This window comes from Nocardia africana NBRC 100379 (assembly GCF_001612635.1).
Classification (GTDB): domain Bacteria; phylum Actinomycetota; class Actinomycetes; order Mycobacteriales; family Mycobacteriaceae; genus Nocardia; species Nocardia africana.
The window spans coordinates 56,211-171,553 of record NZ_BDAV01000012.1 but is presented as its reverse complement, the minus strand read 5'-3'; the positions used below and the strand labels follow the sequence as shown (position 1 = coordinate 171,553).

The window sequence follows — 115,343 nt, the reverse complement described above, 5'->3', positions numbered from 1 at the left end:
GCGATCGCGGGCGCGGTGGCGGAATCGGCGCCCCGCTCGCTGGTCATGCTGAGGAACGAGGAACCGCAGGTCAGGCGCGTTTCCGCCCGTCGACGCTGATCGCGCGCTGCGCGACCCAGATCTGCACCGCGAGCGCGATCAGCCACAGCGACATGGATCCGACCTGGATGCGCTGGGCGATGCCCAGTGCGTAATTGCCCGGCAGATTGTCGGCGATCAGCATCCAGGCGGTAGCGGTCGAGCCGATGATGAGGATCCACAATCCGGAATGCCGCAGAATCGGCCAGCGGCGATAGCGGAAGGCGGCGACGCTGAACGCGATCATCGCCACGAATATCGACGTGACCGCGAGCGTGCTGGTCAGCGCGTGAATCTGGTGCAATTGCGGGAACATGCCGCTGTCCGACGGCGGGCACGGCGCCGAGCAGGTGTGCAGCGGCCATTGCGCGTCGGCGATCGTGGACGCGCCGAAACAGCCCAGCGCCACCCAGCCGACGGTCGACAAACGCCGCCGCGAGAAGACGAACATCGCCGTGACCGCGGAAATCAGGGTGAGCGAACCGGCGATGGTGTCGCCCAGATCGAACACCCAGCGATAGGGCCGGCCCTCGGCGTCCAATTCGCTGAGGAAAGACCTGATCGGGTTCAGATGGAGCGGCAGGACGAATTCCATGATCCACGACGAATAGCAGACCCCCGCGACGGCGATCGCGACCGCGATCAGTGAGCGGACGAGGCGGAATCGCACGCGCACGGGCGCGTGGTCTCGCTCCAGTACGGCGACCGCACCGGATTCGTCCGCCGCACGATCGTGCGGCTCGCTCGGCGTCATTGCCCTCGTTTCACGTCATCGCCCACGCTCGGAATCTGCCGTATTTCCGCTGCAATGTCGGCTGCACTTCCATCATGGTCTATCGATCCGACAAAGCCGACTGCACCCGATCGGCGGCGGCCACCGAATCCTCGTGTTCCCAGACCCGCACCACCAGCCAGCCCGCGGCGGTCAGTCGCGCATCGGTATCGCGGTCGCGGGCCACGTTGCCGGCCAACTTCTCCGCCCACCACTGGGCATTGTTCTTCGGATAGGTCGCGTGTTCGGGGCAGCAATGCCAGAAACACCCGTCGACGTACACCGCCACCTTGCGGCGCGGGAACACCAGGTCGGCGCGGCGGCGCAAACCCGGAAGCGGAGCGCGGTCCACGAAATAGCGCAGACCCCGCCGATGCAGTTCGGTGCGCAGCGCGGTCTCCGGGGCGGTACCCGCCCGGCGCTGCCGGGCCATCCGGGCACTGGTCGCCGCGTCGGTGACGGGACGGCCGGAACTCATGCACAACCCTTACAGCGTCCACCGGCGGGCCGGTGTTCCCGGGGCCCGATTCGGTGACCGATTCGACACCTCACACCGCCGCCGGGACGTACGGGACACCCGCACCCTGCCGCGGCAGGCCTCCCATGCGGATCAGGTGGTTCTCCACATCGGCGATGAAGCCGGGCGGGAAGCGCAGCGTGCCGCGGGCGGCGCGGCGCAGGAAACCGGCGGTCGCGCGAGCCGACAACAGGCGGGCGTCGTCGAGGAACCAGCGCAGATCCTCGTACGGCTCGTGCACCGGCCACGTCGACACCGGGACGCGATAGGCCGTACCGGCATGTCCCCAGGCCGCCGTCGGCCAGCGATGCGCGGTCAGCGGCGCGTACTCCGCGGCCACGCCGTCGGAGGGGGCGGCCAGTCGGGATCCGATCCACGACGCCATCCGCACACTCACCGCATTGCCGACCAGCTTCCACCGATGTCCGGGACGGACCCCCGCGGCGGAGAGTGCGGGCGCGGTCCAATCGTGGGAAAACCCTTGCAGCCGTTCGGCGTCGGTGATTCCCGGGGTCACGATCTCGCCGGCCGGCAGCCGGACCGCGGGCGGGCTGGCGATACCGAGCCCGGACCCGCCCTTCAACGTCGGCACCGCATTCACCGCCCAGCCCAGTCCGCGCACGCCCTCGGTCCAGTAGAAGCCGCACGGATCCACATCCGGATCGCCGATCGTGCGCGGCCCCGCATCGGTGCCGAACAGCACCGGCCGCGGATCCTCCGACCGTGACGCCAGCATCAGCACCCGCTGCCGCCGCTGTGGCAGCCCGAACGCGCGCGCGTCGACCACCCGGTAGGCCCAGGTGTAGCCCAGCTCCTCCAAGGCGGCCGTGATGTGCCGCATCGCCTGTCCGCGCCCCAGCTGCAACATGAACGGGACGTTCTCGATCAGCAGCCAGCGCGGACCACGTTTCCGCCGCACCAGCCGGAACACCTCGTCGACCAGACCCGAGCGCTCGCCGGTGATCCCCGCCGTCCGTCCCGCCTGCGACAGGTCCTGACAGGGAAATCCGGCGGCCACCAATTCGGTTCCGGCCGGCAGTCCGCGCAGGCGGGTGACATCGGCGTGGATCTCGACATCGGGGAAGCGAGCGGACAGGACGGCACGTGCGCCCGGGTCGATTTCGCAGAGCAACTCGGTATGCCAACCGTGGGCGCTCAGCCCGAGTTCCAAACCCCCGATCCCGGCGAACAACCCGACCATGCTGAATTTTTGGCCTACGCTCCGCTTCGGCGGGTTCTCGGCCCCTGTGGCCTCGATTTTTCCCTCCTCCGCTCAGTCGCTGCGCTCCCTCGCTCCGTCAGTCCAAAATCGAGGCGGGCCGAGAACACTGGCGTGCACCGCTCGAGAATCTATAACGAGCCTCTGGCGAGCCATGTGGGGGCACACCGAAAATCGGTTGGCGGACGGGGGCGGCGCTGGCAATCTGGAAGGTCGTACGCGCGCTCGGTCGGGGGCCGGGGCGGTGCGGTGATGATCGATTCGGCGAAAGACGACCTGGCGAAGGGGGATTGTTGTGTCCGTCGCTACGACGGAGACCGTGTCCGATTCGGAGGACGACAGAACCGGAACGGTCGACGAAAACTCCACCACCCGAGTGACGGGCGCCGGTTCGCTGCGGCGGCTGTGGCCGGAGATCCGGCCCTACCGGGCGGCGCTGTTCGGCAGCGCCGTGCTGTCGGGGCTCACCATGCTGTGCGATATCGCGTTGCCGTTCGTCACCGCGCGGATCGTCGACGGGCCGGTCGCGCAGCGGGATTTCGGCGGCATCTGGGTGCCGATCGGCTTCGTGGTGGTGCTGGCGGTGCTCAGCACCGTCGCCTCGTGGTGGCGGCGGTGGATCATCGCGGCGCCCGCGAGCCGGCTCGAGGTGTCGTTGCGCGGCAAGCTCTTCCAGCGATTGCAGGTGCTGTCGGTCGGCGTGCACGACGGGATGGAGTCGGGGCAGCTCACCTCGCGGGCGATCACCGACATGTCCACCCTGCGGCGCTTCTTCGCCTTCGTCGCGCCGTCGCTGCTGTCGCTGAGCGCGACGCTCGGCGTGGGTGTGGCGCTGCTGTTCGTGTTGAGCTGGCAGATCGGGTTGATCGAACTGCTCATCGCGGTCCCGCTGGTGCTGCTCGCGCTGCGATTCGAACAGGGTTACGGCCGCGCCTCCCGGAGCGCGCAGGACCAGTCCGGACATCTCGCCACCACGGTCGAGGAGTCCGCGCAGGGCATTCGCGTGCTGAAGGCGTTCGGTCGCGGCCCGTGGTTCGGCCGCCGGTTCCGCGCCGAGGCGCGCGAACTGCAGACCCTCGAGCTGGCCAAGGTGCGGTTGGCGGCGCGGTTGTGGACCGCGCTGAACACGTTGTCCGCGTTGGGTATCGCGGCCGCGCTCGCCATCGGCGGATATCTGCTCACCGAACAGGCGATGACGGTAGGCGCCCTGGTGGCCGGAATCACGCTGACCACCTACCTGCAGTGGCCGATCATGGGCTTCGGCTTCCTGCTGGCCGAGATGAACCACGCCCGCACCGCGGCGCAACGGTTCTGGGAGGTGATCGACACCCCCGTCGAGATCACCGATCCGGAACATCCGGTAAGCGTGCCGCAGCCGCTGCGTGGTGAAGTGCGGTTCGAGCGGGTGCGTTTCCGCTTCCCGGACTCCGAACGCGATCTGCTGCACGATATTTCGCTGCGCGTACGGCCCGGGGAGACCGTCGCGGTGGTCGGCGCCACCGGCAGCGGTAAGTCGGCGCTGCTGGGCCTGGTACCGCGACTGTTCGACGTCGCGGCGGGCGCGGTGACGATCGACGGGATCGACGTGCGTTCCATGCGACTGTCGGATCTGCGCTCGCAGGTCTCGGTGGCCTTCGAGGATCCGGTGCTGTTCTCGGCCAGCGTGCGCGAGAACATCACCCTGGGCTACCCCGACGCCGGCGAGGACCAGATACGCGCCGCGCTGGAGGTGGCCTGTGCCGCGCAGTTCGTCGACGAGCTGCCGTGGGGTCTGCGCACCCGGATCGGGGAACAGGGCCTGAGCCTTTCCGGCGGGCAGCGGCAGCGGCTGGCGCTGGCGCGAGCCGTGCTGGACCGGCAGAAACACTCCGGCGGCCACGTCGTGGTCCTCGACGACCCGCTCTCCGCGCTGGACGTGAGCACCGAGGAACAGGTCCAGGTGCGGCTGCGGGAGGCGCTGGCCGGTGCCACCGTGCTGCTGGTGGCCCACCGCCCGTCGACCGCGGCCTGGGCGGACCGGGTCGCCGTGCTCGACGGGGGCCGCATCATCGCCGACGGACCTCACGAACGACTACTCGAAACCTGTTCGCGCTACCGGGAATTGATGGGAGGTGATCTCGATGCCGGAGAACCCGAGCGAGGACGCAGCTTCGCGCACGAACACTGACCGGGCGGGCACGAACACCGGCCGCCCGGAAGCCGCGGCCCACGACGAGGCCACGGGGGCCCTGCGCGTCGACGCCGATTCCGCCGACGCCGATTCAGCTGCCGGCGCCGATTCCGAGGCCGACTGGCGGGGCGTGGCCGCCGAGGAGGGGGAGCAGACCGATGCGGTCAACCTCGCCCTGGCGGCACGGTCGCGCCGCCTGCTGTGGTCGCTGATCCGCCCCTACCGCAGGTGGGCCGCCGCAGCGCTGGTGTTGATCGTGATCGACAACGCCGCTCTGGTGGCGACGCCGCTGTTCGTCGCCCACGGGGTCGACACCGGTGTGGGCCGCGCGCTCGACGGCGACTGGTTACCGCTGACGCTGGCCGTGGGTGGCATCCTCGCCTGCACCGCGCTCGGGGGCGTGACGACCTTCCTCTTCCTGCGCATCTCCGGCAGGTTGAGCCAGCAGGTGCTGTTCGATCTGCGGTTGCGGGTCTTCACGCACGTGCAGCGGCTCTCGATCGATTTCCACGAGAACTACACCTCCGGCAAGATCGTCGCGCGGCTCACCAGTGATCTGGAATCGCTCGAGGATCTGCTCGAGCGCGCGCTCAACGACGCCCTGAGCGCCGTGCTGTCGGTGGTGACGATCGCGGGAATCCTGCTGTGGCTGGATATTCCGCTCGCCGCGGTGGTGCTGCTCGGTTTCGTTCCGCTGGTGTTCGTGACCCGCTGGGCGCAGCGGCGCCAGCGCGCCGGCTACCGCCGCACCCGCGGCGCGATCGCGAAGGTGGTCGTGCACTTCGTCGAGACCATGGGCGGAATCCGTGCGGTACAGGCCTTTCGGCGTGAGGAGCGCAACGAGGCCATCCTGGTCGATTCCGATGCCGAGTACCGCGCGGCCAATATCAGTGCGCTGCACGGGATGGCGGCCTACATCGGCCTGGTTCGGTTGATCAGCAATGTGACGAATGTCGTCATCCTGGTCGTCGGTGCGTGGCGAGTCATCCACGGCCACACCGAAATCGGTGTGCTCGCGGCATTCCTGCTGTACCTGAGGCAGTTCTACGGCCCCTTGGACGAACTGGCCCAGGTGTTCAACTCCTATCAGTCCGCGGCCGCCGCGCTGGAGCGGATATCGGGCGTGCTGGAGGAGCGGCCGAGCGTGGCCGAACCCGATGCCCCCCATCCGCTCGATCGTGCGCGAGGTGAACTGCGCCTGAGCGATGTCGAATTCGGCTACCCGAGCCGGGACGACGTATCCGGCACCGAGAATCGGCCGGTGCGGTCGGTGCTGCCCCGTTTCTCGCTCACCGTCGCGGCCGGGCAGGTCGTCGCGCTGGTCGGTGCCACCGGCGCCGGAAAGTCGACCCTGGCCAAGCTGATCGCGCGGTTCTACGACCCCACGTCGGGCACGGTGTCGCTGGACGGCATCGATCTGCGCACGATCGCCGACGCGGATCTGCGCCGTGCGGTCGCGATGGTGACGCAGGAGTCGTACCTGTTCTCCGGTTCGGTCGCCGACAACATCCGGCTCGGCAGGCCCGAGGCCACCGATGCCGAGGTGTTCGCGGCGGCCCGCGCGGTCGGGCTGTACGACTTCGTGATGTCGCTGCCGGACGGATTCGACACCGATGTGCGCAAGCGCGGCGGGCGATTGTCGGCCGGTCAGCGCCAGCTCGTCGCCTTCGCTCGCGTCTTCCTGGCCGATCCCGCGGTGATCGTGCTGGACGAGGCCACCTCGAGCCTGGACATTCCGGGCGAGCGGCAGGTACAGCGCGCCCTCGAGACCGTGCTGCGGGGGCGCACCGCGGTGATCATCGCGCATCGCCTGTCGACCGTCGCGATAGCCGACCGGGTGCTGGTGATGGATTCCGGCCGCATCGTCGAGGACGGGACGCCCGCGGATCTGATCGCATCGACCGGACGCTTCGCGGCTCTGCACACCGCCTGGCGCGAATCACTGGTGTAGCGCAGGTGAACAACTCGCGCGCCGCGACCACACCGCACGCCCGGTTGTCACCTACGGTAGAGGGGTGAGTAAGCCAGCCCAGGGCAATTCCGAGACCGCCCAGGCGAGCGTGGCCGCGGCGCCCCGCTGGCCGGCGGTGCTCACCTGGCGCGCGCACGACGGGTCCCGGATGGAATCGGTTCGCGTGGTCCTCACGGGTAACCGGATCCGCGCGTCCGGGCGCATCATCGCCGGCGGCTGCGGCGAACATCCCGCGTTCAGCGCGTCCTACGACCTCGTCACCGACGAAGTGGGACGCACCAAGCGGCTGTCGCTGCGCAGCACGGTCGCCTCGGGCGAACGTCATGCCTCGATCGCCCGGGACGAGGAGAACTACTGGCTCGTCGATGCCGGCGGCACCCACGTGCGGTCCATGTTCGGCGGCGCGCTGGACGTGGACGTGGTGCTGAGCCCGTTCTTCAACACCCTGCCGATCCGCCGCTTCGGGCTGGCGCACGCCACCGAGGACGTGCAGGTTCCGGTGGTCTACGTGCGGGTTCCGGATCTGCTCGTGCAGGAGGCGATTCTCACCTACAGCAGCGGCGCCGACGGGATCCATGTGCTCTCGCCGGTGTCGAGTGCGACCGTCACCGTCGACGACGACGGATTCGTCCTCGACTATCCGGGCCTGGCCGAGCGGGTCTGACGCCGTGCGTTCGGCCCGGATCGCTCAGTCCAGCGAGCGGATCACCCCGCCCTGCCGTCCCGCGTCGCGCAGCCGTTCCAGCCAATCCTGATCGCCCGGGCGGATATCGGTGATGTCCCAGCGGCGCAGGGTGTCGTAGCGATCGCGTTCGCTGTAGCCCGCGTCGATCAGTTCGCCGAGGGTGCCCTCGTCACGCAGGCTGTCGCGCGCGGCCTCGAGCAGGCGCAGCGCGTCGTCGATCGCCTCGGTCAGTGCGGCCGCGTTCGGTTCGCAGATCGCGCGCACCAGATCGGGTGCGGTCGCCGCGACCCGGGTACCGTCGCGGAACGATCCGGCGGCCAGGCCCAGTGCCAGATCGCCACCCGCGGCGCCCGCCACCGCCAGCGCCTCGGCCAGCACGTGCGGCAGATGGGAGATGCGCGCCACCGCACGGTCGTGTTCGTCCGCCAGGACCGGCACCACGATCGCACCGCAGTCCAGCGCCAGCCGCGCGACCCGGTTCCACGGCTCGGCGCGAGTGCCCGGATCCACGCCGACCGCCCAGGCCGCGTCGCGGAACAGGTCGGGAGACGATGCGGCCCAGCCGGATTCGGCGGTCCCCGCCATCGGATGCCCGCCGACGTAGTGCGCGCCCAGTTCCTGCCGGTGCACTTCGACGCGCACCGGTTCCTTCACGCTCACCACATCGGTCAGCGGACAGTCGGGCGCGAACGTCTTCACATCCGCGAGAACGGTATCGATGGCCGGCATCGGTACCGCCAGCACGATCAGCGCGTCGTCGGCGGCGGCCCGGGACAGCACCGCCGCGATATCGGATTCGACGTCGAATCCGTCGGCCCGGGCGGCCTGCGCACCCGGGGCCGACCGGTTGTACCCCCAGGCCCGGTAGCCGGCCGCGGTCGCCGCCCGCAGCAGCGAACCACCGATCAAACCCGTACCCAGCACGCACACCGAGGAATTCCGATCGCCCGTCATCGGATCAGATTCGCATACGACTTCAACATTTCCGCCGAAGCCGACTACCGTTGCGGCCATGGCACAGCGCTCGAGCACGAACAGGGCCGCGTCGGACGATTACGACGATGTGGAAGGGTTCGCCGTGGCGGTCGTCCGCGAAGACAGCACGTGGCGCTGCAGCCCGCTCAGTGCCGCGGCACTGTCCAGTCTGTCCGCGGCCGAGGACGAACTGCGCGCCCTGCGCAGCACCGGTGCGGTATTCGGACTGCTGGACGTCGACGACGAATTCTTCATCGTCCTGCGTCCGGGGCCGACCGGTAGCCGGTTACTGATCTCCGACGCCACCGCCGCGATCGATTACGACATCGCCGTCGAGGTGCTCGACGCGCTGAATGTCGAAGTCCCCGATATCGATCCGGACGAACTGGACGAGATCGACCCGTGGGAAGAAGGCGATCTGGGCGTGCTGGCGGACCTCGGCCTGCCCGAGCCGGTGCTCAGCGTCATCCTCGCCGAGACCGATCTCTATCCGGACGAGCAGCTGGGCATGGTCGCGCAGCGGCTGGGCTTCGCCGACGAGTTCTCCGCGGTCCTGGACAAGCTGCACCGTTGAGCCCGGCGTCACCGCGCTCGGACGAGGACCTCGTCCGGGCCGCCCTCGCCGCCGCGGCGCGGACCGACCCGCGCGACGTCCCGGTCGGTGCGGTGGTCTTCGGCCCCGACGGCCGCGAGCTGGCCCGGGCGGGCAACGCCCGCGAGGCGCTCGGTGACCCGACCGCGCACGCCGAGATCCTGGCGCTGCGCCGCGCCGCACAGGTGTACGGCGACGGCTGGCGACTCGAGGGCGCGACCCTGGCCGTGACATTGGAACCGTGCACGATGTGTGCCGGAGCTCTGGTGCTGGCGCGGGTCCGGCGCCTGGTCTTCGGCGCCTGGGAGCCCAAGACCGGCGCGGTCGGCTCGCTCTGGGACGTGGTGCGCGACCGCCGCCTCAACCATCGCCCCGAAGTGCGAGGCGGCGTGCTCGAGGCCGAATGTGCGGCCGTGCTGGACGCCTTCTTCCGTACTCAGCGGCCCTGACCACCCGATTTCGGTTTCCCTCCGCCCGTCCGGTAAAGTCACCTGCGGTGGCGTGTCCGAGCGGCCTAAGGAGCACGCCTCGAAAGCGTGTGTGGGGTAACCCCCCACCGAGGGTTCAAATCCCTCCGCCACCGCCATAGCCCCCGCCCGGATGTCCGGGTGGGGGCTTTTTCGTCCGCGCGTGTCGCTACCCGCCCGAACCGGTGCGCACCTTCGGGGCGTCCGGATCGTGGCGGACGGCCTTGAAATAGCTGATTCGAGTCGGCTCGGTCCGCAGCACCGTGGTGTCGGTACCGCCGATGGAATCGGGCCGCTCGATCACCAGCGGCGGGCATGCCACACCCTCGACCCGCAGGCTTTGGTGCGCTCGGACGACCATATTGAACGGGGTCTCGGTCTCCGCGGTCCCGCCGACGACCCGGCAGTGCTGCCACGCCTCGATCAGGTAGGTCTCGTCCGTGTCGTTGGTGCAGGTCGTCTCCGTGCACGAGACCCCCGCGGGAAACGGCTGAGCGGATGCCGCGGGAGCGATGGCGGCGACCGCGGCGCACAAGGCGCCCGAAACGATGCCGGCGGCCAGAATCCGTGTCTTCAAGTTTCCGGTTCCTTTCGACCTCCACGCGGCGATCGCGGTCGAGGTCCAGACTCGTAGCGAGGACGACGACGAAGCCGTCGTCATCCCAATTGTCCGGTAATGCGGCGGAATCGGGCGCGCCGATTTACCGCCACTGGTAAGCCGCGTGCGGTAACCGGCGGTGTGGACGGGCGCCTCTGCTGTTTGCCTGAATGTCGCTGCGTAAGCGAGTTTTCGTGGGGGCGATCGAGGTCGGCCCGGGCCGCGAGCCGACTCCGGCGGGTATGTCCTTGTGGAAGTGAACGATTCGCATCGTCTGCCCGGCGATTGCCCGTGTCGGGGACTGTGAAAAATCCTAGCGTCGTGTCCTGCCGGCGTGTTCTACTGCACATTACCGACTGGTAAGAAGCGCGGCGGTCTGGGGTAATCTAGCGTCCAGTTGCTTGCCGGACGTCCCGCCGACGCTGTCGGGCTGTGCGCAGATCATGTGAGGGACAACAGCTTTGAACAAACCGGAGAGTCCGGTCGTGCGGACCGCGACGCACGACGACATCACCGGAATGGTGCGGGTGCTGGCCGCGGCCTTCGCCCACGACGATCCGATCGAGGAATACGTCTTTCCGGACGAAGCCGTCCGGCACCGTCGGGCGCCGCGGATGTTGCGGACGATGATCACGCATCGCTTTCTGCCGGCCGGCGGCGCCGAGGTCGCGGAGCTGGACGGCCGCATCGTCGGCGCCCTGCTCTGGTACCCCGCCGGTTATCGGCCGGGTGGGCTGCGCGAATTCCTCGCGGGCCCGCTGTTTCTCGCGGGAATGGGCACCGCCGTGGGACGGGGAACCGAGGTCGATCGCACCATGGATCGGGCCGCCCCGGCCGAACCCCATCTGTTCCACGTCTACCTCGGCACCGATCCGGCACTGCAGCGCAGCGGCGTCGGCCGGGCGCTGTACGCATCGTTCACCGACAAGGCCGACCGGCAGGGCGTACTCCTGTGCGGAATCTGCAAGGACGAGAACGTCGGGTACTACGAGGCCCTGGGTAACGAACGCACCGGCTCCGTCCGGCTGGGCCGGACCGGCCCGGAAATGAACATCATGATCCGCCGACCGCGCCCGCTCTGATCAGCGGGAATTGCCGAGTCGGCCGAGGAGTCGCTGTGTCTGACATTGCCATCGTCGGAATCGGATGCCGGTACGCCGGCGGTATCGATTCGCCGGAGTCCTTCTGGGACTTCGTGATCAACAAACGGGACGGGGTCACCGAGATCCCGGCCGACCGCTGGGATTGGCGGCGCTACTACGACGCCGACCGCCGCACCCCCGGCCGCATGTACACCAAGCGCGCCGCCTTCATGACCGGCGATCCGTGGGAGTTCGATCCCGACTTCTTCGGCATCTCCCCACGTGAGGCCGCCGCCATGGACCCGCAGCAGCGACTCGTCCTGGAAGTGGTGTGGGAGGCGCTCGACGACGCGGGTGTCGCGGGTCGCAGCGCCGGCTCGGGGCTCGGCGTCTACATCGGCGCCTTCACCCTCGATCAGCTGGCGGTGTCGGTCGGTGGACCGGCGCTGCCGCATGTCGACATGCATACAGCCGCCGGCGCGTCGTACACGATGCTCTCGAACCGGATCGCCTACGCGCTCAACCTCACCGGTCCGGCGGTCACCGTCGACACCGCCTGTTCCTCGTCGCTGGTCGCGCTGCATCTGGCCTGCCAGGCCATCGAGAGTGGAGACTGCGAATACGCCCTCGCCGGCGGTGTGACCGTGATGGCCCAGCCGGAGCCGTTCGTCTCCATGTGCAAGGGCGGATTTCTCGCCGCCGACGGCCGCAGCAAACCGTTCGACGCCGCCGCCGACGGTTACGGCCGCGGCGAGGGCGCCGGCATCGTGGTGCTGAAGAAGCTCGCCGATGCCGAACGCGACGGTGACCGCATCTACGCGGTGGTCAAGGCCACCGGATCGAATCAGGACGGCCGCACCACGGCCATCACCGTCCCGAACGCGGATTCTCAGGAAGCGCTGGCCAAGACCGTGATCGAGCGCTCCGGAATCCCCGCGCACGAGGTCACCTACGTGGAGGCGCACGGCACCGGAACACCGGTGGGCGACCCGTTGGAACTGCGAGCGATCGGCCGGGCCTACGGCGCCGCCACCGGACGGCCCGGCCCGGTCGGTGTCGGCTCGGTGAAGGCGACGCTGGGGCACACCGAGGCGGCGTCGGGCATCGCGAGCGTCATCAAATCGGCGCTGGCCATCACGCACCGCACCATCGCGCCGCAGGGCTGGCTGGATACGCCGAATCCCGATATCCCGTTCGAGGAACTGGGAATTCGCCTGCAGACCGAGGCCGAGCCGGTCGGCCCCGAGGTCGAGCGCATGACGGTGGCCGTCAACGGTTTCGGCTACGGCGGCACCAACGCGCACGCTATTCTGCAGGAGTATCGGAGCGGTGCCGAAATCGACCGAGAGCCAGTGCATTTCGGCGTCCTGCCGCTGTCCGCGCGGAACGAGACCGCGGTTCGGCAACTGGCTCGTGGCGTCGCCGAACTGATCGCCGAGGGCGCCGACCCCGGACGGCTGGCCGAAGCCGCGTGGCGGCGGCGCCACCATCACAACCATCGGGCCGCGATCACCTTCGGCGACGACACCGAACTGGTCCGCGGCCTGGTGGATCTGGCGAGCGGTGAGGGCCGGATCGGTCGCACCGTCGCCAAGCGCACCGCCGAGCCGGTGTACGTCTTCACCGGTATGGGGCCGCAGTGGTGGGGCATGGCACGCGAACTACTCACCGCCGCAGGGCCGTTCGCCGACGAGGCGCGCCGCATCGACGCCGTGTTCACCGAGATCGCCGGCTGGTCCGTCGTCGAGGAGTTGCTGCGGCCGGAGGAAGAGTCTCGGGTCACCTCCACCGCCATCGCGCAACCGGCGAACTTCCTGGTCCAGGTCGCGCTGTACGCGGCGTTGCGCGAGTACGGAATCGAGCCCGCGGTCGTCGTCGGCCACAGCGTCGGCGAGGTGTCGGCCGCCTACGTGACCGGAATGCTGTCGCTCCACGACGCGCTGCTGGTCAGCTATCACCGCGCCCGGTTGCAGGCCACGACGGCCGGAACGGGTGGCATGCTGGCGATCGGGTTGCCGGCCGAGGCGGCTCGCGAGGTCATCGCCGCCGACAGTTCGGTCGATATCGCGGCGATCAACTCGCCCTCGGCCGTCACGCTGGCCGGTGCGGTCGACCGCCTCGACGAGATCGCCGAAAAGCTTACCGCCGACGGTATTTTCGCGCGCCGGCTGCAGGTCGAGGTGCCGTATCACAGTCATCTGATGGATCCGATCCTGGATGAACTGCGCGCGGTGCTGGCCGGGCTGACCGTCGCCGAACCGCGTATGCCGCTGTACTCCACGGTCACCGGCGAACAGGTCACCGCGGCCGACTGGAATGCCGACTACTGGTGTGCCAACGTGCGGCAGCCGGTGCGGTTCGCCGATGCGATCACCGCACTGGTCCGCGCCGGCAACCGGGTGTTCGTCGAGGTCGGACCGCATCCGGTGCTCGGCGCCAATATTCGCGAAATCCTCATCGGCGCGGGCGAAACCGGGACGACGGTGGCCACCCTGCATCGCAAACAGCAGGACGCCGACAGCCTGCGCCAGACCCTGTCCGGTCTGTACGCGGCCGGAGTACTCGACATCGACGCGCTGTTCGCGGGCGTGCCGGACCCGACGCCGCATATCGATCTGCCACGCTATCCGTGGCAGCGCACCCGGCTGCGCAACGAACTGCCCGAATTCCGGCTGCTGCGGCACGGCACACCCGGCGCGCATCCGATGCTCGGTGATCAGGATCCCGACGATGCCAACGCCTGGCGGGTGGAACTGTCGCTCGCCGCGCTGCCCTGGCTGGCCGATCACGTCGTGGGCGGCACCCGGATCCTGCCGGGCGCGGGATATCTGGATGCCGCCCTGAGTGCCGCCGCCGTGCGCACCGAATCGGATCAGGTCGCCGTGGAAGGGGTGCGGTTCGTCGCGCCCCTGGTCGTCGAGGAGGGTGAGGCGCCGATCGTCGAACTCCACGTGGAGGATTCGACCGGGCGCTTCACCATCCGCGCCCGGGGCGCGGCCGGAACCATCTGGACCGTGCACGCGATGGGCCGCCTGGTCGAAGGCAGCTATGCGCCGATCACCGCGGATGTGCCCGATGTCGAGCAGATGCTCGCGGTCCAGCCCGCCGATTTCTACGCCGGATTGGCCGCGCGCGGACTGGAATACGGGCCGGCCTTCCAGCGCGCCACCTCGATCCGCATCTCGCCGGACACCGTGGTCGCCCAACTCGACGGCACCATCGGCCAGGGCGAGAGGTATCTCGCTCATCCCGCGATCGTCGATGCGGCGCTGCAGAGTGTGGCCGCCCTGCTCGCCGGACGCGGTGGCGCCCAGGAGGGCGCGATGGTGCCGGTCGGCGTGCGCAGTGTGCGCCGCCTCGCGCCCCTGCCGGCCGAGGTCACCGCCGTGGCCCGGTTCACCGAGGGCGACCGGCCGCTGGCCGATATCGATCTGCTCGACGCCGAGCACTCCGTCGTGATGCAGATCAGGGGAATGGAATTCGGTTCCCTGACTCCGGGCCGCGGCCCGCTGCAGCGCATGACCGACATGTTCTACGAGGAACGGTGGGAGCTGCGCGATCCGGTCGATACGACCGCACTCCCCGGCAACGATGGCCTGTACACCCTGGTCCTCGGCTACGGCGAGAACATCGACTCGCGGCTCGAGCGGGTGCGCGACGCCGTGGCGGGCGGCGCCGGCTCGGCCGTCCTGCGCCTCGATCCCAGCGACGCCGAGCTGGAACCCGCACTGGCACAACGACTTCGCGACATCTTCGGCACCGAGGGCGTGCAACGGCTGCACGTGTGCGTGGTTCCCGGGCACTCGCCCGACGGTGACGTGGCGGCGCTGTGGACGCTGCGCCGGATCGCGGTGACGCTGGACGGGTACCTCGAGGAGCGGGTCACCGAGCACGAGATCGAAATTCCGCTGACCGGCGACGGATCGATCTACGCGACCGTGGTCAGCGCCCACGCGTACGCCCACCCCGCGGATGTGACGGCACCGGATCCCAGCCAGGCGGCCATCGCCGGCGCTCGTCGCGTATTGCTCAACGAACAGTCCCGGCTGCGGTGGCGACTGGTGGATGTCGATGCCGACACGACGGTCGCGGACCTGTCCGCCGAACTCGCGATCCCCGGCGGCTTCCAGTACGACCTGGTCGACGAGGCCGTCCTGCGCAACGGCCTGCGCTGGACCACGGTCGTGACCCGAACGCTGCAAGAGCGGCTCGACGCCCTCGACACCGCCGAACCGCTCACCGATCCGGAGGCGAATTTCGAACTGGAACTGCCCCGTTCGCGCACCTTCGCGCGGCTGGGCTGGCGGCGCTGTAATCGGCGCGAACCCGGCCCGGGTGAGGTCGAGGTGCGGATGCGGGCGGTGGGCCTCAACTTCAAGGACGCGCTGAAGGTGATCGGCGTCCTCGGCGAACGCGAACTGTCGGAGACCTTCTTCGGCCTGGTGCCGGGCATGGAAGGCGGCGGCGAGGTGGTCCGGGTCGGCCCCGGCGTGACCGACTACGCGGTCGGCGACGCGGTGAGCCTGACCTCCAAGGGCATGGTCGCGCGCTATCACACCACCTCGACCGATTCGCTCACCCACGTCCACCCGGACACCGATGCCGGCCGGTGCAGCAGCGTCACGGCGTTCACCACCGCCGAATACTCGTTGCTCGAACTGGCGCGGATCCGGGCCGGTGAGACCGTGCTGGTGCACGGTGCGGCGGGCGGCGTCGGCAGCGCGGCGGTGCAGATCGCGAAATTGCACGGCGCCACCGTGATCGGCACGGCGAGCAGTGAAGAGCGACGTGCCTACGTCCTGGCCGAGGGCGCCGATCACGCGGTCGGCTCGCGGTCGCTCAACTTCGTCGACGAGGTGCTGGCCCTCACCGGCGGACGCGGTGTGGACGTGATCATCAGCTCGGCGCCCGGTGAGATCCTGCGCCAGAACTTCGCGGTGATCGCCGAATTCGGCCGCATCGTGGAGATCGGCAAGGCCGACATCTACACCGGCGGCATGCTGGATCTGTCGGCGTTCGACAAGAACGTCTCCTACTTCTCCTTCGATCTGGACCGGATGCTGCGACTGCGGCATACCGAGGTGATGGAGCTGGGCCGCAAGGTCAACGCCAGCTTCGACAACGGCACCTACCGGCCGCTGCCGTTCCAGAAGTACGGCACGGCGGAGGTGGCCCAGGCCTTCGAGGAGGTGGCCCGCTCGACCCGCATCGGCCGGGTCGCGCTGGACCTGACCGAAGAACAGCCGCTGGTCCGCCCGCAGCTACCGGACATCGAGATCGACCCGGCGGCGCAATACCTGATCACCGGTGGTTTCGGTGCCTTCGGCCTGGCCACCGGACGGTGGCTGGTGGGCCACGGCGCCCGCCGGTTGACGCTGCTCGGTCGCGGCGGCGCCACCACCGAGGCCGCCGTCGCGCAGCTCGCGGCCTGGGAGGCTCAGGGCATCGAGGTCACCGTCGAGCGGGTCGACATCACCGATGCCGATGCCGTCGCGGCGGTCGTCGCTCGCGCCCACCGGCCGGAGCATCCGCTGCGCGGGGTGTTCCACACCGCGGGCGCCATCGACGACAAGCGCATCACCGTCATGGATGCCGAGAGTCTGGCCAAGGTGTTCCGCGCGAAGGCCGACGGTGCGCGCGCACTCGTCGCCGGCATCCGGGCGGCCGGGGCGCGGCTGGATCAGTTCGCGCTGTGGTCATCCGGCAGTGCGATGTTCGGCGGTGTCGGCCAATACGCTTATACCGCAGCCAATATCGCGCTCCAGGCCATCGGGGATACGGTGGTCCGCGCGGGCGGTAAGGCGCTGGTCGTCGGCTGGGGTCATATGTCCGGCGGCGGGATGGCCGACGACGAACACATCGCGCGGTATCTGCGCAACACCGGCTTCGATTCGATCACCATGGACGAGGGGACCGAATATCTGGAGCAGGCGCTGCGATTGGGTGTCACCCAGGTCTCGATCATTCCGGTCGACTGGGCCAAGGTGAACGCCACCGCGCCGTTCTTCGCCCAGACCGGACGTACCAAGGAACTGATCGCCGCTGCGGCGCAGGACGATTCGGCCGCGGCGCGGCTGCGCGTCCAGCTCGCCGAACTCGACGAGGGTAAGCGCAACGAGGTGGTCGCCTTCATGCTGGCCGAGCAATTGGCACAGGTCATGGGCGTCTCGGCGGACTCGATCGACCTGACGGTCCCGGTGCCCGAACTCGGATTGGACTCGCTGATGGCGGTGGAATTCGGTGCGCTGGTGACCAAATCGCTGGGCGTGGAACTGATGTCGATGAAGATGGGCCGCTCGTTCAGCCTCGAACAAGCGGGTGCGCGGGTGGCCGAGGCGATCGTGCAGGGGGCGACGGGATGAGAAGGCCGCAGCCGCCTGCTGCGCCGGAAAAGGATGCGGGATGAGTGAATCGGCGCGGGATCTGGCGCGGAAGTTGTTGTCCGGCACGGCGTCCGGCGGGACCGGTACGCCGGCGCCCGTAGCCGCCGCCGCGACGTCCGGTGGCTCGCGCGGTACGTTCGCGGCCGGCAACGGCAAACCCGCCCGCCCGCGCCGGGGCCCCGGACGCCAATTCGCCGACCACCCCGAGGTCGCGGCGATGGTGCAGAAGCGGGCGGCGATCGCGGCGGTGCACGAGCACAGCGGCACGCCGAATCCGATGTTCCTCGTGCGGGAGAGCCCGAACGACACCGTGATCCGGTGGCAGGGCCGGGATCTGGTGAATTTCAGCGCCTACAACTATCTCGGCCTGGGCAATCATCCGAAGGTGGTGCAGGCCGCCAAGGACGCGCTGGACACCTACGGCGCCTCCGCATCGGCCAGCCGCATCGTCGCCGGGGAGATCCCGATCTACGCCGAACTCGAACAGCGCCTGGCCGCGATGTACGACGTCGGCGACGCGATGGTCACGACCAGCGGTTATCTCACCAATGCCGGGGTGATCGGCTTCCTGCTGGGCGCCGATGACGTCGCGATCTGCGATTCGCTCATTCACGGCAGCGTGATCTCCGGCGTGCAGTGGTCGGGAGCGCGGCGGCTCAACTTCCGCCACAACGATCCGGAGTCGCTGCGTTCGGTGTTGCGTATGTCGCGCGGGAACTTCGATCGGGCGCTGGTCGTGGTCGAAGGCCATTACAGCATGGACGGCACCGTCGGCCGGGTGAGCGAATTGGCCGCCATCGCACGGGAATTCGACTGCGCCGTGATGGTCGACGAGGCGCATTCCCTCGGTGTTTTCGGGGAGCGTGGCCACGGCATCCGCGAGCATTACGGGATGCCCGGAGACGCGGTCGACATCTGGATGGGCACCCTGTCGAAGGCGTTGGGCAGCTGCGGCGGTTTCATCGCCGCCGACGCGGATCTGATCGCCGCGATGAAGGCCGCCGCTCCCGGTGTGGCCATGCTGACCGGCGGGCCCGCACCCTCGACCATCGGCGCCGCGCTGGCCGCACTCGACGTCCTGGAGGCGGAACCGCAGCGACTGCGCCGGCTGTGGGCCAACGCCGAGCACTTCCGCACCCTGCTCGGGGAGCGCGGCATCGATCTCGGCATCTCCGAAGGCACCCCGATCTGCCCGGTCATCGTCCCCGGCGAACTGCGCGCCGGCTACGTCGCCACCACACTGCTGCAGAACGGCGTCTACGCGGGCGCGATCTCCTCTCCGGCGGTCCCGGCAGGTCAGGAACGCCTGCGCTTCTTCCTGACCTCCGAACACGAACCCGCCCAGCTGGAGGCCGCCGCCGACCTGCTGCGGGAGGCCGTCACCGGCGCCGCGCAACTGCCCGACCTGAGCGTGACCGGCTGAAAACGGCGCCGGCGTACCGGTCCGCGGCGGACCGGTACGTTGGTGCTCGTGGAACTACGAATCTTCACCGAGCCCCAGCAAGGGGCTACCTACGACGATCTGCTCCGGGTTGCGAAGGTGACCGAGGAGGCGGGGTTCGACGCATTCTTCCGGTCGGATCACTATCTGAAGATGGGCGGGGTCTCCGGCCTGCCGGGCCCCACCGACGCGTGGATCACGCTGGCCGGGCTCGCGCGCGAGACCTCCCGGATCCGGCTGGGCACACTGGTCACCGCCGCGACGTTCCGGCATCCGTCGGTGCTGGCGATCTCGGTCGCCCAGGTCGATCAGATGTCCGGCGGCCGGGTCGAGCTCGGCCTCGGCTCGGGGTGGTTCGCCGACGAACATCGCGCCTACGGCATCGACCTGCCGGAGCTCGGCGAGCGCTTCGACCGCTACGCCGAGCAACTGGCCGTCATCACCGGCCTGTGGGAGACCCCCGTGGGGGAGACCTTCGATTTCACGGGCAAACACTATGTGCTGCAAGGCAGTCCGGCCCTGCCCAAGCCGGTGCAGCAGCCCGGCCCGCCGGTGATCATCGGCGGGGCGGGCAAGAAGCGCACACCGGCCCTGGCCGCACGGTACGCCCACGAGTTCAATCTGCCGTTCACGGATGCGGAAACGGCTGCGGCGCAATTCGATCGGGTCGACGCGGCGGCCCGCGACATCGGCCGCGACCCGGGTGAGATCGTCCGCTCGGCCGCCCAGGTGCTGTGCGTGGGCCGCGACGAGGCCGAGATCGCCCGCCGCGCCGAGGCGATCGGCCGCGAGGTGGACGAACTGCGCACCAACGGCCTGGCCGGCACCCCGGCGGAGGTGGTCGACAAGATCGGCCGTTACCGCGAGACCACCGGCATCACCCGGCTGTACCTCCAGGTCCTGGACCTGTCCGACCTCGACCACCTGGAATTGGTCGCCGGCGAGGTCGCCGCCCAGCTGGGCTGAGCGACCCGGTACGAGGTGGCAGTGCCGGCTCAGCCGACCTTCACCGGCTGAGCCACCCCGGAATCCACCACGCCGCCCTGCCCATCAGCACCAGCAGCGGCGAGCGCGAAACCCATCGACTCGGCCGTCGCATCCGATTCCAGCAGGAACGAACCGAAGACCGAGATCGTGAAACTCGGTACCGACATGAACGACGTGCCGAGGAAGATCACCGAGGTCGCCGATCCGAGTCCGACGATCGCGGTGATGATCGGCACGAAGGCGGCCACGATCGCGCCGAAGGCCACCACCATCACCACCATCACCACCAGTGCCACGGCCATGCCGATTGCTGTCTCGTTGCTGCAAGATCAAGATCTTCGCGGTCCGGGATCTGCCGGACCGGATACGGCACGGGCCCCCATCCGAAGTTCGGATGGGGGCCCGTGCCGTGGTTCGCGGATCAGCCGACCGGGATCGGCTCCTTCTCCACCGCGGTGTCGCGGTCCCGCTGCTGCAGCTCGCGCAGTTTGGTGCCCTCGACGTCGATATCGGGCAGGATCCGATCCAGCCACTTCGGCATCCACCAGGCCCACTTGCCCAGCAGCACCAGCAGCGACGGGATCAGCACCATCCGCACCAGGAAGGCGTCGAACAGCACGCCCGCCGCCAGGGCGAAGCCCATGGACTTCGCGGTCACGTCGGGCTCCATCATGAATCCGCCGAAGACGGAGATCATGATGACGGCCGCGGAGGTGACCACGCGGGCGCCGTGGTGGTAACCGGACACCATCGCGTCCTTCGGGGACTTGCCGTGCACGTATTCCTCGCGCATCCGGGTCACCAGGAACACCTGGTAGTCCATCGCGAGGCCGAATACCAAGCCGATCAACATGATCGGCAGGAAGCTCACGATCGGATGCTGGTCGCCGATCAGGCCGAGCTTGTCCTGCTGGAAGATCAGCACGGTGGCGCCGAAGGTGGCCGCCATCGACAACAGGAAGCCGAGCGCGGCGGTCAGCGGCACCAACACCGAACGGAACACGAGCACCAGCAGGATGAACGCCGCGATCGCCACGATCGTCATATACGGCACGATCTTGCCGAGCAGGGCGTTGGACACGTCGGCGTAGATCGCGGTCGAGCCGGTGATGCCGTACTCCATACCGTATTTCGCCTGCAGGTCCGACTCCGCGTCCCGGGCGTGTTTCACCAGGTCCTGGGTCTCGGAGTTGTTCGGGCCGTGATCGGGCACCGCGGTCAGCTGGGCACCGGTGCTGTTCACATAGTCCGCGGTCTTGTCCGCGGTGAGCTTGTTCGTCGACGGCATGGTCACGAAGTCCATGCCCGGGTAGGCGGCCAGTTTGTCGTGCAGAGCCATGACGGCTTCCTGACGCTGCTCCGGCCGCACCTTGGTCAGATCCGCGACGACCAGCAGGGTGCCATTGCTGCCCTCGCCGAAACCTTCGGTGCGCAGGTCGTAGGCCTTGCGAACCGTGGTGGTCTTGGGCTGGCTGTCCTCACCGGGCAGTCCGAGGCTCAAATTCACCGCGGGTGCGGCGAGCAGGCCGAGCACGATCACGCTGGCGCCGAGAGTTACCCACGGCGCCTTGGCGATCAGCCGCGCGAAACGCTTGCCGTTGGTGACGACGTTGTCGTCCTCGGTGTCGGCGCGGGCCACCAGCGGCAGTTTCGGTTTGAACAGGAAGCGGCCGAAGGCTCCCATCATCGCGGGCAACAGGGTCAGCGCGACCAGGATCGCGAACAGCGCGGCCAGGGCGCCACCCAGACCCATCCAGGTCAGGAAGCTGACGCCGACGATGCTCAGCCCGCACAGCGCGATGATCACCGTCATACCGGCGAACACGACCGCCGAGCCGGCGGTGCCGATGGCGACACCCGCGGCCTCCTCCGGCGAATCCTGCACGGCCAGTTCGTGTTTGTAGCGCGAGACGATGAACAGCGCGTAGTCGATCGAGAGCGCGATACCGATCATCGCCGCCAGCACGGTGGTGAAGTTCGGGATGTTCGCGATCGAGGTGCCGGCCATGATCAGCGAGGACGCCATGCCGACGCCCACGATGCCGGTCAGAATCGGCACGAACGCCGCGATCAGCGCGCCGAAGGCGATCATCATCACGATGAAGGCCACGGCGTAGCCGATCATTTCCGACTGTCCGCCCGGCGGCGCCTGCTCGGTGGCGATGGTGCCGCTGATCTCGACGTCGAGTCCGGCCGCGCGCGCCTCGTCGGCGACGTGGTAGGCCTGGTCCCGATCGGCCTTGGTGATGTCGGAGAACGACTTGATCTGGAACGGCACGCTGAAGTAGGCGACGGTGTCGGCGTTGTTGTTCTTGCCGAGCACGTTCAGCGGCGCCAGACCGCATTTCGCGACGAAGTTCGGGTCGTTGCGATCACCGGAGGTGCAGCCGATCGCCGCCGTCGCGCTGACCGGATCGACGAGCACGCCGGGATGCTGCGGGTCCTGCTTGATCTTGGACTTGTCGACGATGCCGAGGTCGTTGATCTTCTGGACCAGCGCGGTCAGCGCCTGGTGGTTCTCCGGATCGGTGAGTTTGCCGTGTGTGGCTGCCACCACGTAGGTGCCGGTCACCGCATCGAATTTGAAGGCGGCCGATTGACCCGGGAATTCCCGGTCCAGGATGTCGGTGGCCTTCTGCGAGGGCAGATTGGGCATGTTGAAGTCGTCCTGGCTCTGCTTCTTCAGCCCGACGCCGACGGCGCCCACGATGACGAAGATCAGCAACCAGACCGGTAGCACGATCCATTTTCGGCGGAAGGCGAACTTCCCCCACCGATAGAGGTACACGGACACGCGGTATCTCCTAGCGATAGCTGATTTGCGGTGCTGAGTTCAGGCCCCGTAGACAGCACTACTGCGGACGCCGCACTGCGATCCGCCTCCATCGACGCTTTCTGCCTACCGTGCGGTAGGTAGACTACCCAATCGCTAAGCGGAGGAACAACCTCTATTTTCGGGGCGCGCCCTCCGCTTCGATAGGTTGATGAGAGGATCATCGCATGGGCGCCCGAACTACCTCAGGATCCGTTGTCGCAGGTCAGAGCACCAAGGACGCGATTCGTGAGGCGGCGATCCGGCTTTTTTCGAACAAGGGATTCGAGCAGACGAGCCTGCGCGAGGTCGCGGATGCGGTGGGAATCACAAAGGCGTCGCTCTACTATCACTACGCGTCGAAGCTCGATCTGCTGATCGCGATCATCGAACCGATCTTCGACGACATGAAGCGGGTGGTCGACGAACTCGACGGTGTGCCGCACAGTCCGGAGGGTGCCCGCGAGGTGCTGAACCGCCAGCTCCGGACCCTGTTACGGCACCGGACCGCGGGCGCGATGTGTGTGCGCGACACCGTGGCCATCCTCAACGCGATCGGAGATCGGCAACCCGACATGTTCGATATGCACCGGCGTCTGTGCGTCTGGCTGGCCGGGCCCGACTCCTCGCACGAGGCGCAATTGCGCGCCAGTGCCGCCCTGGAGGTGCTGGGCACGGCGCTGTGGTCGAAAGAACTCGTCCCCGACGCCGGCGACGAGGTGATCGAGCGGGTCCTGATCGAGGCCGCCCTCGGTGTGCTGAACGGGCCGGGTGGGCAGCGCTAGTGCACATCTCGGCAAGGATCGACTACGCGGTCCGCATTCTCTTGGAAATCGCTCGCGCACAACCGAATTCGGTGAAGGCGGAGACGATCGCCACGGCGCAGGACATTTCGCCGAAAATCCTGGAATCCATTGCGGCGCAACTGCGCCGGGCCGACCTGCTGATCAGCCGGCGTGGCCCCGACGGCGGATACCGGCTGGCCCGTGCGGCCGGTGAGATCAGCATCGCCGACGTGATCCGCGCCGTCGAGGGGCCGCTCGCCTCGGTGCGCGGCCGGCGCCCCGAGGACGTGGCGTATTCGGGGGTGGCCGAACCGCTGCAGCGGGTGTGGATCGCGCTGCGGGTCAATATCCGCGCGGTGCTGGAACAGGTCTCGATCGCGGATATCGCCACCGACGAGCTGCCGGATTTCGTCGCGGATCTGGTGTCCGATCCCGGGGCCTGGACGCGGCGGCCCGCGCCCGTCCCGCCCGGCGTCGACGCCTAGGCCGGGAGGTGGTGACTGTGCCGGTCGAGCCGGTTTCGCCGGTGCGGGGGCCGGCTTTCGCCGAGCGAAAAATCTTGCCGACACCGCTCCGGAATGACGGTAGCCTGCACCCATCATGTTGATCAGGTTGCTGCGCGCCTTTCTCGCCCCCTACCGCACCCAGTTGGTGGGGGTTGTTGTGTTGCAGCTCATCTCCGTCATCGCGATGCTCTACCTGCCCAGCCTGAACGCCGACATCATCGACAACGGCGTCACCAAGGGCGATATCGGCTATATCTGGACCACCGGTCTGTGGATGCTGCTGGTGTCGGGCGTGCAGATCGTCGCGTCGGCGAGTTCGGTCTATCTGGGCGCACAGGCCGCGATGGGTGCGGGGCGGGAAATGCGCGCGGCGCTGCTGCACCGGGTGGGCACCTTCTCCGCCCGTGAGGTCGGCATCTTCGGTGCGCCGTCACTGATCACCCGCAACACCAACGATGTACAGCAGGTGCAGCTGCTGGTCGTGATGAGCGTGACCATCCTGGTGATGGCGCCGATCATGTGCATCGGCGGCATCGTGATGGCGCTGCGCCAGGACCTCGGACTCTCGTGGATCCTGCTGGTCGCGGTGCCGGTGCTCGGCCTGACCATGGCATTGATCATCTCCCGGATGGTGCCCGGCTTCCGGCGCGTGCAGGAGCGCATCGACGCGGTGAACCGAGTGCTGCGCGAGCAGATCACCGGTATCCGCGTGGTGCGGGCCTTCGTGCGCGAACGCCACGAAACGCAGCGCTTCGGCGTGGCCAACGACGAGCTGACCTCGGCCTCGCTGTTCGTCGGCCGGTTGGCCGCGCTGATGTTCCCGGCCGTGATGCTGATCAGCAACGTGACCACGGTCGCGGTGATCTGGTTCGGCGGGCATGCCATCGACTCCGGCAGTATGCAGATCGGTTCGCTGACCGCGCTGCTGTCCTACATCATGCAGATCCTGATGGCGGTCATGATGGCCTCCTTCCTGGCGATGATCGCCCCGCGCGCGGCGGTCTCGGCCGAACGCATCGCCGAGGTCCTGGAAACCGACTCCTCGGTGCTGCCGCCGGCGCAGCCGCAGACCTTCGTCGCCGATCCGGGAACGGTCGAACTGGCCGGTGCCGAATTCGCGTTTCCGGGCGCCGCGGAACCGGTGCTGCGCGATATCAGCTTCCGGGTCTCGCCCGGGCAGACGACCGCGATCGTGGGGTCCACGGGGTCCGGTAAGACCACGCTGGTCAATCTGATTCCCCGGCTGATCGACGTCACCTCCGGCGTGGTGCGCGTCGGCGGCACCGATGTGCGGCAGGTGGATATGGATCTGCTGCGCTCGCAGATCGGGCTGGTGCCGCAGAAGGCCTACCTGTTCTCCGGGACCATCGCGGAGAATCTGCGCTACGGCGACCCCGAGGCCACCGACGAACAGCTGTGGCACGCACTGGAAATCGCGCAGGCCGCCGATTTCGTGCGGGCCATGCCCGAAGGATTGCAGACCCCGGTCGCCCAGGGCGGCACCACCGTCTCGGGCGGCCAGCGGCAGCGGCTCGCCATCGCGCGCGCCCTGGTGAAGAAGCCCAAGATCTATCTGTTCGACGACTGCTTCTCCGCCCTCGACGTCGCCACCGACGCCCGGGTGCGCGACGCGCTCCGGCCGGAGACGCGCGAATCCGCGGTGATCACGGTGGCCCAGCGCGTGTCGACGATCCGCGACGCCGACCAGATCGTCGTCCTCGAGGACGGTGCCATGGTCGGCCTCGGCACCCACGAACAGCTGTTGCGCGAATGCGAGGAGTACCGGGAGATCGTGGAATCGCAGTTCAGTCCGGAAGAGGCGGCACGATGAGCTACCCTGGCGCAGCCGCTGATCGGGCCGTCCGGGTGCGGGTGTCCCGCAGAACACAGGAGGCGGCACGATGAGCTACCCTGGCGCAGCCGCTGATCGGGCCGTCCGGGTGCGGGTGTCCCGCAGAACACAGGAGGCGGCACGATGAGGCCCGGCGGGCCGATTCCGGGTGCGCCCGGGCAGAAGGCGAAATCGTTCGGGCCGACGCTGAAGCGGTTGTTGCGCCGGCTGGCTCCGGACCGGACGGCAGTCGTCGCGATCCTGGTGCTGGCCGTCGCCTCGGTCGTCATGAACACCCTGGGGCCGCAGATCCTCGGTAAGGCGACCAACCTCATCTTCGACGGCGTCGTCAGCAAGCAGTTGCCGGCGGGGCTGACCAAGGATCAGGCGGTGGCGTCCCTGCGTGCGCAGGGGCAAGACCGGCTCGCGGACATGATGTCCTCGATGAACATCAACCCCGGTCACGGCGTCGACTTCGGCGCGGTGGGCCGGGTGCTGACGCTGGTTCTGGTGCTCTACGTGCTGGCCGCGCTGTTCAACTGGCTGCAGGCGTATCTGCTCGCCACGGTGATCAACCGCGCGGTGCAGCGGCTGCGCAGCGAGGTGGAGGACAAGATCCACCGCCTGCCGCTGAGCTATTTCGACACCAACGCCCGCGGTGATGTGCTCTCCCGCGTGACCAACGATGTCGACAATGTGGCGCAGAGCCTGCAGCAGACCATGAGCCAGCTGGTCATGTCGGTGCTGTCGGTGATCGGCATTCTGATCATGATGTTCTGGATCTCGCCGCTGCTGGCGGTGATCGCGCTGCTCACCGTCCCGGCCGCGGTGATCGTCACGGCGCAGATCGCGAAGCGGTCCAAACCGCATTTCATCGATCAGTGGAAGTACACCGGCCTGGTCAACGCGCAGGTCGAGGAGGCCTTCACCGGCCACGAGGTGGTCACGGCTTTCGGCCGCATCCGTGAGGTCGGCGAGGAATTCGACAAGCGCAACGACAAGCTCTACGAGGCCAGCTTCAAGGCGCAGTTCATCTCCGGGCTGATCATGCCGGTGATGATGTTCATCGGAAACCTGAACTATGTGCTGATCGCCGTGGTCGGTGGTCTGCGCGTGGCCTCGGGCAGCCTGTCGCTGGGTGAGGTGCAGGCCTTCATCCAGTACTCGCGTCAGTTCAGCCAGCCGCTCACGCAGATCGGTTCGATGGTCAACCTGCTGCAGTCGGGCGTCGCCTCGGCCGAGCGGATCTTCGAGATCCTCGATGCCGACGAGCAGGTTCCGGATCCGCGCGAGGAGGATCCGCGTCCGATCGATCGCGGACGGGTCGAATTCGACGCGGTGTCGTTCCGCTACGAGCCCGACAAGCCGGTGATCGACGATCTCTCCCTGGTCGCCGAGCCGGGCCATGTGGTCGCCATCGTGGGCCCGACGGGTGCCGGTAAGACGACGCTGGTCAATCTGCTCGAGCGCTTCTACGAACTGGATTCCGGCGCGATCACCATCGACGGGGTCGATATCACGGGCATCGGCCGCGACCGGCTGCGCTCACGGATCGGCATGGTGCTGCAGGACACCTGGTTGTTCGGCGGCACCATCCGGGAGAACATCGCCTACGGCAATCCGGAGGCGAGCGACGAGGAGATCCTCGCGGCCGCGCGCGCCGCCTATGTGGACCGCTTCGTCCATTCGCTGCCGCTGGGCTACGACACGGTGATCGACGAGGAGGGCTCCGGAGTCAGCGCCGGTGAGAAGCAGTTGATCACCATCGCCCGCGCCTTCCTCGCCAAGCCGACCATCCTGATTCTCGACGAGGCCACCAGTTCGGTCGACACCCGCACCGAACTGCTGGTGCAGCAGGCGATGGCCGCGCTGCGCCGCGACCGCACCAGTTTCGTTATCGCGCATCGTCTTTCGACGATCCGCGATGCCGATCTGATCGTGGTGATGGAGGGCGGCCACATCGTCGAGCAGGGCACCCACGAGCGGCTGCTGGCCGCCCGCGGCGCCTACTTCAAGCTCTACAACGCGCAGTTCACCGGTGCGGCGGTCGATCAGGATCTCGTCGACGAGGAGACGCTGGACGTGGTGTAGGGGCCGTGGTCAGCGGCCTGGCAGGATAGCGGCGTGTCCGATCCCGCCCAGTTCTCCTTCACCGTCGGTACGTCGCTCCCGGGGGCACACGGCGGCGGGCCGCCTGTCAGGCACGGCCGCACGGGGGTGATCAGCACACCGCACGGGCAGATCGCCACTCCGGCGTTCATCCCGGTCGGCACCAAGGCCACGGTCAAGGCGGTCCTGCCGGAGGCGATGGCCGAGATCGGCGCCCAAGCCCTGCTCGCCAACGCCTACCACCTGTATCTGCAGCCGGGATCCGACATCGTGGACGAGGCGGGCGGTCTGAGCCGGTTCATGAACTGGCCGGGCCCCACCTTCACCGACAGCGGCGGATTCCAGGTGATGTCGCTCGGTGTCGGCTTCAAGAAGGTGCTGGCCATGGAGGCCGTCGGCGTGCAGAGCGACGAGGTGATCGCGAAGGGTAAGGAGCGGCTGGCCGTGGTCGACGACGACGGCGTCACCTTCCGGTCCCACCTGGACGGATCGAGTCATCGGTTCACTCCCGAGGTGTCGATGGGTATCCAGCACCGCCTCGGCGCCGACATCATGTTCGCCTTCGACGAACTGACCACGCTGTTCAATACCCGTGGTTATCAGGAGAAGTCGCTGCGGCGCACGCACGAGTGGGCGCAGCGCTGCATCGACGAACACGAGCGGCTCACCGCCGAACGCGCGCACCGGCCGTATCAGGCGCTGTTCGCGGTGATTCAGGGCGCACAGTACGAAGATCTGCGCCGCAAGGCCTGTCGCGATCTGGACGCGATGCGGGGAAGTGGCGGAACGGGTTTCGACGGTTACGGCATCGGCGGGGCGTTGGAGAAGGCCAATCTGGGCACCATCGTGGGCTGGTGCTGCGACGAACTGCCGCCGGAGAAACCGCGGCATCTGCTGGGCATCAGCGAACCCGAGGACTTCTTCGTCGCGATCGAGAACGGTGCCGACACCTTCGACTGCGTCAATCCGTCGCGCGTCGCGCGCAACGCCGCGATCTATGTGGCCGCCGGCCGTTTCAACATCAACACCAGCCGGTTCCGGCGCGATTTCACCCGGATCGATGACACCTGCGACTGCTACACCTGCGCCCACTACACCCGGGCCTATATCCATCACCTGTTCAAGGCGAAGGAGATGCTCGCCGCCACGCTGTGCACGATTCACAACGAGCGCTTCACGATTCGGCTCGTGGACGATATCCGCGCGAGCATCGAGGGCGGTTACTACGACGACTTCAAGGCGGAGTTCCTGGGGCGGTGGCAGGGCCGGATCCGCTTCGACTGAGCGGAACGGCCCTGCCCCCGGCCCGCGTCAGCTGTAGAGCGCGGGCTTGTCCAGCGGTGCGTAGCTGGGTTCGTGCTTCTTCAGGTAGGCGATGCAGCGATAGCTGATCGGCATGATCAGCACCTCGCACAGCGTCTTCCACACGAAGCCGACGATCACGTAGTTGATGAACGCGCCCCAGGTGTTGATCCCGATGGCGGTCGCCGCGATCGAGCAGAACACCAGCGTGTCACCGAATTCGCCGGCGACGGTCGAGCCCAGCAGCCGCGCCCACAGATGTTTTTCCTTGGTGCGCTCCTTGATCAGCACCAGCGTCATCGAGTTCAGGAACTGGCCCACGACATAACCGGCGAGCCCCGCGGCGACGAGTTGCGGCGTGGTCCCGGCGACGGTGCGGAAGGCGTCCTGATTGTCGTAGAACTCGGCCGCCGGCAGGCCGATCGCGATCCAGAAGCAGACCACCATCAGAATCAGCATGCCGAAGCCGTAGTAGATGGTGCGGCGGGCGGCCTTGAAGCCGTATACCTCGCTGAGCACATCGCCGATCACATAGGCGAGCGGAAACAGGAAGAACGCTCCGTCGGTGGTGATCGGCAGGATTTCGATGGGTCCGAGGGACACCTGGTGGCCGGTGAAGAACTGCACGCCCTTGGTCGCGCAGATGTTGGAAATCATCAGCGTCGCCGTGAACAAGGTCACGATCAACGTGAAGGGACCCCCCGCGGCCTGCGCGAATGCTGCGTGTTCGACCGCGGGGCGTCCAGACTCCCCGGTCGGTGTCGTTTCTTGTGTCTCACTCACGACCTGTGCACGATACCGGCAACCGGGTCCGGTGGAATAGGCTGGACCGATGACGAATCCCGGCGATTCCGACGAATGGTGGAAACAGTACGGCGGCGAAGGTGTCTCGTCCGATTCGGGCGGCCATCAGTCGGTTCCGCCGACCCCGCCGCAGCAGCCCACCCCGCCGCCCAATCCGCAGGCGGGATACTCCTCGGCCCCGCATCAGCAGTCGTCTCCCTACCAGCAGCCCACCCCGCCGCCGCAACAGCAGCAGTCCTACCCGAGCTATCCGCAGCAGCAGCCCTACGGCCAGCCCGGCTACGGCTATCCGGCCGCGACGCCGTATCAGCCCTACGGCTACGCGGCGCCGCAGCAGGGCACCAACGGCCTGGCGATCGGTTCGCTGATCGCGTCGATCCTGGGGCTGTGCACCTGTATCGGATCGATCGTCGGGATCATCCTGGGTGTGATCGCGCTGAACCAGATCAAGGAGCGCGGCGGTCAGGGCCGCGGTATGGCGCTCGGCGGAATCTGGGTCGGTGCCGTCGGCATCGTGCTCACCATCGTGTGGGTGATCGTCAACATCGCGGCGGCGAACTGGTAGAAGCGACTGTGCGTCCGGACCGCCGGGCGCACAGTCACCGGATCAGCTGTGGCGCAGCGGATCCGGATGTTCGGGATCCAGAATCCACGGTTCGTGCGGCACCGTCGCCGGGGTGAACTGATCGAGTAGTGCTCGCGGTGTCTCTCCCCGCAGGCCGAGCGAGGCCGCGAGCATGGCGAATACCTGACGCGGCGTCTCACCGAGAGCGGTTCTGTCGCGCAGGGTTACGGCCCCGTCGCGCTTGGCCAGTCGCGCACCGTCGGTGTTGAGCACCAGCGGGACGTGCGCGTACGCGGGGACGGCGAGTCCGAGGACGGTGGCCAGATAGGCCTGCCGCGGTGTCGAGGGCAGCAGATCGTCCCCGCGAACGACCTGGTCGAAGCCTTGGGCCGCATCGTCCACCACGACCGCGAGGTTGTAGGCCGCCGTCCCGTCGCCGCGCCGCAGCACGAAATCGTCGACCAGCCCTCGATACCTGCCGTGGATCTCGTCGGTGATCTCGAATTCCGTTGTCTGCGCACGCAAACGCAGGGCGGCCGGGCGTCCCTCGGTGCGCTTGGCCGCCCGCTGCGCCTCGGTCAGGTCGCGGCAGGTTCCCGGATAGGCGCCCATCGGGCCGTGCGGCGCCGAGACGGCCTTCTGGATCTCTCTTCGCGTGCAATAGCACTCGTAGGTCATTCCGGCCGCGCCGAGCTGCTCGATCGCCGCCGCGTAGCGCGAGGTCCGATCCGATTGCCGGACCACCTCGCCGTCCCAATCCAGTCCGATCGCGGCCAGATCCTCGAGCTGGCGCTGCTCCGCGCCCGGCCGCACCCGGTCCAGATCCTCGATCCGCAGCCGGAAATTGCGGGCGGTGCTGCGGGCGAACAACCACGCCAGCAGGGCGGTGCGGAGATTGCCCAGATGCAGATCCCCGGAGGGGCTGGGGGCGAAGCGGCCGGCCCCGGCGGTGTGCGGGATCATCCGCGCAGCCGGGGGCACAGCTCGTCCTCCGGAATATCGCGGCCGGCCGCCAGAGCCGCCAGCAGACCCTCGGCATGGGCGACGAGCCCGGCCGCATCGATGCCGTACGGCGGCGCCGGCGTGGCCGACAACCGGCCGATCGCCCGCTCGAGCAGGGTGCGAGCACCCTTCGGATTACCGCGCTGGATGTGGGTGATGCCGACCGCGTACTGCGCCAGACCCTGCCACAGCATCCTTTCCGCGAACGGTCCGTTCTTCCATGCGGCCTCCAGCACCTCGTGTGCGTTGAAGGCCAGTCCCTCGTTCAGGAGGCGCTGGGCATAGTCCAGCGTTTCGTCCGGTGGGAGGTCGAGATCATCCGGAATGCGGGCGACGCCGACGCTACCCGGCGGTAGTGGTCGCCCGAACCGGTCTCGAGGACGGGCATTTCGGGCGTGTCCGGCATCATCGCGATCTCGTTCCACCACTCCTCCATGATCCATACCGAGCAACCGCACGGTTTATCCGGGGCGCAGCGCGGCCACGAAGGAGCGAAATGCGGGCGCCAGTTTTGTTTAGCGGATCATTCTCCTGTCATTTGGCAATTCCTCCGCTATTAGTGAACGGGAATTCTTGAAAGAATTTCGAGTGATTGAAAGTGAAAAGACGTGGGACATCGTTTGTTGGTGCTGCTAGGGTGCTCTCCCGGGGTCGACACGAGGGCGCACCACGGCGGTGCGGACCTGGTGCACGAGTCCGTTCATTGAGCAGTTCGTGCGCTATGACCAGGCGCATTGTGGAGCCGTCGAGTCTCGAGAACTCCGGGGCAGGCGACGAGGGAAGCACGATTGTCGCGTTATCTACGGTGGTAAAGGAGAGGTTGAGGTGAAGGTTGATTCGACCGGTGCGGTGTGGCGCAAGAGTAAATACAGCGGTCCCGACGGAAACTGTGTCGAGGTCGCATTTCTGCGCGACGGCAATGTCGGGGTTCGCGATACCAAAGACCGCGGACGCGGGCCGATTCTGGCTTTCACACCCGGGGAGTGGGATGCGTTCGTATCGGGTGTGACCGACGGGAAGTTAGGTTCCGCCTGACCGCGGGCGACCGGGTGATGGGCCCCGAGTCGAGCGACTCGGGGCCTTGTTGTGGATATCGTCGGCGGGTGGATCTACTGACCCCGCAGGACGCCACCAGGTTCTGGCTGTCGCGCCGAGCCTGCAACGACCTCTTCCTGCTCTACTGCTTCGACGACACCGGATGGTCCGCCGAGGCGCTGCGGGCGGCGGTGATCGCGCGCAGCGCCGAAATCCCGGAGTTGTGTGTCCGCATCAGGGAGCACCGTTTCGCCTATCCGGCGTGGGAGCCTGCGGCTTTCGACGAGGCGCAGGTCGTCGTCCACACGTCCGGGGAGCCGCTGTGGACGACTGTGGAAGCCTCGCTGGGAGAGATTCTGGCGGAATCGGTACCGGCACAGCGATACACCTGGCGCGTTCATCTGTATCGCGGGATCCGAGGCGCGCCGGGCGGATCGGGACCGGCACTCGTTGTGGTGCTGCAACTTTCGCATGCGCTGGCGGACGGGCGGCGGGCCGCGCAGATCGCGCGCGAGTTGTTGCGGGGCCTGGATGCGGCAACTCGCGGGGACGGTGATTCCAGTGGTGGTTCGGGTGACGCGGGATCCCCCGTCGGCCCGGCGGTGATTCGGCACCACGGCAGGCGGATCCGCCCCGGCCTCGGGCGAGGCGCGGAAGCCCTCGCTGCCGAAGCGATAGCACTTCTGTCGTTCCTGCCCGGCATGGCACGCACGGTCCGGCGGGGTCTTCTCGCGGCCCGCGCCGACTCGGAATTGAACAGCCTCGCCGAGGCAGGTGAGATCCCCTCCGCCGCACCGGATTTCGCACCGACCGGGCTGAACCACCCGCCGGCGCCCACGCGTCGGGCCGTCCGTGTGATCGCGGGGGAGAGCCTGCACATCCCCGGCTTCACGGTCACGGTGGTCGCGCTGACGGCCATCTCCGTCGCGATGAGTCGATATCTCGCCGCCTGCGGCGAATCCGCCGACCCGCTGGGTGCGCAGGTCTCGATGGCTTCGCCCGTGACGACCGATCGAAAAGCGGCCCCGCACAACAACTATCGCGACGTCGGTGTCGATCTGTGCGTCGCGGAACCCGACCTGCGTCTACGGGCGCGCCGCATCGCCGCGGCGCTGGCCGAACGGCGAATCCGCGCCACCCATCCGCTGCAGTCCGCGCGCGACCGCGTCACCGACGCGATCCCGGCACCGGTGCTCCGTCGCGATATCGCCGGCTATCCCTTGGATCTGGTTCCCGACCGGATATCGGGCCACACCGTGCTGTCCAGCGTCCACCGCGGCGAGGCCGACCTGTCGATCGCCGGCGGCCAGGTCCGCTTCACCGCCGGCTTCCCCGCCCTCGGTGCGGTGATGCACCTGACCCACGGCCTGCACGGCCTCGGAACGACGGTCACCCTGTCCGTTCACGCCGATCCGCAGGTCGTGGAGGTGGACGATTACGCGCGCCTACTGCGTGGCGCGGTGCGTGAGGTGGGTGCGCGGCTGACCGCCGACTGATCGTGAAAGAGGCTGCGCACCTCTTTCCATATTCAATATATAGCGGAGCGGGGGGCTTGCGGCAAGGCCCCGGTCGTGCCGCACAATGGCCCGCCGAGGCCGTGTACCTGCGAAAACGGAAGGAGAACCCGCAGCGGCCGCGACGGACACAGGTGTCCACATGAACCATGTCGAGCCAGGGAAATGAGGGACACATGTCGGCGCCGGGGTATCAGGACGAGTTGCGGGCCGAACAGGACTATGTGTCCGCGCTCTACGCGCGACTCGACGGCGAGCGCGCCGAGGCCGGGCGCCGCTACCGCGCGGCATTGCGCGGCGACGGCGGTGCGCTGGTGGACCGCGACGTGGAGGTGCGCACGCTGGCGCGCGAGGTGAAGCGCTTGGACGTGGCCGACAACGGGCTGTGCTTCGGCCGATTGGACAGCGACTCCGGCGAGCGCTCCTATATCGGCCGGATCGGGCTGTTCGACCGGAGCGACGACTTCGAGCCGTTGCTGCTGGACTGGCGGGCTCCGGCGGCACGGGCGTTCTACACCGCGACCGCCGCCAACCCGGAGCAGATGCGGCGGCGCCGGCAGTTCCATTCCCGCGGCCGCCGCGTCGTCGACTACACCGACGAGATTTTCGGCCGCCCGGGCGCCGGGGAACGCGGGGATGCCGCGCTGCTCGCGGCGGTCGACGCACCCCGCGGCGAGGGGATGCGCGACATCGTGGCGACCATCCAGGCCGAACAGGACGAGATCATCCGGCTCGATCATCCCGGCGTGCTGGTGATCGAGGGCGGACCCGGTACCGGCAAGACGGTGGTGGCACTGCACCGTGTCGCCTATCTTCTCTACACCCAGCGGGAGCAGATGGAACGCCACGGTGTTCTCGTGGTCGGGCCCAATCCGGCCTTCCTGCGTCATATCGACCGGGTGCTGCCGTCGCTCGGCGAAACCAACGTCGTCTTCACCACCACGGGCGATCTGGTGCCGGGCCTGCACGTCACCGCCGAGGACACTCCGGATGCGGTGCGTATCAAGGGGTCGCTGCGCATGCTGGATGTGCTCGCCGCCGCGGTCGCCGACCGGCAGTGCCTGCCGGCGGAACCGCTGATCATCGAATTGACCGATGTCACCGCGCGCATCGATGCCGCGACTGCGGAATGGGCGCGGGAAGAGGCGCGCACGAGCGGTCTGCCGCACAACGAGGCGCGGGCGGTGTTCCGCGACATCGTCACCTATGTGATCACCGAGCGCGCGATCGCCCGGATCGGCAAGGGCTGGATCACCCGCGACGACCGCGAGGCGTGGGAGAACTTGCGTGCCGATCTCGTCGCCGAGCTCGCCGAGAGTGAGCAGTTCGCGGCCGCGCTCGACCAGCTCTGGCCCGTGCTCACCCCGGAAAAGCTACTGGCCGAGCTGTATTCGTCGCCCGAGCGGTTGCGTGCGGCGGGCGCCGACCCGGCCCTGCGGCGTGCCGACGGCGCCGCGTGGACGGTATCGGATGTACCGCTGCTCGACGAGTTGGTCGATCTGCTGGGCCGGCAGAAACCGGCGGATGACACCGCGGAACGCGAACGCGCGGCCGAAGCCCGATATGCCGCAGGCGTCTTGGAACTGATGACGGGCCGCGAGGACTCGATGGACGACGAGGACCACCTCTTCGCCACCGACCTGCTCTACGCCGAGGACCTGGCGGACCGCTTCGCCGATCGTGATACCCGCGATCTGGCCGAACGTGCTGCCGCCGACCGGGATTGGACCTATCGCCATATCGTGGTCGACGAGGCGCAGGAGCTCTCCGAGATGGATTGGCGGGTGCTGATGCGGCGGTGTCCGGGCCGCTCCTTCACCGTGGTTGGCGACCTCGCCCAGCGGCGTTCGACCGCCGGCGCCACCTCGTGGGACGCCATGCTCGAGCCCTATGTCCCCGGGCGGTGGCGTTATCGCTCCCTGACGGTGAACTACCGCACGCCGGCGGAGATCATGGCGGTCGCGGCCGCGCTGCTCGCCGAATTCGCCCCCGGTGTGCGGCCACCGGAGTCGGTGCGTGCCTGTGGCGTGCGGCCGTGGTCGCGCCGCGTCGACGAGAACGAATTGGCCTCCGCCATCGAGGAATTCATTCGTGACGAGGAGGGGCGCGAGGGCACCGCCGTGGTGATCGGTCCACCCGGTGTGCCCGGCACGGTTCCGGCTTCGGAGACGAAGGGCCTCGAGTTCGATGCCGTACTCGTCGTCGAGCCCGAGCGCATCCTCGCCGACGGGCCGCGTGGCGCCGCCGAACTCTACGTGGCCCTCACCCGCGCGACCCAGCGCCTCGGAGTGCTGCACCGGGCCCCGCTACCCGCTGCACTCACCGGTCTGGTCCCGGTCGTGCCCGCGGCGGCCGGAAATCTCCGCTCCGCGTAGCGATGTCGCGGGCCGTCACTCGGGCGGCCCGCACCCGCCACGCATGATCAGCGCATGCGCCGGACACCATTGGGTCACCGGCAGTCGACTGCGCCCGTTCCCGGTGCGCAACTCGAATTCCACCAGTCCCAACCACGTTCCGTCCGCCGCGCGCGCCCAAGCGTGTAGTCGTCCCGGAATTCGCCCGGTGATCTCGAGCCCGCCCGCCCGCACCTGCCCCGCCACTGCTTCGGGATCGGCCATCCGCGGATACGTGGGGATAGCGGCAGCCACGTCCACCAGCACCGGCATCGGCGGAACCACCACCCGATGCAGCGCGAACTCCCCCTTCTCCGGCCAATGTTCGAACATGTGTTCGATCATAAACCGGAGTGCCGACAAATAGCTCGCGGTTTCCGCGGGCGTGGCGAAGTGTCACCGGGCCCGGAACTCCAGCGCGGTCCGCCCGTCCGCGACCGGGGTGGAGGTGTGCAGGATCAGGCCGCATCGCGCACCGAGCTCGGCCAGCTCCGGCACCGTCCGTTCCCGGCCGCCGAAGCACATCAGCATGAACAGGTCGATCGCCGTATCGGCCCCACGCCCCCGAATCGGCTCGATCACCACAACCGCCCCGTAAGGCGCTGCGGCGCGAGCACATTCGGCGAGGATGGCCGCCGCGAACTCGTCGTCCCAGTCGTGCAGGATGTCGGACAGGACATAAGCGTCGCCCCCGGTCGGCAGCGGGTCGAAGAAGCTGCCCGCGACGGCGGTCGCCCGGTCGTCGAGCCCGGCCGCCGCGAATCGCTCGGTGGCCGCGGCGGCCGTCGGCGCCAGATCCAGCACTCGCCCCCGCACGCCGGGATGTGCGCGCAGGATCGCCGTCAGCAAGGTGCCGTCGCCACCGCCGACGTCGAGAAGGTCGCGAAAGCGACTCCAGTCGAAACGTTCTGCGATCTGATCCGCGTAAACCCGGAAGCGGCAATTCATCTGGGCGTCGAAGGACGTGCGCAGCGCGGGCTCCGCCTCCAGATCGGCCCAGAAGTCACGTCCGTACCTGCGTGGATAGGCGGGCCGGCCAGAAGTGATCGTGCTCAGCAGTTCCACGAAGGCCAGTTCCGCCCGCCCGCCCGCGCTACCGATATCGAGCAGCAGCAGTGTGAACGGGTCGGGGGAGTCCGCACTCATCTGATCGCCGAGGCTCGTGGGCCCGTAGTGGCCGGACGCCGCATCGTGGTCGAAGACGCCGACGGTGACCAGATGGTCGAGCAGTCGCCGGAGTGCGGGAGCGGCCGTGCCGGTGCGAGCCGCCAGTTCTTCGGCGGTCGCGCCTGCGGCGCCTGCGTGGTCCACCAGCCGTAGCGTCGCGGCCACGCGGATCGCCATCGGTGTGGCCAGGTCGGCCAGGGCGAGGATCGAGGCGGGTTGCTCCGGCGGACTCATCGGCTGACCGTGGTCTGCTGTTCGACGCGGGAGAGTTTCTCCGGATTGCGGACCACGTACAGGCCGGTGATCAGGCCGTCGTCGAGCCGCATCGCCACCACGTCGTCGATTCGTCCGTCGATCCGCACGATCAGCGCCGGGCAGCCGTTGATCTGCACCGCTTCGACGGTTGCCTCGCTGCGCAGTCGCGGCAGTCCGGTACGCAGCGTGCGGGCGACCCGATCGGCGCCCGCGATCGGCCGCAGGACCGCCTGGACGACGCCGCCGCCGTCGCCGAGCAGCACCACGTCGGGAGCCAGCATGTCGACCAGATGCTGCAGGTCCCCGGTTTCGATGGCTTGCTGGAAGGCTTCGACGGCGCGGCGGGATTCTTCGGCGGACACCGCCCCGCGGGGCCGGCGCGCGGCGACGTGAGCCCGTGCGCGATGGGCGATCTGGCGCACGGCGGCGGGCGTCTTGTCGACGGCCTCGGCGATCTCGTCGTAGCTCAGGTCGAACACCTCGCGCAGCACGAACACCGCTCGTTCCGTCGGTGCGAGCGTTTCCAGCACCAGCAGCATCGCCATCGACACGCTGTCGGCCAACTCCACGTCCTCGGCCACATCGGGCGCGGTCAGCAGCGGTTCCGGCAGCCACGGGCCGACGTAGGACTCCTTGCGGCGGCCGAGCGTGCGCAGCCGGCTCAGAGCCTGCCTGGTGACGATCCGGACCAGGTAGGCACGCTGATCACGGACGTCGTCGAGGTCCACGTCCACCCATCGCAACCAGGTCTCCTGCAGGACGTCCTCGGCGTCGGCCGCCGAACCGAGCATCTCGTAGGCCACCGTGAACAGCAGATTGCGATGGGTGACGAACGCCTCGGTCGCGCCGTCGATGCGCTCGCTCATGGGTGGCTCCTGTCCGTTCACTCGACTCCGGCACACACCAGACGCTCGCCGGTCCCGCGATGTGACACCACCGGCAAGTGATGCGCGTCACTGCGCTGGTGAGTGATCGCCCCGGTCACCGCACGGCGACGGCCGGCCACTGCAGCCACCGACACAAGAAACGCCCGCTACCACTGGGGTAGCGGGCGTTTCGCGGCGGAGGATAGGGGATTTGAACCCCTGAGGGCGTTAACCCAACCCGCGTTCCAGGCGAGCGCCATAGGCCACTAGGCGAATCCTCCGCAGAGCAATATACCGGGTGGACCCCCCGGAACCGCAAACCGGGCTATTTGTGCAGGCCGGCGAGCGCCTTCTTCAATTGGTCCTTGCAGGTGGTGCCGACGTCGTCGCTGTTGATGCTGCCCTCGGCCTGAATCCGTAGTTCCACCTTGACCGAGACGTTGGAGTCCAGGGCCGCGCAGGTGTAGTCGAGGGTCACGAAGCTGGAGTAGTTCTGCTGGTAGGCGGCGTAGTAGGCCTGGCTGCCGATGCCCGCGATATCGCCGGAGGTGCGGCCGCTGCCGGTGGTCTTGGTGTCGTAGTTCTTCCAGCTGTTGAACTGCGGATCGCTGTATTTGCTCTGGAAGTCGGCTTCGAGGTCGATATCGGAGCCGTCGGTGCCGTACTTGCCGGCGCCGTCGTACCGGGCGCGGCAGGTCAGGTTGCCGCCGCCGAAGCTGGAGTCGGGTGCGCGTTCGGTGTGCTCGGGCGCGTCCTTGGGCGTGGGCGCCCACTTGCGCAGCACCGTGGTATCGATGAGCGAGCAGGCGTCGGTGACATTGGCCATCGAATAGTTGCCGTCGACCCCCTTCTTGTCGCCGAGCGGTCCCTTGCTCCCGCCCCCGCCACCGCCGGTGAGCGCGATCACGCCGATCACGATGCCGATCACCACGACCAGGCCGACCACGCCGCCGACGATCCACGCGGCGTTGTTCTTCTTGGGCGGCTGCGGGTACGCCGGTCCTTGTGCATAAGGCGGCGGGAACTGCTGCTGGGGATAATTCGGCACGGACGGCGGTGGCTGCTGCTGGGCGTATGGCTGCTGCGGGGCGCCACCGTGATAGGCGTCGAACCCGGCTCCCAGAACCGTCGGGTCCGCGCCGGTCACGGGCCCGGGACGCCCACCCATGACGGTCGGATCGGTACCGGTGAGCGGCTGCTCCGGAGCCGCCGGCGTCGACCACCAGTGCACGGTTTCGTTGGGCGGGTTACCCAGCCCCGGATACTCGGGCCCACCGTGCGGTGGATTACTGCCTGTCACGTCTTTCCTCCGGTCCTGGCGCGGAAGCCCCCTCGAAAAATGTCGCAGGTGATCGTATCGACTCCGCCCGGATTCCACTCGAGTGGACAGTTGTGACTACACTGGCCGACGGATCCCGCGCGGCGCGCATCCTGTGAACTCCCCCAGGGCCGGAAGGCAGCAAGGGTCAACGGGCTCTGCCGGGTGCGCGGGGTCCCCTTTACTTTCCGGGGGGAAATATTCTTATCTGCCACGGGGCGCGTCCGGCGAGTAACGTGGTCGGCTGGGTCCGCGCCAGAAGCGCAGGATCCGTCCACCTGTTACCTCGCTGCTTGAAAGGCTGCTCAGGATGCCCCGGCAAACGCAGATCGGTTTGATGAGCCATGCGGAACTCGTATCGGAACACGAGACGCAGACCGCGAACTACGCGAAGCTCCAGACCGAGAAGCTCACGCTGGATCTGACGAGGGGCAAGCCCTCGCCGGAGCAACTCGATCTCTCCGCCGGCCTGCTCGCCCTGCCGGGCGCCGACGACTACCGCGACGGCACCGGCACCGACTGCCGCAACTACGGCGGCCTGCACGGCCTGCCGGAGTTGCGCGCGATCTTCGGTGAACTGCTGGGCATTCCGGTCGAGAACCTGCTCGCCGGCAACAACGCCAGCCTGGAGCTGATGCACGACGTGATCGTGTTCGCGATGCTGCACGGTACGGCCGATTCGACGACCCGCTGGGCCGACGAGCCGATCAAGTTCCTGTGCCCGAGCCCGGGATACGATCGCCACTTCGGGATCACCGAAACGCTGGGCGTGCAGATGATTCCGATCGCCATCAACCACGACGGCCCGGACGTGCACGCGATCGCGGAACTGGTCGCCGCCGACCCGCAGATCAAGGGCCTGTGGGCGGTCCCCAACTACTCCAACCCGACCGGCGTGAACTTCTCCGAAGAGGTTGTGCGCGAACTTGTTTCGATGCCCACCGCGGCGCCGGACTTCCGCCTGTTCTGGGACAACGCCTACGCGGTGCACCCGCTGACCGATACCGCCGCCCCGGTGTTCGATGTGCTCGGAATGGCCGCCGCGGCCGGAAACCCCAACCGGCCCTTCGTCTTCGCCTCCACGTCGAAGATCACCTTCGCCGGTGCCGGTGTCAGCTTCTTCGGCGCGTCCACCGAGAACCTGACCTGGTACCTGAAGTACGCCGCGAAGAAGAGCATCGGCCCGGACAAGGTGAACCAGTTGCGTCACCTGCGCTTCTTCGGTGATGCCGAGGGGGTGCGCCGGCACATGCAGGCCCACCGCGCCGTGCTCGAGCCGAAATTCAAACTGGTGCTGCGGATCCTGGAGGATCGTCTGGGCGCCTCGAAGGTCGCCTCCTGGACCGAGCCCAAGGGCGGCTACTTCATCAGCCTGGACGTGGTCGAGGGCACGGCCGCGCGCGTGGTGGCGCTGGCCAAGGAGGCCGGCATCGCCCTGACACCCGCCGGTTCGGCGTTCCCCTACGGAAAAGACCCGGAGGACAAGAACATTCGCATCGCCCCCAGTTTCCCGTCGCTCGCCGACCTGGAGAAGGCGATGGACGGTCTGGCGACCTGTGTCCTGCTCGCGGCCACCGAGAAGCTGCTGGGGAAGTAGAGCGGCGCGACCTGCCACGGAGTCGGCTGCATGGTTCGCGGCCCCTGTTCGGGGGCCGCGAACCGATCTTCGCCCGTTACTGCGGCTTGTGCGCCAGTACCGCGAACATCGTCACCGAGAGGTGGATGTCACCGGTGCGCGCGCCGGCTTCCAGCTCCGCCAGCAACTCCCGCCGCTGCGCCTCGGTGATCGCCCCGCGTGCCTCCGCCATCCCGGCGATGCGGGCCACCAGCGCACCCGCGCCGGCGCTCGCGTCCTGGACCAGCGCATGCGAGCCGATATCGTCGACGACCAGTCCCGCGCCGGCGAGCAGGCCGGGCAGCCGCCGTCCCGAGAACGGGTTGGTGGTGTTGGTGATCAGGGTTTCGACCACCTCGTGCACGACCCGCCGGTCGCCGGGATGCACGATGGCGGTGCCCCAGTCGCTGTCCATGACGACGACGCGTCCGCCCGGCTTCAATACCCGCGCGATCTCCCGCGCGGCGCGCGCCGGAGCGGTCAGATGCTGGAAGACCCGTTCGCACAGCGCGACATCGAAGGTGTCACCGCCGAACGGGAGTCCGTAGGCATCGCCGGGCACGAACCGGGCCGGCGAATTGTGCTGGGCCGCACGGCGTTCCGCCCCGGCCAGCAGATTCGGATCGGGTTCGACGCCGACCGCGTCACCGGTCGGGCCGACGGCGTCGGCGAAGACCAGCACCTCCGAGCCGGTGCCGGAGCCGATGTCGACCGCACTCTCGCCCGGAGCGACGGCCAGGGCGTCGTGCGCCCAGCGGCGTAGTCCGCGAATTCCGGGCAGTGCTGCCTGCAGATCGTGAACATCGATGAGCTGGTCGCGGCCCGCGCGATCGAAACGGTCCGGCCTCAGCCCTGAGGGTGAGGAATTGTCTGCCGAGGAGCTGTGTGTGGGCGCCATATCTTCCACCGTGGGTGTTGCCAAAGTGTCGGGCATGAAGATTCACCCTACGCGCGCAGAAAAGCTACGGGTGGGTAGGCATGTGAGTCCCGTCACGTCGGTTGGTAGGCGGATATCCGGCCGTCTGCCATGATCGATACATGGTGAGCCGCAAAGTGTGCCTCGCGCAGGAACCGGAGTCGGACAAGCTGTTGTCGGAGGACGACTTCGCCCTCTTGACCGGGATGCTGCTGGATCAGCAGTTTCCCCTCGAACATGCGTTCCGCGGTCCGAAGAAGATCGCCGACCGTATGAACGGTTTCGATATCCACCGGATCGCGGAGGCCGATCCGGAGGAGTTCGAGGAATTGGGCGCGACCCCGCCCGCCATCCACCGCTACGGCCGCTCGATGGCCCGGCGCACCCAGGAACTGGCCCGCTACGTCGTCGAACACTATGACGGCATCACCTCCGAAATCTGGACTCGCGACGATCCCGACGGCAAGGAAGTGCTGCGCCGGTTGAAGGAACTGCCCGGCTACGGCGATCAGAAGGCACGTATCTTCCTGGCGCTGCTGGGCAAACAACTCGGTGTGCGGCCGGCGGGGTGGGAGAAGGCGGCCGGCGCCTACTCGGAGCCGAATTCGCGCCGCTCGGCCGCCGATATCGTCGACAACGAGTCACTGCTCGAGGTGCGGGCGTTCAAGAAGCAGATGAAGGCCGCCGCGAAGGAAGCCAAGGCGACATAGCCCGGGCTCGAGGCGGTCCGGCTACTGCGCGGTGTATCCGCCGTCGACCAGGTGATAACTGCCGGTGATGAACGTGGCCGCATCGCTGGCCAGGAAGGCGACCAGCCCCGCGACCTCCTCCGGGGTGCCCAGCCTGCCCAGGGCGTGTTTCTGGGCGAGGAAAGCCTGCGTTTCCTCGTCGAGGTTGGCGCCGAGCAGCGGAGTGTGGATGAAGCCGGGCCCGACGGCGGTGACCCGCACGCCCTGGGCGGCGTATTCCAGGGCCGCGTTCTGGGTCAGGCCGAGCAGGCCGTGTTTGGCCGTGACGTACGCCGAGGAATTCGCGAATCCGACGCTGCCGAGAATCGACGCCATATTCACGATGGCGCCGCCGCCCGCGGCCGCGACGACCGGAAGTTGTTCGCGCAGCGCGTAGAACACGCCGTCGAGGTTCACCGACAAGACCTTGCGCCAGCCCTCCAGCGAATAGTCACCGATCAGCGCACTCTCCCCGCTGATGCCGGCGTTGTTGACCGCGATCCGCAGGGGTCCCAGTTCAGCGGCGGCCGCGACGCTGCGCCGGACGGTCTCCGGATCGGAGGCATCGCCGGCGAAGCCGCTCGCCTGCCCGCCCGCACCGCGAATCTCCTCGACCACCGTATTCGCGGCGTCCTCGTCGAGATCGAACACCAGGACCGCGGCGCCACTGCGTGCGAGTTCGTGCGCGACCGCCCGTCCGATCCCGGAACCGCCACCGCTGACTATTGCTGCTCGGTTGCTTACGTCGTATACGGCCATGATCGACACCCTCTCCGAGACATCGGTTAGCTCATGTACGGGGTTCTGATCGCTCGCCAACGAGTGTAGCTATGTGTTAGCGGCTGTATAGATCACCCGGTGAGCATGCCGAGAGGGTGCCGGCCGGAATTCGTGGCAGGTTAGCTGCTGCTCGCGGCCGCGGTGGCGAATGGTGTTGTGGCGACCCGGTTTTCGCGATGAGCGGGCGGCTGCCACAGTCCGCGGCGCTGCAGGATCGGCAGGACTCCCTCGCCGAACCAGTACGCCTCCTCCACATGCGGATAACCGGAGAGAATGAACTGCGTTATGCCGAGGCGGGAGTATTCGATCAGCCGCTCGGCCACCTCTTCGTGCGAGCCGACCAGCGCCGTTCCCGCGCCGCCGCGCACCAGTCCGACACCGGCCCACAGGTTGGGCGCGATCTCGAGCCGATCGGTGTTGCCACCGTGCAGTTCCAGCATCCGCCGCTGGCCCTCGGATTCACTCTGGGCCAGATTCGCCTGCACCCGTTCGATATCCGCCGGGTTCACCGCTTGCAGCAGGCGATCGGCCTCGGCCCAGGCCTGTTCGGACGTGTCGCGGGAGATGACGTGGATGCGCAGGCCGTAATCGAGGATGCGGCCCTCGTCCACCGCGAGCCGGCGGATCCACTCCAGCTTCTTGCTCACCGCGAACAGCGGTTCACCCCAGGTGAGGTAGGTGTCGGTGTAGCGGGCGGCCACCGGTCCGGCGGCGGCCGACGAGCCACCGAAGAACACCGGCGGAATCGGATCCGGCCGGTTGTTCAGTTGCGCGTTGCGCACCCGCAGATGTTTGCCTTCGAACGTCACCGGGGCGTCGGAGCCCCACAGTTCGCGCACGATGTGCAGGAACTCGCCGGTGCGCTCGTACCGCTGTTCCTTGTCCAGGAAGTCGCCGTAGGCCTGCTGTTCGTGCGGTTCGCCGCCGGTCACGACGTTCAGCAGCAGGCGTCCGCGTGAATGCCGCTGGAAGGTTCCCGCCATCTGCGCGGCGAGGGTGGGACTCACCACACCGGGACGGAAGGCGACCAGGAATTTCAGCGTTTCCGTGGTCTCCACCAGCATGGCCGTCGTCAGCCAGGCATCCTCACACCATGCGCCGGTCGGCGTCAGCACCGCCTCGAAGCCGTTCTCCTCCGCGGCACCCGCGATCTGGTTCAGATAGCGCAGCGAGGCCGGACGATCGCCCGACATCGAGGTGCCGTGACCGCCCGCGACCAGATTGCGGGAATCGCCATAGGTGGGAAGGAACCAGTGGAACGACAGACTCATTCGGGTCATGATCAACGATGACCGGAAGTGAGTCACCGGTTGTAATCGGGCTGGTTCTTATCCTGGCCCATCCGCGTCGAACGCCCGCAAACTCCACCGATGCCGTGTGTCTGTGCCGGACACGGCAACCTGTGCTGCCGCGTGCCGGCAGTCGGAAAGTCGAGGATTCAAGCAGTGAAGATGAGGAAATTCGCCGTGCTCACGGCGCTGGTCGCTACGACGTTGGGTGCGCTGGCGGGGACGGTTCAGGCCGCTCCGGCCGCCGACGACGGTGTCGTGAACTACCAGGCGAGGTCCACGGAGAACGCGGCGATCATTTCGACCGACGCCGGGTCGCTGGATGTCGAGGACGGCGTATTCACGATCAAGGCCGCCAACGGGACCACCGTGGCCGGAACCCCATTGCGGTTCCGTGTCGACGATTTCGAGTTCCCGATCGCCGCCGACATCTCCGGTCGCACGGCGACGCTCACCCCGCAGTTCGATCTGCAGCACGCGGTCTACAAGCCGGTCGCCCTCCCGTTCGAGGACAGCGCGCCGTGGAAGACCCCGTACGAGCGTGAGGTCGCCGCCTTCACTCGTCTCAAGGACACCATCGCCACCGGCGCTGCCATCGGCACCGCGGCCGGTGGTATCGGCGGCGCGGTCATCGGCTGCATCGCGGGCGCTGCCCTCGGTGTCGTCGCCACCGGTGCGCTGGCCACCCTGTTCGGCCTCGGCCCGCTCGGCGGCTGTGTCGCCGGTGCCGCCGCCGTCGGCTTCCTGGGTGTGCTCGCCGGCCAGATCTTCGTGACCGCCCCGGTCGCGATCGGCGCCGCGATCCAGTACTTCTCCACCATCAACGAGCCGTTCAAGGCCCCGGCCAAGTGAAGTGCTCGCCGGCCCCACCCCTGAGCCGGTAATTATTTCAGTGGCCGAATTAAAAGGACCCTCGCACTTTCGAGTGCGAGGGTTCTTTTTTAATTTGTGAGATTCGATTTATTTTTCCTCGGCCGGGTATTCGAATCCATCTGGTTATTAACCTCGTCGCTTTTTCGCATTCATCACAAACTGGATAAAGCCGCTCCGGCGGAATGCAATGAGTGATGAGGAAAAAGCAGTGAAGATGAGGAACTTTACCGCGGTCGCGGCGACGGTGGCCGCCGCCGTCGGCGTGACGGCCGGCACCGTGAATGCCGCACCCGCCGCACCCGACGAGGGTGCCGTCAACTACCAGGCATCGACGAACGAGAAGTCGACGATCATATCCACCGACGCCGGTTCGCTGGACGTGGAGAATGGTGTTTTCAAGATCAAGGCCGCCAATGGGACGACCCTGGCCGGAACCGAATTGAAGTTCCGGGTCGACGATTTCGAATTCCCGATCGCGGCCGATATCGCCGGTCGCACGGCGACCCTGACTCCGCAGTTCGATCTGCAGCACGCGGTCTACAAGCCGGTCGCGCTCCCGTTCGAGGACCAGGCGCCGTGGAAGACACCCTATGACCGAGAAGTCGCGGCCTGGACCCGCCTGACCAGCACCATCACCGCGGGCGCCACGATCGGCACGCTGGTCGGTGGTCTCACCGGCGGAGCGGTGGGCTGCTTGCTCGGCGGCATCGCGGGTGCGACCGTGGCCGCGGCCGCGATCGTCGGCCTGTTCGGCGCCTTCCTGCCCGCGGCCGTGGTCGGTTGCATCGGCGGCATCATCGCCGTCGGTGCGCTGGGCACGCTGGCGGGCCAGCTGCTCGTCACGGCACCGGTGGCGATTCTGGCGGTCGCCCAGTACTTCACCACCATCAATGCGCCGTTCACCCCTGCTCCGGCTCCGGCCAAGTAGGGGAGAGCGGTATCCCACCGGGTACCCGGGTCGATCGGCACCGACCCGGGTACCCGGCCTTTGCGGAAAAACCGGGTGGCACAGGGTGATTCGGCACGTTCAGCGCGGAATCGCAGTGCCGTCCAGGGTGGCGATCGCGATCGTGGCGGCACGGGCGATCGCCGCGGTGTCGTATTCGGCGTCCGGCCGGTCGCGGGTGGACAGGATCGTCAGCACGATCGGCGCGCGTCCCGGCGGCCACGCCACGGCGATGTCGTTGCGCGTTCCGTAGTCGCCGGCGCCGGTCTTGTCGCCGACCTGCCAGCCCGCCGGTACCCCGGCCCGGATCAGCGCACCACCGGTGGTGTTGGCACGCAGCAGACCGGTGAGCACGTCGCGGTCGCCGGCGGCGACCGACGGGTCGAGCACGTAGTGCCGCAGATCGGCGGCCAGCGCGCGCGGCGTGCTGGTGTCGCGCTCGTCGCCGGGCAGGGCCTCGTTCAGCGTGGTCTCGGTGCGGTCCATCCGCGTGGTCGTATCGCCGATGGCACGCAGCCGCTGCTGCAACCCCTGCGGGCCGCCGAGTTCGGCGAACATGAGATTGCCGGCGGTGTTGTCGCTGAACCGCACCGCGGCGTCCATGATCTCGCGCAGGGTCAGGCCCTGGTCGACATGGCGTTCGGTGACCGGGGAATTGGGTACCAGATCGGCCCGGGTGTAGGTGATGCGACGGTCGAGTTCGGCGGGTGGGAGGGTGCTCAGCAACGCGCCGGCGGCCAGCGCCTTGAACGTCGAGCAATACGGAAACCGCTCGTCCGAACGGTATTCCACGGCCCGGCCGGTTCCGGTGTCGAGCGCGTAGACGCCGAGCCGGCCGTGCAGGCGAGCCTCCAGATCGTGGAATTCGGCCAGCGCTTCGGCGGCGAGCGGAACCGCCGATGTGGGCGCGGTGGTCGATACGGGCGCGGTCGATACGGGCGCGGCGCCGCGATCGGCACCGCAGGCGCTCAGCGGTATGAGCGCGGCAGCGGCCGCGACCAGCACGGGCGAGCGGGTGAAGCGAGGGGGCATCATATGCGTTCCTTGTGGATGGATGGCTGTGAGCGCTCGCAGCAAGAGTGGCAGCCCTCGCGCATGCTGTCCAAGACACCTGTGGCGGTATCCATGCCGTTTCGGCATAGACTGCGCGATCGTGGATATGGTCGCGGCCTGTAAGGCGTTCGTCGCGGTGAGCGGCCTCGGTAGCTTCACCGCGGGTGCGGCCGCCGCGCAGATCCCGCAATCGGTCGCCAGTCGCCGGATCGCGGCGCTGGAACGGCACTTCGGCGCGCGATTGCTCGAACGAACCTCGCGCACGGCCACATTGACCTCGTTCGGTCGCGATATGTTGCCGTCGGCGCGGAGGCTGGTCGAGGCGGCCGAGGCCCTGGCGGAGCATGCCGAGCGGGCCCGCCAGCGCCCGTTCCGACTGGCGCTGCCCGCCATCTGCGGGCCGGTGCCACTGGCCGGGCTGATCGCCGAATGCCGCAGCGCGCAACTGAGGCTCGATCCGGAGCCGGCCGACCCGGCGCGGCGCGCGGAACTCACCCGCACCCACGAGGTGCGTGCCGCCATCCTGGCTGTCCCCGCCGATCGCGGCCTCTGGCGCGTACCGCTGGGCCTGGCCGACACCACGGGCCCGCACAGCGCGCCGATCTTCCTGGAAACCCTTCGCGTACTGCGCATTTCGGGACAACAACGTCGGCGCGCCGTGTGGATCCAGCCGGAGGACGATGTGCCCCACATCCGTGATCGGATCACCCGGCTGCGCGATTCGCTCGGCTTGCGCCCGGCCCAGGTGATGGTCGCGCCGTCGCTGGTCACCGCGGTCGCCGAGGTACTCGACGGCAGCGATCTGCTGTTGTGCTCACCCGCCCAGGCCGCCGAACTGGGCCTGCACTGGCGGCCCATCGGGGGGTTGGAGCTCGCCCGGGGCTACGACATCGCGGCGGGATCGCGCGAGGACGCCGAACGCCTTCGCGCATTGGGCGCCGAACCGATCGGCCGCTGTCTCGGTGTGCCGGACGAACGCGACGAGGAAATCTGACATGGGTGTCTCGACCGCACTGCGCCGCGCGCGCACGGAACTGCACGACGCCGGTCTGGACGGCTCCGTCCTGGTGCGCGATCTCGACACCGGCGACGAGCTGGGCCTCGACGCCGAACTGGAATTGCCGATCGCCTCGCTGGTGAAGGTGCCGCTCGTGCTGGCGACGATGGAACGGGTGATGCGCGGCGACATCGACCCGGCGACCCCGATCCGAGTACTGCCCGGCCGCAGCACGGTGGCCGGCCCGACCGGGTTGAGCAGATTTCGCCATCCGGCCACGGTCGCGGTCGAGGATCTGATGTATCTGAGCGTCGCGATCAGCGACGGCGGCGCCACCGACGCCCTGTTCGAGCTGACTCCGCCCGACGCGGTGACCGCCGAATTGCGCCGCCTGGGTCACGAGGGCATCGCGGTGCGGCATCTGGCCGACGATCTGGTGCGGACCCCGGCCGAGCAGTTCGCCCCGGCGGATGGTCACCTCGCCCATGCCCTGGCCATCGAGGCCGCCACGGCCGGACGCGGGCATCCGGTCGCCCAACTCGACATCAGCCATGCCAATACCGGCAGTGCGCGGGCGTTCGCCGATCTGCTCGCCGAAGTGTGGCGGCCGGTGCGGGCCCACCGCGACGCGGCCGCGCGAGTGCGAGAGTTTTTGTCGGACAACTTGTTACGTCAACGGCTCGCCCCCGAGTTCAGCTCCGACGCCACCCGCTGGTCGTCGAAGACGGGCACGCTGCTGAACCTGCGCCACGAGGCGGGCGTCGCCGAGCACGCCGACGGGCAAACCCTGGCCGTAGTCGTGCTGACCCGGTCGCGGGTGCCCGCCGTGGTGCAACCCGGCGCGGAGGCCGCGATGGCCACAGCGGCGCGGATCCTGCACGACGAATTGCGCATGCGGCCCTCCTGAGGGCGGCCGCGGCGCGTGCCGGATAGTTATGTTCCCGCTGCGTGTAACGGGTGAGCGAATCGCGCCGCCGGGTCATCGTCGGGTATGGCCTCCACAGCACCGCAGCAGATCACCGATCGCGACCTCGACGACATCTTCGGACCCGTATTCGACCGTATCGCCACCGGGGCGGTGGCGCGCGAGATCGATCGCCGCCTGGCCTACGAGGAGGTCGACTGGCTGCGGCAAGCCGGATTCGGGGCGCTCCGGGTGCCGGCCGAATACGGCGGCTTCGGCGTCAGCGTGCGGCAGCTGTTCCGGCTGCTGATCGACCTCGCCGCCGCGGAATCCAATCTGCCGCAAGCGCTTCGAGTGCATTTCTCCTTCGTCGAGGATCAGCTGCTGGCCGAGCCCGGTCCCGCGCGTGAGCACTGGCTGCGCGCGGCCGGGTCCGGCGCCCTGGTGGGCAATGCCATCACCGAACCGGGCATCGGCGCGGTCGACCGCTACCGCACCCGGCTGACCCGCGGCACCGATGACGACTGGCTGCTCAATGGCACCAAGTACTACAGCACCGGCTCGCTGTACGCGGACTACATCCTCGCCGCCGCCGATCGGGACGGTGAGCGGGTATCGGTGCTGGTCGACGCGAACGCCGACGGGGTGCGGCAGAGCGACGACTGGGACGGTTTCGGCCAGCGGCTGACCGCCAGCGGCACAACGGAATTCAACGATGTGCGGATCACCGAAGAGCGAGTGCTCGGCCCGGGGTACGGCGCGCCCGGCCGCACCTACGCCACCTCGTACCTGCAGTTGGTGCAGTTGGCGGTGCTGGCCGGTATCGCCCAGCGGGCGGAATCCGACGTTCGGGCCTGGGTCGCCGACCGCACCCGCAGCTACACCCATTCGGTCGCCGATCTGCCCCGCCACGACCCGCTGGTTCAGCAGGTGATCGGAAAGCTGTCGGCCGCGGCGTTCTCGGCGCGGGCCAGTGTGCTGGCCGTGGCCGACCTGCTGGACGACGTGCTGGCCGCCGGCGCGCAGGACGAGGCGGCGCTGGACGCGGTCGAATTGGCTTCGGCGCAGGCACAACTGGGTGTGATCGACACGGTCCTGTCCGCCACCACCCAGCTGTTCGAGGTCGGCGGCGCCTCGATCACCTCCGAAGACCTGCGACTGGACCGGCATTGGCGCAATGCCCGCACCATCTCGGTGCACAATCCCGCCGTGCAGAAGGCGCGGGCGATCGGCGACCACCTGCTCAACGGAACCGAACTCCCGTACGCGTGGAGCGCGGGCAGCCGCGAGGCCCAGGTGCGGTCATGACCCGGCGCATCCGTTTCAACGCCTTCGATATGAATTGTGTGGCGCACCAGTCCCCGGGACTGTGGCGCCACCCCGAGGACCAGTCGCATCGCTACAAGGAGCTGAGCTACTGGACCGAATTGGCGAAACTGCTGGAACGCGGCCGTTTCGACGGCATCTTCATCGCCGACGTGCTGGGCATCTACGACGTGTACGGCGGTAACGACATCGCCGCGCTGCGCCAGGGCGCGCAGGTGCCGGTCGCCGATCCGCTGCTGCTGGTCTCGGCGATGGCGGCGGTGACCGAACATCTGGGTTTCGGCATCACCACCGGCACCGGGTTCGAGCATCCCTTCCCGTTCGCCCGGCGGCTGTCGACGCTGGATCATCTGACCAACGGCCGATTGGGCTGGAATGTGGTGACCGGATATCTGCCCTCGGCCGCCGCCAATATGGGTGAGTCCGAACATCTCGACCACGACGAGCGCTACAACCACGCCGACGAGTACCTCGAGGTGCTGTACAAGCTCTGGGAAGGGTCGTGGGAGGACGACGCGGTCGTGCGCGACCGAGCGCAGGGCGTCTACGTCGATCCGGCGAAGGTGCATCACATCGGTCACGCCGGAAAGCACTTCACGGTGCCGGGTATCCACCTGTCGGAGCCCTCGCCGCAGCGGACCCCGGTGATCTACCAGGCGGGTGCCTCGCCGCGCGGCGTCGCCTTCGCCGCCGAGAACGCCGAGGCGATCTTCGTCGCCGCGCCGTCGAAACGAGTTCTGGCGCAGACCGTCACCCGCATTCGCGATGCGCTGGAGGCGGCCGGTCGCGACCGCTACGCCGCCCGGATCTACGCGCTCGCCACCATCATCACCGATGCCACCGACGAAGCGGCACACCGCAAATACGACGAATACCGCTCGTATGCCAGCGTCGAGGGCGGCCTGGTGTTCATGTCCGGCTGGATGGGTATCGACCTGTCGCGATACGACCTCGACGACCCGATCGGTGAGGTGAACAGCAACGCGATCCTGTCCGCCGTCGCCGCGTTCCAGGAATTCGACGACGACGGGCGGGAATGGACCGTGCGGGATATCGCGGCCTGGGCCGGCATCGGCGGAATGGGACCGGTGTTCGTCGGATCGGGTGCGTCCGTCGCGGACCGGCTTCAGGAATGGGTCGACGAGACCGATATCGACGGCTACAACCTGGCCTACGCGATCACTCCGGGGACATTCGAAGATATTGTGCAACACGTGATTCCGGTGCTGACCGAGCGTGGCGCCTACCCGCGGGAATACGTCCCGGGTACCCTGCGCAACGCGCTGTTCGGCGCGGGCGACCGGCTGCCGGACGACCATCGCGGCGCGCGCTACCGGCTCGGCGGACCGGGTTCGACGGTGTTGCCGGACGAGCAGGTGCGACCGCAGGCGGGCGTCATCGTGACCTGACGGACCGGCGGTGCGCATACATCGATTCCCGGTGATTGCAACTGTCAACGAAAGCCGCTGGCAAGCGCAGTATTTCGTTATGACGAACCAGAATTCGAAACGCACCGCCGCCATCGTCGGCGCCGGCATCGCCGGTGTCACCGCCGCTCTCGGACTGCAGCAAGCCGGGTTCGACGTCACGGTCTACAGCGACCGCGACCAACGCGGTCTGCGTGACGACATCCCCGCCACCGGAACCGCGCTCATCTTCGGCGAGGCCCAGGCCGCCGAAACCGCTCTCGGACTCGACACCTACGTGAATCGGGCCCCGCAGCACACCGGACTCAGTGTGCGGATCGCGGGACCGGGGCCGGAACGGCCCGAATTGATCGGATTCGACGGCGATTTCGACGGGTTCGTCGGCATCGCGGTCGACACTCGGCTCAAGGTCGACGAGCGGCTGACCGCGTTCGTCGAGGCCGGTGGGCGCTTCGTGGTCGAGAAGGTGACCCCCGAGAGCCTCGACACCATCGCCGCCGCGCACGACCTGGTGCTGGTCGCGACCGGTAAGGCCGGTTTGGCGGAACTGTTCCCGATCGACACCGAACGCACCGTCTACGATGCGCCGCAGCGCAGCCTGCTCACCGTCACCGTGACCGGATTGGGTTACGACCCCGAGGTTTTCGCGCACCGCAGCACGTCCGGCGGACAGCACAGCGGATTCTCCATCTTCGCCGAGCAGGGCGAGGCGTGGTGGGGTCCGTATCTGCACAAGGACGCCGGGCCGAGCTGGGCGTTCCTGGGCTGGGCGCGGCCGGGCAGCGAATGGGAGAGCCGGTTCGCCGCCGCCGATTCCGCCGAGTCGGCGCATCGCATCGTGACCGAGCTCTACCGGGATTACATCGACTGGGATCTGCCGGAAGTGCTGGCTACCAAGGTGATTGCCGAAGATCCGCACTCCTGGCTCAAGGGTGCGGTTCGGCCGGTCGTTCGTCACGGTGTCGGCCGCACGGCGGGCGGGCACGTCGTGGCGGCGCTCGGTGACACCGCGGTCGCCTACGACCCGATCGCCGGGCAGGGCGCGCAGAGCGGCCTCATTCAGGCGCAGCGGCTCGTCGCGGCCGCCTCCGCGCACGAGGGCCCCTTCGACGCCGAGTGGATCGAGGAACAGTACACCGCGTTCCTGCTGGCCCGCTCCGATGCCGCCGCCAAGGTGACCCGCCTGTTCCTCGGCGACCCGGAACTGGCCGAGATCGGCAACCGGTTCTTCGCCGCCGCGGCCGTCGACCAGCGCGTCGCCTCGGTGCTGGTGAGCACGCTGCACAAACCGCAGCCGCTGCTGCAGATCAACTCGCTCGCCGACGCCGACGCCCTGCTCGAGCAGATCACGGGTGAGGGCGCCGACGAGCTGGTGGCGCGATTCCAGCCCGCGGGCCGGTTCGAACGCTCGCGCTACGGCTCGGCGGTCGCGTCGGCCTAACGGCGGGCCGTCGATCGGAGCAGCGCCGCTGATCCGATCCTGAGGATTCAAACCCTCGTCCCCGCGGGTCGGCGGTGTTGAAGTGGAGGTGCGCCGGGTGCACGGTTGCCGCATTCGGCGCACCGACCACGGTCGCAGTCAACATGATTCGCGCACCGAACAGCCCGGCCGTCGGCGCGACCGGGCGCGGATGTCCCAATCACAGGAGTGTCGATGACCACGGAGAAGATCGCCGAGCAGACCCGGTTCGCCTACTGGGTGCCCAATGTCAGCGGCGGGCTGGTGACCAGCACGATCGATCAGCGCACCGGCTGGGATTTCGAATACAACAAGAAGCTGGCGCGCACGGCCGAGAACAACGGCTTCGACTACGCCCTCTCGCAGGTGCGCTACACCGCCTCCTACGGTGCGGAATACCAGCACGAGTCGACGTCGTTCAGTCTGGCGCTACTGGGCGCCACCGAGCGGCTGAAGGTGATCGCGGCCGTGCACCCGGGGCTGTGGCATCCGGCGGTCCTGGCGAAATTCGGGGTCACCGCCGACCATCTGTCCGGCGGACGCTTCGCGATCAATGTCGTATCCGGTTGGTTCGGCGGGGAGTTCACCGCGCTCGGGGAGCCGTGGCTCGAGCACGATGAGCGGTACCGGCGCAGCGCCGAATTCCTCGAGGTCATCCGCAAGCTGTGGACCGAGGACGAGGTGAACTACGCCGGCGACTTCTACCGGATTCGCGACCTCACCCTCAAGCCCAAGCCGCTCAACACTCCGGAGCGGCCGAATCCCGAACTCTTCCAGGGCGGGAACTCGACCGCCGCGCGGCGCAACGGTGGCCGCTACGCCGACTGGTACTTCTCCAACGGCAAGGATTTCGACGGCGTCACCGAACAGATCGAGGACGTCCGGGCGGTCGCGCGCGAGCACAACCGTGAGGTCAAGTTCGGCCTGAACGGATTCATCATCGCTCGCGACACCGAGGCCGAGGCCCGCGACACCCTGCGCGAGATCATCGAGAAGGCCAACCGGCCCGCCGTGGAGGGTTTCCGCGACGCGGTGCAGCAGGCGGGCGCTTCCACGCGGGACGGCAAGGGTATGTGGGCCGATTCCACCTACGAGGACCTGGTCCAGTACAACGACGGCTTCCGCACCCAGCTGATCGGCACTCCCGAGCAGATCGCCGAGCGAATCGTCGCCTACCGCGACCTCGGGGTCGACCTCATCCTCGCCGGCTTCCTGCACTTCCAGGAGGAGATCGAGTACTTCGGCGCCAAGGTGCTGCCGCTGGTCCGGGAATTGGAGGCCCAGCGCGAACCCGAATTGGCGGCGAGTCGATGACTGCCGTCGCCGCTGCGCGGATCACCTCCGCCGCCCAGGCGCACGAGACCGCGGCACGCTTGGCGGCGCAGTTCGCGGTCGACGCGGCCCGGCGCGACCGCGACCGCGAATTGCCGTATCGGGAATTGGACCAGCTCTCGGCCAGTGGGCTGCTGGCCGTCACCGTGCCGGCCGAATTCGGTGGTGCGGATCTGGCGCCCGCGCAGGTGGCGGAGGTGTTCCGGCTGCTGGCGGCGGCGGACCCGAATATCGCGCAGATTCCGCACAGTCATTTCGTCTATCTGAACCTGTTGCGGCTGGCCGGAACTCGGGCGCAGCGGGAACGCTATTTCGGACGCGTGCTCGCCGGCGCGCGGATCGCGAACGCGCAATCCGAACGCAGCAGCGCGACGATCGCCGACATCGGCACCACACTGCGTCCTTCGGATGGTGAATTCCGGAGTCCTTCGGACGGGGGGTTCCGAAGTCCTTCGGACGGGGGGTTCCGGATCGACGGCACCAAGTTCTACTGTACGGGTTCGCTTTTCGCGGATCTGCTGGCCGTGCTGACCCGGCTGGACGATCCCGGCGGGCGCAGCGGTCTGGATCCCGGCGAGTACATCGCCTTCCTGCCCGCCGACACCGCGGGCGTGACGATCGTCGACGACTGGAACGGAATCGGTCAGCGCACCACGGGCAGCGGGACGGTGACGTTCGATGCGGTGCGGGTCACGGCCGACCAGCTGATCCCGCGGGCCGCGGCGGTGCGCGCCCCCACCGGTTACGGGGCCTTCGCGCAATTGCTGCACGTCGCGATCGATGTGGGCATCGCCCGCGGGGCGCTGGACGCGGCCGCGGAGTTCGTGCGCACCAAGAGCCGCCCGTGGTTCGAGGCCGGGGTCGACAGCGCGAGTGAGGATCCACTGGTGATCCAGCGCATCGGCGAATTGGCGGTCACCGTCGCCGCCGCCGAGGCGACCTTCGAGGTGGCCGGGCGGACGGTGGATCACGTTGTCGCACAGACGAACAGCGGTGACCTCGACACCGAGACGGCCGGCGCGCTCGCGGCCGAGGCGTCGATCGCGGTAGCCACCGCCAAGATCACCTCCGACCGGGCCGCGAACGACGTGTCCGCAGCCCTGTTCGAGGTGAGCGGAACTCGCAGTGCGGCAGCCGATCTCGACCTGGACCGGTTCTGGCGCAATGCCCGCACGCATACGTTGCACGATCCGGTGCGGTGGAAGTACCAGCACATCGGGCGCGCGGTGCTCAACGGCACCGCGCCCCCGTTGCACGGCGTCATCTGATTCGACGACCGCCGAGTCGAGAAGTGGGTAACCATGTCTGATCTGATCGAAATACCCTCCGACAGCGCCGGTTTGCGTCGCGCCTTCGCGCATTTTCCGAGCGGTGTGGTCGCGGTCTGCGCGGAATTCGACGACGTGCCGGCCGGTCTGGTGGTGAGCACCTTCGTACCCGTATCCCTGGATCCGCCGCTGGTGTCGTTCTGCGTGCAGAACAGTTCGACCACCTGGCCCAAGCTGGTCGGCGCCCAGCGCTTGGGTCTGAGCCTGCTCAGCGCCCACCAGGACGAGGCGGCGCAGCGGATGAGCAGCCGCAACGGAGACCGGTTCGGCGATGTCGAGTTGCATCGGGGAGAAGGCGGGTCCATCTTCGTCGGCGGCGCGGCGGCCTGGCTGGAGGGCACGGTGCACACTCAGGTGTCGGCCGGCGACCATCAGGTCGTCCTGGTGCGGATCACGCGCCTGGCGACGCGCTCGCAGCACGAACCGCTGGTCTTCCACGGCAGCCGTTTCCGCCGGCTGCATCCCGGCGCCGATCCGGCCTCAGCCGAGGTCGCGTAACCCGTCCGGTCCCGGCCGCGAGGGCCGGAAACACAGCCGCCGCCGTGGTCCGGGATCGGGAGCCGTGTGATCGAGCACCGAGGAGGCGAGGCCGCGCGCTCGCATTCCCGCGCGGTCCATGTCCTGGCTCAGCGCGTCCAGATGAATCAGCGTGTGCCGCAGCAGGATCGGACCGATATCGGCCGGTTCGGCGCATGCGTCGTGATAGGCGCGCACCGCTCGCGGGTCCTCGGTGAGCGCGGCGATGCCGCCCAGACGCACCCGTTGCGTCAATCCGGTCCAGATCCGCTCGTCCTCCGGGCTGCGCAGATCCCGCCAGCCCCCGCGGTAATCGAGGTCGCGGATGATCGCATCGGCCGGTTTGCCGGTCCGGGTCTCACCGACGACCGCCCAGAGCGCCAGCAGCCAACTCAGGGCCCAGAGAACGGTATCCGGCTCGCGGCGGTAGAGCGTGTGCAGATCCGACCACGCCTCGTACTGGGTGAGCAGATTGGCCCAGTCGAAGACCAGCGTCTCGACCTCGCGCAGCAGCGGAGCGGGCAGGTCCTCGTCCGAGGGCCGCACGATCTCGACCGCGCGCCCGGAAACCGGATCGCGCAGTTCGACCATATCGGTCTCGCCTGTGGCGACCCATCTATACGGTTCCCCGGCCATCCTTCGGATTGAGCCACGAATTCGCCGGGGGTGCAAGCAGAATGCCCGTGATGTCCGGAAAACCGGTGTCGCGGCGCGGCGCGGTCCGCCCCGCGACACCGGCGAGGGATCAGGGCTGTCCGCTGACGACCGCGTTGACGGCGTCCAGGAACGGCTGACCGCCCATCGCGTATCCGCCCGCGATGGCGCCGACCACCATGCCGATCGGCCCGGTGATGATGCTGAAGAAGCCCATTCCGAGGACGGCGCCGATCAGGCCGCCGATCACGCCACCGGCCACCAGGCCGACGACGTTCTGATTGATTTCGTTGGTGAGCCGCGCCATCGAATTGATCGGCTGCATCTCGCCGATCTCGGTGGCGGTGGCCTTGGGCTCGAGCACGACCTTGTGCCCGTCGTCGCTGATGTGTTGCGCGACATGGACTGTGCTGCCGGCCATCCGGTACGTCAGCGGCACCGTGACGAGGTCGGTGCCGTTGTCGGACTTCAGGGCGACAGCCGTCGCGTCCCTGTTGACCTCGAACCGCCCGTGCTCGACGACGGTGGTCAGAACCCGCGAGAAGTCGCTGAGTACAGCGTGATACGTGACTCCGCGGTCGGTTCCGGAGGTGGTGATCTCTTTGGCGGCGGCCGGTGGTGCGGCCGGGGGACTGGCGTTCACGGTTCCCGCGGTGATCCCGACCGTGGCCACCGCCAGGATCGAGGTTGCGGCGAACGTGCCGAACTTCATTCAGGATTCCTTCTCACGAGACTTCCGGCCGAACGGTCCGGACGGAAGCTGACAATAACGCGTCGAACGCTAATTGCCAGACTTGGTAATTCCGGAACCCGAACGGCGGCATTGTTGCGCGATTGTGATCAAGGAATTTAGTGAAAAAGAAACCTTTTTATTTTCGATGCGTCGGGCCCCGCCGCCGCCTCGACGCGAACGTTCGGATGGTGTATGCATTTGCGAGGTCTGCAAATTCGCAAGTGTTCTTCGATCATCGTTCGGGGTGGTTCGAAGTGTTACCGCTCTGGAGGACGAGTACGTGTCGCGCCGACGTGTTCAAGCCGGTGTCACCCTGACGGGCTTCGTGATTGCCGCCGCGTTGTCGGCGGCATGTCTGATCGCCGCCGCGCTGTCGTTCACCGCCGGACGGCACGATTCGGACGAAACCCGAGCCGCGGCAGCGGTGTCGTCCACGACGACGGTCGCGCCCGTGGCCGCCGAGACGCCCGCCCAGCCGACCGCCACCGGCGTCACCTCCTCGGTGTCGGATGAGCCCTTGGTGCTGAACAAGGGTGCCGATCAGAAACACGAGGGCGAGACCGTGGCCGTCGGCGATTGTGTGGCCGCGGTCGTCGCCAAGCCCGACGCGGGCGCTCCGGTGCAGAAAACCGCTTGCGCGAGTACGGATTCGCGCTACAAGGTCACCGCGAAGGCGGTCGCGGGCGCCCACTGCCCGGCCGACGCCGACCGCTCGGTGGCCGAGACGCTGCCCGGCGGCGCCACCGACACCCTCTGCCTCGACTTCAACTGGGTCACCGGCGCGTGCATGAATATCGCCGACGGCAGCCCCGCTCCCGTCGACTGTGCCACCGCCGTGCCGGGCCGGGTACGCGTGGTGGAGATCAAGAACGGCACCACCGACGTCAACAGCTGCTCCGCCGGTGATCGCGGATTCGTCTACAACGAAAGGCGTTTCGTGGTCTGCGTGACGCACTACTGAATGCCGCGCGCCGGCGCCGGCAGCAGTTTGCTGAACTCGCGGTTGGCAAATCGCGCCACCAGCTCGTACGGCCACGCGAACTTGCGGGCGAACCAGTAGCCGACGCGGATGTCGGGCGAGGTGTGCACCAGGAAGCGGTTGTGCCGGATGCCGGCCATGATCCGGTCGGCGACCTTCTCCGGTGAAACCGCGTGCCCCTCGAACAGTTTCACCATCCGCCGCACCCGCGGATCGTCGCGATCCACACCGACGATCTGCACGGTGCCGACCAGCGGCGTGCGTACCGCCCCCGGCACCACCAGGCTCACGCCGATGTCGTGGCGCTCCAAGTCGAATCGCAGCACCTCCGACACTCCCCGCAGCCCGAACTTCGCGGCACTGTAGGCCGCATGCCACGGCAGGGCGAGCAGCCCCGCGGCCGAGGAGACGTTGACCAGATGTCCGCCGCGCCCGGCCGCCACCATCGGCGGCACGAAGTTCTCGATGATGTGGATCGGGCCCATCAGATTCACATCGACCATCGACTTCCAGTGCCGGTGCTCGAGGTTCTCGACGGTGCCCCAGGTGGCGATGCCGGCGATGTTCATGACCACGTCGAGGCTGCCGTACTCCTCGTGCACCCGCTTCGCCCACGCGGTCACCGCCTCGTAATCGGAGACATCGAGCACCTGCGTCTCCAGCACCTCGCCGCCGCCGGCGCTGATCCGCTCCGCCGTCTGGGCCAGGCCCTCGGCGTCGATATCGGTCAGCACCAGCCGCATCCCGGCCCCGGCGGCAGCGGCCGCGGTCGCCCGGCCGATCCCGCTGGCCGCGCCGGTGATCAGGCACTTCCGGCCGGTCAGATCTTTCATCGTGGTCTCCCCTTATTTACGAACACTGATGTTCACAATAGAGGTTTTCCGGCGCGACGCCAGGCACCCTAGGGGGGCGTCTCGACCACCCCGTCCGGTTGAACCGGTTTGATAAAGTCGGCTGACCAGGTGGAAGCATGATCAACCGAAGGGGGCGGACGGTGGCTGCTCGCCGACTCGCGATAGTCCTGCTGGCGGCAGTCGTGCCGGTTCTGGCCGCGTGCAACAACGGGGGTGACGGGGGTAACGGTTCCACGACCAGCGCCGCGGCGGCGAAGTTGTGGGATCCTTGTACGCAGATTCCGGATGATGCGTTGCAGAAGGCGGGGGTGGATCCGGCATCCAAAGAGAGCGGGATCGCGGGGGTGCATCAGAGCGGGTGGGAGATCTGTAACTGGAAGGGGAAGCGGTACACCGTCAACGTGCTCTCGGGTAAGCGCTCCTTGCAGGAGATACAGAACAAAGAGGGCAACGTCGACTTTCAAGATGTGGTACTCGCTGGACGCAAGGGACAGCAATACCGGGTCGAGGGTGCGTCCAAGAACGACACCTGCGACGCTGTTTTCGCTGCTCACCAGGGAATCGTCGAGATTGTGATCACCAACAGTCTCATCGTCGACAATCCCGGCGATCCGTGCGCCACCCTGCACAACGTCGGCGAAGTGCTCGTCCCACTGCTGCCGGAGTAAGTGTCGAGCCAGAAGGGGAGGACAGACATGGCCGGTGAAGTAGAGACTTGGAAGAAGTTTGCCGAGCAAGCGCGCGGGGGCGAACTGTGTCTGGACAACGAAGCCGTTGCTCGTGAGTGCCTCGCGGCGTGCGACACACGGCTTGCAGAGCTTCAAAGCCTGTTCAACGTTGCGCAACTGACTCAGCGGGTCTCCGGCTTCGGCGACTTCGACATGGGCCACGCCCTCGAAGGCGGCTACCTGAAACAAGCCACCGGAGAACCGAATTCGATCGACCAGGTCATCAAGGACCACATGGAAACCGTCAAGAACATGCGCGAGGTGATGGCGCAGTCCATCAAGCACCTCACCGGCCAGGACGTCGCCGCCGCCGGACAGATCGCAGCCACCGACCCGGCGGGCAGGTAGTCGTCATGAGTTTTCTGCCGGAGGGGTTCGGCTCGTTCGTCGGTGAGGTTCTCACGAACTGGACGCAGGGGCGCGATCCCTCGCATATCCAGAATCCGTACGAATTGCAGGGCAAGTTCAACACCACGCGCGACGGCGTTCGAAACGACGCGCGCGCAATAGGTTTCGAGGGCGATTTCCGGACGCCGTCGGTGCAGACCACCGACAACTTCGAACGGCACGACCTCGCCACCCTGCGCGAGAAGGTCGACAAGATCGACCTGGAGGCGGTCAACAATCTCAAGGATGCCTGGAACAAGATCGGCACCCAGGAAACCAGTTCGTTGACGACGTTCCAGCAGGCAATGAGCAAGGCCACCAACGAGGGCGTCTGGCGCGGCCAGTCGCGCAATGCCGCGGCGAAGGCGGTGACGGACTACACCTCGCAGGCGTCCAAGGTCGCCAAAGCCGCTGCGCTGACCAGTAACAAGCTGGCGGAGCTGGCGACGGGCCTGGCACCGACGAAATCGCTGGTGCCGTACGTGCCGGACCACCGGTCCGGAGTCAGCAACGCGGTGAATCTTGTTGTGGGCAAGGGCTGGCGAGACGATGTCACGGCGTACAACAATGCGTATACCGAGGCCAAACGCGTGTTGACCACGGTCTACGCTCCGGTCGTCCACGAAAGCGATACCGGCGTCCCGGTCATTCCGAAACCGAACACGCAGGATCCGGCCGGGCCGGGCGACCAGCCGCCGCCGTCCTCGTGGCGCCCGGGCGGCAACGGTCCCGACCCATCGGGCCCCGGCGGCACGCACGACACGAATCAGCCGAAGCCGGGTGACCAGAATCAGAACGGCCAGGGGTCGAATTCGCAAACATCGCAACCGAATCCGTCCGGGAACGGCCGAACGGACGGTTCGCAGAACGCCGGCGATCAGGCCCGTACCGATCCCTCGTCGGCGACAACGCCTTCCGGTCTCGACCCGAGTTCGCTCGGCTCCTCGGGTTCGTCCCTGCCGGGCGGCAGTGGTCTCGGCGGTGGCCTCGGTGGAACCAACGGGCCCAACGGACACGGCAGCAGCGTGCCCGGGGGAGTTCAGCCCGGCGCTCTGGCAGGGGCCGGTGGACGCGCGGCGGCGTCGGCGGCCCGGGCGGGCGCCAGCGGTATGCCCGGCATGGGCGGCGCCGGACGCGGTAAGGGCGACAAGGAAGAAGAGCGCACCAAGAGCGTCGCCGACTATCTGATCAACCAGGAGAACGGTGACGAGTTGACCGGTATCCCGGATCTTCCGAAGACCGTTCCTCCGGTCATCGGGGAGTAGCGGCGGTCGTGGGCAGGAGTGCGGGGCGATGAGTGGCAGAAAATGGCGGTTCGATGCGGCCGAATTCCGTGTGCTGTGGGACGCGACGGGGCGCGATGTGCTGCCGTACCCGCTGGCACACCGGTTCACCGCCGAGCCGACCCTGGAGGATGTGAACCGGACGCGGCAGCGTATTGCGCAGGTCCTGCTGCCGCAATTGGACGAGGATCTCGACCGCGCGGTCCGAGTGCTGTTCGACCCCGAGGTCCGGATCGAGATCGCGGGATTCCGCGGGCGCGGCCGTGAACACCGGATCCGCGTCCACGCCGCCGTGCGGGATCGCCACGGCGTGATCGCGGTGCAGGAACCGGGACCGGAGGATACGGTCGGCGGAACGGTACACCTCTCCCTTCTCGAATCCGATCGGGTCGCCGCCGCGGTGATCGCGGAATTGCCCGAATGTGCTGAGGGACAAGGCAAGCCGCTGAACATTCCGGTCGAAGACCTGGAAGCTTCCGCAACCCATGTCCGCGACCCGTGGGCCGTCGGCCCGAAGGAACAACTCGCGCGCTTCCTGAAACGCCCGACCACCGCGAACTTCCACATCGCGGCCTATCCGTGGGGCAGTCCCGATAACCGGCATACGCAGGGCCGCAAGGATTTTCAGATCACAGATTTCCTGGACGACGGCCGGTACGCGATATTCGGCGACCGCATCCTGCGCATCAAGCCGACCGATTCCAGGCGGATGGCGGCACAGGTGCGCGACATGATCACCCGCACCACCGCGGAGGTGCGCGACGGAGTGCATCCACGGCCCTGAGCTGGGGTGTCTCATTCGTCGAGCCATTGTTCGATGCCATCGAGAGTGGTTGCTGGATAGAGTATTTGGCCGTCTTCCGCATCAAGCAGCGTCAGACGGCACGGTCATCGTTACATTCCTCAAGTCGATCAGTCGAATGTACGAGTAGCCCTGGAAACTTTCTTCCAGTCCAGGATACGAGGGAGTAGTCGCCTTCGGCGTTCAGCAGTTCAGCTTGCGTATTCATCGACACCTGTTCCTTAGTTCGGGTGGAACTCAGAAATGGATTTCTCGATCTCCACGAGTTCGGGCTGATGGGTCGCAAAAATGACGATTTCCATTCAGGCCCTGTGCTGTTGAGGGAAATATTGGGACAGAGGTGCAGCTTAAAGCCCCGACGCTGATTGCTTTGAAGCGGGGATATGGTAACTGGCAGATAAATTGGGATCGAAGATCACAACGATCGAGTCGGGCAAGTATGACACTTTCCCGTCGATCTCTTGGCCTAGAGAAGCTGTCACAGAGGGGCTGGAGTGAAAATCGAAACGATATGACCAGACAGCATCCGGGCAGCCTATATTCGGTGTATGCCACACCGGCTGTATGGAGTCGATGGTGTCCCCCAGGTGCGCGCTCCATGCATCGAATCGGGACACGTCGATGAGTTGTTCGGCTTCCGACTGCGGCGGTAACTCGTTCGTGATCGAGAGGTCGAGACCCTCGTTCAAGCCGTCCATGGTCCAGGTGAGGGAAATGGCATCACCACTGCTGAGTACCAAGTGCAACGACATATCGACTTCGTGCACTGGACCGGCCCAGCGGGAATCGGGCACGTCCGTTCCTGCGAGACAGCTGTAGTAGATGTCAGTCAATGGATGGTTCGATGATCTTCGAACTACTCGGGCGAGGTGGTCGGCAATAATGCCGGCGGAGCTCCACGGGAGAGCAGAATCAGTCACGTCAGTACCTTCCGAAGTATTGGAAATTTCCGTTCGCATCGAATGTAATACCAAGGTCTCTGCCGCCTCGAGGAGTGCCATGTGGTCCGCATCAGCACGGCACAGTTCCGCGATCTCCTGGACTTCTATGGGGCGGACGCGGAGACGAAAGACGAAGTGCTGGGGCGGCTTCAAGAAATTTGGTCGGCGAAGGGGCAAACGTCCAGCGGGTGGTGGCGTGCGTACGCGGATGTGGTGAATCCGCATTTCGACCACTTCATGAGCCTCGAGCAGGCATGCTCGCGGCTGACAGCCTTCACCCTTACACTGCTGCCCGGATTGCTTCAAACACCCGCGTATCGCCGAGCGGTGGTGGCGGTGAACGATCCGGATATGGCAGTAGTCGATGTGGAACGGCGACTGGAGCTGACGGCGCGAAGGCAACGGCGTCTCACCGACGATCCCGGCTTCTCAGTGGAGGTTTTGCTGTCCGAGGCGGCGTTGCGGCACCAAGTTGGCGGTCAGGCGAGTATGGCCAGACAACTCCGTCATCTGATGGAGATCGGGTCTCTGCCGAACGTCTGCGTTCGAGCGGTCCCGTTCGGCGTCGAAATGCACCCGGGAGTAGAGCACTTACAGCCAGGGGGGCGGCGACTGCGTAGAGGTCGCCTACCTCGACGAGTACACCGTCGGGGTACGCGACTCCAAGAACCGAACCGGCCCAACCTCCTCTTCACCCCCACCGAATGGGACACCTTCACCACCGCCCTCGACGGGAGATTCGACAACCCAACCACCTGACGAGTCGGAACCGCATCGCTTCGAGAGCTTCTGGGGTTCTACCGCGCGATTACATAGTCGCAGCACGGCCCACGTAATAGTGCGAGGTGGCCGATAGGCCAGTAGCCGAACTACTTCGAGAAGTACTCTCCTGCAGTGGCAATCGCGAAGCGGACCAACTCGACATTCGCTTGCCCGTGAATGCTCACATACAGGTCTCCGCGCGAGTCATCTGGCTCGCTGACAACCACAATCGGAGACGTCTCACCCTCTTCCTGGAATTGCAGTTCGTCGCACTCGTCTCTGACGTTCGAGATGGACGTAACGGATATTCTGCGCCCGTTGACGACTCTTGAAGTCAGCATGAGTCTCTCCTATGGATAATCGTCCGGTGGGGTGAGTCGGTATTCCGTATGAGCCATATGGCGTATTCGCATCGAAGGGTTCTACGTCACTGGTTCATATCGGCATCGATATCTAAGACTGCGGCATTCCCAAAGTTGCAGGTTAGGTTTCAGTCTGCGGAAGAAAGACTGCGGTGGAACGCCGATGCGACGAGCCGCTTGTCTATCCCTTCGAATCCCATCGATTCGATCGGTATTGCAACCGTGCTTATCGAATGCTCAGCCGAGTTCTTGGCTGCGGAAATGCACTTAGCGAGTATATCGCTCAGTTTAGATTCTTCCGGTACGGGATGGCTACCTTTGAAATATGGAGCATAGCTCGGCGTCGCCACGATCAAGGCTGGTGCGACGTCGCCAGATTTGTTGACGAGAACCTGAGCCCGTTCGGTATCTGCGCGCCCACCGTACCGGTCGTGTGCAAACACTCCTGGAAGTATCAACGCGTCGCAATTTTGGGTTGCTTCGGGCATGGTCCCTACGCGAAATTCCACGTTGTCCAGGTTGCGCAGTGCGGATCGCGCCTCTGCTAACGCATTCTCGCAAGGTGCGAAAATGATGAATTTCAATTCTTTATCCTCCTGTCAAACCGTGAGGTAATATCCTAGGCCTTCCGAGTCGTGACAAAATTTCGGACGGTAGGGCAATTCCCTCGCCGACTCCAGAATCGGCGAGATGTTCAATGAAGGCGCTATCAGGGATCAGATGGGCATCAATCGTCGTTCGCACGATGGTGTACGGGCCCTCGTGCGGGAATGCCTTGTACATGCCGCGAGCATACGCATTTGCGCCCTCTTCTGAAAAGGCGAAGTACTTCGTTTCTATCCCGAGAGGGTTGGAAAACCGTCTGTTGGTCTTGATGTCCTGTAGTTCTTTGTCCAACACTGCCCGGTACAGATGTATCTGCTTGTTCTTGCACCGCAACCCGAGGGGATCCAACCAAGTGAGAGGGTTGTGAGGATAAGCCATCGGGTTCGCGGACGGTTCAAGACCCAGTGGATCCGGCGCCGTGTAGCGTCCTGCCTCTGCGTCGTAATACCGGTGGTAGTTGTAATGTTCGCCGGTTTCGTGGTCGTAAAGCTGTCCGGGGAAACGAAGCAACGTCTGGACAGTGCCGCGCCAAGTTGTACGGCCCCAGAGATCGGCGGTAGCTATGCCCGCCGTCTCCATGGCTACGGGGTCGATGAGCTCGACAGGCGAGCCTACGAGGTCGGTGGCGATTGCGCAAAGTCCGCTACGGGCGGGATCTCGATGAGACTGTGCCAGAGGGGTCCACGTCCCGGTGTGATGCGTCCAGGATGTAGTGACGCCACGTCGCTCCTGCGGCCCGACCCACGTCTGTTCGATCAAATACGTTGAGTCCCAAATATAATGAATGCTTTCGGCGGACCGATCGCCACCTGTAGTCTGCCGCAGTTTCGACGATCTACGACCCAGCGCGTCATACGTGTACCTCCACCACTCCTTCCCCGGCGTATACACATCCGTCAGCTGATCGAACCCGTTGTACCGGAAGTGCCAGATGTCCGGCTTACGCGATAGCCGCGTCACTTCCTTCCGGGTCAGCCGCCCAGCCGCATCGTAGAAATATCGCGTCCGTCCGTTGCGGATCAGCAGGTTGTTGCGGTACTCGCGCCGGCCGTCCGGGGTCTGTCCTGGGACTGGCGTGGATGAGTCGGGGGCGTGGTTGGTGGGGAGGGGTGCGGGGGTGGTCGGGGGTGGGAGGGTGCTGGTGATGTTGGAGAGGGCGTCGTAGGTGTAATGCTCTGTGGGCCGGCCGTTGTCGGTGATGGTGGTGATTCGGCCGGCGGGGTCGAGGGCGTAGGTGCGGTGTTGGGGAGTTGCGCCCTGGCGGTGGGTGGTTTGGGTGGTGAGGTAGCCGTCGGGGCGCCAGGTGTAGTCGTCGCGGCGGATCAGGTGACCCGGATTCGGGACGGGAGGAGTGCCCGAGCCAAGTGTGCTCCCGGGGTAGGGGACGGATGCGTCACCCGGGCGGTGACCAGGCATCGGTCCACCGGTCAGGTGTTGGCCGGGTATCGGCGCACTATTGGGGTGTTGGGCGGGCATCGGCAAACCACTGGCGTGTTGACCCGGTATCGGCGTATCACCGGGGCGTTGGCCAGGGATTGCCCCGGGATACTGCCCACCGGTCGGATCTGTAGTCAGAGCTCCCGCCGACCCGGGGACATGCGGCGCCCGCGCCGAAACCTGGCGGCTCAGCACCTGGCCCACCGGTGAGAGCGTTTGCTCCACCACCAGATTCCCCAAAGTCCATCCCGTCGGGCGGCCCAGCGCGTCGTGCGAGAAGGTCGCACGATGTCCGTCGATGGTCATCGAGGTGACGCGACCGGCGGGGTCGTATCCCCAGCCGGCCACCGCCCCGGTGGGGGTGCGGCGGGAGGTGCGGCGGCCGTGCGCGTCGTGGTCGAACAGCATCGGCGGGCGGTCGTCGACGCGTTGGGAGACGAGGTTGCCCGCGGAGTCGTAGGCGAATTCGACGGTGTGGGTGCGGTCGTGGCCGACGCCGGAGATCGCCGTGCGGAGGCGGCCTACCTCGTCGTAGGTGTAGAGCTGGTATTCGCCTGTGTCACAGCGGATTTGGGTGAGGCGGCCGAGAATGTCGTGGGTGTGATAGCGGCGGACGCCGTTGGGGGTGGTGACGACCGCCAGGCTGCCGTCCGGGTTGTGTTCGTAGGCGGTGGTGGCGCCGTTGTAGTCGGTTTCGGCGGCAAGTCGTCCAGCGCGGTCGTAGCTGTAGGTCCACGAGTCGCCGAGGGGGTTGGTGACCGTGGTGAGCCGGCGTTCGGTGTCCCAGCTGTAGAGAGTGCTGGTGCCGTCGGGGTCCGTGCGGTAGGTGAGCAGGTCGAAGGCGCCGTACTTGTGGAAGGTGACGTTGCCGGCGCGGTCGGTGTGGGTGCGGAGGTTGCCTTCGCCGTCCCATGTCCACGATTCGGAATATCCGTCTGGATCGATGCGGCGCAGCGGTTTGCCCTCGGGCGACCATTCGTGGCGGGTGATGCCGCCGAGCGCATCCGTGACGGCGACGGGACGCCCGAAGTGGTCACGTTCGATATGGGTGACCACGCCGTACGGATCGGTGACGGCTATCGGAAGCCCGGCGGCGTCCACTTCGAAAGTCGTTGTCGCGCCGGTCGACTCGGTGACAGCGGTGACCGCGCCGGTGGGTGAGTGGTCGAATGCGGTGCGCCGTCCGGCGTTGTCGACGGTGGCGGCCACGTTGCCGTGCGCGTCCCATTCCTGCCGTCGGGTGGAGCCGTCGGCGTCGGTGATCACAGTGGGCCGATTCCGTGCCGCGTAGCCGATGGTGATCGACTTCTCGTCCGGCCGAACGATTTTCGCCACATCACCGTCGGGCGTGTAGGTGTAGTACGTGATGCCGCCGTTGGGGGCGATGACGCGCAGCGGCTTGCGGTCCGGGGTGTAGTCGGTGTGGATCCGTCCGCCGAGCGGATCGATCACATCACGCAGCTTGTGGTCCGGATCGAAGTCGTAGATCGTGGCCGCGCCGGTGGAATCGGTGACCGTCGTTCGGGTCCCGCTGCCATCCGGATAGGTGAAGTAGTCGAAATCGGCGTCGAGGATGCCGTCGGTGCCGCGCTGGCGGACGACGCGACCGGCCGGATCGTAGGTGTTGGTGAGGGAGTTGCCGTTGGAATCGGTCCACGACGTCATCCGGTGCTCGGAGTCGTAGGTGTAGGTCGTGGTCGCACCGACCCCGTTGGTGACACCTACCAGCGCACCCGCTTCATAGCTGAAAGTCCTTACGCTAGTGACCGTTTCGCTGTCGTCGTGGCGGCCGGCCACCGACAGCCCGGTGACCCGCCCCGCCTCGGTCTCGACCCGCACCCGGTACCCACCCGAATGCGAGATCTCGACCGGGGACCCGTCGCTGTCGTAGTGGAATCGGACCAGGTTGTGGTGACGGTCGATGATCGCACCGATCGCGTAGTTGCCCAACCGTACGTCGAGACCGTCGAGTGCGGCTTCGGGTTCGAAGCACCAGCTCAGCTCGCGGTCCGGATCGGTGACGCGGTAGCCGCCGGTTTCGGTGCGCACCAGCGGCCACCGCAATTCACCGTTCAGCGGCAGGACCGGACTGCCGGGTTCGGTGTGCGGGTAGGCGAGCATGATGCCGTCGTCACCGATGAAGGTGACGGTCGCGGACTCGACTACGATCCGGATGTCCATCGTCGCCGACCACGACGGCCCGAACCAGCGGCCGAACCGGTAGTCGGATCGATGCCTGCGCCCCAGCACCAGCGGCAGCACACCCGGGAGCTCGAGGTCCGTTTCCGGCAGCAGGAATTCGCCCGTCGCGCCGTCGACCGGGTCACCACAACCGGTGACCTGTTTCTCGGTGCGCGAGTTCTCCGGTCCGGATTCCGCGGCATGCGTGCCGCTGCCGTGATCCTTGTCCGCCTGCTGGTGTGGATCGTTCCTCGGTTTACCGGTCGAACCGTCGTCCGGCTCGCCCGAGCCGTTGTGTGAGGTGCTGTGGGTATCGGCGCCGTCGTCGTGCGGTGTGCCGTGTTCGCCCGGCGAATCCGGCTTGTGCGAACTCGGATGCGTGCCGGCCGGCGACGTGGCGTGCGGCTTGGCACCGTCGATATGCGTGCCGCCGCGTCCCCGCTTCAGCGCCTTCATGATGTCTTCCCATGCGCCCTTCAGCTTGCGCAGCAGGGGCGTGAGCTTCTTGAAGGTGGAGGCGAGCTTGCGGAACAGCTTGGCGATCGTGGTCAGTACTTTCGCCACGAACGTGGTTGCCTGCGCGGCCACCAACGGGGTGGCCACGCCCAGCGTGCACACCTCTTCGGCCGCCCATGCGGCCAGCCGGCCCACGGCCTGAGCGATGAGGTCGCGCACGGTCTGGCGGACGAATGCGACCACGCCCCCGGCCATCGCGATCGCCGACGATGCCGCCGACGCCGCGTTCGATGCCGCGGTCAGCAGTGAATTCGTCTCGGCCGCATGGGTTCGGTACGCATCCCCGGCGCTGCCGATCCAGTCCGCCACGTCCTGATCGACGGACTTCTTGTGATCATCGGCGACCTGCTTGATGTGGGTGGAGACGTTCTCCCAGGTCTTGGCGTACGCCTGCACCGTATCCGGATCGCCGGCCACCCAGTCCAGCGCTTCCCGCAGCGGTTCGACGTGCTCCATCAGGAACCCGACGCCGTAGGAGGCGAGGGTGCCGAGCGGATCGACCGCCAGGGACACGGCCTCCATGCCGGCACCGAGTACGGCGAGCCCACCGTCGACCCATGATCCGGAGGAGATCGCATCGTGCACGTCGGCAACCGATTCGGCGATTCCTATGCCGGTGTACGACTTCGTGGAATCCTCCCGCCGGGCGATCAGCGGGTTGTCGGCCTCGGTCGTCACCAGGTGGCCTCGGGCCGCACCGAACCCAGGTCGCTCGCATTCGCCGAATCGGTGCTCTGCAGCGAGGTCGCGACCCGTTCGAGCGTGCCGGCATCGCCGTTCAGCGCGTCGGCGGCGGTTTTGATCGCCTCCAGCCCGTCGTCTTCGACCGTGTCGACGAACAGCGGTGGCAGGAACGAACACAACTTCCCGAACGCATCCGTCGGCACCGACACCGCCTGCCCGGACTGCAACGCCACGCTCAGCGAAGCACCCACGCCCTGAATGGTTTTCGCGTGCGTGCGGATCTTGTCGGGATCGACGTGGACCTGGTTACCGCTCATCGGCCCGCCCCGACCGGTATGTGGTAGCTACAGAATGCGTTCACGTCGCCACCCCGCCCCCTTCGTCCGACCTGCGCATCCCTGTCGAGCAGGGGCGCACAGATCGAATATAACGAATAGCCGTGGACCGGGACCGCCAGCGCGGCTCTCCAGCCGCCGCGACAAGGCGCCGACCTCCAGTAGTGCTCAGGCGGGCTGCGCCACGCCCGGGGCTGGGTTGCTACCGCGAAAAGCGGCCTCCGCATTCGAGACCAGGGTGCGGGGACCGCTTGCGGTTCGCCTCCGAGCAACCCCTCGAAACGGGTCCGCAGGTTACGAAACGACACACTGAAGTGATATCGTATGCGATATCGTCCATCGCATGACGACCGAGGAGAAGATCGACAAGCTGGTGCAGAGGATGGCTGCCAACCCATCCGACGTTCGTTTCGCCGATCTACTCACGGTGTGCGAACACCATTTCGGTAGTTACCGGCAGCGTGGAAGCCACTACGTGTTTTCGATGCCGTGGCCGGGAGACCCGCGCGTCAACGTCCAGCGCGGTGGCGCGAAGGCAAAGCCGTATCAGGTCAGACAGGTGCTGGCCGCGATCGCGAAGAAGGAGGCATCGTGAACCACTACTCGTATCGCGTGATGTGGTCTCCCGAGGATGGGGAGTGGGCCGGTACCTGTCTCGAATTCCCGTCTCTGTCACATCTGGATAGCGATCCGCTCGACGCACTACGGGGCATCGCCGACCTGGTGGAATTCGCTGTAGCTGACCTGGAGGCCAAGGGCGAGCCGGTGCCGGTGCCGTTGGCCGATCGCACGTACAGCGGCCAGTTCCTGGTCCGCACATCCGCCGATATGCACCGGCGATTGACCATCGAGGCCACTGAGCGTGGGATCAGTGTCAACAAATGGGTGAACGAGAAGCTGGCCAGTGCATGAGAACTCCGCGGACATGAGCCTGCGGGTTCGGGCCGAGCTCACTTCGGCGTCGGGGCCCACTCGGCGGGGAAGGCGCGATAGGTTCCGAGCGGTAGGCGGGCGTCGTAGACCATCTCGCCCGTCGGCGCGAATTCCGAGATGTGCGGTGCCATGCCCCAGCCGACCAGGGTGTTGCCGTTGGGCAGCGGCTGGGCGTCGCCCATGGCGAAGGCGGTCAGGCCGTCGGGGTGGGTTTGGTTGCGTACCAACGTGGCTCGATGGTTGTCGCGGTCCAAGTGGATCCACTGCACACTCGACACACCCAGGGTTTCGAAGCCGCTGGAGTTGTTGTTGAACAGGCGCAGGGTGCTGGGGTCGGCGAATTCCGCGTCGTGCTGGAAGGCGAATTCGACGCCGGGGCCGAGGTCGAAGGTCGAGTGCAATCCGCCGAGTTGCCAGTTGATCGCACCGGTGTGGATGTCGACGTCGTAGACGGTGGAGGTGTCGCGCATCGAGATCACCAGGTTGCCGTCGGTGTCCAGCGCGATCGAATTCATGTGGTACGGGTCGTAGGTGTCGCTACCGGGAAGTTTGCCGGGAGTGGTGGTGTCGGTGAGCGGGACGTGCTCGGCGGCGCTCCAGCGCGACAACACTCGCTTGGTCGCCACATCGATGACCGTGGCGACGGTGTCGTACATCTTCCCGTTCTTCGGGCCACCGATCGCGGACAGGTCCGCCTCCACCTCCTGGTACGACGTGATCAGCGCCCGGCCGTCGGGAGTCAGGCGGAATTCGTGCACATCACTGGGAGTGCCTCCGGCATCGAGGGTTTCGATGACGGTGCCGTGTTCGTCGGCGATGTAGTCGGCACCCGAACCGTGCCCGCCGACGGTGCCGCCCTGCCACCACGTCAGCACCCGCTTGCCCTGATAGGTCTGGGTGCGGAAATTGGAGACGTCCTGTCCGGCGGGCGGGGTGTAGCGCCACACTTCGTGCCCCGCCTTGTCCACCACGATGTTCGCCGGCGCGGTCGCCGGAACCGCCGACAGCGCCTTACCCGCTCCGGGAACCAGTGCCGCCGCGCTGACACCGTTGCTGTAGTAGATATAGCCGGGCGTGGCGGCGGAGGTGTTCACATCCACCGTGTATTCCGGCGCGCCGATCGGGAAAGTCGGCAGCGGAGCAGCGCTCGCCGTGAACGCCGCCCCGGCCCCGGCCGAAGTCACGACCAACGTCGCGGCGGCGCGCCGAAGATTCCTCGCGATCCGGGTCATCAGTGTTCCTCAGCTGAATCGATCGACAGTTGCGCAGAGCGTAGACCCGATGTCCGCCGAGATGATGAAGGCGCCCCCGCACTCGCCGCTCACGCCGCCTCCAAGGTGCGGCGGGCGTAGGCGCGGACGTCGGCGTCGGTGTCGGCGAGTACGACCTGCAGGACGGCTCGGACGGCCGCATGGTCGGGCCAGTGCGAGAGCGTCAGGACGGCGGCCTTGCGGACGTCCGGATGCGGGTCCGTCAGGGTGGATTCCAGCGCCTCGGCCGCGGCTCGAGGGCCCAGCCCGGCCCAGCCGCGGGCACCGCCCTCGCGTACCTGCCATGCCGAATCCTTCAGCGCCGCAACCAGAATCGCCGCGTCGGAAGAATCGCCCAGCCGTGCCAGGGCGGCGAGGGCGGCGGCGCGGACCAGGGGATCGCGGTCACCGACCAGGGCGCGGATCGTGTCGGCGCCGCCCGCGCCGACCTCGGCCAGACCGCGGGCGACTGCCACCCGGACCTCACGGTTCTCGTCGAATGCGGCGGCGGTGAGTGCCGACCAGTCGTCGAGGGAGACCAGTGCGCGCACACCTTCGATGCGCACGCGGTGGTCGCTGTCCACCACGGCCTTGCCGAACAGCGCGGCCGAGCCGCGGCGTTGCGCGCGCAGCAGGTCCACGACAGCGGCTCGCACCAGTGGGTCGGGCGATTCGGCGTGCGCGGTCAATTGCTCTGCGGGCGGGAGGATTTCGATCAGCTCACGCAGGCCCGAGACGGCGGCCGCGCGCACCGCGGCGTCGTGGTCGCCCAGGGCGGCGATCAGGGGGGCGGCGAAGCCGTCGGGAGTGCCCTCGGTCAGCACCGACAGGGCCGTGGCTCGCACCCGTGGGTCGGTGTCGTCGAGGTAGTTCCGGAGTTCGGCGACCGTCGGGCCGTCCAGGCCGAGCAGAATCGCGATTCTGGGTGCGGCGGAGTCGTCCGCGGGAGCGGGGATCGTGATGCCCGGCCGGGGTGCGTCGCCGGTCGCCGCGCCTGCCGTCCGGGGCGGGCCGGCGATCAGTTCCGGCTGCGCCACCGCGACCGGCTCGAGCTCGGCACGCGGCAGATCCTCCCATTCCGGCACCGGCACGAAATACGGTGCGACCGGGCGCTTCAGGAATTCCATCTCGCCGTCGGCGCCCTTGCGCAGGTTCAGGTGGTAGCGCCAGTCCTCGTCGTTGCGTTCGGGCAGGTCGGCGCGGTCATGGTACAGACCCCACCGCGATTCGGTGCGGGTCAGCGAGGACCGGGCCGCCATCTCGGCGCAGTCGCGGATGAAGTCGACCTCGGCGCACCGCATGAGTTGATGCGGAGTGTCGGCACCCATCTCGGCGATCTCCTGCCGCATCCGCTCGAAGGTCTCCACCGCGAGCGACAGTTTGGTCTGCGTCTTCGGCGGCGCGACATAGTCGTTGACGAAACGACGCAACTTGTACTCGACCTGCTGCTGCGGCGGGCCGTCGGGATGGCGCAGCGGGCGGTAGATCAGTTCGTGCGCAGCGGCCAGCTGATCGTCCGGAAGATTCTGGGGCGCGGCGACGTCCGCAAGAGTCGAGGACGCGTGTTCGCCCGCCAGATCACCGTAGACGAACGCTCCGATCATGTAGTTGTGCGGAACGCACGCCAGATCGCCCGCCGCATAGAGTCCCGGGACCGTGGTGCGCGCATGTTCGTCGACCCAGACACCGGACGCGGAATGGCCACTGCACAGGCCGATTTCGGAAATGTGCATCTCGATGTCGTGGGTGCGGTAGTCGTGGCCGCGGTTGGCGTGGAAGGTGCCGCGAGTAGGCCGCTCGGTGGTGTGCAGAATGCCCTCGAGCGCGTCGAGCGTCTCTTCGGGCAGATGCGAGACCTTCAGATAGATGGGGCCGCGCGCGGACTCGATCTCCCGCTTCACCTCCGCCATCATCTGCCCGGACCAGTAGTCCGAGTCGACGAAACGCTCACCGGCGGCGTTCACCTGATATCCGCCGAACGGGTTCGCGACATAGGCGCAGGCCGGTCCGTTGTAGTCCTTGATCAGCGGATTGATCTGGAAGCATTCGATGCCCGACAGCTCCGCGCCGGCGTGATACGCCATCGCGTATCCGTCGCCGGCGTTGGTCGGATTCTCGTAGGTGCCGTACAGATAGCCCGACGCCGGCAGCCCCAGTCGCCCGCACGGGCCGGTCGCCAGGATCACCGCCTTCGCGCCGACCGCCACGAACTCCCCGGTCCGGGTGTTGAGCGCGGCCGCACCGACCGCGCGACCGCCGTCGGTGAGCACCCGCACCGGCATGAGCCGGTTCTCGATCCGGATCCGTTCGCGCATCTTGCGCTGGCGCAGAACGCGATAGAGCGCCTTCTTGACGTCCTTGCCCTCGGGCATCGGCAGCACATAGGAACCCGAGCGGTGGACGCGGCGCACCGCGTACTCGCCGTAGGCGTCCTTCTCGAATTTCACGCCGTAGCGCTCCAGGCGCTGCACCATGGCGAAACCGCGGGTCGCGGTCTGATACACCGTGCGCTGGTCGACGATTCCGTCGTTGGCGCGAGTGATCTCGGCGACGTAGTCCTCCGGCTCCGCCTTACCGGGAATGACCGCGTTGTTCACCCCGTCCATACCCATGGCCAGGGCGCCGGAGTGGCGCACGTGCGCCTTCTCCAGCAGCAGAACGTTCGCGCCGTTCTCGGCGGCGGTGAGCGCGGCCATGGTGCCGGCGGTTCCGCCGCCGATCACCAGCACATCGCAGTCCAGGCGCACGGTGTCGGACAGTTCGGGGATCTTCATCAGCACACTCCAGAGAGGTGGGTAGTCGGAACGGCGGCGCGCACCGGCACCAGACGACCGGACGCCGCCGTAGCCGGGGTCACCGATGCGGCGCCTCGATCGGGGGAGGCACTCAGGCGGCGGCGGACCGCGGTGAATGATTCAGGGCAGCAAGGATTTCGGCGCGCTCGGCACTGCGGTCGACATCCTTGACGCGCGGCTTCGGTACCGTCAGCAGCGATCGCAGCGCCCGGTCGGTGCCGCCGAGAACCGCGACCCGGTCGCCGAGGATCAGCGCCTCGTCCACATCGTGGGTGACGAACACCACCGTGGTCGGGTGGGTCTGCCAGGTCTGGATCAGCAAGCGCTGCATGGTGATCCGAGTCGGCGTGTCCAGGGCGCCGAACGGCTCGTCCATCAACACCGCGCGCGGTGCGCCCGCCAGCCCCCGCGCGAGTTGTACGCGCTGGCGCATGCCGCCCGACAGACTCTTGGGCAGGTAGTCGCCGAAGCCGGTGAGCCCGACCTCCTCGATCCAGCGCTCGGCCTGCGCCCGACGGGTGGCCCGCGGTTCCCCGCGCAACGTCAACGCCAGTTCGATATTGGAACGTACTGTGCGCCAGGGTAAGAGTGCATTGTCCTGAAAGACCATCGCCCGATCGCGGGAGGGACCGGTGATCTCGTCGCCGTCCGCGAGCGCGCGTCCCGAGCGGGGCGGCAACAGGCCGGCCAGGGCACGCAGCACCGTGGACTTTCCGCACCCCGACGGTCCGGTCAGGACGAGGATCTCGCCCGCGCTGATATCGAGTGTCAGCCCGTCCAGCACGGGAGCGCCGCCGTAGCGAAGCTCCACCTGATCGAGCCGCAAACTCATTGCCGTCGCGCTCATTTCGTCACCTCCCCGGCACGGGGCAGCCAGCGAGTGGCGCGCCGTCCCAGCAGTTCGATGGCCGCCGAGGTGGCGAAGCCCAGCACGCCGATCGTGATGATGCCGACGAACACGCCGGGATAGTCGACGATCGTGTACGCCTGCCAGGTGCGGTAGCCGACGCCGAGGCGCCCGGAGATCATCTCGGCCGAGACCACACAGATCCAGGCCACGCCGATCCCGACCGACAGCCCGCTGAACACGCCCGGCAGGCTGCCCGGCAACACCACCCGCGCCAGCACGTCCCAGCGGCTGCCGCCCAGCGTGCGCACCGATTCCTCCCAGATGGTCGGCAGTGCCCGCACCGCGTGGCGGGTGCTCACCATGATCGGGAAGTAGGCGGCGAGGAAGGTGATGAAGACGATGCCGGCCTCGTCGGTGGGAAACAGCAGAATCGCCACCGGCACGATCGCGATCGCCGGAATCGGGCGTGCCAGCTCGGTCAGCGGTCCGAAGATATCGGCGAACCAGCGCGAACGTCCCAGCGCCACCCCGGTCGCGACACCGATCACCGCGGCCAGCCCGAAGCCGCTGAGAATGCGGATCAGCGATTGGCCGAGGTCCAGCCAGAAGGTGTCGGTCTGCACCTGCACCCGCAGTCTGTGCAGGATCTGGGTGACCGTCGGCAGCGTATCGAAGCGGACCCACAGCCGAACGTGGTTGGCGGTCAGCACCTGCCAGGCGATCAGCGCGACCACGATGGAGGCCACCCGGACCAGCCGCGAGCCCCACAGCCGCGCACTGCCGGCGTGACCGTCGGCCGCCGCGGGCGCAGTGGTTTCCCGTGTCGTGATGATGTCCGCGGCGGTGGCGTCGACCGGGACGGTGGTGGCGCTCATGACCGCACCTCACCGATGGCCTGGTCGTAACTCACGGCGACCGCACCGGGATGGCGAGCCTGATACCGCTGCACCGCACTGGGGGTGATGAGGGGCAGATAGGTATCGCCCTCGCGCACCCACTGCGCCTTGTCCGCGAACCAGCGGGTGCCCAGTTCCGCATCGGGCGCATAGGCCGCGCGGATCTTCCTGCCCTGGGCCCGAGCGGCTTTCACGGCGCGCAGCAGGTCGGTGGGGTTGGCCGCGGGCTGTGCGGCGGACTGGCCGTCGAACCAGATCTCGCCGGCGAGGGCCGGGTCGGAGACCGGTTTACCGGTGCTCGGGTCGGTGCCGGTGATCGGCGCCGGATTGGCGAAGTTCGCCACTGCCGCATCGTAATTCGCGCCGCGCTCGGCGAAGACCTTGCGCAACGGGGCATCGTCGACGAACTTGTCGATGTCGAAATCGGCGAAGTCGCCGATCGACTTCAGATACGGAACATCACCCTTGAACGCCTGGACGAGCTGCGGCTTCAGGGGCGTGTCGAACGAGGTTCCCCCGGGTCCGTTGTAGAGGTAGACGACCTCCGCCGGCAGTCCGGAGTTGTCAGCGACCAGCTGCGCGGCTTCGAGCGGTTTCGCGTGCAGGAAATCGGTGGCGTCAAGTTGCGCCTGCAGGAATGCATCGAGCACCTCGGGATGGGATTTCGAATAATCACGACGTGCCACCACACCGTGGAATGTCGGCACGTTCAACTCCGCGCCATCGTAGAGCAGCTTGGCCTTGTCCTGGAAAACGAGCACGCCGGGCCAGGCCACGAATTGCGAAAGTGCCTGCACCTGACCGGCTTCCAGAGCGGACGCGCCGATCTGCGGCTGCTGGTTCAGCACCTCCACCCCGTGCGCGGGATCGATGTTCGCGCGGCTCAGCGCCTGACGCAGCGTTCCGTCACCGGCGGAGCCGACGCTCGCCGACACCTTCTTACCGGCCAGATCCGCCAGTGTCGTCGCCGTCGAATTCGGTGCGGTGACAACCATGTTCAGCGATCCGCGCGGCTGGTAACCGGTGATCGAGACCAGCTCGGTGGCCGAACGCTCACTGCCGGAGGTGCGGGAACCATTGATCAGCAACGGATAATCGCCCATCGAACCGATATCGATCTTCTCCGCGACCATCTGCGCGGTGATCGGCGCTCCGGTGTCGTAGTCCTGCCATTCGACCTGATATTTCGGCCCGCCCTTCGCGGTCAGATCGTTCAGCCGCTTCTCCAGGAAACCCTTGGCGCGCAGCAGCGTTCCGGCGGTGACGGTATTGATGGTCTTGGACTGATAACCGACGACCACCCGGACGGTGTCCCCGGATCCGGTCTGCTCGAGCGAGCATCCGGCGGCCAGGGTGGCGATCAGGGCGGCGGCGGCCAGTATGCGGGCACGACGGTACTTCATGGTATTTCCTCGAAATCGGGCCGAGAGCGGCCACTGAAAGAGTCCGCGGCGCGATTCAGCGCAGCAGATACGGCATATTGACGGTGACGGCGCCGGTGGGACAGCGCGCCGCGCACGGACCGCAGTACCAGCATTCGTCGACGTGCATGAACGCCTTGCCGTTGTCCGGATTGATCGCCAGCGAATCCAGCGGGCAGATCTCCACACACAGCGTGCACCCCTCGATGCACAGCGATTCGTCGATGGTTACCGGGACATCAGCCCGCTGATTGACCGACGCCATGGCGGCTCAGCCTCCAATCGTTGCTTTCGGTGGTGCGAATCAGGCTGTCGCGCAGTGTGATCCGATCACCCCGCATGCGTATGTACTCCAGGTCCACCGGGCGCCCGTCGGCCAGATAGGTGAGGCGCTCCAGCAGCAGCAGTGCGCTGCCCTCGGGGGCCTGCAGGGTGGCGGCGCTGTGGATATCGGCCGTGATGGCCTCCACCGCCAGATCGGCCGAACCGAGCGACTGGCCGCTGATCTGTTCGATGAGCCCGAAGATATCCTCCGACCGCAAGTCGCAGTCGAGGATCCGCTCGCCGATGTCCGGCGCCAGATAGGTGTGGTCCAGGCTGAGAGGCAGATCACCCAGGTAGCGCAGCCGTTCCAGGTAGACCGCGGATTCGCCGGGTTCGAGACCGAGCCGGCCCGCCACCGCGGGGGGCGGAGTGAGGCGCACTGCCGCGCGTACCTCGTTTCGCACCTCGCCGTGCCCGCGCAGCGTTTCCTTCAGACCGCGCAGGCTGTCCAGGCCGTGATCGTATTTGCGTTGCGCCACATAGGTTCCCACGCGCGGAACACGACCGATGAGGCCCTCGTCGCGCAGCAGTGCCAGTGCCTCGCGCACCGCGTTGCGCGAGACGGCGAATTCCGCGGCGAGTTCGGATTCGGTGGGTAGCGGGTCGGAGCACTGGCCGCTGTGGATCTGCTGGCGCAGCACATCGGCAACCTGGCGGGCCCGATCCGCCTTGCGGATGGTGCGGGCGCCGGCGCCGGCCGCCGTTGTCTCCGCCCCGGGAGCCGGGTGGTCGGCAGCGGACCCGTGCTGCTGACGCAGGGGTACCGGATCGGCCGTCATCTCCACCTCCTCACGCTTGTGACCTGCGGTTTCCGAGCGTAACGGCGGCGTCGTGGCCGGGGCGCCCGCCGCGCGGCCGGCACCGGCCGGGCGGCCGGTTTTCCGCCACCCACGCGAGCGGCGGACCTGCTGAAATCCGGGCGACCGAAGGTAATGCGCCACCTGCGGTGACAGGAGCCCACATTCGAATCAGTGTGAGTGCAATATGCGCGTTATCCATTCGCTGGCGCGGCGCAGAATCGGGATGTTACCGTTTTACACATGTCCACCAGCCGTTCGAACCGCACACGGGTTACCTATGTGACCGTGGCGCTCGGTGTGCGGCTGCCGCGGCAGCGGGAACTGTGTTGTTCCCGGCCGCGCAGCTGAGACCGCTCCAGTCGTCCGTCTGTCGACCCTTTCGGGCCCTTCTCGCTGCCTTGTTGCCGATGTAGTCGTCTCTGCACGAGACTTTCGACAAGGACTTCGCCCCATGACGAGCCCCACTCTCGACCGACAGTCTTCCCCCTCTCGTCCGCGGCCGGCGCGCAGTGTGCCGCGGCCGGTGGTTGCGCCGGAATTGCGCATCACCGACAACCCGGCGGCCGCCGTCCTGCGTGCCGCCACCCGCGGGCCGATTTTCCGCGACAATGCCGCTCAGACAACGGGTTTGAGCATCGCGACCGTGAATCGCCAAGTGTCGGCGCTACTTTCGTCCGGACTGTTGCGAGAACGCGCTGATCTCACCGCATCCGGTGCGGTCGGACGCCCCCGTGTGCCGTTCGAGGTCGATACCGACCGCTTCGCCACGCTGGGCGTCCATATCGGTGCGAACCTCACCCGGATCGTGGCCGCCGATCTGTCCGGCCGCATCCTCGGCGGGTTGGAGATCGCCACCCCGCAGGCCGCGCAGGATGCGGCCATCACCATCATCGCGCGCAGTGCGAAGGCCTTCCTGGACCGATTACCCCGGCGCCGGCCGTTGTGGGTCGGTGTGGCGTTGGCCGGGCGGGTCGATCCCGTCGCCGGCGTCGTGGACCACCCCCGCTTGGATTGGCAGTCGGCGCCGGTAGGCCCGATCTTCGCCAGCGTGCTGGATCTGCCGGTGTCGGTCGCCGCCCATGTGGAGGCGATGGCCGCCGCCGAACTCCTGCTCACCACCGGTGCGCCGGAGCGTTCCGGCGCCCAGGACCGGCCCGGCAGCAGCCTCTACATCTACGGCCGGGAGACCGTCGGTGTCGCGGTCACGTTGCACGATCGCGTCTACACCCCGGCGAACGGCCCGGGCTCGATCGCGCATCTGCCGACCGGATCCGATATCGATTGCTCGTGCGGCCGGCGGGGCTGCTTGGAGGCCACGGTCGGTGAGGCGGCGGTGCTCGCTCGCGCGGTGCGCGCCGGCATCGTGCCGAAGCGGGAAGCGCCGCGCAAGCCGGTGATCGCCGAGCTGTACCGCGCGGCCGAACAGGGATCCGCCCCGGCTCGCGACATGCTGTTCGAGCGGGCCGAAATCCTCGGCAACACAGCGGCTCTGGTGCGCGACATGTTCAACCCCGATCGGGTGGTGCTGGGCGGACAGGCCTTCACCGGCTACCGGCCGGGACTCGAACGAGTGGTGCAGGCCTTCGGTCGCGCCACCACGCTCGCCCCGGCGGATCTGCGGATCAGCCGATTCGGCGGACGGGTCCAGGAGCATGCCGCGGCCGTCACCTCACTCAGCGTCTGCTACGCCGATCCGCTGTCGGCGCTGCGCCGGGCCACGCGCTCGCGCTGAGCGACGCGGCCGGGGCGGCCCACCGTCCCGGCCGGATCTGTTGCCACCTCGGTGAGGTTCGGGCGATCGTCGCCTCCCGGGCCTCACGCGGGCTTGAGGGCGGTCAGTACACCTGTCGACGGATGCATCGTCCGATATTGCGGATTCTGAAATCCCACTTGCTCCAATGGTTTCCGATATCGCCGGATATCGATCGCGGTGGGATCCATATGCCTGCTGAGCAGCTTCGTCAGCCGTCCGTGCACACCCATGGGCGCCATATCGGCCAGAAGAACCCGTCCACCCGGCCGCAGTACGCGCCACATCTCCGACAGTGCGTTCCCACGATCCGCCTCGGGAATGTGATGCATCCCGAACGTGCAGGTGACGACGTCGAACGAAGCGTCGGGCAGAGGTAGCGACTGAGCCACGCCGTATTCGAAGCGGCAGTTCGTCCGGTTGCCGGACCGGGCGGTGGCGTATTCGACCATCTGGTGTGCGGCATCGATACCGACGACCTCTCCGCGCGGTCCGACCCGATCGGCCAGCGCGAACACCAATGTGCCGGGGCCGCTGGCGATATCGAGGGCGCGTCCACCCGGCTCCGCCCCGCCGGCGGCGGCGAGGGCGGCCGCGTGTCGTCGGCGTCTGCCGCCGAAGAAGACAGTGGTGAACGCGCTGTAGCCGCGCGGGTTGGTGATCAGGATGCCGTGGGGGTCTTGTTCGATTCGGAACATGTGTTCATGATCTGGTGAAGCGGCTGCTCTCACCAGAAGCAAATGCACCGAAACCGTCCGTTTCCGCACACCCGGAGGCACAGTGTCCGATAACGACCGCCGTGTCCGGCGTACCCGTGGCACCCTGCACCGCGCCCTGATCGAGCTCATGATCGAACGCCCCTACGACCGGATCACCGTGCAGGACATTCTCGACCGCGCCGATGTCGGCCGCTCGACGTTCTACGCCCACTTCCGCGGCAAGGACGACTTGCTCGTGGTGAGCGGGACCGAATTCCTGCGTGCGGCACTCGCCCGGCGCTCCGGTGACCCGGTACGCACCATCATCGAACTGGCCGAGGGGCATCGAGAGGTCTACCGGGCGCTGCTCGGCCCGAAGAGCACCATGGTCGTCGTCCGTGGCACCCAGCAGATGTTCGCCGAAATCCTGGCCGATCGGGGTAGCGAGGAGCCCGACACCACATTCCTGTCGTGGGGGCTGGTCGGGCTGGTGCCCGCCGTCGCCGAAGGCCGCACCACCGCTCGGGCGGCCTACGAGGTCATCCGGCGGGTCACCGGCCCGCCGTCGTGAAAAGCCCTTCCAGTGCGGTGATGAAATACGGGAAATGCCCCGCGAACCGGTGCAGGTTCCGGTCGCGATCGAAGCCGCCGAACCAGTAGAGCCCGGCCTGACGGTCGGCTCCGGGATCCACATCGCGGAAGGTGCGGATCCAGTTGTCGGCCCGGCCGCCGATGATCGTGAAAGGCAGGGCCCGCGAGAACAGCAGTTCGCGATCGGCCGGCGGGATCTGCTCGGGCCGCTGCGCGTCCAGGCCGTTCTGCAGCGCCTTCACCTGTGCGGCGAGCGCGCGGCCGGCGGCGGTCCGCACCGGCAGATATCGGCCGAGCAGCAGCACGGCCGCGCCGGCGAGCGCGATGGCCACGCCGACCAGCGCATACCCGCCCGCGACGGCGAGGCCGACGGTGGCCCCCACTCCGATCACCAGCAGCGCGATGCCGATCCAGAAGGCAAGTCCGCGCCGATCGTGATCGAGCAGCGTGCCGCGCTCGAGCGCATCGCGGCGCAGCGCCGAGCGAACGGGCTCGGCGGCAACGCGTCCCGGCGCCCGCAGTTCCGACAACAGAACCGAGTCGGCGCCCTCGGGCAGCAGGGTCGTATAGACGTGCTTTTCGTAGCTGCGCAGTTGATCGTCGGCGGGATTCACCCGGGTGATCCGCCAGTCCGCGTCGCTCACCGGCGCGATCCACAGGTAGCGCCGCACCGCCAGATCCACCACGGTGGCGGCGATATCGGCGGCATCGGCGGAGCCGTCGAGCAACAGGCCCGCCTCACCGGGCAGGATGCCGTCGGGGGAGACGAATTCGCTGTGATTCCCGTTGCGCTGCACCGGATCCAGGGTTCCGGTGGAGGTCAGGGCCGCGGCGTCCTGGCGACGAGCCCAGGCCAGATAGGCGCCGAAGGCGGCCAGCGCCGCCAGCAGCACACCGAAGGCGATGAGCACCGGTGCGGTGACGGCGAAGGCGCCCGACCCGCGGCCGCCGCGAATATCGGCGTTGGCCTTCACCGTGCCGGGCGGCATCTGCAGGCTCACATCGAGGATGTCGCCCTTGTGCAGATTCTCCTCGTGCATGGTGAGCACGCCGTCCGGTTCGACGCGGGCGTCGGTGCATTTGCGGGTGCTACCCACCGAGCCGACCGTGCAGTCGGCGACGCCCATCCGATAACTCGGGCTGATCACCGAACCGTCGAACGAGGCGACATCGGTGTTGAGTGCTCCCGTCCAGTGGAACAGTTGTGTGCCCGGCGCATCGCTGACCGTGCCGTGCACGGTGTACTTGAACGACGATTCCCCCGGCGGCGCGTCGACGCTGAACACATCGCCCGCCACCTTCGCCGAACCCGGTCCGGTACTGGAGATGTCGGTCACACCGAAGCGGCGTTCACTCCCGTCGTCGCGTCCCACTCGCAGCGGCAGCGCCATGTGGAACTGCCCGCCCGGCGGCACTTTCACGGTTTCGGCCACCTCGAGCAGACCGGCCTCGCTGAGTTTGACATCCGCGACGATCGACACACCCGTGGGCTCCTGCGCCCGCGCGGCCGGTGCTGTGGCGAACAGCCCGGCCGCGATCAACAACAGAGCGCCGAACGCGCCCCCCCGAAAGATCAGCATGGGGCAGTAGCTTAGCGGTGGGCCACTGTGCGAGCAGGCGTCGCGAATCCGGCGACTTGCTATTCTGCGTCGGCGGCTGTCGCCGGAGAGCGGTGGCTGTCGCCGGATGAGGAACGGACAAGGGGGAGTGGGGGAGTGAGTCGACCACCCTACGGGCACGGCCCGAATCCGCCGGGCGGACGGCCGGTTCCACCCTATGGTCCGGGCGGCCGGCAGCGCCCGGGACCGCCGCCGGGATACGGTCCGCCGCCAGGCCATTCCGCACAGCCAGGCCACTCGGCACAGCCCGGTTATCCGCCTCCACCCGGTTATCCGCCCACTCCGGGACACGCGGCGCCCGCGGGATCCCCGCGCGGATACCCCCCGCCTACCGGTTACGGGGCGAACCCCGGATATGTTGCGGGACAGCCTTACCGGGCCGCCGCGCCGGCTGGTCATCGTCCACCGATTCCGCCGCCGCGGCCCTACGGCCCGGCCGGTCCACGCCCGGCTCCGGCACGCAAGCGAGGTGGGGGCTTCGGCGCGGTTGTCGTCGTGCTCCTGCTGATCGTCACCTCCGGTCTCATCCGCTTCGCCGTGCGGACCGGATTCGACGCGGCCTCCCATACCGGGGAACACGGCAACTACAGCTACAACCCCCCGCCCGGAAAGGACTCCGCGGGCGTCCCCGAGACCGGCGCCAATCCACTACTGGCCGCCCCCGGCTCGCCACTGAATCCGGCGCGCTGCCCGTACAGCCCGTGGAGCACGCAGGTCGACGCCGCGCGCGCATTCTTCGACAGTGCCGCGGCCTGCCTGGCCGATGCCTGGAAACCGGTGCTGGAGCAGGCGAAGTTGAGTTTCACTCCGCCGAAACTCGTCGTCACCGCGACCACTTCGGGGATCACCACGCCGTGCAGCGGATCGAGCAGCAATTTCGCGGCCTTCTACTGCGGTGCGGATCAGACCATCTACATGCCGATCAGTCAGCTGCAGACCGACATGTTCCACGATCACTGGGAGATCTACCTCTCGGTCTTCGCCCACGAATACGGTCACCACATCCAGGCGCTGTCCGGGATCCTCGGCGCCGCCAACAAACAACGCCGCCAGACCGGCCTCTACAGCGACCAGGGGCTCGACCTCTCGCGGCGAATCGAGTTGCAGGCCAACTGTTTCGACGGTATGTACTTCGCGTCCTCGGCCGGGGGGAAGTCGCTGACGCCGGTACAGGCGCAGTCCGCACGCAAGGACGCCTACGGCCGAGGTGACAGCGCCGGCGATATGCGCAGCCACGGCACCGCGGAACACGCCGGCGACTGGTGGAGCACCGGATTCGACAAGAACGCGACCGCGCCGTGCAACACCTTCATCGCGCCGTCCGGACAGGTGAGCTGATCCGCCATGCCCCAACCGCCGAGATACCCGCCGCCGCACGGAGTTCCGCCCCACGGGCGCCCGCCCTACGGCCCGCCGCCCGAGTACGGACCACCGCCCGGATACGGCCCGCCCCCGGGTTATCCGCCGCCCGGTCCGCGTCCACCCTTCGGGGCGCCGCTGCTGCCGCCGGGCGCGTATCCGGTCGGTCCGTACGGCGGCCCGCCGTTGCCGCCGCCCGGCTATTACGGCCGTCCGTATCCACCGCCGCGGTCCGGTGGAGGCGGCGCGGTCGGTGCGGTCTTCGCCGTGTTGTTCGTCTTCGTGGTGGTCGGCGGATTGGTCGCGTTCGCGACCATGGGAGGTCTGGACAATTCGTCGGCGTCCTATTCCACATCGACGCCGAGTTTCACGTATACGCCGCCCACCTGGGCCACGAGCACCAGCGAAACTGCCACGACCTCGCGGTACACGACGGCGCCGTCTCCGTCCACGACGAAGACCGCCTACCGCACGACGACCCTCGTGCCGACGACGAAACCGCCCGGCCCCCAGCCCGTTGCGGCCACGGCGGCCAATCCGCTCTTCGACGACCACAACTCCGGACTGATCAACATCTCCTGCGGCTACCCGCGATGGGGCGACGATGTCGCGTCGGCGACGGCCTTCTTCCAGGCGGCCAAATCGTGTCTGGACCGAATGTGGCAGCCGGTACTCGCGGCGCAGAACCTGCCGTTCTCGAGTCCTACCGTGAGTGTCCCGGCGACCGGTGCCAACGCGGCGTCACCGTGTGGCAGTTCCGGGAGTTACGCCGCGTTCTACTGTTCGGCGAACAATACGATCTACATGCCGCTGGATCACATCCAGACCGAGGTCTACGGTGACCGTTGGTATGTCTATCTCGGGGTCTTCGCGCACGAGTACGGCCACCATGTGCAGGCCATCTCCGGCATCATGTCCAAGATGAGCCGGGACCGCTACAGTGCCGGTGCCAATTCCGCTGCGGGCCTGGAGCTTTCGCGCCGCCTGGAGTTGGAGGCGCAATGCTTCGGCGGCATGTTCATCAGCTCCTCCGAGGTGGCGGGTACGGTCTCCAACGACCAGGCCTACTTCGTGAAACAGGACAACTACCAACGCGGCGACGATCGTTCCGATGTGCGCGACCACGGGGCCAACCAGCACTACGGGGCGTGGTACGCGCAGGGCGAAGACAACAACCGCACCTGGATGTGCAACACATGGAACGCGCCGTCGGATTCGGTGTCGTGACCGCTGGGCCTACCGCAGCTCGCGCAACTGCGCCAACCACCGAGCCCCCTCGTCGGGATCCGGGGTTTCCCCGCCGATGACGTCCAGTACCGCATGCCCGAGGCAGGCCGCCGCCATGACCCGGTCGGCGACGGCTTCGGCATCACCCCACGGCAGATGGGGTTTGGCGATGAGCAGTGACGCGATGCCGTGGGCCGCGGCCCAGAGTTCGAGCACCAGCGGCATCGGGTCGCCGGATGCGATCACGCCGGAGTCCATCGCCTCCCGCACGGTCCGCGAAAAACGTTGGAACGCACCACTACCCAGCACCATGTCCACCGCCGAGGGTCCTTCGCCGGGTGAGGCGGCGGTGGCGACCCGGTACTGACCGGGGTGCTGCAAGGCGAAGCGCACGTAGGCCAGGCCCTGCTGACGCAGCCGGGACAGGGGCGAGACGGTCGGGTCGCTCGCGGCGCCGATCGCGGCGTCGAGATCCTCGAACACCTCGGCCACCGCGGCATCGATGAGGTCGTCCTTGTCGGCGAAGTGGCGGTAGATCGAGGGTGCGGTGACGCCTACCAGCTTGCCGACGTCACGAATCGACACCGAATCGGCATTGCCGGTGCGCGCCAGCAACTCCCGGGTCGCGGCGAGGATCTCGGCACGCAGTTCGGTCCCGGAGCCACGGGCGGAACGGGGACGGCTCGAACGCGTCACGGCCGCCCCGCCGGTTCCGGTTCCGCGGTCCGCTCCGGCGTCGCGGGCGCGGGATGTTCGGTGAAACCGAACCGTTCGTGCCAGCGTGCCAGGGGCCGCGGGGCCCACCAGTTCGCGCGGCCCATCAGCCGCATCAGCGCCGGCACCAGCAGCATGCGGATGACGGTGGCGTCGGCCAGCACGGTGATCGTGAGACCGAGCCCGAACATCTGCATGAACGACACCTTCGCGGTGACCATGGCGCCCAGCACGATCGCCATCAGCAGGGCCGCCGCGGTGACGATCCGGCCCGTCCGGGCGACACCGATGGCGACCGAACGGTCGTTGTCGGCGGCGGTACGGTCGGAGCCCAGCCAGGCCTCTCGGATGCGGGAGAGCAGGAACACCTCGTAGTCCATCGACATCCCGAAGGCCAGGCAGAACATCAGGATCGGCATCGTGGGCACCAGGAATCCGGTGGGTGTGAAGCCGAGCAGTCCGGAAAAATGCCCCTCCTGGAAGATCCACACCATCATGCCGAACATCGCGGTGAGCGACAGCGAGTTGATCACCACGGCTTTCAGCGGGAGCACCACGCTGCCGGTGAACAGGAACAGGACCACGAAGGTCGCCAGTGCGATCAGCACGATCGCCAGCGGCAGCCGCTGTCCCAGCGCGTGCAGGGAGTCCACGTTCATCGCCGCCGCACCGCCGAACAATGCCGGCGAGGGCGCGGGCACATCGCGCAACGCCTGCAACTGATCCTTGGCCTGTTGTGAGTAGGGATCGAATCGTGATGTGACGGTGAGGTATTGGCCCGAGCCGTTGGCCATTCCCGGTGGGGCGCCGCCCATCCGGGCGCCGGACACGTAGACGCCGCTGCTGGACAGCACCGCGTTCACGCCGTCGACCTTCGACAGCGCCGTGGCATAGCCGCTGATCGCCTGGGGTTGGCTCGGCGCCCCGGGCAGCACGATCGTGGTCCCCGTTCCGGAGTTCACGGCGGGAAAGTCCGCCCGCAGTTCGTCGCCGACCGCGCGACTGGTCGAGCCGGCGGGCAGCACCCGGTCGTCGGGATAACCGAACTTCACTCCGAGGAACGGCGCGCCGACCGCGAGCAGCACCGCGATGATCGCGAGGGAGACCGGCAACGCCCGCCGCATCACCCAGGTGACCGTGCGATACCAGCCGGATTCCTGCTCCGGTCGCGGTGCGGGCTCGGCGCGGCCGAACAATTTCCGGATCGCCACCCGCAGGTTCCAGGAATTGATCCGGTCGCCGAGCAGCACCAGTGCCGCGGGCAGGATCACGATCGAGGCGACCGCCGCGGCCGCCACCACCGCGACCCCGGCATAGGCGAACGACTTCAGGAAGTACATGTCGAAGACGCTGAGCACCGCCAGCGCGAGCGCGACCGTCAGCGCCGAGAACAGCACCGTTCGTCCCGCGGTCTGCACCGCGCGCACCGCCGCGGCCTCGTGGCTCGATCCCGCGGCCAATTCCTCGCGGTAGCGGTTGACGATGAACAGGCTGTAGTCGATCGCCAACGCGAGTCCCAGCGCGGTGGTCATGTTCAGCGCGTAGATCGACACGTCGGTGAAGAGGGTGAAGCTGCGCAGGATCGCGAGCGTGCAGAGAATCGCGAAGATTCCGACGGTCAGCGGCAGCGAGGCCGCGATCACGCTGCCGAAGACCAGGATCAGCACGATCGCGGTGAGCGGGACCGCGATGCCCTCGGCCATCGCCAGATCCTTGGTGACCTGGTTGTTCACATCGTGGTAGACCGCGGCGATGCCGCCCGGCTGTACGGTGACACCCGGTGTGGAGACCGGCAGGGTGCTCGCGATCTCACCGGCGGTGCGCTGGGCCTGGTCGTCGCTTCCGGTGAGATAGGCCATGACCAACGCGCTCTTACCGTCGGTGCTGCGCAGTGCGGCGGCCAGCTGCGGTGGACTGGTCCAATACGAACGGACGCCCACGGTGTCGGAGCGACCGCCGAGCGCGGCGACGATGTCGGCGCCGACCGAGCGGGCGGCGGCCGACTCCACGCCCTCGTCGGCGTGGACCAGCAGCACCAGATTGGGCTGGGCGCCGTTGAACTCGTCGGCCACCAGCTTCGCGGCGCGGGTGGATTCGGCCTTGTCGGAGGTGAATCCGCCGGCTTGCAGATGCGCGGTGACCGTGGCGCCGAAGCCGCCGCAGATCAGCGCCAGGGCGAGGGCGGCGAAGAGCACCCGTTTGGGATACCGGGTGGCGAGCCGTGCGATTCGGGTCAGCATGCGTGCTCCTCGGGCGGCCGGCTGTTGGTAACGCTGTTAGCGTAACGCCGTTACCCCGTCCTGGCGCAAGAGGAGAGCGGAATCGGAGTCAGCGCTCCCCGTCACCGGCGGGTCGCTCAGCGCCGCCGTGCGGATGATGGCCGAACAGCCCGCGCGGCGCGTGGCCGTGCACGCCCTCCACATACGCGGTCTCGGCGTGCAGCGCGAAGTCGATGCCGCCGACCTCGTCCTCCTTGCTGACGCGGAAGCCCATCACGCGATCGATCACCTTGCCGATCAGATAGGAGACGCCGAAGGCCCACAGCGCGACGACCACGACGCCGACCGCTTGTTTACCGAGCTGGACGAGTCCGCCGCCGTAGAACAATCCGCGCGATCCGCCGGTCATCACCCGGTTGGCCAGTAGGCCGATCAGCAGCGTGCCGACTACGCCGCCGGTGAAGTGCACGCCGACCACATCGAGCGAATCGTCGTAGCCCGCCTTGAATTTCCAGCCGACGGCGAACGAGCAGACCACGCCCGCCGCCAGGCCCACGATCACCGCGCCGAGGGCATTGACCGAACCGCACGAGGGTGTGATCGCGACCAGACCGGCCACCGCGCCGGAGGCCGCGCCGAAGGTGGTCGGGCGGCCGTCGCGGATCTGCTCCACGATCAACCAGCCGAGCATGCCCAGGCAGCCGGCGACCAAGGTGTTCAGGAAGACCGCGGCGGCCAGGCCGTCGGCCTTGAACGCGGACCCGGCGTTGAAGCCGAACCAGCCGAACCACAACAGTCCCGCGCCCAGCAGCACGAACGGCAGATTGTGCGGGCGCATCGCGTCCACCTTGAATCCGATCCGCGGTCCCAATACCAGCGCCAAGGCGAGAGCCGAAGCGCCGGAAGCGATTTCGACCACCAGACCACCGGCGAAGTCGAGTACGCCGAAGGAGGCCAGCCAGCCGTTCGGACCCCATACCCAGTGCGCGATCGGAGCGAACACCACCAACGCCCACACCGGTACGAACACCATCCACGCGGAGAACTTGGCGCGATCGGCGATGGCGCCGCTGACGAGCGCGACGGTGAGGATCGCGAAGGTCAACTCGAAGGTCGCGTAGAGCAGTTCCGGAACGCCGCTGCGCACGGTGCCCGGCGTGATGCCGGTCATCGCGAAATGTTCCAGCCCCCCGATCAATCCACCCCCGGCGTCGTCACCGAAGGTCAGGGTGTAGCCGAACAGCAGCCAGACCACGGTCACCAGCGGGATGGAGATGAAGCTCATCATCAGCATGTTCAGTACGCCGGTCGTGCGCACCATGCCGCCGTAGAAGATCGCCAGGCCGGGGGTCATGAGCAGGACCAGGGCGGTACTGGTCAACAGCCACGCCGTAGCGGCGGGGTCGATGGTCGGGGGCACGGACAACTCCTTTTCCACACGCGTTCGCGTGGCAAGAAACTACCGAACCCTCCGTGTTCGTCCGATGAGCGAGTCTGGTACTTCCGTTCGGTTTCAATTCCCGCGCTTGCGGGCCTGCCGCGCCAGCGCACGCCGGCCGCGGTCCCCGGGGACCGGCAGATCGTTCTCGAGCGCGAGCCATTGCGCGGTGACGAGCCACTGCTGCTGGGCGCGGGCGTCGGCGGTGTCGTTGAACACCCGGCGGCCGCGGTCGTCGCGCAACTCGTGCGCGAGAACCGACCAGCGCGGTGGACGGCCGTGGGCGGTGCGGTAGGTGTCCAGGAACTCGGCCGCGAGTGTGCCGATGGTGTTGACCGGACGCAGTGACACGCGGTTGCCGTATTTCGCCGAGTGGAAGCGCCGGCCCGCGCACAGCGAACGCGGCGTGGCGTCGAAGGCGATCCAGCCCGCGCGCTGCGCCCGTTCGATGAGCCACAGATGTTTGACCGCATTCGGGGCGATATCTCCGACGCGTTCGCGGATCAGCGTCATCACCGGTTCGGCGGCGAGAATATAGCGGCGGGTCGGGCCCGTCGCGTGCGTGTGCCAATAGGTCTGGGTCAGCTCGGCGAGTACACGGCCGAATTCGTCGATACTGCGCTGCGCGCGCCGGCCCAGCCGTTCGATACGGTCGGCCTCGGCGCGCATCCGATTCTGCGCGATCAGGGTGTGAATGGCCGGAAGCGTCGGAACCTGGCCGCGGTCCAGCAATTCCAGAATGGCGCCCGCGGTGGCCGGATCGGCCGCGGCGGAAACCGGCAGTGAATCGCGGTTGCGCGAGAACTCGCGGGGGCTGATGGCGCGTCTGAGCAGATCGGTGGCGGCTCGGTCGCCGGCGAAATCGGTCTGTGAGAGCCAGGCGGCGGCGATGTCGTCACACGACGGCACGGTCGTCATAACCCGTCGATACCTCCGAAACATTGTTGTGCCCCGGTCGGGATGAGGGACCGACCGGGGACACCAACCTGATGAAGGTTTGGCTACCGAAGTTGCCGAAATCAACGTTAGTCAGCGGAGCCGATCGGGCGCTAACCGGGTGACGGAATCGTTACGTCCATAACTTCGGTCGCAAACGGGGAGCGTGTCCGAAAGTTTTCCTTGCTCGACGGTTCGTGGACTAAATCGGCCCAACATTCACACTGTTTCGAATTCCCGGGCGCGAGCCGATTGTCGGCGGGGTCGGTTGTTTGCCGCGAGACCGGGCGAAAAGAATGCATGTGATCTATATCATAGTTTATTCATGCCGCCGAGCGGTTCGTCAGGTGGGGTGGATATCCGGTGCGCGAATGGTTCCCTGTCGGTGTCCGCCGGTACCCTCGGGCCGTGGCTCTGTACCGGAAGTATCGACCGGCATCCTTCGCCGAGGTAGTGGGGCAGGAGCACGTCACCGATCCGCTGAGTACCGCGCTCGACACCGGGCGGATCAGTCACGCCTACCTGTTCTCCGGCCCGCGAGGGTGTGGCAAGACGTCCTCGGCGCGCATCCTGGCGCGCTCGCTGAACTGCGTCGAGGGTCCGACCTCGCGACCGTGCGGGGTATGCCCGTCGTGCGTCGCGCTGGCTCCGGGCGGGCCCGGCAATCTCGACGTGATCGAACTCGACGCCGCCAGCCACGGCGGCGTGGACGATACCCGGGAGCTGCGCGATCGTGCGTTCTACGCACCCGCGGAATCGCGCTACCGCGTCTTCATCGTGGACGAGGCGCATATGGTCACCACGGCCGGATTCAACGCGCTGCTCAAGATCGTCGAGGAGCCACCGGCCCATCTGATCTTCATCTTCGCCACCACCGAGCCGGACAAGGTGCTGCCGACGATTCGCTCGCGCACCCACCACTACCCGTTCCGGCTGCTGCCGCCGGCCACCATGCGCGGACTGCTCGGCAAGATCTGCGAGCAGGAACAGGTGCAGGTCGAGGAATCGGTCTACCCGCTGGTGATCCGGGCCGGCGGTGGTTCCCCGCGCGACAGCCTCAGTGTGCTCGACCAGCTGCTGGCCGGCGCCGGTCCCGAAGGTGTCACCTACCCGCGGGCGCTGGCCCTGCTCGGCGTCACCGATATCGCGCTGATCGACGAGGCCGTCGATGCGCTGGCCGCCGACGGCGGTGCGGCCCTGTTCGCCACCATCGACCGAGTGGTGGAGGCCGGCCACGATCCCCGCCGTTTCGCCACCGATCTGCTCGAACGCATCCGCGACCTGATCCTGCTGCGCGCGGTTCCCGATGCCGTCGAACGCAATCTGGTCACCGGCCCCGGCGATGTGATCGACCGGATGTCCGGCCAGGCCGACCGTATCGGCCCGGCCACCCTGGCCCGCTACGCGGAGCTGCTGCACGAGGGCCTCGGTGAGATGCGCGGTGCCACCGCACCCCGCCTGCTGCTGGAGGTGGTGTGCGCCCGCATGCTGCTGCCCTCGGTCTCGGAGGCCGAATCGGCGGCGTTGCAGCGGCTGGAACGTCTGGAGCGGCGGATGGAATCGGGCGGTGTCCCGGCAGCCGGGCCAGCCGCCGCGCCGCAGTCGTCCGCTGCTCCCGCCGCGCCGGAGCCCTCCGGTAGTGCGGCCCGGCCGTCCGGTGAGCCGCGCCGCCGCGGCGCCGAAGCGCTCGCCGCGTTGCGCGAGAAGAAGAGCGCGCCGCATCCGGCACAGCGAGCGCAGTCGCCGGCCGGCCCGCAATCACCGGCCACGACATCGCAGCACGACTCGCAAGAGCAACGGCCGCAAGGACTTTCGGCCGATCCGCACGGCGCCCCTGCCGGTCGCCCGTCCTCGGATGACCGGTCCGCACCCGGCGCCGCCGATGTTCCGGCGACCGGTGAGCAGGTCGCCGGGCCCGGCGCCACCGGGGCCGTCGGTGCCGGTCCGGCCGACCGGGAAACCGTCCGACCGGCGTCGGCCGGTGCAGATGGCAACGAAAATCCCACGGCGACAACCATTTCCGATCCCGCAGTGGGCGACGCGGATCGGGGCGTCGGGTCGGAAGCGCACGCCGGGTCCCCCTCCGGGGCGCAGCCGGTTACCGAGGGACATACCGGGGCCGCGGAGTCCGCTCCCGCAGCCGAATCGGTCGAAGCCGATCGGTCCTCCGCGGCCGATTCCGTCGCCCAGCCGGAATCGGCCGACGCGATCGAACCTGGCAGCGCGACGTCTACGGCCCACGGCGGGTCGGTGTCGCACGGGTCCGATGCGGGCGCCGGGCGCGGTCACGACGGGCAGAAGGCCGCCGCTTCCCGCTCGATCGTGGACGGACCGGAGTCCGGAGGCCCGTCGGACTCGGCCGCACCCACCGCGAACCCCGGGGCCGATCGCGACTCGGATCCAGCCGGTGTAGCCGCCCGGTCGACGAGTGCCCCGGATGCCGGAGCGGATTCCGACGGCGCCGAGTTCGAGTCCGCTGCCGCTCGCGGCGATGATGCCGGTGCTGCCCGATCTGCCACTGCCGAGTCCGCTTCGGCCGAGCCGGAAATACGAGACGAGTCGGGCGCGGGCTCGCCGGACCCGGCGCCGGCTGCGCCCGCGGAACCCGCGGCGTCGCCCGCCGAGGCCGGTGGGGACGATGTGCTGCGGGAGATCGAGGCCGCCTGGGCCGATATCCGGGCCAAGGCGCGGGAGTCGAGTGCGGCCTTGCCGGCGCTGCTCTCGGGGGCGGTCGGGGCCGTCCGCGTCGAGGGCGACACGATCGTGTTCGCGCATCCGCATGCGCCGCTCGCGCAGCGTTTGTCGATCCCGCAGAACATCGACGCCGTGCGGGCTGCGGTGCACGCGGTGATCGGCCGGCAGTACGGCGTGCGGTGGGAAGTCGGGTCGGGCGATTCCGGTGGCGCGCGCCCCGGTGGTGCGGCGTCCGAGCGACCGGCACGCGGCGGCACGGAACCGCCGGCCGGCCGGAATGCGGGTGGTGGGGGCAACCCCGGGCAGCCGCAACCTCCGCGATTCGTCCGGCCCAGCCAGAACCAGGCGCAGTCGGCGGACAGCGATGCGCGCGGCGGTCACGCCGATACCAGGGGCGCCGCGGCCGATCGTCGAGAGAGTCAGGGACAGGGCCAGCGCCGGGAGTTCCGGCCGCCGCGCAGTGCCGGCGCCGCCGACCGAGCGGCGCCGGACGACGATATTCCGCCGCCCGAGGCGCCGGACTATCCGGACGATCCCGGGCCGTCGGACTACTCACCGGTAGGTTACGACGGTGTCCCACCTGCGTTGACGCCGGAAGAAGAGCAGGAGATGCTCGCGGAATCGGCGCGTCCGGTTCCTCCGGAACAGCGCCGCGACCCCGATGAGGTGGCCTTGGAGTTGCTTCGAACTGAGTTGGGTGCCACACGTCTGGGTGGTTGACAGCCACCTGCCGGAATACGTTAAGTTAACCGGAGTTCGCATCCCGCTGTACTATGAACGGGTGGTCGTCAGCATCGGTGCTACGAGGTTCTATGGTATGCCCAGGCATACGGGCGCCCCGGAGCCTCGTAGGTCGATGCATGTCGGCGTTTGTACAGCGTTATGCGCTCGGCGGACTTGTGGAGGGAACCGTGCGTGACCTCCCGGTTCGCCGGTGTGGTGTGCCCGAGGGCTCGCCGGGATCGAACACGGTCGGTCGGATGGCCGGTCGGCACCTTTAAGGAAGGAAACACTCCGATATGACCACAGAGGCCTACATTTTCGAGGCCATCCGCACCCCGCGCGGCCGCAACAAGAAGGGCTCGCTGCACTCGGTCAAGCCGATCGATCTGACGACCGGTCTGGTCCAGGAGCTGCGCAACCGCTTCCCGAACCTCGACGAGGACCGCATCTCGGACATCATCCTGGGTGTCGTGACCCCGATCGGTGACCAGGGTGCCGACATCGCCCGCACCACCGTGCTGACCGCGGGCCTGCCCGACACGGTCGGCGGTGTGCAGATCAACCGCTTCTGCGCCTCCGGCCTCGAGGCCGTGAACATGGCCGCGCAGAAGGTCCGCTCCGGCTTCGAGGACCTGGTCATCGCCGGTGGCGTCGAGTCGATGTCGCGCGTCCCGATGGGCTCCGACGGCGGTGCGCTGTTCGCCGACCCGGCCACCAGCTACGACCTCTACATCGCGCCCCAGGGCATCGGCGCCGACCTGATCGCCACCATCGAGGGCTTCACCCGCGAGGACGTCGACAAGTTCGCCGTGCGCTCGCAGGAACTCGCCGCGCAGGCGTGGTCCGGCGGCTACTTCGCCAAGTCGGTCGTGCCGGTCAAGGACCTCAACGGCCTGACCGTGCTGGACCACGACGAGCACATGCGTCCCGGCACCACCGTCGAGGACCTGGCCAAGCTGAAGCCGTCCTTCGCGGGTATCGGCGAAATGGGTGGCTTCGACGCCGTCGCGCTGCAGAAGTTCCACTACATCGAGCAGATCGACCACGTGCACCACGGCGGTAACAGCTCGGGCATCGTCGACGGCGCCGCGCTGGTGCTGATCGGCACCGAGGAGGCCGGCGCCGCGTCGGGTCTGACCCCGCGCGCCCGCATCGTCGCCACCGCCACCAGCGGCGCCGACGCCACCATCATGCTCACCGGCCCGACCCCGGCCGCGCACAAGGCGCTGGCCAAGGCCGGTCTGTCGGTCGACGACATCGACCTGTTCGAGATCAACGAGGCCTTCGCCTCGGTCGCGCTGAAGTTCCAGAAGGATCTGAAGATCCCCGACGAGAAGCTGAACGTCAACGGCGGCGCCATCGCGATGGGCCACCCGCTGGGCGCCACCGGCGCGATGATCACCGGCACCATGGTCGACGAGCTGGAGCGCCGCAACGCCCGCTACGCCCTGGTGACCCTGTGCATCGGCGGCGGCATGGGTGTGGCCACCATCATCGAGCGCGTCTGACGCCCAACCATCTAATTCTCCAGGAGAACGAAACACTATGACAGAGAACATGATCGGCTGGGAGAAGGACGCCGACGGCATCGTCGTGCTGACCATGGACGACCCGAACCAGGGCGCCAACACGATGAACGAGCTGTACAAGAGCTCGATGCACGCCACGGTGGACCGCCTGGTGGCCGAGGTCGACGACATCACCGGTGTCGTCATCACCTCGGCGAAGAAGACCTTCTTCGCCGGCGGTGACCTCAAGAACATGATGAAGACCACTCCGGAGAACGCTCCGGACATCATGGAAGAGCTCACCAGCATCAAGGCCGACCTGCGTCGCCTCGAGACCCTGGGCAAGCCGGTCGTGGCCGCCATCAACGGCGCCGCGCTCGGCGGTGGCCTGGAGATCGCGCTGGCCACGCACTACCGCATCGCCGCCGACGTCAAGGGTGTGCAGATCGGTCTGCCCGAGGTCTCGCTCGGCCTGCTCCCGGCCGGTGGCGGCGTCACCCGCATCACCCGCATGCTCGGCATCGCCGACGGCCTGATGAGCGTGCTGCTGCAGGGCAACAAGTTCAACGCGCAGAAGGCCAAGGCCAAGGGCCTGGTCAACGAGGTCGTCGGCAGCGTCGAGGAGCTCGTCCCGGCCGCCAAGGCGTGGATCAAGGCCAACAAGGACAACGCCGAGGCCGCCACCCAGCCGTGGGACCGCAAGGGCTTCAAGATTCCGGGCGGCACCCCGTCGACCCCGGCGCTGGCCGCCAACCTGCCGGCCTTCCCGGCCAACCTGCGCAAGCAGCTCAAGGGGCAGAACATGCCGGCGCCGCGGGCCATCATGGCCGCCGCGGTCGAGGGCGCGCAGGTCGACTTCGACAACGCGTCGCTGATCGAGTCGCGCTACTTCGTCTCGCTGCTGACCGGCCCGGTCGCGAAGAACATGATCCAGGCGTTCTTCTTCGACCTGCAGGCCATCAACAACGGTGGTTCGCGTCCGAAGGACGTGCCCAAGCGTGAGATCAAGAAGATCGGCGTGCTCGGCGCCGGCATGATGGGCGCGGGCATCGCCTACGTCTCGGCCAAGGCCGGCTTCGAGGTCGTGCTGAAGGACGTCTCCCAGGAGAACGCCGACCGCGGCAAGCAGTACTCGGTGAAGCTCGAGGAGAAGGCGCTCTCGCGTGGCAAGACCACCGAGGAGAAGTCCAAGGCGCTGCTGGATCGCATCCACCCGACCGCCGATCCCAAGGATCTGGCCGGCGTGGACTTCGTGATCGAGGCCGTGTTCGAGAACCCCGATCTCAAGGCCAAGGTCTTCCAGGAGATCGAGGACGTCGTCGACGCGGACGCGCTGCTGGGCTCCAACACCTCCACCCTGCCGATCACCCTGCTGGCCAACGGTGTGAAGCGGGCCGAGGACTTCATCGGCATCCACTTCTTCTCCCCGGTCGACAAGATGCCGCTGGTGGAGATCATCCGTGGCGAGAAGACCTCCGACGAGGCGCTGGCCCGGGTGTACGACTACACCCTCGCGATCCGCAAGACCCCGATCGTGGTCAACGACAGCCGCGGCTTCTTCACCTCTCGCGTCATCGGCACGTTCATCAACGAGGCCATCATGATGCTCGAGGAGAACATCGACCCGCAGACCATCGAGCAGGCCGGTCTGCAGGCGGGCTACCCGGCCGCGCCGCTGAAGCTGAGCGACGAGCTCAACTTCGAGACCATGCAGAAGATCTTCAAGGAGACCAAGGAGGCCGCCGAGAAGGACGGCGTCGCGATCTCCGCCGCGTCGCTGGCCTCGGGCCGCGTGGTCGAGACCATGATCGACAAGTTCGATCGCAAGGGCAAGCTGCACGGTGCCGGCTTCTACAACTACGCCGACGGCAAGACCGCCGGCCTGTGGGAGGGCCTGCGCGACGCCTTCAACTCCAAGCGTGAGCTGCCCGAGGGCGTCACGCTGCAGGATCTGAAGGACCGCATGCTGTTCATCGAGGCCATCGAGACCCAGAAGTGCTTCGACGAAGGCGTGCTGACCAGCACCGCCGACGCGAACATCGGCTCGATCTTCGGTATCGGCTACCCGGCCTGGACCGGTGGTGTGCACCAGTTCATCGTCGGCTACCCCGGTGGCACGGAGGGCTTCATCGCCCGTGCCGAGGAGCTGGCCGCGAAGTTCGGTGAGCGCTTCCAGGTGCCGGACTCGCTGCGCAAGTAAGGTTCTCGCCACGCCGAGATCCCCTGCGACGGCCCGGATCACGTTTCCGCGTGATCCGGGCCGTTTGCTGTCTCGTCGCCCTTATCCGCCGACGGAAACGGTCGCGAATCGAAGCGGGCGGAACTGTGTCCGGATACGCACGGACCGCGCTACGTTGGAATGAGGGCGGAACGTTCGAGGTGGCCAGATGAATCCACAGACGGGCAAGGTCCGCAGCGACGACGATCCCGCGGCGGACTCGGAGGCAGCCGCGGGGGCGAATACCCAGCGCTACCAACCGATTCGCATCGCCGACGAACTCGAGGCGATGGGGCTGTTCGATGCGCAGGAGATCGGGCGCGGCGGTTTCGGGGTGGTCTATCGCTGTGCGCAGCGGGCGCTGGATCGCGTGGTGGCGGTGAAGGTGCTGTCCTCGGAGATCGACGAGGAGAGCCGGGAGCGGTTCCTGCGCGAGGAACATGCCATGGGCCGGCTGTCGGGGCATCCGAATATCGTCGACGTTCTGCAGGTCGACGTCACGCCCAGCGGCCTGCCGTTCCTCGTCATGCCGTTCGCCGCGCACGGTTCGCTGGAACAGCTGATACGCGATCGCGGCCCGTTGAGCTGGTCGGATTCGCTGCGGGTCGGGGTGAAGCTCGCGGGTGCGATCGAGAGCGCGCATCGCGTGCACGTCCTGCATCGCGATGTGAAACCGGCGAACGTGCTGCTGAGCCGCTACGGCGAACCGCAGCTGACCGATTTCGGTATCGCCCGCATCCCGGGTGGTTTCCAGACCTCGACCAGCATGATCACGGGATCGCCGGCCTTCACCGCTCCCGAGGTGCTCAAAGGTGAGGAACCGACCGTGCGGTCTGATGTGTACGGTTTGGGCGCAACCCTGTTCGCGCTGCTGACCGGGCACGCCGCCTTCGAACGCCGCTCGGGTGAGCGCGTGGTCGCCCAATTCCTGCGGATCACCACCCAGCCGGTCCCCGACCTTCGCGAACAGGACATTCCGGCCGATGTGGCGGGCGTGATCGAAGCGGCCATGGCCCAGGATCCGGCCGATCGCCCGGCCTCCGCGCTGGAGTTCGGGCAGGAGATGCGCGCGGTGCAGATCGCGCACGGGGAAACCGCCGACGAGATGGCCCTGCTCGACGGCGAAACGACCGACGACCGCACCGCCGCCACCGAGGCGCCGCCCCACCCGATCACCTCGCGCCGCAGCCGCGCGGTACTGGGCCTGCCCGCGCTGCGCACTCCCGGCCCGCCCGCCCTCGCCCAGCCCCCGACGCTACCGCCCACGGCCGCAACGAAATTCCGCCCGCCGACCCCGGCCCGTGAGCCGATTCCCCGGCCGCGGCTGCTCGATATCCTGCGCACGGGCGGCCGCCGCCGGCTGGCCGTGATCCACGGACCGGCGGGCTTCGGGAAAAGTACGATCGCCGCCCAGTGGCGCGCCGAACTCACCGCCGATGGCATCGCGGTGGCGTGGATCGGGATCGACCACGACGACGACAACGAGGTATGGCTGCTGGCCCATCTGATCCAGGCCATCCGGCGGGTGGCGCCGGATATCGGTTCCGGGCTGGAAGAGGTGCTCGAGGAGCGCACCGCGGAGGCGGTGCCCTACGCGATCTCCACCCTGATCGACGAGATCCATGCCGGCGGGCAGGTCGTCGTGGTGGTGGTGGAGAACTGGGATCGGATCACCGACGAGGGCGCGCACCGGGTGATGGATGCGTTGCTGGAGAACGGATGTCACCATCTGCGCTTCGTGATCACCACCCGCGAGCAGGCCGGTCTGCCGCTGAGCCGGATGCGGGTGTGCGACGAGCTGGTCGAGATCGGCAGCCACGAACTGCGGCTCACTCTCGCCGAGACGCGGCAGATCCTGCTGGAGCGCAACAAGTTTCCGCTCACCGACGACCAGGTCGAGCAGATCCACGCCGCCACCGACGGATGGCCGGCGGCGATTCAGCTGGTCAGCTTGTCGTTGCGTGGGGACACCACGGGCGCGCCGGTGGATCCGGCGCAGCTGATCGCCCACCTGTCCGGCGGCAACCACGCCATCCGTGACTATCTGGCCGAGAACGTGCTGGCGGGGCTCGAACCGCGCATGCTCGAATTCCTGATGTCGATCTCGATCGCGGAGAAGCTCAACGGCGGGCTGGCCGCGGCGCTCAGCGGTGAACCCGATGCCGAGCAACTGCTGGAACAGGCGCAGCAGCGCGAACTGTTCGTCACCCGCGTCGAACACGATCCGGGCTGGTTTCGGATCCAGCCGCTGTTCGCCGAGCAGTTGCGTGCCCGGCTCGAACGAGTGCATCCGGGCAAGTTGAAGTCGTTGCATCGCAAGGCATCTCGCTGGTACGCCGAACATCAGCAACTGCGCAAGTCGGTGGATCACGCCTTGGCCGCCACCGATCTGAAGATGGCGGTGGATCTGGTCGAGAACGGCGGCATGGACCTGATCGACACCTCGCGCCTGGCGACCCTGCTCGGGACGGTATCGAAACTACCTGTGCAGCAGGTGACTTCGCGGTCGAAGCTGCTGATGACATTGGCGCGCGCGAATATCAACCTGCAGCAGTCCGGAGCGGCCCGTACGGCGCTGGGACGGCTGTCGAATATGCTCGCCCGCAGCTCACCCTCGGATGCCGATGCCATCCGGCAGCGGTGTGAGGCCGCGGTGTTGTCGGCCGCCGACCTGGTGGCCCGCGACCGCACCGACGGTGTGCTCGAGAAGGCGCTGCCGTGCCTGGAGGAGCCCCACGAGCTGCCGCCGTGGACGGTCTCCACCGCCGCGAACCTGGTGTCGTTCGTGCGGTTGTGCGACTTCGATTTCGACGGCGCGCTGGCGGTCCAGGACTGGGCCGCGCCCTATCACAGCAGGTCCAAGGATCCGCTCGGTGTGGTGCTGGGTCTGCTCAACACCGGCGCGGTGGCCTATGAACAGCTCGATATCGACACCGCTACCCGGTGTTTCGAGAAGGCCTGGCAGATCGCCCGGGAGCGCTCGGGTCCGCGCTCGCCGGCCGTGCGAGTGGCGGCGGCGCTGCTGGGGGAGCTGACCTATCGGCGCGGCGATCTGGAGGAGGCGGATCGGCTGCTCGAGCAGAGCCATCGGTTGCCGGCCCGGATCGGTGCGGTGGATTTCATGATCACCACCTTCGTGGTGGGCGCGCGGGTCAAGGCCGTGCTCGGCGACACCGAGACCGCGCGAACCCGGCTCGACGAGGGTGCGCGGATGGCCGCCGAGCGCAAACTCCCGCGCATGGCCGCCCATATCCGGGCGGAACGGCTGCGGCTGGGGCTCGTCGAGCCACCCGCCGGGCCGGAGCCGCCCGCCCCGGTGCTGCGCCATTCCACCGGTACGGCCGCCCTCACCGCGGAGGCCGAGGAGGTCGCGGCCGTGCGCGTGCTGCTGGCCCGGCACTATCGCGGTCTGGACGGGGCGAATGCGGCGGCCGAGGGCCTCGAAGCGGCGGTGAAACGCGCGCGCGCACTCTACGGCCGGATGGTCGAACAGAACCGTCCCCGTGCGGAATTGGATGCCGCGCTGCTGCTGGTCGAATGCCTGTCGGTCGCCGGCTGGAACGGCGAGGCGATCACCTCACTGCTGCCGGCGCTGGACCGCTGCGCCCGATTGGGCTGGACCCGGCCACTTCTCGACGCCGGTCCGGAATTGAGCTATCTGCTGCACTCGCTGCGCGACGATATGCTGCTCGCCGGCGAGGGCACCGGATCGTTCGATATTCCCCGGCCGTTCCTGAACGCGCTCCTGCACTGAGCCGGCGGGCCGGATTCGACAACGCGAATCCGGCCTGCGGGCAACACTTTTCGTGCCGATACGATCAGGCGTTCCACCACGGTCGCAGCGGCACGTCCCAGCTCTGCTTGTCCCCGAGCTTCATTCCGAGCACCTGGTGCAGCTGCACCACGTTGCGCTCGAAGCCCAGCTGGGAGCCGGCCATGTAGAGGCCCCACACCTTGGCGGTGCCCTCACCGACCTCCGCGACGCACTCGTCCCAGTTCGCGACCAGGTTCTTGCACCATTCGTGCAGGGTGAGCGCGTAGTGCGGGCGCAGATTCTCCTCGTGCAGCACCTCGAGCCCGATGTTCTGGATATCGGTGATGATGCGGCCGGAACCGATCAGCTCGCCGTCCGGGAAGACGTAGCGGTCGATGAAGTCGCCGGCCTTCGTCGTGCGGGTGTTGTCGGGACGGGTGATGCAGTGGTTCAGGAACAGGCCGCCGTCGCGCAGCTTGCTCTTGATGAAGCCGAAATAGCTCGGATAGTTCTGCACCCCGATGTGCTCGGTGAGGCCGATCGACGACAGCGCGTCGAAACCGGTTTCGGTGACGTCGCGGTAGTCGCTGTGGCGGACCTCGGCCAGCTCCTGCAGACCCTCCTCGACGATCTTGGCCTGCGCCCATTCGGCCTGTTCCTTGGACAGCGTGGCGCCGATGACCTTGACTCCGCGCCGGGCCGCGTAACGGACCATGCCACCCCAGCCGCAGCCGATATCGAGCAGCCGATCGCCTTCTTTGAGCCGCAACTTCTCGAACACCAGGCGGTACTTGTTCTCCTGGGCCTCTTCGAGAGTCTGGTTCTCATCGGCGTAGCAGGCGCAGGTGTAGGTCATCGACGGGCCGAGCACCAGTTCGTAGAACCGGTTCGACACGTCGTAGTGATGGTGGATCACCTCGGCGTCGCGATTCTTCGAATGCCGCAGCCCCTCGAGCGCGATGCGCCGCCAGCGCGGCAGCGTCTCCTGCGGCGGCGGCGCGATGGGCTTGAGGGCGTCCCAGCCCAGCGAACGCGCGATGGTGACCAGTGCCAGCGCCGAGGGGCGCCGGAACTTCAAATCGGTCATCGCCCTCAGGATGTCGTACGGGTCGCCCGGGTGGACGCCGTCGACCGCCATATCACCGGAGATATAGGCCCGCGCCATGCCGAGATCGCCCGGTGCGGTGGCGATGTAGTTGATGCCGCGCGGGGTCGTGATCTCGAGGCTGAACTTCGAATCGTCGGGTCCGGTGCTGCTGCCGTCGTAGGCGGAGAACCGGATCGGGACGCCGCCGTCGACGAGCGTCTCGAAGATTTCGGCAATGCTGAGTTTCGTTCCCAGCTCCGAGAACGGGGGCAGCTGGGAATCCTTGAATGTCGTCACTTGCGTTGCACCGCCTTCGAATACAAATCCAGCAAACGATGATCGGGGTCGTAGCGTTTTTTCAGATTCGCGTAGTGATCGCCTCCGTAGAGGCGCGCGAAATCGTCTTCTGCGTAGTAGGAATCCGAATAGAGGGACTTGTGGCCGTCCAGGCGCGCGACCTCCTCCTCGATCGCGCGATTGGCCGCACCCTCGATCTGCCCGGGCTGCTTCGGCACCGCCGACCAGAAACCGACGTTGACGTAGGTGCGATCCGGTTCCAGCGGATACAGCGGCCACGGACGCGACGGATCCTCGGGTGTCCCCGGTACTTCCGCACTGTCGCGCAGCCGGAGCGGGCACAGCCACAGCGGTTCGATCGGGATTTCGCGCAGGAACCAGTGCAGGAAATCGGCGGTGCGCTCGATCGGCACCTCGATGTCCTGCACCACGCGCTCCTGCGGCGGATTTCCCTTGCGTGCCTCGAGTTTGTCGCCGATGTTGTATTTGTGATCGAGCGCGATCAGCTTCCAGTAGAAGCTCGAACGGCGGTATCGCTTCGGCCAGAACCGGCGAATTTTCGGGTTCTGGGTGCCGAATGCCCGTGAGCACCAGAACCAGTCGGTGTCCCAGCGCCACAGATAGTCGTGGATGGTCAGCCGGTCGCGTTTGGGCTCGGCGCTGTCGTGCCGCAGGGACTGGTAGTAGATATCCATCCCGGTGTAGTCGCTGACCGGGCCGGGTTCGTCGGTCTGGCGGCCCAGGACGAGATAGCTCTCCTCGGCGGTGAATACCGCGCCGTCGAGATAGTCGACCCGCTCGCCGTCGTAGCTGCGGTCGGTGACGATCTGTGCCATGACGGCTTCGAGTTCGCGCAGATCGTGGAAACGCACATGGCGCAGCGCCACATACGGCTGCACCGATTCCAGTTCGATCTTCAGCCGAGTCGAATAACCCAGCGTGCCATAGGAATTCGGGAAGCCGCGGAAAAGATCGGCGTATTCGCCGTCCGGGGTGGCGGTGATGATCTCGCCCGCACCGGTCAGCACATCGATCTCGAGGACGGATTCGTGCGGCAGACCGTTGCGGAAGGACGTCGATTCGATTCCCAGGCCGGTGACCGCGCCACCCAGCGTGATCGTCTTCAACTGCGGAACCACGAAGGGCGCCAGGCCGTACGGCAGGGTGGCGGCGACCAGATCCTCATAGGTGGTCATGCCGGCCACATCCGCGGTCTTCGCCTGGGGATCGACCGCGATCACCCGGTTCAGACCCGAAACGTCCAGTCCGGGTGCGGGGTTCTTCGCCCGGGCGCGAAACAAGTTCGACGTCTTTTTCGCCAACCGCACGTTGGCATCCGAAGGAATCGCACGATAGCTGGCGAGCAGACGCTCGACACCTTCTCGGTGCGCGGCAAAACCTGATTCGCGTGCGGCCGGCGCGCGGCCGGCCTTCCCCAGACTCACTGCCACCCCCTGACGCTATCGCTCCCGGTTTCCCCCGGCCACCGCGAGGGTACCCGTGGGCGCGATTCTTCACGCATATGTTGCATTGCGTTCGATCACTGGACCGGTCCGCACTTGTGGGTCATCCGCCCAGCTCGCAGACATATTTCCGGACGGAATCGTACGGCTATACGCTGCCTCCGGATTTGTGACGAACCAGTCGAATTTCTTCACCGGTCCCGGAACGGGCGTTCCGGTTCCGGGGTGAACGGCTGCCGCAGAAGGTCCCGATCGGCCGTCCGCCGCGCCGACGGCCGATCCGTATTCGAGCGCCGATGATCGCGGACCGCGCCCGTCGCCGTCGCCACCGCTCTGCGGAGGGCTCCCGGCACGCCGGTGACAGCCGGTGAATGTGGAATGTGGAGCAGTCCAGGGGCGGAGCGATGGCTCGAGCTCGGTGCAACGGAAGAGTTCAGCGCGGCGGATGGCCGGGGTGAGCCCCTTCCGGGGCGGCCGGCGGATAACCGGGCGGCGTCGGCGGGTAGCTCGGTGCGGGTCCACCCGGCGCGAAATACGGTGCGGCAGACGGATATTCCGCGTAACCGGACGGACCCGAGTTCGGTGGATAGCCCGGCGCCGGTGGTGGGTAGCCGGTTCCGGCGGGCGCGTAACCGGGCGCGGGATAACCGGACGGATAGCCGGGCGGGGTGGCATGCGTCGCCGGATAGGCGGGGCCGGCGGGTGGATAGGCGGCCGGATTCGCGACCACCTGCATACCGTTCTTCCGACCGGAACCGCCCGAGCGGCGCAGTTCCCCGGCCAGGAACACACCCCCGCCGACGATCATCAACACGCCGAAACCGAGCAGCAGCCAACCGGTCCGCGTGTTGTCCGACGCCTGCTCGTCCATCGAGCGGGTGGTGCGGTGGCCGTGTTTGTCGACCTGGACGCACTGGTCCCCGGACCGCATGGTCTCACCGCCGCAGTCGACCTTGCCGTGACTGTTCAGCATCGTGACCGCGCCGACGATCATGACGACGCCGACGATCATGACGCCGACCCACTTGAGTACGTTGTTGACACGGCGCGCGCCGACAGCGACGTTCGACACCTCATCCCCCCGGGCGTAGCTCTGGGCAGAGCGAAACCGCGGCTGCCGGTCCGGAACTGCACCGGACGCGGCGTAGCATAGCCCCGCAGAACGGCCCGAATAAACCCGAACGAACCCGGATCGACTAGGAGCTCATTGTGGGACAGGTCAGTGCATCCAGCTCGACCGTCGTCGCTGCGGAACCGCAGCGTGCGCTGGAAGCGATCGCGGACTACCAGGATGTGCGGCCCCGCATCCTGTCTTCGCACTACCACGACTACAAGGTGCTCGAAGGTGGAAAGGGCGCCGGAACCGTCGCCGAATGGACGCTGCAGGCGACGCAGAAGCGCTCCCGCAACGTCCACGCGGTCGTCTCGGTCTCCGATTCGATGGTGACCGAACGGGATTCGAATTCCACGATGGTCACCACCTGGACCGTCACCCCCTCGGGGGAGGGTTCGCTGGTGACGGTCCGCACCAGCTGGAAGGGTGCGGGCGGGGTCGCCGGCTTCTTCGAGGGCATCTTCGCCCCGCTCGGCCTGAAGAAGATCCAGGCCGAGGTACTGGAGAACCTGAAGCGCGAGCTCGGTTAATTTGCCTCCGCTTCGCTCCGGCGGGATGGGCCCAGCTCAGTGCTGGTGGGCGATGTCGAACAGGTTGCCCTCGGGGTCGGCGAGGGTTACCCACTGCACGCCGTATTCGTCGAAGTCGCCGATGTGTTCGGCGCCGAGCGAGACCGCCCGCTCGATCTGGGCGCGCCAGTCCGGTGCGCTCAGGTCGAGATGGACCACGTTCTTGCCCGGGGTCTTGTCGGGGACCTGGATGAACATCAGCGCCGGGCCGCTGCCGTCACCGCGGCCGATCGAGGCGAAATACTCCGTAGCGTCCGCGTCCACGGGACGCTCCAGCAACTGTGCGTAGAAGTTCGCCAGGGCGGTGGCGTCACGGCAGTCGAAGGTGACGGCGGCCAGACTGATCGACATGAAATGTCCTCTCTTCGTGGGAAATTCGTGAATATGCCCGCAGGTCGCGTGCGGCCGATCACGCCGGTGTGATCGGCCAGCAGACCTCGGTGCGTTGCGCGGACGGGTCCGCGCAGTCCTGCGGGCCGACCACATAGATCTCGCGGATCGGCTCCGTCAGCGCGGTATCGTGTTCGGCCACATGCGAACCCAGCGCGCCGTAGGTGCGATCGAAGTCGGTGAACGGCCCGGCGTGGATCGCAATCGCGAAGCGGCGCTGCGGAAATCGCCGCACCGCGACCTCGCGGTGCTGGTCGAACGCGGCGCCCGGATCCGCTGCCAGCGGAGCGAACGCCACCACCTCGCCGATCTCGTTCTCGAAGAAGTCCGCCGAATACGTCGCCCCGCTCGGGCCGGCCGGGGCCACACCCGCCGCCGCGAGCACGTCGTACAGGCGGGGGAACACCGCCCCGCACCACTCGCCGATCTCCGCCCGCGACACCAGTGCGCGAATCGTCACGGCGGCGAACTCCGGAACCAGGCGGTACTGCACGTCGATCGGCGCACCGGGGGACAGCAGCGCCCGCAGCGATGCCACCACATCACGCGTCCGCAGCAACTCCGCTTCCATCCGCTCCAGATGCGCGGCCAGCGCGGCATCGCGGGTGGCTCGGTCCGGCGCCGCGAGGACCGCGCGGATCTGCGGCATCGGCATATCCAGATCACGCAGGCGGCGAATCAGATGCGCCTGTTCCACCTGCGCGGTCGAATACCGCCGATACCCCGAGCCGGGATCGACCGACACCGGCTCGAGCAACTCGATCTCGTGGTAGTACCGCAGCGTTTTCACACTGAGGTAGGTGAGGCGGGAGAACTCGCCGATGGAGACTGTCGCGGGCATGAGGACAAGCGAACACCCTCCAGCAGTGGGAGAGTCAAGCCCTATTGCTCGGTGAGGGCGAACGTCAGCAGCAGCGTGGTCTGGAAAAACCCTCTCCACCAGGAGTAACCGAACCAGACGCCGGGGGTCACCTGGCGGATCTCGTCGAGGATCTGGGGTGTGATCGAGGGGGCGTAGTCCAGGAGCCAGGCCGGTTGGCCGTCCAGGCGGGCGGGTCCGGAATAGACGTCGGCGGGAAAACCTTCGATACCGGCCGCGGTGATCCGGTTGGTCAGGGTGCCGCCGTCGGGTCCGGTGGAGAAGTTCTTGCCGATCCAGAACGTCGGCGCCACCGCCTCCATCACCGGCGGACGGGTCACCCAGCCGTTGGTCACCCCGGTCGGCACATCGCCGCGGGGCGCGTCCCGGAAGATCTGGTCCTGCTGTTCGGCCGAACAATGATTGCGCAGCGCGTCGACCGTCGCCGCCGGATTGTCGGTGTAGAGCACGCAGCCGCCGCCGTAATCGGTATCCGCCGACGCGGCCGGCGCCAAGACGGCGGATCCGTGCCCCAGAACGGCGAGCGCGACCGCGGCCGTCAGTGCCGAACTCCGCCGGACACGGCGCGGCGTGGGTGCGGATGTGGTGTGCGCAGGTGCGGAAGACATGTGTTGATCTTGATCCTGATACATAACCGGCCTCCACCGGATTGGCCCGACCCATGTGCCGACGTCCGGCCCCTGTTCCGATGGTAAAGGTGCCCGGCCGGGCCGGTACCGGGCTGGATCCAAACGTGACTACGCTGGTGCACATCCGCATCCCGCAGAGAGGACATCACCGTGGAGCCTGGTGGACAGCTCGATATGCAGGCACTGCTCGCGCAGGCGCAGCAGATGCAGCAGGCGGTGATGGCCGCGCAGGCCGAAATCGCCGCGACCGATGTGGCGGGTGAGGCCGGCGGCGGTCTGGTGAAGGTGACGATCAAGGCCAGCGGCGAGGTGCAGTCGCTGCAGATCGACCCGAAGGTCGTCGATCCCGAGGACGTGGAGACGCTGCAGGACCTGATCGTCGGCGCGGTCAACAACGCGATGGCCAACGCCCAGCAGCTGGCCGCCGAGAAGCTGGGCCCGCTCGCCGGCGGCATGGGCGGAGGTTCCGTGCCGGGCCTGCCGTTCTGAGCGGCCCGATAGGACATATCCGTGTATGAGGGTCCGGTCCAGGATCTGATCGACGAGCTGGGCAAACTGCCCGGCGTCGGTCCCAAGAGCGCGCAGCGTATCGCCTTCCATCTGCTGTCGGTCGAGCCGCCGGAGATCGATCGGCTGCAGTCGGCGCTGCAGAAGGTGCGCGACGGTGTGCGGTTCTGCGCGGTGTGCGGGACCGTCTCCGACGGCGAACTGTGCCGCATCTGCGCCGACCCGCGCCGGGACCGGACCATGATCTGCGTCGTCGAGGAACCCAAGGACGTCCAGGCCATCGAGCGCACCCGCGAATTCCGCGGCCGCTACCACGTGCTCGGCGGTGCGCTGGACCCGCTCTCGGGGATCGGCCCGGACCAGCTACGCATTCGAGAACTGTTGGCGCGCATCGGAAATCAGGAGGACGGTGTCGATGTCACCGAGGTGATCATCGCCACCGATCCCAATACCGAGGGCGAGGCGACGGCCACCTATCTGGTGCGCATGCTGCGGGATTTCCCGGGCCTGTCGGTCACCCGGCTCGCCTCCGGCCTGCCGATGGGCGGCGACCTGGAATTCGCTGACGAACTGACCCTCGGCCGCGCGCTGTCGGGACGGCGAACGCTCTGAGCACGGGGTGAGCCCCGATCAGAAGGTCACCGCCTCCCAATCGAGCGCGTCCAGACGGCTCCGATCCCCGGCGGTCCAGTCCCAGACCAGTGTCGCCACCTGGTCACCGTCCGCCAGCCGGACCGCGAAATGCCGGTCGGGTCCGCCGTCGCGATATTCCAGCGTGTACAGGCCGGGCTCGTCGCGATAGGTCTGGATGTAGACGTGATCGTCGCGTTCCACGATCAGATACGGATTCGGTTCTGCGAGCTCGGTGATCCACTGATGCGCGAGGCGCTCGGTCAGATACGGGAATTCACCCGCCCCGCCGTGGGTGACGGTGACGTCGATGCGATCGGTCGGATCGATCAGCCAGTTCAACTGCGGATCGTAGAGCGCGTAGTCACGCGGGGTCGCGAGCTCGAACAGCAGGGTACGCACATGGCCGATGGCGTCGTAGCGGGCGGCGACGTACAGCGCGCCGCCGGTGCCCTCGCCGCCGGCGGCGACACTGAGAAACGCCTCTTCCTCCGGCAGGGCCTCGTTGCGCCGGTTCACCTCGTCCGCGATCGCCGCCACGGCGTCGGTCTGCGGCCGTCCCTGCTGTGCGGCCAGGTAGGTCTCCACCGCATCGGGCGAGGTGGCGATGCCCGCGGGGAGCAGCACGTGGTCGTAACTCATCCGGCCAGGCTACGTGGCGGTGTGGCGAGGCTCCTTTTCCCTGCCGCGGACCGACCTGTAAACTGGCCGACATCATGCAGCGGGCACTCCTCCTCGGCCGCCGCGACGGGGTCTGAATCGGACCGGCTCCCGCCGCGGAGTTCAGCAGTGCCGGTCGACCCCAGAACTTGGGACACCCACCCACACCCTCGGAGAAACGCCATGTCACCCGCTGACGCCTTCGTATCCGGAACGCGCACCATCACCGCGCCCTCCAAACCCGCGCCCGCCGATCAGCCCGCGTGGAACAAGCAGAAGAACTCCTCGATGCCGACCTTCCGGTACCGGCCCTTCGCGGAGGAGGTCCCGGGCGGCAGCCCGGCATTCGACGCTGCGCCCATTCCTTTCGACCGCACCTGGCCGAACCAGGTCGTGGACCGGGCACCCGGCTGGTGCGCGGTCGATCTGCGCGACGGCAATCAGGCCCTGATCGACCCGATGAGCCCGGCCCGCAAGCGCCGCATGTTCGACCTGCTGGTCCGAATGGGCTACAAGGAGATCGAGGTCGGCTTCCCGTCGGCCAGCCAGACCGACTTCGATTTCGTCCGCGAGATCATCGAGGACGGCGCGATTCCGGACGACGTCAGCATCCAGGTGCTGACCCAGTGCCGCCCCGAGCTGATCGAGCGCACGTTCGAGGCGTGCCAGGGCGCCGCCAATGTGATCGTCCATTTCTACAACTCCACCTCGATCCTGCAGCGTCGTGTGGTGTTCCGCGCCGACCGCGACGCGGTGAAGAAGATCGCGACCGACGCCGCGACCCTGTGCCTGGAGATCGAGAAGCGCTATCCGGACACCAACTGGCGCTACGAGTACAGCCCGGAGTCCTACACCGGCACCGAGCTGGAATACGCCCGCGAGGTGTGTGACGCGGTCTCGGAGATCATCGCGCCGACTCCGGACAAGCCGCTGATCATCAACCTGCCGGCGACGGTCGAGATGGCGACGCCGAACGTGTACGCCGATTCCATCGAGTGGATGAGCCGCAACCTGGCCCGTCGCGATTCGATCGTGCTGTCGCTGCACCCGCACAACGACCGCGGCACCGCGGTCGCCGCCGCCGAACTGGGCTATCAGGCCGGCGCCGACCGTATCGAGGGCTGCCTGTTCGGCAACGGTGAGCGGACCGGAAACGTCTGCCTGGTCACCCTGGGGATGAACCTGTTCTCCCGCGGTGTGGATCCGCAGATCGACTTCTCCGATATCGACGAGATCCGCCGCACGGTCGAATACTGCAACCAGCTGCCGGTGCACGAGCGCCACCCCTACGGCGGCGATCTGGTCTACACCGCCTTCTCCGGCAGCCACCAGGACGCCATCAACAAGGGCCTGGACGCGATGAAGACCGCGGCCGACGACGCGGGCGCCGATGTCGACGACATCATCTGGGAGGTCCCGTACCTGCCGATCGATCCCAAGGACGTGGGTCGTACCTACGAGGCCGTGATCCGGGTGAACTCGCAGTCCGGCAAGGGCGGCGTCGCCTACATCATGAAGACCGACCACGGGCTGGTGTTGCCGCGGCGGCTGCAGATCGAGTTCTCGCAGGCGATTCAGAAGATCACCGACGGCGAGGGCGGCGAGGTCACGCCGAAGGAGATGTGGGACGTCTTCGCCGAGGAGTATCTGAACCCGGTGCTGCCGCTGGAGCGCATCCGGCAGAAGATGACCGCCGCCGAAACCGATTCCGGCACCGACACCATCACCGCGGTGGTGAAGGTGGACGGGGCCGAACAGGAGATCGTCGGTTCCGGCAACGGTCCGCTGGCCTCGTTCGTCGACGCGCTGGCGACCATCGGCTACGACGTGCGAGTGCTGGACTACTCCGAGCACGCGATGTCCTCCGGTGACGACGCGCAGGCCGCCGCCTACGTCGAATGCGCCATCGGAGACAAGGTGACCTGGGGTGTCGGCATCGCCACCTCCATCACCACCGCCTCGCTGCGCGCGGTCGTCTCCGCGGTGAACCGCGCACTGCGCACTCGCTGATTCGCGCGCGGCAACCTGCTCGACAGCCGGGACCGCCCACCGCCGGGAAGGCGGTGGGCGTTGTTCTGCGACAACCGGTCCGGTACGGGGTGCGGACGCTGTTCACCGGGGGACCCGTATTCGGCCAGCGTGCTAGCGTTGTGGCGCATTGGCCGCGAGCTCTCTGCTCGAACTCTGTCGAGCAGATGGGGGAAACGTGACGACTAACGACAACTCCACTTCACCGCCTTGGTTGCAAGGGCAGGGAATGGGCGATACAGCTGCCGAACAGGACAATCCGACCTCGCTGCCGTCGACGGACGAATCCGACGCGGACACAACGGCATCCGACGGGACGGCGAGCGTGACGTCCGAATCCGAACCGACCGGCGCACCCGCCGAGAAATCCGCGGAGCCCGAACACGCGGCCTCCGGGATCATTCCGCCGGTGCCCGACGGTATCGAACAGACCACGT

Annotated in this window: 95 protein-coding genes, 2 tRNA genes, 1 other RNA gene and 2 pseudogenes (1 of these 100 only partly in view); 54 read left to right on the top strand and 46 right to left on the bottom strand. The window is 67.5% G+C overall.

Translation table 11 applies throughout. The annotated features are described in order from the left end of the window. Window positions 1-99 carry the 3' portion of a hypothetical protein gene (locus NA3_RS37065; protein ID WP_157126590.1) on the top strand. Its footprint begins 60 nt before the window's first position, so 99 of the gene's 159 nt are visible here — the last part of the coding sequence; its start codon lies off the left edge, out of view; its stop codon occupies window positions 97-99. On the opposite strand, the gene NA3_RS22065 is transcribed toward NA3_RS37065, so the two are convergent. From NA3_RS22065 to NA3_RS22055, 3 genes are all read right to left on the bottom strand, one after another. Next, window positions 71-832 (bottom strand): DUF998 domain-containing protein, encoded by a 762-nt coding sequence (locus NA3_RS22065; RefSeq protein WP_084491767.1) that lies wholly within the window; start codon window positions 830-832, stop codon window positions 71-73. The two genes, NA3_RS37065 and NA3_RS22065, sit on opposite strands and share 29 nt — an antisense overlap. 79 nt (window positions 833-911) lie before the next feature. Next, window positions 912-1,328, bottom strand: coding sequence for a very short patch repair endonuclease (locus NA3_RS22060; RefSeq protein WP_062965535.1), 417 nt, complete (start codon window positions 1,326-1,328; stop codon window positions 912-914). Window positions 1,329-1,398: 70 nt separating this feature from the next. Then, window positions 1,399-2,568: a DNA cytosine methyltransferase gene (locus tag NA3_RS22055; RefSeq protein WP_062965533.1), complete on the bottom strand. Its 1,170-nt coding sequence runs from the start codon at window positions 2,566-2,568 to the stop codon at window positions 1,399-1,401. Between the two features lie 337 nt (window positions 2,569-2,905). On the opposite strand from NA3_RS22055, the gene NA3_RS22050 reads away from it, so the two are divergent. The 3 genes from NA3_RS22050 to NA3_RS22040 all read left to right on the top strand — a co-directional run bounded on the left by NA3_RS22050 (window position 2,906) and on the right by NA3_RS22040 (window position 7,392). Continuing rightward, on the top strand, window positions 2,906-4,753 hold the full coding sequence (locus tag NA3_RS22050) for an ABC transporter ATP-binding protein (protein WP_128145035.1): 1,848 nt from the start codon (window positions 2,906-2,908) through the stop codon (window positions 4,751-4,753). Further along, complete coding sequence (locus NA3_RS22045; protein ID WP_084491800.1) at window positions 4,707-6,707, top strand: ABC transporter ATP-binding protein; 2,001 nt, start codon at window positions 4,707-4,709, stop codon at window positions 6,705-6,707. The genes NA3_RS22050 and NA3_RS22045 overlap by 47 nt, the downstream gene beginning before the upstream one ends. Before the next feature lie 109 nt (window positions 6,708-6,816). Then, a complete protein-coding gene (locus NA3_RS22040) occupies window positions 6,817-7,392 on the top strand; it encodes a putative glycolipid-binding domain-containing protein (protein ID WP_258562297.1) in 576 nt (191 codons plus the stop codon). A gap of 24 nt (window positions 7,393-7,416) precedes the next feature. Here NA3_RS22040 and NA3_RS22035 read toward each other — a convergent pair whose 3' ends face one another. Then, entirely contained in the window at window positions 7,417-8,367 is a 951-nt protein-coding gene (locus NA3_RS22035) for a prephenate dehydrogenase (protein ID WP_062965531.1), read from the bottom strand. A gap of 58 nt (window positions 8,368-8,425) precedes the next feature. Here NA3_RS22035 and NA3_RS22030 point away from each other — a divergent pair, with 58 nt between their 5' ends. From NA3_RS22030 to NA3_RS22020, 3 genes are all read left to right on the top strand, one after another. Next, the gene (locus tag NA3_RS22030; protein ID WP_039775235.1) at window positions 8,426-8,962 is read left to right on the top strand and encodes a tRNA adenosine deaminase-associated protein; all 537 of its coding nucleotides are present in this window, start codon (window positions 8,426-8,428) and stop codon (window positions 8,960-8,962) included. Beyond that, window positions 8,959-9,429, top strand: coding sequence for a nucleoside deaminase (locus NA3_RS22025; protein WP_062965530.1), 471 nt, complete (start codon window positions 8,959-8,961; stop codon window positions 9,427-9,429). The genes NA3_RS22030 and NA3_RS22025 overlap by 4 nt, the downstream gene beginning before the upstream one ends. 46 nt (window positions 9,430-9,475) lie before the next feature. Next, window positions 9,476-9,566 (top strand) — tRNA-Ser (locus NA3_RS22020). A gap of 50 nt (window positions 9,567-9,616) precedes the next feature. On the opposite strand, the gene NA3_RS22015 is transcribed toward NA3_RS22020, so the two are convergent. Continuing rightward, the gene (locus NA3_RS22015; RefSeq protein WP_128145036.1) at window positions 9,617-10,024 is read right to left on the bottom strand and encodes a hypothetical protein; all 408 of its coding nucleotides are present in this window, start codon (window positions 10,022-10,024) and stop codon (window positions 9,617-9,619) included. A gap of 506 nt (window positions 10,025-10,530) precedes the next feature. On the opposite strand from NA3_RS22015, the gene NA3_RS22010 reads away from it, so the two are divergent. From NA3_RS22010 to NA3_RS21995, 4 genes are read left to right on the top strand one after another with little or no spacing between them, the layout of a single operon-like run. Continuing rightward, the gene (locus NA3_RS22010) at window positions 10,531-11,127 is read left to right on the top strand and encodes a GNAT family N-acetyltransferase (RefSeq protein WP_227995407.1); all 597 of its coding nucleotides are present in this window, start codon (window positions 10,531-10,533) and stop codon (window positions 11,125-11,127) included. A 35-nt stretch (window positions 11,128-11,162) separates the two neighbouring features. Beyond that, the gene (locus NA3_RS22005) at window positions 11,163-17,489 is read left to right on the top strand and encodes a type I polyketide synthase (protein ID WP_063917672.1); all 6,327 of its coding nucleotides are present in this window, start codon (window positions 11,163-11,165) and stop codon (window positions 17,487-17,489) included. 40 nt (window positions 17,490-17,529) lie between these two features. Continuing rightward, window positions 17,530-18,933 carry an aminotransferase class I/II-fold pyridoxal phosphate-dependent enzyme gene (locus NA3_RS22000; protein WP_062965526.1) on the top strand — a complete coding sequence of 468 codons (1,404 nt, stop codon included), beginning with the start codon at window positions 17,530-17,532 and terminating at the stop codon, window positions 18,931-18,933. A gap of 48 nt (window positions 18,934-18,981) precedes the next feature. Continuing rightward, the gene (locus NA3_RS21995) at window positions 18,982-19,917 is read left to right on the top strand and encodes an LLM class F420-dependent oxidoreductase (RefSeq protein WP_062965715.1); all 936 of its coding nucleotides are present in this window, start codon (window positions 18,982-18,984) and stop codon (window positions 19,915-19,917) included. Window positions 19,918-19,946: 29 nt separating this feature from the next. Here NA3_RS21995 and NA3_RS21990 read toward each other — a convergent pair whose 3' ends face one another. Both NA3_RS21990 and NA3_RS21985 read right to left on the bottom strand, forming a co-directional pair. Continuing rightward, entirely contained in the window at window positions 19,947-20,240 is a 294-nt protein-coding gene (locus tag NA3_RS21990; protein ID WP_062965525.1) for a hypothetical protein, read from the bottom strand. A gap of 119 nt (window positions 20,241-20,359) precedes the next feature. Further along, complete coding sequence (locus NA3_RS21985) at window positions 20,360-22,732, bottom strand: MMPL family transporter (protein WP_062965524.1); 2,373 nt, start codon at window positions 22,730-22,732, stop codon at window positions 20,360-20,362. Between the two features lie 206 nt (window positions 22,733-22,938). Between NA3_RS21985 and NA3_RS21980 the strand changes: the two genes are divergently transcribed. The 5 genes from NA3_RS21980 to tgt all read left to right on the top strand — a co-directional run bounded on the left by NA3_RS21980 (window position 22,939) and on the right by tgt (window position 29,265). Beyond that, complete coding sequence (locus NA3_RS21980; RefSeq protein ID WP_062965523.1) at window positions 22,939-23,535, top strand: TetR/AcrR family transcriptional regulator; 597 nt, start codon at window positions 22,939-22,941, stop codon at window positions 23,533-23,535. Then, window positions 23,535-24,020, top strand: coding sequence for an RrF2 family transcriptional regulator (locus tag NA3_RS21975; RefSeq protein WP_062965522.1), 486 nt, complete (start codon window positions 23,535-23,537; stop codon window positions 24,018-24,020). The genes NA3_RS21980 and NA3_RS21975 overlap by 1 nt, the downstream gene beginning before the upstream one ends. Window positions 24,021-24,135: 115 nt before the next feature. Further along, window positions 24,136-25,872: an ABC transporter ATP-binding protein gene (locus NA3_RS21970; RefSeq protein WP_062965521.1), complete on the top strand. Its 1,737-nt coding sequence runs from the start codon at window positions 24,136-24,138 to the stop codon at window positions 25,870-25,872. Window positions 25,873-26,016: 144 nt separating this feature from the next. Beyond that, complete coding sequence (locus tag NA3_RS21965; RefSeq protein WP_062965520.1) at window positions 26,017-27,963, top strand: ABC transporter ATP-binding protein; 1,947 nt, start codon at window positions 26,017-26,019, stop codon at window positions 27,961-27,963. A 33-nt stretch (window positions 27,964-27,996) separates the two neighbouring features. Continuing rightward, entirely contained in the window at window positions 27,997-29,265 is a 1,269-nt protein-coding gene (gene tgt, locus NA3_RS21960) for a tRNA guanosine(34) transglycosylase Tgt (RefSeq protein ID WP_062965519.1), read from the top strand. 27 nt (window positions 29,266-29,292) lie between these two features. On the opposite strand, the gene NA3_RS21955 is transcribed toward tgt, so the two are convergent. Then, window positions 29,293-30,066, bottom strand: a complete 774-nt coding sequence (locus NA3_RS21955) for a queuosine precursor transporter (protein ID WP_062965518.1) — start codon at window positions 30,064-30,066, stop codon at window positions 29,293-29,295. A gap of 49 nt (window positions 30,067-30,115) precedes the next feature. Between NA3_RS21955 and NA3_RS21950 the strand changes: the two genes are divergently transcribed. Next, on the top strand, window positions 30,116-30,652 hold the full coding sequence (locus NA3_RS21950) for a DUF4190 domain-containing protein (protein WP_036497165.1): 537 nt from the start codon (window positions 30,116-30,118) through the stop codon (window positions 30,650-30,652). 42 nt (window positions 30,653-30,694) lie between these two features. On the opposite strand, the gene gluQRS is transcribed toward NA3_RS21950, so the two are convergent. Both gluQRS and NA3_RS21940 read right to left on the bottom strand, forming a co-directional pair. After that, entirely contained in the window at window positions 30,695-31,615 is a 921-nt protein-coding gene (gluQRS, locus tag NA3_RS21945) for a tRNA glutamyl-Q(34) synthetase GluQRS (RefSeq protein ID WP_062965517.1), read from the bottom strand. Continuing rightward, window positions 31,612-32,082 carry a DUF309 domain-containing protein gene (locus NA3_RS21940; RefSeq protein WP_128145037.1) on the bottom strand — a complete coding sequence of 157 codons (471 nt, stop codon included), beginning with the start codon at window positions 32,080-32,082 and terminating at the stop codon, window positions 31,612-31,614. The genes gluQRS and NA3_RS21940 overlap by 4 nt, the downstream gene beginning before the upstream one ends. 397 nt (window positions 32,083-32,479) lie before the next feature. Between NA3_RS21940 and NA3_RS21935 the strand changes: the two genes are divergently transcribed. The 3 genes from NA3_RS21935 (at window position 32,480) to helR (ending at window position 36,578) form a co-directional block, all read left to right on the top strand. After that, window positions 32,480-32,689 carry a DUF397 domain-containing protein gene (locus NA3_RS21935; RefSeq protein ID WP_062965515.1) on the top strand — a complete coding sequence of 70 codons (210 nt, stop codon included), beginning with the start codon at window positions 32,480-32,482 and terminating at the stop codon, window positions 32,687-32,689. 68 nt (window positions 32,690-32,757) lie between these two features. Then, window positions 32,758-34,185 carry a WS/DGAT/MGAT family O-acyltransferase gene (locus NA3_RS21930; RefSeq protein ID WP_062965514.1) on the top strand — a complete coding sequence of 476 codons (1,428 nt, stop codon included), beginning with the start codon at window positions 32,758-32,760 and terminating at the stop codon, window positions 34,183-34,185. 194 nt (window positions 34,186-34,379) lie between these two features. Then, entirely contained in the window at window positions 34,380-36,578 is a 2,199-nt protein-coding gene (gene helR, locus NA3_RS21925; protein WP_062965513.1) for an RNA polymerase recycling motor ATPase HelR, read from the top strand. A 15-nt stretch (window positions 36,579-36,593) separates the two neighbouring features. Here helR and NA3_RS21920 read toward each other — a convergent pair whose 3' ends face one another. The 5 genes from NA3_RS21920 to NA3_RS21900 all read right to left on the bottom strand — a co-directional run bounded on the left by NA3_RS21920 (window position 36,594) and on the right by NA3_RS21900 (window position 40,184). Next, a complete protein-coding gene (locus tag NA3_RS21920; protein ID WP_227995406.1) occupies window positions 36,594-36,929 on the bottom strand; it encodes a hypothetical protein in 336 nt (111 codons plus the stop codon). Window positions 36,930-36,992: 63 nt separating this feature from the next. After that, window positions 36,993-37,997 (bottom strand): methyltransferase, encoded by a 1,005-nt coding sequence (locus NA3_RS21915; protein WP_062965512.1) that lies wholly within the window; start codon window positions 37,995-37,997, stop codon window positions 36,993-36,995. Then, window positions 37,994-38,884, bottom strand: a complete 891-nt coding sequence (locus NA3_RS21910) for an RNA polymerase sigma-70 factor (RefSeq protein WP_062965511.1) — start codon at window positions 38,882-38,884, stop codon at window positions 37,994-37,996. Before NA3_RS21910 ends, NA3_RS21915 begins: the two co-directional genes overlap by 4 nt. Window positions 38,885-39,080: 196 nt before the next feature. Then, window positions 39,081-39,165, bottom strand: a tRNA-Ser gene (locus tag NA3_RS21905). Between the two features lie 44 nt (window positions 39,166-39,209). Next, window positions 39,210-40,184, bottom strand: a complete 975-nt coding sequence (locus NA3_RS21900; RefSeq protein WP_157126589.1) for a hypothetical protein — start codon at window positions 40,182-40,184, stop codon at window positions 39,210-39,212. A 107-nt stretch (window positions 40,185-40,291) separates the two neighbouring features. Between NA3_RS21900 and ffs the strand changes: the two genes are divergently transcribed. After that, an RNA gene (gene ffs, locus NA3_RS21895) (signal recognition particle sRNA small type) lies at window positions 40,292-40,386 on the top strand. Window positions 40,387-40,512: 126 nt separating this feature from the next. Continuing rightward, window positions 40,513-41,799 (top strand): aspartate aminotransferase type Ic, encoded by a 1,287-nt coding sequence (locus tag NA3_RS21890; protein ID WP_062965509.1) that lies wholly within the window; start codon window positions 40,513-40,515, stop codon window positions 41,797-41,799. Window positions 41,800-41,875: 76 nt separating this feature from the next. On the opposite strand, the gene NA3_RS21885 is transcribed toward NA3_RS21890, so the two are convergent. Then, window positions 41,876-42,715, bottom strand: coding sequence for a methyltransferase domain-containing protein (locus tag NA3_RS21885; RefSeq protein ID WP_062965508.1), 840 nt, complete (start codon window positions 42,713-42,715; stop codon window positions 41,876-41,878). A gap of 140 nt (window positions 42,716-42,855) precedes the next feature. Here NA3_RS21885 and NA3_RS21880 point away from each other — a divergent pair, with 140 nt between their 5' ends. After that, window positions 42,856-43,443 (top strand): HhH-GPD-type base excision DNA repair protein, encoded by a 588-nt coding sequence (locus tag NA3_RS21880; RefSeq protein WP_062965507.1) that lies wholly within the window; start codon window positions 42,856-42,858, stop codon window positions 43,441-43,443. A gap of 21 nt (window positions 43,444-43,464) precedes the next feature. On the opposite strand, the gene NA3_RS21875 is transcribed toward NA3_RS21880, so the two are convergent. Both NA3_RS21875 and NA3_RS21870 read right to left on the bottom strand, forming a co-directional pair. After that, the gene (locus NA3_RS21875) at window positions 43,465-44,220 is read right to left on the bottom strand and encodes an SDR family NAD(P)-dependent oxidoreductase (protein ID WP_062965713.1); all 756 of its coding nucleotides are present in this window, start codon (window positions 44,218-44,220) and stop codon (window positions 43,465-43,467) included. 140 nt (window positions 44,221-44,360) lie between these two features. Then, window positions 44,361-45,512: an LLM class flavin-dependent oxidoreductase gene (locus tag NA3_RS21870; RefSeq protein WP_062965506.1), complete on the bottom strand. Its 1,152-nt coding sequence runs from the start codon at window positions 45,510-45,512 to the stop codon at window positions 44,361-44,363. A gap of 174 nt (window positions 45,513-45,686) precedes the next feature. Between NA3_RS21870 and NA3_RS21865 the strand changes: the two genes are divergently transcribed. After that, entirely contained in the window at window positions 45,687-46,382 is a 696-nt protein-coding gene (locus NA3_RS21865) for a DUF8020 domain-containing protein (protein ID WP_062965505.1), read from the top strand. A gap of 235 nt (window positions 46,383-46,617) precedes the next feature. Then, complete coding sequence (locus NA3_RS21860; protein WP_128145040.1) at window positions 46,618-47,331, top strand: DUF8020 domain-containing protein; 714 nt, start codon at window positions 46,618-46,620, stop codon at window positions 47,329-47,331. Window positions 47,332-47,430: 99 nt separating this feature from the next. Here NA3_RS21860 and bla read toward each other — a convergent pair whose 3' ends face one another. Next, window positions 47,431-48,381 carry a class A beta-lactamase gene (gene bla / locus NA3_RS21855; RefSeq protein WP_062965712.1) on the bottom strand — a complete coding sequence of 317 codons (951 nt, stop codon included), beginning with the start codon at window positions 48,379-48,381 and terminating at the stop codon, window positions 47,431-47,433. Window positions 48,382-48,508: 127 nt separating this feature from the next. Here bla and NA3_RS21850 point away from each other — a divergent pair, with 127 nt between their 5' ends. From NA3_RS21850 to NA3_RS21815, 8 genes are all read left to right on the top strand, one after another. Beyond that, window positions 48,509-49,396 (top strand): LysR family transcriptional regulator, encoded by an 888-nt coding sequence (locus NA3_RS21850; protein ID WP_227995501.1) that lies wholly within the window; start codon window positions 48,509-48,511, stop codon window positions 49,394-49,396. Between the two features lies 1 nt (window position 49,397). Further along, on the top strand, window positions 49,398-50,306 hold the full coding sequence (locus tag NA3_RS21845; RefSeq protein WP_062965502.1) for a serine hydrolase: 909 nt from the start codon (window positions 49,398-49,400) through the stop codon (window positions 50,304-50,306). An 84-nt stretch (window positions 50,307-50,390) separates the two neighbouring features. Continuing rightward, window positions 50,391-51,611, top strand: coding sequence for an acyl-CoA dehydrogenase family protein (locus tag NA3_RS21840; RefSeq protein WP_062965501.1), 1,221 nt, complete (start codon window positions 50,391-50,393; stop codon window positions 51,609-51,611). Further along, window positions 51,608-53,038: an LLM class flavin-dependent oxidoreductase gene (locus NA3_RS21835; protein ID WP_062965711.1), complete on the top strand. Its 1,431-nt coding sequence runs from the start codon at window positions 51,608-51,610 to the stop codon at window positions 53,036-53,038. Before NA3_RS21840 ends, NA3_RS21835 begins: the two co-directional genes overlap by 4 nt. A gap of 79 nt (window positions 53,039-53,117) precedes the next feature. Beyond that, the gene (locus NA3_RS21830; protein ID WP_062965500.1) at window positions 53,118-54,497 is read left to right on the top strand and encodes a styrene monooxygenase/indole monooxygenase family protein; all 1,380 of its coding nucleotides are present in this window, start codon (window positions 53,118-53,120) and stop codon (window positions 54,495-54,497) included. 213 nt (window positions 54,498-54,710) lie between these two features. Continuing rightward, complete coding sequence (sfnG, locus tag NA3_RS21825; RefSeq protein WP_062965710.1) at window positions 54,711-55,829, top strand: dimethylsulfone monooxygenase SfnG; 1,119 nt, start codon at window positions 54,711-54,713, stop codon at window positions 55,827-55,829. Continuing rightward, window positions 55,826-57,115 carry an SfnB family sulfur acquisition oxidoreductase gene (locus NA3_RS21820; RefSeq protein ID WP_062965499.1) on the top strand — a complete coding sequence of 430 codons (1,290 nt, stop codon included), beginning with the start codon at window positions 55,826-55,828 and terminating at the stop codon, window positions 57,113-57,115. Before sfnG ends, NA3_RS21820 begins: the two co-directional genes overlap by 4 nt. A gap of 33 nt (window positions 57,116-57,148) precedes the next feature. Next, window positions 57,149-57,673 (top strand): flavin reductase family protein, encoded by a 525-nt coding sequence (locus tag NA3_RS21815; RefSeq protein WP_062965498.1) that lies wholly within the window; start codon window positions 57,149-57,151, stop codon window positions 57,671-57,673. Here the strand turns inward: NA3_RS21815 and NA3_RS21810 are convergent. Continuing rightward, a complete protein-coding gene (locus NA3_RS21810) occupies window positions 57,656-58,327 on the bottom strand; it encodes a hypothetical protein (RefSeq protein WP_147287703.1) in 672 nt (223 codons plus the stop codon). The genes NA3_RS21815 and NA3_RS21810 overlap by 18 nt on opposite strands. 109 nt (window positions 58,328-58,436) lie before the next feature. Next, entirely contained in the window at window positions 58,437-59,057 is a 621-nt protein-coding gene (locus NA3_RS21805) for a DUF8020 domain-containing protein (protein ID WP_062965496.1), read from the bottom strand. A 124-nt stretch (window positions 59,058-59,181) separates the two neighbouring features. Between NA3_RS21805 and NA3_RS21800 the strand changes: the two genes are divergently transcribed. Then, complete coding sequence (locus tag NA3_RS21800; protein ID WP_157126588.1) at window positions 59,182-60,039, top strand: LppU/SCO3897 family protein; 858 nt, start codon at window positions 59,182-59,184, stop codon at window positions 60,037-60,039. Here the strand turns inward: NA3_RS21800 and NA3_RS21795 are convergent. Further along, window positions 60,033-60,890, bottom strand: coding sequence for an SDR family oxidoreductase (locus NA3_RS21795; RefSeq protein ID WP_062965494.1), 858 nt, complete (start codon window positions 60,888-60,890; stop codon window positions 60,033-60,035). The genes NA3_RS21800 and NA3_RS21795 overlap by 7 nt on opposite strands. Window positions 60,891-61,051: 161 nt before the next feature. On the opposite strand from NA3_RS21795, the gene NA3_RS21790 reads away from it, so the two are divergent. The 4 genes from NA3_RS21790 to NA3_RS21775 are packed head-to-tail and all read left to right on the top strand — an operon-like array spanning window position 61,052 to window position 64,093. Then, the gene (locus NA3_RS21790; RefSeq protein WP_062965493.1) at window positions 61,052-61,579 is read left to right on the top strand and encodes a DUF3558 domain-containing protein; all 528 of its coding nucleotides are present in this window, start codon (window positions 61,052-61,054) and stop codon (window positions 61,577-61,579) included. Between the two features lie 27 nt (window positions 61,580-61,606). Then, on the top strand, window positions 61,607-61,987 hold the full coding sequence (locus NA3_RS21785) for a hypothetical protein (RefSeq protein WP_128145042.1): 381 nt from the start codon (window positions 61,607-61,609) through the stop codon (window positions 61,985-61,987). A gap of 5 nt (window positions 61,988-61,992) precedes the next feature. Beyond that, window positions 61,993-63,291, top strand: a complete 1,299-nt coding sequence (locus NA3_RS21780) for a hypothetical protein (protein WP_062965491.1) — start codon at window positions 61,993-61,995, stop codon at window positions 63,289-63,291. Window positions 63,292-63,319: 28 nt separating this feature from the next. Next, a complete protein-coding gene (locus NA3_RS21775; protein ID WP_062965490.1) occupies window positions 63,320-64,093 on the top strand; it encodes an ESX secretion-associated protein EspG in 774 nt (257 codons plus the stop codon). A 365-nt stretch (window positions 64,094-64,458) separates the two neighbouring features. On the opposite strand, the gene NA3_RS21770 is transcribed toward NA3_RS21775, so the two are convergent. Beyond that, window positions 64,459-65,031: a hypothetical protein gene (locus tag NA3_RS21770; protein WP_128145043.1), complete on the bottom strand. Its 573-nt coding sequence runs from the start codon at window positions 65,029-65,031 to the stop codon at window positions 64,459-64,461. Between the two features lie 258 nt (window positions 65,032-65,289). On the opposite strand from NA3_RS21770, the pseudogene NA3_RS38735 reads away from it, so the two are divergent. Continuing rightward, a pseudogene (locus NA3_RS38735) lies at window positions 65,290-65,583 on the top strand (Scr1 family TA system antitoxin-like transcriptional regulator); the annotation flags it as partial. Between the two features lie 100 nt (window positions 65,584-65,683). Then, window positions 65,684-65,908: pseudogene (locus tag NA3_RS39310) on the top strand (hypothetical protein); the annotation flags it as partial. A 396-nt stretch (window positions 65,909-66,304) separates the two neighbouring features. Here NA3_RS39310 and NA3_RS37060 read toward each other — a convergent pair. From NA3_RS37060 to NA3_RS21750, 3 genes are read right to left on the bottom strand one after another with little or no spacing between them, the layout of a single operon-like run. Then, on the bottom strand, window positions 66,305-66,760 hold the full coding sequence (locus NA3_RS37060) for a hypothetical protein (RefSeq protein WP_128145045.1): 456 nt from the start codon (window positions 66,758-66,760) through the stop codon (window positions 66,305-66,307). A 4-nt stretch (window positions 66,761-66,764) separates the two neighbouring features. Further along, window positions 66,765-71,594, bottom strand: coding sequence for a DUF6531 domain-containing protein (locus NA3_RS21755; RefSeq protein WP_062965486.1), 4,830 nt, complete (start codon window positions 71,592-71,594; stop codon window positions 66,765-66,767). Beyond that, on the bottom strand, window positions 71,591-71,917 hold the full coding sequence (locus NA3_RS21750) for a type VII secretion target (RefSeq protein ID WP_062965485.1): 327 nt from the start codon (window positions 71,915-71,917) through the stop codon (window positions 71,591-71,593). The genes NA3_RS21755 and NA3_RS21750 overlap by 4 nt, the downstream gene beginning before the upstream one ends. A 361-nt stretch (window positions 71,918-72,278) precedes the next feature. Between NA3_RS21750 and NA3_RS21745 the strand changes: the two genes are divergently transcribed. Together NA3_RS21745 and NA3_RS21740 are read left to right on the top strand one after the other, a co-directional pair. Beyond that, window positions 72,279-72,530, top strand: a complete 252-nt coding sequence (locus NA3_RS21745) for a toxin HicA (protein ID WP_062965484.1) — start codon at window positions 72,279-72,281, stop codon at window positions 72,528-72,530. After that, window positions 72,527-72,847, top strand: coding sequence for a type II toxin-antitoxin system HicB family antitoxin (locus NA3_RS21740; protein ID WP_308189574.1), 321 nt, complete (start codon window positions 72,527-72,529; stop codon window positions 72,845-72,847). The genes NA3_RS21745 and NA3_RS21740 overlap by 4 nt, the downstream gene beginning before the upstream one ends. A gap of 38 nt (window positions 72,848-72,885) precedes the next feature. Here the strand turns inward: NA3_RS21740 and NA3_RS21735 are convergent, their stop codons facing one another. The 7 genes from NA3_RS21735 to NA3_RS21705 form a co-directional block, all read right to left on the bottom strand. Beyond that, window positions 72,886-74,100, bottom strand: a complete 1,215-nt coding sequence (locus NA3_RS21735; RefSeq protein ID WP_062965483.1) for an arylsulfotransferase family protein — start codon at window positions 74,098-74,100, stop codon at window positions 72,886-72,888. Between the two features lie 89 nt (window positions 74,101-74,189). After that, the gene (locus NA3_RS21730) at window positions 74,190-76,892 is read right to left on the bottom strand and encodes a fumarate reductase/succinate dehydrogenase flavoprotein subunit (RefSeq protein WP_062965708.1); all 2,703 of its coding nucleotides are present in this window, start codon (window positions 76,890-76,892) and stop codon (window positions 74,190-74,192) included. A 112-nt stretch (window positions 76,893-77,004) separates the two neighbouring features. Then, a complete protein-coding gene (locus NA3_RS21725) occupies window positions 77,005-77,760 on the bottom strand; it encodes an ABC transporter ATP-binding protein (RefSeq protein ID WP_062965482.1) in 756 nt (251 codons plus the stop codon). Then, the gene (locus tag NA3_RS21720) at window positions 77,757-78,638 is read right to left on the bottom strand and encodes an ABC transporter permease (protein ID WP_062965481.1); all 882 of its coding nucleotides are present in this window, start codon (window positions 78,636-78,638) and stop codon (window positions 77,757-77,759) included. Before NA3_RS21720 ends, NA3_RS21725 begins: the two co-directional genes overlap by 4 nt. Next, entirely contained in the window at window positions 78,635-80,062 is a 1,428-nt protein-coding gene (locus tag NA3_RS21715; protein ID WP_062965480.1) for an ABC transporter substrate-binding protein, read from the bottom strand. Before NA3_RS21715 ends, NA3_RS21720 begins: the two co-directional genes overlap by 4 nt. Window positions 80,063-80,117: 55 nt before the next feature. After that, on the bottom strand, window positions 80,118-80,345 hold the full coding sequence (locus NA3_RS21710; RefSeq protein ID WP_030516520.1) for a 4Fe-4S dicluster domain-containing protein: 228 nt from the start codon (window positions 80,343-80,345) through the stop codon (window positions 80,118-80,120). Next, a complete protein-coding gene (locus NA3_RS21705) occupies window positions 80,320-81,183 on the bottom strand; it encodes a GntR family transcriptional regulator (RefSeq protein WP_084491798.1) in 864 nt (287 codons plus the stop codon). Before NA3_RS21705 ends, NA3_RS21710 begins: the two co-directional genes overlap by 26 nt. Window positions 81,184-81,655: 472 nt before the next feature. On the opposite strand from NA3_RS21705, the gene NA3_RS21700 reads away from it, so the two are divergent. Next, window positions 81,656-82,936 carry an ROK family protein gene (locus NA3_RS21700; protein ID WP_062965479.1) on the top strand — a complete coding sequence of 427 codons (1,281 nt, stop codon included), beginning with the start codon at window positions 81,656-81,658 and terminating at the stop codon, window positions 82,934-82,936. Window positions 82,937-83,019: 83 nt separating this feature from the next. Here the strand turns inward: NA3_RS21700 and NA3_RS21695 are convergent, their stop codons facing one another. Beyond that, window positions 83,020-83,652: a methyltransferase domain-containing protein gene (locus NA3_RS21695; protein WP_062965478.1), complete on the bottom strand. Its 633-nt coding sequence runs from the start codon at window positions 83,650-83,652 to the stop codon at window positions 83,020-83,022. A gap of 82 nt (window positions 83,653-83,734) precedes the next feature. Between NA3_RS21695 and NA3_RS21690 the strand changes: the two genes are divergently transcribed. Continuing rightward, a complete protein-coding gene (locus tag NA3_RS21690; RefSeq protein ID WP_227995405.1) occupies window positions 83,735-84,223 on the top strand; it encodes a TetR/AcrR family transcriptional regulator in 489 nt (162 codons plus the stop codon). Here the strand turns inward: NA3_RS21690 and NA3_RS21685 are convergent. After that, a complete protein-coding gene (locus NA3_RS21685; protein ID WP_062965477.1) occupies window positions 84,204-85,823 on the bottom strand; it encodes a DUF2207 family protein in 1,620 nt (539 codons plus the stop codon). The genes NA3_RS21690 and NA3_RS21685 overlap by 20 nt on opposite strands. Before the next feature lie 534 nt (window positions 85,824-86,357). Between NA3_RS21685 and NA3_RS21680 the strand changes: the two genes are divergently transcribed. Next, window positions 86,358-87,200 (top strand): neutral zinc metallopeptidase, encoded by an 843-nt coding sequence (locus tag NA3_RS21680; protein WP_227995404.1) that lies wholly within the window; start codon window positions 86,358-86,360, stop codon window positions 87,198-87,200. Between the two features lie 6 nt (window positions 87,201-87,206). Next, window positions 87,207-88,448 carry a neutral zinc metallopeptidase gene (locus tag NA3_RS21675; RefSeq protein ID WP_157126587.1) on the top strand — a complete coding sequence of 414 codons (1,242 nt, stop codon included), beginning with the start codon at window positions 87,207-87,209 and terminating at the stop codon, window positions 88,446-88,448. 9 nt (window positions 88,449-88,457) lie between these two features. Here NA3_RS21675 and NA3_RS21670 read toward each other — a convergent pair whose 3' ends face one another. The 4 genes from NA3_RS21670 to NA3_RS21655 form a co-directional block, all read right to left on the bottom strand. Then, on the bottom strand, window positions 88,458-89,144 hold the full coding sequence (locus NA3_RS21670; RefSeq protein WP_062965476.1) for a TetR/AcrR family transcriptional regulator: 687 nt from the start codon (window positions 89,142-89,144) through the stop codon (window positions 88,458-88,460). Then, window positions 89,141-91,402, bottom strand: coding sequence for an MMPL family transporter (locus NA3_RS21665; RefSeq protein WP_062965475.1), 2,262 nt, complete (start codon window positions 91,400-91,402; stop codon window positions 89,141-89,143). The genes NA3_RS21670 and NA3_RS21665 overlap by 4 nt, the downstream gene beginning before the upstream one ends. Before the next feature lie 88 nt (window positions 91,403-91,490). Beyond that, window positions 91,491-92,801: an ammonium transporter gene (locus NA3_RS21660; protein WP_062965703.1), complete on the bottom strand. Its 1,311-nt coding sequence runs from the start codon at window positions 92,799-92,801 to the stop codon at window positions 91,491-91,493. Window positions 92,802-92,894: 93 nt separating this feature from the next. Continuing rightward, window positions 92,895-93,737: a hypothetical protein gene (locus tag NA3_RS21655; RefSeq protein ID WP_227995403.1), complete on the bottom strand. Its 843-nt coding sequence runs from the start codon at window positions 93,735-93,737 to the stop codon at window positions 92,895-92,897. Between the two features lie 426 nt (window positions 93,738-94,163). Between NA3_RS21655 and NA3_RS21650 the strand changes: the two genes are divergently transcribed. From NA3_RS21650 to NA3_RS21635, 4 genes are all read left to right on the top strand, one after another. Continuing rightward, on the top strand, window positions 94,164-97,169 hold the full coding sequence (locus NA3_RS21650) for a DNA polymerase III subunit gamma and tau (protein ID WP_084491762.1): 3,006 nt from the start codon (window positions 94,164-94,166) through the stop codon (window positions 97,167-97,169). 299 nt (window positions 97,170-97,468) lie between these two features. After that, window positions 97,469-98,680 carry an acetyl-CoA C-acetyltransferase gene (locus NA3_RS21645; RefSeq protein WP_062965473.1) on the top strand — a complete coding sequence of 404 codons (1,212 nt, stop codon included), beginning with the start codon at window positions 97,469-97,471 and terminating at the stop codon, window positions 98,678-98,680. Window positions 98,681-98,717: 37 nt separating this feature from the next. Next, the gene (locus tag NA3_RS21640) at window positions 98,718-100,880 is read left to right on the top strand and encodes a 3-hydroxyacyl-CoA dehydrogenase NAD-binding domain-containing protein (RefSeq protein WP_062965472.1); all 2,163 of its coding nucleotides are present in this window, start codon (window positions 98,718-98,720) and stop codon (window positions 100,878-100,880) included. Window positions 100,881-101,067: 187 nt separating this feature from the next. Continuing rightward, window positions 101,068-104,652 carry a serine/threonine-protein kinase gene (locus NA3_RS21635; protein WP_062965471.1) on the top strand — a complete coding sequence of 1,195 codons (3,585 nt, stop codon included), beginning with the start codon at window positions 101,068-101,070 and terminating at the stop codon, window positions 104,650-104,652. A 64-nt stretch (window positions 104,653-104,716) separates the two neighbouring features. On the opposite strand, the gene NA3_RS21630 is transcribed toward NA3_RS21635, so the two are convergent. The 3 genes from NA3_RS21630 to NA3_RS38730 form a co-directional block, all read right to left on the bottom strand. Continuing rightward, window positions 104,717-106,036, bottom strand: a complete 1,320-nt coding sequence (locus NA3_RS21630) for a class I SAM-dependent methyltransferase (RefSeq protein WP_062965470.1) — start codon at window positions 106,034-106,036, stop codon at window positions 104,717-104,719. Further along, complete coding sequence (locus NA3_RS21625) at window positions 106,033-107,487, bottom strand: FAD-binding oxidoreductase (RefSeq protein WP_062965469.1); 1,455 nt, start codon at window positions 107,485-107,487, stop codon at window positions 106,033-106,035. The genes NA3_RS21630 and NA3_RS21625 overlap by 4 nt, the downstream gene beginning before the upstream one ends. Window positions 107,488-107,932: 445 nt before the next feature. Next, window positions 107,933-108,571 carry a hypothetical protein gene (locus NA3_RS38730; RefSeq protein ID WP_062965468.1) on the bottom strand — a complete coding sequence of 213 codons (639 nt, stop codon included), beginning with the start codon at window positions 108,569-108,571 and terminating at the stop codon, window positions 107,933-107,935. 137 nt (window positions 108,572-108,708) lie between these two features. Between NA3_RS38730 and NA3_RS21615 the strand changes: the two genes are divergently transcribed. Further along, window positions 108,709-109,143, top strand: coding sequence for an SRPBCC family protein (locus NA3_RS21615; RefSeq protein ID WP_062965467.1), 435 nt, complete (start codon window positions 108,709-108,711; stop codon window positions 109,141-109,143). A gap of 36 nt (window positions 109,144-109,179) precedes the next feature. Here the strand turns inward: NA3_RS21615 and NA3_RS21610 are convergent, their stop codons facing one another. The 3 genes from NA3_RS21610 to NA3_RS21600 are packed head-to-tail and all read right to left on the bottom strand — an operon-like array spanning window position 109,180 to window position 111,060. Next, a complete protein-coding gene (locus tag NA3_RS21610) occupies window positions 109,180-109,533 on the bottom strand; it encodes a VOC family protein (RefSeq protein ID WP_062965466.1) in 354 nt (117 codons plus the stop codon). Between the two features lie 58 nt (window positions 109,534-109,591). Continuing rightward, window positions 109,592-110,413 carry a MerR family transcriptional regulator gene (locus NA3_RS21605; RefSeq protein ID WP_062965465.1) on the bottom strand — a complete coding sequence of 274 codons (822 nt, stop codon included), beginning with the start codon at window positions 110,411-110,413 and terminating at the stop codon, window positions 109,592-109,594. A 41-nt stretch (window positions 110,414-110,454) separates the two neighbouring features. Continuing rightward, the gene (locus tag NA3_RS21600; RefSeq protein WP_128145047.1) at window positions 110,455-111,060 is read right to left on the bottom strand and encodes a hypothetical protein; all 606 of its coding nucleotides are present in this window, start codon (window positions 111,058-111,060) and stop codon (window positions 110,455-110,457) included. Between the two features lie 171 nt (window positions 111,061-111,231). Here NA3_RS21600 and NA3_RS21595 point away from each other — a divergent pair, with 171 nt between their 5' ends. Both NA3_RS21595 and recR read left to right on the top strand, forming a co-directional pair. Continuing rightward, on the top strand, window positions 111,232-111,570 hold the full coding sequence (locus NA3_RS21595) for a YbaB/EbfC family nucleoid-associated protein (protein ID WP_084491761.1): 339 nt from the start codon (window positions 111,232-111,234) through the stop codon (window positions 111,568-111,570). A 21-nt stretch (window positions 111,571-111,591) separates the two neighbouring features. Then, entirely contained in the window at window positions 111,592-112,200 is a 609-nt protein-coding gene (recR, locus tag NA3_RS21590) for a recombination mediator RecR (protein ID WP_039775474.1), read from the top strand. Window positions 112,201-112,218: 18 nt separating this feature from the next. Here recR and NA3_RS21585 read toward each other — a convergent pair whose 3' ends face one another. Next, window positions 112,219-112,860, bottom strand: a complete 642-nt coding sequence (locus NA3_RS21585) for a hypothetical protein (RefSeq protein WP_062965463.1) — start codon at window positions 112,858-112,860, stop codon at window positions 112,219-112,221. Between the two features lie 201 nt (window positions 112,861-113,061). On the opposite strand from NA3_RS21585, the gene leuA reads away from it, so the two are divergent. Then, complete coding sequence (gene leuA / locus NA3_RS21580; protein ID WP_062965462.1) at window positions 113,062-114,888, top strand: 2-isopropylmalate synthase; 1,827 nt, start codon at window positions 113,062-113,064, stop codon at window positions 114,886-114,888. The last annotated feature ends 455 nt before the right edge of the window (window positions 114,889-115,343 follow it).

Coding starts and splice junctions, on each gene's coding strand:
- NA3_RS22065 (WP_084491767.1), bottom strand. CDS start 832: ATGACGCCGAGCGAGCCGCACGATCGTGCGGCGGACGAATCCGGTGCG.
- NA3_RS22060 (WP_062965535.1), bottom strand. CDS start 1,328: ATGAGTTCCGGCCGTCCCGTCACCGACGCGGCGACCAGTGCCCGGATG.
- NA3_RS22055 (WP_062965533.1), bottom strand. CDS start 2,568: ATGGTCGGGTTGTTCGCCGGGATCGGGGGTTTGGAACTCGGGCTGAGC.
- NA3_RS22045 (WP_084491800.1), top strand. CDS start 4,707: ATGCCGGAGAACCCGAGCGAGGACGCAGCTTCGCGCACGAACACTGAC.
- NA3_RS22035 (WP_062965531.1), bottom strand. CDS start 8,367: ATGACGGGCGATCGGAATTCCTCGGTGTGCGTGCTGGGTACGGGTTTG.
- NA3_RS22030 (WP_039775235.1), top strand. CDS start 8,426: ATGGCACAGCGCTCGAGCACGAACAGGGCCGCGTCGGACGATTACGAC.
- NA3_RS22000 (WP_062965526.1), top strand. CDS start 17,530: ATGAGTGAATCGGCGCGGGATCTGGCGCGGAAGTTGTTGTCCGGCACG.
- NA3_RS21990 (WP_062965525.1), bottom strand. CDS start 20,240: ATGGCCGTGGCACTGGTGGTGATGGTGGTGATGGTGGTGGCCTTCGGC.
- NA3_RS21980 (WP_062965523.1), top strand. CDS start 22,939: ATGGGCGCCCGAACTACCTCAGGATCCGTTGTCGCAGGTCAGAGCACC.
- NA3_RS21970 (WP_062965521.1), top strand. CDS start 24,136: ATGTTGATCAGGTTGCTGCGCGCCTTTCTCGCCCCCTACCGCACCCAG.
- NA3_RS21965 (WP_062965520.1), top strand. CDS start 26,017: ATGAGGCCCGGCGGGCCGATTCCGGGTGCGCCCGGGCAGAAGGCGAAA.
- NA3_RS21950 (WP_036497165.1), top strand. CDS start 30,116: ATGACGAATCCCGGCGATTCCGACGAATGGTGGAAACAGTACGGCGGC.
- gluQRS (WP_062965517.1), bottom strand. CDS start 31,615: ATGATCCCGCACACCGCCGGGGCCGGCCGCTTCGCCCCCAGCCCCTCC.
- helR (WP_062965513.1), top strand. CDS start 34,380: ATGTCGGCGCCGGGGTATCAGGACGAGTTGCGGGCCGAACAGGACTAT.
- NA3_RS21920 (WP_227995406.1), bottom strand. CDS start 36,929: ATGTTCGAACATTGGCCGGAGAAGGGGGAGTTCGCGCTGCATCGGGTG.
- NA3_RS21915 (WP_062965512.1), bottom strand. CDS start 37,997: ATGAGTCCGCCGGAGCAACCCGCCTCGATCCTCGCCCTGGCCGACCTG.
- NA3_RS21910 (WP_062965511.1), bottom strand. CDS start 38,884: ATGAGCGAGCGCATCGACGGCGCGACCGAGGCGTTCGTCACCCATCGC.
- NA3_RS21890 (WP_062965509.1), top strand. CDS start 40,513: ATGCCCCGGCAAACGCAGATCGGTTTGATGAGCCATGCGGAACTCGTA.
- NA3_RS21885 (WP_062965508.1), bottom strand. CDS start 42,715: ATGGCGCCCACACACAGCTCCTCGGCAGACAATTCCTCACCCTCAGGG.
- NA3_RS21880 (WP_062965507.1), top strand. CDS start 42,856: ATGGTGAGCCGCAAAGTGTGCCTCGCGCAGGAACCGGAGTCGGACAAG.
- NA3_RS21875 (WP_062965713.1), bottom strand. CDS start 44,220: ATGGCCGTATACGACGTAAGCAACCGAGCAGCAATAGTCAGCGGTGGC.
- NA3_RS21870 (WP_062965506.1), bottom strand. CDS start 45,512: ATGAGTCTGTCGTTCCACTGGTTCCTTCCCACCTATGGCGATTCCCGC.
- NA3_RS21860 (WP_128145040.1), top strand. CDS start 46,618: ATGAGGAACTTTACCGCGGTCGCGGCGACGGTGGCCGCCGCCGTCGGC.
- bla (WP_062965712.1), bottom strand. CDS start 48,381: ATGCCCCCTCGCTTCACCCGCTCGCCCGTGCTGGTCGCGGCCGCTGCC.
- NA3_RS21850 (WP_227995501.1), top strand. CDS start 48,509: ATGGTCGCGGCCTGTAAGGCGTTCGTCGCGGTGAGCGGCCTCGGTAGC.
- NA3_RS21845 (WP_062965502.1), top strand. CDS start 49,398: ATGGGTGTCTCGACCGCACTGCGCCGCGCGCGCACGGAACTGCACGAC.
- NA3_RS21840 (WP_062965501.1), top strand. CDS start 50,391: ATGGCCTCCACAGCACCGCAGCAGATCACCGATCGCGACCTCGACGAC.
- NA3_RS21835 (WP_062965711.1), top strand. CDS start 51,608: ATGACCCGGCGCATCCGTTTCAACGCCTTCGATATGAATTGTGTGGCG.
- NA3_RS21830 (WP_062965500.1), top strand. CDS start 53,118: ATGACGAACCAGAATTCGAAACGCACCGCCGCCATCGTCGGCGCCGGC.
- sfnG (WP_062965710.1), top strand. CDS start 54,711: ATGACCACGGAGAAGATCGCCGAGCAGACCCGGTTCGCCTACTGGGTG.
- NA3_RS21820 (WP_062965499.1), top strand. CDS start 55,826: ATGACTGCCGTCGCCGCTGCGCGGATCACCTCCGCCGCCCAGGCGCAC.
- NA3_RS21815 (WP_062965498.1), top strand. CDS start 57,149: ATGTCTGATCTGATCGAAATACCCTCCGACAGCGCCGGTTTGCGTCGC.
- NA3_RS21810 (WP_147287703.1), bottom strand. CDS start 58,327: ATGGCCGGGGAACCGTATAGATGGGTCGCCACAGGCGAGACCGATATG.
- NA3_RS21805 (WP_062965496.1), bottom strand. CDS start 59,057: ATGAAGTTCGGCACGTTCGCCGCAACCTCGATCCTGGCGGTGGCCACG.
- NA3_RS21795 (WP_062965494.1), bottom strand. CDS start 60,890: ATGAAAGATCTGACCGGCCGGAAGTGCCTGATCACCGGCGCGGCCAGC.
- NA3_RS21785 (WP_128145042.1), top strand. CDS start 61,607: ATGGCCGGTGAAGTAGAGACTTGGAAGAAGTTTGCCGAGCAAGCGCGC.
- NA3_RS21780 (WP_062965491.1), top strand. CDS start 61,993: ATGAGTTTTCTGCCGGAGGGGTTCGGCTCGTTCGTCGGTGAGGTTCTC.
- NA3_RS21775 (WP_062965490.1), top strand. CDS start 63,320: ATGAGTGGCAGAAAATGGCGGTTCGATGCGGCCGAATTCCGTGTGCTG.
- NA3_RS21750 (WP_062965485.1), bottom strand. CDS start 71,917: ATGAGCGGTAACCAGGTCCACGTCGATCCCGACAAGATCCGCACGCAC.
- NA3_RS21745 (WP_062965484.1), top strand. CDS start 72,279: ATGACGACCGAGGAGAAGATCGACAAGCTGGTGCAGAGGATGGCTGCC.
- NA3_RS21735 (WP_062965483.1), bottom strand. CDS start 74,100: ATGACCCGGATCGCGAGGAATCTTCGGCGCGCCGCCGCGACGTTGGTC.
- NA3_RS21730 (WP_062965708.1), bottom strand. CDS start 76,892: ATGAAGATCCCCGAACTGTCCGACACCGTGCGCCTGGACTGCGATGTG.
- NA3_RS21725 (WP_062965482.1), bottom strand. CDS start 77,760: ATGAGCGCGACGGCAATGAGTTTGCGGCTCGATCAGGTGGAGCTTCGC.
- NA3_RS21720 (WP_062965481.1), bottom strand. CDS start 78,638: ATGAGCGCCACCACCGTCCCGGTCGACGCCACCGCCGCGGACATCATC.
- NA3_RS21715 (WP_062965480.1), bottom strand. CDS start 80,062: ATGAAGTACCGTCGTGCCCGCATACTGGCCGCCGCCGCCCTGATCGCC.
- NA3_RS21710 (WP_030516520.1), bottom strand. CDS start 80,345: ATGGCGTCGGTCAATCAGCGGGCTGATGTCCCGGTAACCATCGACGAA.
- NA3_RS21705 (WP_084491798.1), bottom strand. CDS start 81,183: ATGACGGCCGATCCGGTACCCCTGCGTCAGCAGCACGGGTCCGCTGCC.
- NA3_RS21700 (WP_062965479.1), top strand. CDS start 81,656: ATGACGAGCCCCACTCTCGACCGACAGTCTTCCCCCTCTCGTCCGCGG.
- NA3_RS21695 (WP_062965478.1), bottom strand. CDS start 83,652: ATGTTCCGAATCGAACAAGACCCCCACGGCATCCTGATCACCAACCCG.
- NA3_RS21685 (WP_062965477.1), bottom strand. CDS start 85,823: ATGCTGATCTTTCGGGGGGGCGCGTTCGGCGCTCTGTTGTTGATCGCG.
- NA3_RS21675 (WP_157126587.1), top strand. CDS start 87,207: ATGCCCCAACCGCCGAGATACCCGCCGCCGCACGGAGTTCCGCCCCAC.
- NA3_RS21665 (WP_062965475.1), bottom strand. CDS start 91,402: ATGCTGACCCGAATCGCACGGCTCGCCACCCGGTATCCCAAACGGGTG.
- NA3_RS21655 (WP_227995403.1), bottom strand. CDS start 93,737: ATGACGACCGTGCCGTCGTGTGACGACATCGCCGCCGCCTGGCTCTCA.
- NA3_RS21645 (WP_062965473.1), top strand. CDS start 97,469: ATGACCACAGAGGCCTACATTTTCGAGGCCATCCGCACCCCGCGCGGC.
- NA3_RS21640 (WP_062965472.1), top strand. CDS start 98,718: ATGACAGAGAACATGATCGGCTGGGAGAAGGACGCCGACGGCATCGTC.
- NA3_RS21635 (WP_062965471.1), top strand. CDS start 101,068: ATGAATCCACAGACGGGCAAGGTCCGCAGCGACGACGATCCCGCGGCG.
- NA3_RS21610 (WP_062965466.1), bottom strand. CDS start 109,533: ATGTCGATCAGTCTGGCCGCCGTCACCTTCGACTGCCGTGACGCCACC.
- NA3_RS21605 (WP_062965465.1), bottom strand. CDS start 110,413: ATGCCCGCGACAGTCTCCATCGGCGAGTTCTCCCGCCTCACCTACCTC.
- NA3_RS21600 (WP_128145047.1), bottom strand. CDS start 111,060: ATGTCTTCCGCACCTGCGCACACCACATCCGCACCCACGCCGCGCCGT.
- NA3_RS21585 (WP_062965463.1), bottom strand. CDS start 112,860: ATGAGTTACGACCACGTGCTGCTCCCCGCGGGCATCGCCACCTCGCCC.
- leuA (WP_062965462.1), top strand. CDS start 113,062: ATGTCACCCGCTGACGCCTTCGTATCCGGAACGCGCACCATCACCGCG.